Genomic DNA, 115343 nt, shown 5'->3' with positions numbered 1-115343 from the left:
TCGTCTGGGCCTGTCACAGGCCGACACGGAAACCGTTGCCTGGCTCGTCGAACAGCATTTGACGATGAGTAGAGTGGCGCAGTCGCGCGATCTCAATGACCGCAAGACGATCGAAGATTTTGCTGAGATTGTCCAAACCCTCGACCGGATGAAACTGCTGCTGGTTCTGACCATCTGCGATATCAAAGCTGTCGGGCCAGGAGTCTGGAATGGCTGGAAGGGCCAGTTGTTACGCAATCTCTTCTATGAAACGGAATTGATGCTGACTGGCGGATTTTCGGAAGTCTCCCGCAAGGAGCGCACCGATCACGCCCGGACGCAGCTCGACAATGCGCTGTCATCCTGGCCGCAGATTGAGCGTCAGTCATACCTCGCATTGCACTATCAAAACTACTTGTTGACCGTCAGCCTCGAAGATCAGATTCGCCATGCCAATTTTGTACGCGAGACCGATGCCAGCGGCAAAGCACTCGCCACCATGGTAAAAACCCATGATTTCGAGGGTGTAACAGAGATCACTGTGCTGTCACCCGATCACCCGCGCCTGCTTTCAATCATAGCAGGTGCCTGTGCCGGGGCCGGCGCCAACATTGTCGATGCGCAGATCTTTACGACTAGCGACGGGCGCGCACTTGATACGATCCTTATAAGCCGCGAATTCCCGACCGACGACGATGAACGGCGGCGCGCCATGCGCGTCGGCCGCCTGATCGAAGACGTGCTTTCCGGGAAGTCCTACCTGCCGGAGATGCTGGCAAGCCGCACCAAACCGAAGCGCGCGGTCAAAGCCTTCCGCATCACGCCGCGTGTCGAGATAAACAATACGCTGTCCAACAAATTCACTGTCATCGAAGTGGAAGGCCTGGACCGTCCCGGTGTTCTCTCTGAGATAACCGGTACTATCTCTGACCTCTCACTCGATATTGCCTCTGCACACGTGACGACCTTCGGTGAAAAGGTCATCGACGTGTTCTATGTCACCGATCTTGTCGGTCACCAGATCACCAATACGACACGCCAGAATCGTATCCGTAAGAAGCTGCTTGCGCTCTTTGGCGAAGGAGACATCACGACCGCCCAGCCGCAACGGCAAAACATCCTCATGACGGCTGAATAGAATGAGCTTGGTCAAGAAATTTGCAACAGTTGCATCCGGCACATTGATGAGCCGCGTCTTCGGTTTCACGCGCGAAATGCTGATGGCCTCTGCGTTGGGCACAGGACCTGTCGCCGATGCTTTCAATGCTGCCTTCCGTTTTCCAAACACGTTCCGGCGGCTCTTCGCGGAAGGCGCGTTCAACTCTGCTTTCGTGCCCTTGTTCGCCAAGGAAATCGAAGCCAATGGGCTCGATGGAGCGCGTCGTTTTTCCGAAGAGGTATTCGGGGTCCTTTTCACCGTGCTGCTCGGCCTGACGATCCTGATGGAACTGTCAATGCCGCTGATCGTCCGCTTCGTCATAGCTCCGGGCTTCGTGGCTGACCCGATGAAGTTCGACAACACCGTATCAATGGCGATCATCATGTTCCCCTACCTCGCCTGCATGTCGCTCGCCGCCATGATGAGCGGGATGCTGAATTCATTGCATCGCTATTTCGCTGCGGCGATCGCTCCCGTTTTCCTGAATGTCATTCTCATCGGCGTGCTCGGCTATGCCTGGTGGAAGGGCCAAGACGGCAGGGCGGTAGGCTATGCACTGTCCTGGGGAGTCATGGTCTCCGGCGTGGTTCAGCTGGCCATTGTCTGGTTCGCGGTGCGTAATGCTGGCATTTCCATCGGATTCCGGTTGCCCCATATAACCGCCAACGTCAAACGCCTCCTGATACTGGCCTTCCCCGCCGCCGTAACTGGCGGCATCACGCAAATCAATTTGTTGATCAACACGAACATCGCTTCAGCAAAATCGGGTGCCATCTCGTCTCTGGCCTATGCTGACCGTATCTATCAATTGCCGCTCGGTGTCGTCGGCATAGCGGTCGCGACAGTTCTCCTGCCCGAACTGGCGCGTGCGCTGCGCTCTGGAAATCTGAAGGAAGCAGGCAGCCTGCAGAACCGCTCAGTCGAGTTCACATTATTTCTTACGCTTCCTGCTGCTGCCGCCCTGTTGGTGATGTCCGAACCGATCGTTCGGATGCTGTACGAACGCGGCAATTTCTCCACCGCATCGACGCACACTGTCGGCAATATCCTGGCGATCTACGGGCTTGGCCTCCCGGCATTCGTCCTGATCAAAGCCTTCTTGCCGGGGTTTTTCGCCCGTGAAGATACCCGCACGCCGATGATCTTTGCGGCCATTGCCGTCATTGTGAACGTTAGTCTCGCACTGACGCTATTTCCGATCATGGCAGAGACCGGCATCGCAACGGCCGAGATAGTCGCCGGTTGGACGAACGCAATTCTACTTTTCATTACCCTCGTCTGGCGGGGACATTGGGGGCGCGACATCCCTCTGCTTACCCGCATACCACGACTGATTGTTTCCGCCGGTCTCATGGGCCTTGCACTCTATTGCGCAATTCGCTGGATGGGTCCGGCTCTTGAACCGCATGCGCCTTTGCACACGCAAGCCGTCGCAGTCGTATCGCTGGTCGGGTTGTCGATGATCCTCTACTTTGCGCTCGCTTTCGGGACAGGTGGTGCCAGCTTCGGGATGATCCGCCGGAATGTGAAACGAGGAACAAAAACGCCTGAGGATGGGTCGTGAGCCGGTTTATCGGTATGATCACACTTGTCGTGCGCGATTATGACGAGGCGATTGCCTGGTACACAGAGGTGCTCGGCTTTTCGCTTGTCAACGATACGGCGCTTTCCGAAACAAAACGTTGGGTTGTCGTCGCGCCAGGGAATGTTGACACCCGGCTATTGCTGGCGAAAGCGGATGACGACAGACAGAAAGCCCGCGTCGGCAACCAGACCGGCGGCCGCGTCGCACTGTTTCTGCATACGGATGATTTCCCGGTGGACCACGCGAAGATGGTGGAGGCGGGCGTACATTTTCTTGACGAACCTCGCCATGAGACCTATGGCAGCGTCGCTGTGTTCGAAGACCTCTACGGTAATAAATGGGATCTGCTGGAGCTCAAATGAAGGTTGGTATCGATTGGGCTTGAATAGAGCGTCTCCCTCTGCCAAAAGCTCGGTTTCATTGCTGTCGGAGCCTTAGAAGCCCGATCCCCGAACGATCAAGGACGATTTTATGAGCACGTTTGAACCGCTCGTCTTTTCCGGTGTCCAGCCTACCGGCAACCTGCATCTTGGCAACTATCTCGGCGCGATCCGTCGCTGGGTTGCTTTGCAGGAAAGCAGCAAATGCATCTACTGTGTTGTGGACCAGCACGCGATTACCCCTCCCATTTCCGTCTGGGGCGGGCCGGCCGAACTCATGCGCAATACGCGTGAGGTCACCGCGGCTTTCCTTGCTTCTGGCATCGATGCAAAAGAGAACATCGTTTTCAACCAGAGCCGCGTGCATCAGCATGCCGAGCTGGCATGGGTTTTCAACTGCATTGCCCGGATGGGTTGGCTCAACCGCATGACCCAGTTCAAGGACAAGGCCGGTAAGGATCGTGAAAATGCGTCCGTCGGTCTGTTCGCATACCCGAACCTGATGGCGGCGGACATCCTTGTCTACCGCGCCACGCACGTACCCGTCGGTGAAGACCAGAAGCAGCATCTGGAGCTGACGCGCGACATCGCCCAGAAGTTCAACACAGATTTTTCGGATCGGATCGCTGAACTCGGGCTTGGTGTTGAAACACAATCGGGTGATGAAACGATTTCCAGTTTCTTTCCGCTGACCGAACCGGTCATCGGCGGGCCAGCAGCACGCGTCATGAGCTTGCGCGATGGGACCAAGAAGATGTCAAAGTCCGATCCATCGGACCTCTCGCGCATCAACCTGACAGACGATGTGGATACGATCTCGAAAAAGATCCGGAAGGCCAAGACCGATTCGGAACCTCTGCCATCCGAGCTCGAAGGATTGAAGGATCGGCCAGAAGCTGACAATCTCGTCGGTATCTATGCTGCATTGGTCGACAGCGACAAGGCCACCGTGATCCGCGATTTCGGCGGACAGCAATTCTCAACCTTCAAGCCCGCCCTTGCTGACCTCGCGGTGGAAAAGCTTGCGCCGATCGCTGCGGAAATGCGGCGAATTTCTGCGGACCCCGGCTTTGTCGATGCCGTCCTCAAAGATGGTGGCGAGCGTGCGAGCGTTCTTGCAGAGAAGACGATGCACAATGTCCGTGATATTATCGGATTTCTGCAGAACTAGACTACGCCAGGGAAAGCCTTGCGGACGATCAATGCTTAGGGCAGGTTGCGCACATGGTATCAAGACGTCTTAGCCGCGAAGCCGGCCACCGCCGCAAATTTCTGGCCGTCATTGACGAGACGCCGGAATGCGAGCGTGCAGTTGCCTACGCCTCGCGCCGGGCCAAGACGACCGGCGGCGTACTCTTGCTGCTGTTCGTTATCGATTCAGCAGACTTTCAGCAGTTTCTCGGGGTTGAACAGATCATGCGTGCGGAAGCCCAGGAACGGGCCAATTCGACGCTCAGCAAGTTTGCCGCCAGCGTCCGGGAAACAATAGGGATCGAGTCGGAACTTGCTGTCCGCGAAGGCATTACATCCGACGAGATTCGGAAGCTGATCGAAGAAGATCAGGATATCGCCATCCTTGTCCTGGCGGCAGGTTCCGGCAAGGACGGACCTGGCCCGCTGGTTCAATCGTTGGCAGGACGGGAATCCTTTTCCATTCCAGTTACGGTCGTGCCCTATAATCTGTCTGATGAGGATATCGACGCGATTACCTGATTACGTCGACCAAACGTGATATAATCCTGACTTGAAGAGAGTGGTTTAAAGGCCTATATGCCTATTTGAATAGTTCTAAACTAGATATGCGAGATCTGCCATGTTCATCCAGACCGAAGCAACGCCCAATCCAGCGACCTTGAAGTTCCTGCCTGGAAAGGTGGTGCTTGAAGAAGGAACCGCCGATTTTCGCGACGCCGCAAGTGCTGGCGAATCTTCACAGCTTGCTGGCAAGATTTTTGGCGTCCCGGGCGTCACCGGCGTATTTTTTGGCTATGACTTTGTCACTGTCACCAAGAGCGAGGGCCCTGAGTGGCAGCACCTCAAACCTGCCATTCTAGGTGCGATCATGGAGCATTTCATGTCCGGCGCACCGGTCATGGCCAATGTCAGCCAGATCGCTGACACCGCCCAGCGGGAGACCGATGGTGAATTCTTCGACAGCGCCGATACCGAGATCGTCGATACAATCAAGGAACTTCTTGAAACCCGCGTCCGTCCCGCTGTTGCTCAGGACGGCGGCGACATCACATTCCGCGGTTATGAAAACGGTACGGTGTTTCTGCACATGAAAGGCGCTTGCTCGGGCTGCCCATCGTCCACCGCGACGCTGAAGCACGGCATCCAGAACCTGTTGAAGCATTTCGTTCCGGAAGTTCAGCAAGTCGAGTCGATCTGAATTTTCAGTTTTGTGATACAAAAAAGGCCGCTCAAAGCGGCCTTTTTTGTTGTCTAGTTTACCGCGCCAGGGCCTGGTATCGCACCGGGCGGGCACTTTCCGAGAATGATCATGCCGAGCACTTCGTCCTCATTGACATCGCCAACCTTGGCAGTGCCAACCACCTGACCGTTTTTCATCACCGCCACGCGATCAGCGAGGTGGAACACGTCATGAATATCGTGGCTGATCAGAAAGATACCGATGCCTTCACTCTTCAGTTGCTTGATCAGTTCGCCGACCTGCGCGGTTTCCTGCGGTCCCAGCGCCGCAGTCGGCTCGTCCATGATCAGTATCCGGGCGTTGAACAAGATCGCGCGTGCAATCGCCACAGATTGGCGCTGACCACCCGAAAGTGCCTTGACCGGGTCCTTGAAACGCTGGAATCGTGGATTGAGCCTACCCATGACTTCGCGGGCGCTGTGCTCCATCGCGACGTCATCGAGAGTGCCCCAGGGCGTCATCAACTCACGGCCGAGATAAAGATTGGCGGCCGTATCCACATTGTCCGCGAGTGCCAGGGTTTGATAGATCGTTTCGATGCCATAGGCCTTGGCATCACGCGGATTGTTGATTGCCGCTTCTTCTCCGTTGACCTTGATCGTACCATTGTCACGCTTGTAGGCGCCCGACAGTATCTTGATCAGGGTCGATTTTCCGGCACCGTTGTGACCGAGAAGCGCAACGACTTCACCCGGAAAAAGATCGATCGAAGCTCCGTCGACTGCACGGATGCCACCAAAGGCAATCGAGATATCTTCCATATCGATGAGAGGCGTTTGTGTGTTGGTCATGATTGTTCCTCCCTCAAGCTGTACGGCGGCGGTAAATTGTGTCCAGCCAGACGGCCACGACAAGAACCAGACCGACAACGATATTCTGCAGTGGCGTATCGAGACCGAGCAGAACCATGCCCGAGCTTAGTGATTGCATCAGCACCGCGCCGATCATGGCGCCGGCGATGGTGCCGACACCGCCAGCCAAGGACGTTCCGCCGATAACGGCGGCGGCGATGGTAAGGAGTTCGTCGAGAGTGCCTTGTGCATTGGTTGCGGCATTGAGACGAGCGGTGGAAATGGCACCCGCAATGGCGCAGAGAATCCCCATAATGATGAAAATCTTCATCGTCACCCAGCGCGTATTGATACCCGCAAGATCTGCGGCTTCCGGATTGCCACCCATGGCGAAGACGTAACGGCCAAAACGGGTGCGCGTCGACAGGAACGTCATGATGAGACCCGCAGCAACAGCAATCAGCACCGGAATTGCAATGCCGTGTGAGATGAACAGCCCCCCATCGGGAATTGTGATGTTGTTGGTTTCGGCATATTTACGGACGATGCCGATCGGCCAGTAGTATGCATTGGCAACGGCGACCGCGCCGAGCACAAGAACGCACCCCACGGCAGCCATGAAGGCTTCAGCCCATACAGGACGACGGGGAAAGTTGAACCGTTTACGCTGGCGCCTACCATTAATTATCATCCCGACTATGGCGATACAGACGACGACGCCAACAACCCAACTCCAGAATGCACCAATTGAACCCTCGGGGCCTCCGCCCATAAGACGGAACGTCGAGTCCATTGGCGCAACCGTGCGGCCCGAGGTAACCCACCAGGCAGCGCCACGCCATACGAGAAGACCACCAAGCGTGACGATAAAAGCCGGCACGCCCAGAAATGCAATGATAAAGCCCTGAAATCCGCCGATGAGCGCGCCGGTGATGACGCCAACACCAAGCGCAATGATCCATGTGGCCGGATGCTCGAAACCAATAAGCCTTGGCAGAAACTCGGCTTGTGTCACACCCATGATCATGCCGACAAAACCGAGAATCGAGCCCACAGACAGATCGATGTTACGGGTAACGATGATCAGCACCATCCCGGTCGCCATGACTGCAACTGAGGATGTCTGAACAGACAGGTTCCAAAGGTTGCGTGGCGTCAGAAACTGACCGCCCGAGAGAAACTGGAAGGCAAGCCAGATAATGACCAGCGCTGCGATCATGCCGAGAAGACGGGTGTCAAGTTCAGTCGCCTTGAAGAATCTGGCAACAATGCCGAGCTCCGACGAACGGGCCCGATCGAGGCTGATGGCCGGATCACTCATTAAACTCTCCCAGTTTTATTGTCTTCTTAAAACGCCGCCGATCCAGTGGACCAGCGGCGTTCAATTTAGCAGATTTAACGATGTTACTTGCAGGCTGGTACTGAACCTGCCTTCACGCCCTGACAGACCACGTCCTTCTTCACCCAGCCAGCGTCGATGACGACGTCGAGATTATCCTTGGTGACCGGAACCGGAGTGAGGAAGACAGCGTTGACCTCAACCTTGTTGACGCCGCCAGCAAACTTCTGAACGTTCGGGATTTCTTCCATCTTCTTGCCATCTGCGAGGGCCGAGGCGATGCCTGCGGCTTGCTTCCCAAGTTCACGGGAATCCTTCCAGATCGTCACGGTCTGCGTGCCGAGTGCTACGCGGTTAAGTGCGGCGAAATCGGCATCCTGACCGGAAACAGGAACTGTGCCGGCAAGGCCCTGAGCCTGCAGCGCTGCGATAGCGCCGCCGGCTGTTCCATCGTTTGCGGCAACGACGGCATCGACCTTGTTGTCATTGGCAGTCAGGAACTGTTCCATGTTCTTCTGGGCGTTGGCAGGAAGCCAGCCATCCGTATAGGCTTCACCGACGTTCTTGATCTTGCCGGAGTCTATGGCCTCTTTCAGTACTTCCTGGGCGCCGGAGAAAAGGAAATCCGCGTTCGGATCAGCGGAGCTGCCCTTGATGAAGACGTAATTGCCTTCAGGCTTCACGGCAAATACGCCACGTGCCTGCATGCGGCCAACTTCCTTGTTGTCGAACGTGATGTAGAACGCATCCTTGTTTTCGATCAGGCGATCATAGCCTACGACCGGAATTCCTTCGGCAACGGCCTTCTCGACTGCAGGTCCGATGGCGCTCGAATCCTGCGCCAAAATGATCAGGGCATTGGCACCTTGCGAAATCAGGCTTTCAACGTCGGTCAGTTGTTTGGACGCAGAGGACTGCGCATCTGCCGAGATGTACTTGTCGCCATTGGCTTCCAGTGCTTTTTTGATCGCGGCTTCATCAGTCTTCCAGCGCTCTTCCTGAAAATTCGACCACGAGACGCCGACGATCTTGTCCTTTGCCACAACGGGGCCGGCAAATGATACAGCAAGGACAGCTGCCCCCGCCAATGCGGTTGCATATTTCTTCATGGTAACCCTCCCGGTGCATTTAGCACGTTGACTGAATGAATGCAGGCACTTTACCTCCGGCCAGCATCGCAAACCCCTTTAATTCGAGGCTCGAAAAAAATAGTGACTTAAAAGCATTTACGTGTCAACTTAGATTTTCGTAGCATGGCTCACCGCGCCGCATGGGGTATTGTGGTGCACTGGAATCAGGTTTTTGGGAGGAAATCGTTTGTTCCTAGATGAGATTGCGCGTCCTGACGACGTCAGGCGGCAGAACCGACGGCTTGTGCTCGCTACGTTGCGGCGTCACGGACTGCTTTCTCGCACAGACATCGTGGCGCAGACCGGCCTCAGTCCGTCCACTGTCTCCGCCATCACGACCGCGCTCATTTCGGAGGGAATTATAGCCGAGAGCCGCGACGGCGATATCATCGCCAATCGGCGTGGACGCCCTCAGGTGGCACTAACGCTGAACCCGGCGGTAGCGACGGTTGCGACCGTCGAACTCGCGCTCAATCTCGTTCATGCCGTTCTGTTCGACTACAAGGGCCAGATGATCGCCGAGGAATTCCACCGCGTTTCAACACTCGATGCAAAGTCGGATGATCTGATCCATTCCATATGCCTGATGCTTGACAATCTGCTCGAAAGCCGTCCGTCCAATGCGGGCCCTCTCATGCATATTTCGATGGGCGTGCAGGGCGTGACCGACGCGGCAAGAGCAACCATGCTATGGTCGCCGATCACTCCGGACATCAACATTGCTTTCGGCGAGGTACTTTCGAAGCGATACGACGTCACCGTCGCTGTTGCCAATGACTGCAACATGATTGCCGAGGCGCTGCGCTGGACTGATCCTGAGCACTACGCAGAGGACTTTGCGGCAATCCTCCTATCCCACGGGATCGGCATGGGACTTTACCTGAAGGGCAAGCCCTTTCTCGGCGCTCACTCCTCCGCCGCGGAGTTCGGTCACATGTTGCATGTACCAAATGGCGCACTTTGCCGTTGCGGACGTCATGGCTGTATCGAAGCCTATGCCAGTGACTATGCCATTTTGAGGAGGACATCCGGTCAGGACGAGAAAGACCAGCCGGCACAGGATGTGGATCCGGCAATCTATGACGAGGTTGCAAACAGGGCCCGCACCCGCGATGGCGAAGAACGTGCTGCTTTCCGCAAGGCAGGTCAGGCAATAGGTTCAGGTTTGCGGAGCCTGTTTTCCCTGATCGACCCGATTCCTGTGGCCTTGGTTGGATCAGGCGCAGCTGTTTTCGACCTTATCGAAGACGACTTGCGCGATATTGTTTCCGGTACCTCCGGCTGGGGAGCAGCGCAGGAGTTGAGTATACGTTGCTATCCGGATGAACATCCGCTGATCCTGCAAGGCTGCATGATGACTTCTCTGCTTCACCTCGATACACAGGTTTTTGCACCAGGCGACGCAGGTGATACGCCAATCAAGCGGGCAATTTGAACAGAATTCAGGAGGAGAATCCATGTATCTTGGCCTTGATTTGGGCACGTCCGGCGTCAAGGCGCTCTTGATCGGCGAAGACCAATTGGTCATCGGATCCGGAACCGGGACGCTCGATATTTCACGACCGCATTCCGGCTGGTCGGAGCAGGATCCATTGCATTGGATCAAGGCCACCGAAGACGCAATTCAGACCCTCAAAACCACGCACGCCAAAGAGCTTGCTGCGGTCAAAGGTATCGGCCTATCCGGCCAGATGCATGGCGCGACGCTGCTCGACAGCAATGACCAGGTACTTCGTCCCTGCATTCTGTGGAACGATACGCGCAGCCACAAGGAGGCTGCCGAACTCGACAGCGATCCGAAGTTTCGGGCGCTGAGCGGCAACATTGTTTTTCCAGGGTTCACCGCACCAAAGGTCGTCTGGGTCAGGAACAACGAGCCGGAGACGTTTACCAAGCTGCGCCGCGTGCTGTTGCCAAAAGATTATTTGCGGTTGTGGCTCACCGGGGAACACGTGTCGGAAATGTCGGATGCGGCGGGCACGTCATGGCTCGATGTCGGCAAGCGCGCATGGTCGTCGGAGCTTCTCGCAGCAACCGGTCTCGATATCAGCCACATGCCTTCGCTGGTTGAGGGGACCGAAGTCTCCGGCACCCTCAAGACTGATCTCGCTTCCCGGTGGGGCATGGGCAGCAGCGTTGTGGTTGCCGGCGGAGCAGGCGACAATGCCGCTTCGGCCTGCGGCATGGGGACGGTCGGCGAAGGCCACGCCTTCGTCTCGCTCGGAACATCCGGCGTGCTCTTCGCTGCCAATGGCTCTTATCTGCCAAATCCGCAGAGCGCGGTTCACACATTCTGCCATGCCCTGCCCGATACCTGGCACCAGATGGGTGTTATCCTGTCGGCAACCGATGCCCTGAATTGGTACGCCGGCATTACATCACGCAAACCTGCCGAACTTACCGGAGAACTGGGCGACGATCTGCGTGCGCCGTCTGGCGTGACCTTCCTGCCGTATCTTTCCGGTGAACGTACGCCGCTCAACGATTCCGCAATTCGGGGTTCGTTTCAAGGGCTTGAGCATGCTAGCGACCGCGCGGTCCTCACACAGGCAGTCTTGGAAGGCGTGGCTTTCGCATTTCGCGATTGCCTCAACGCACTTGCGGCGGCGGGCACCAAGCTCGATCGTGTTACCGCGGTCGGTGGCGGGTCACGCTCGACCTATTGGCTTAAAGCCATCGCAACTGCGCTGAATATCCCCATCGATGTGCCAGCGGACGGCGATTTCGGTGCGGCTTTCGGTGCCGCACGCCTCGGATTGATCGCCGCAGAAAAAGCTGACCCACGGGCGATTTGCGCCGCGCCTGCGACCGACTACACGATCGAACCGGAAGCCCATCTCATCGGCGATTTCGACGCGGCGTACAATCGCTACCACAATCTTTACCCAGCATTAAAAGGAGTTCAATCATGAGCAGCGGATTTTTCGGCGACGTAAAACCAGTCAAGTATGAAGGGCCGGACAGCACCAATCCGCTCGCCTATCGCTTTTACAATCCCGACGAAATCGTTCTTGGCAAACGGCTCGAGGACCACTTGCGATTTGCCGTAGCCTATTGGCACTCATTCGTCTGGCCGGGCGGCGATCCGTTCGGGGGACAGACCTTCGAGCGTCCCTGGTTCAACGATACGATGGATGGGGCCAAGCTCAAGGCAGACGTGGCATTCGAAATGTTCTCGATCCTCGGCGCGCCCTACTTCTGCTTTCACGATGCCGACGTGCGCCCGGAAGGCGACAGCATTGCCGAAAGCGACAAGCGCCTGCATGAAATCGCTGATTATTTTGCAGCAAAGATGGAAAAGACCGGCACCAGGCTTCTGTGGGGCACCGCCAACCTCTTTTCCAACCGCCGCTACATGTCGGGCGCCGCGACCAACCCTGACCCGGATGTCTTTGTCTATGCCGCCGCGACGGTGAAAACGTGTATCGATGTGACGCAAAAGCTGAAGGGCGAGAACTACGTTCTTTGGGGCGGACGCGAAGGCTACGAAACGCTGCTCAACACCGACATGAAGCGCGAACTCGACCAGATGGGGCGGTTTTTGAGCCTCGTTGTCGACTACAAGCACAAGATCGGCTTCAAGGGCGCGATCCTGATCGAACCGAAGCCACAGGAGCCAACCAAGCATCAGTATGATTACGATGCCGCGACGGTCTATGGTTTCCTCAAGCGTTTCGGCCTCGAGAAAGAGGTCAAGGTCAATCTGGAACAGGGCCACGCCATCCTCGCCGGGCATTCCTTCGAGCATGAAATCGCCACGGCAGCCGCGCTTGGCATTTTCGGTTCGATCGACATGAACCGCAATGACTACCAGTCTGGCTGGGATACGGATCAGTTCCCGAACAACGTCCCTGAAGTGGCCGTCGCCTATTACGAAATTCTGAAAGCTGGCGGCTTTACGTCCGGCGGCACGAATTTCGACGCGAAGCTGCGTCGCCAGTCGCTCGATCCGCAGGATCTGCTGATCGCCCATATCGGCGGCATGGATACTTGCGCGCGGGGCCTCAAGGCAGCGGCGAAGATGGTCGAGGACAAGGTTTTGACCGGGTTCGTCGATGATCGCTATGCCGGCTGGTCGACACCGCAAGCGCAGGACATGCTCTCGGGCAAGGTTTCACTTGAAGAGATCGCAAAGCAGGTCAATGACAGCAACCTGCAGCCGCAGCCACGCTCCGGCCGCCAGGAATATCTGGAAAACGTCGTCAACCGCTACGTTTGAAGTTGCGGGTAAAGGAATAAGTTCTCAGCTGAGAACTTATTCCTTTAGCATTTTGGGAATAGAACTAGCGAATCTTTGTGCGGGTTTACTCCGTTTTTGCGTGAAAACGAGCTATTCTTGCGTCAAATCTGCCAAAACTTATCCCGAATTTCGTGGCGAAATCGTGGCTTTTTTGTGGGGTCAGGACACAGTTGGGGCAGTGGTTTTCGCGACGGCCGATGCCGATTATCTCTCCCCTTGCGGGAGAGGATGAGATTTTCAAGTTTGGGGTAGTGCAGATGCATGACCCGTGTGCGTGGTTCGACAGGCTCACCGTGAGGGTGCTCGCGGGCTGCAACGCTAATCACCACGCTTCATATCCCGGCCCTGCAATCTCCACCTTCCTAATGGTGAGCCTGTCGAACCACGCACATGGGTCACGCCCGCCGCGGCCCTCCCCAAGGGAAGGATAAGCTTCGGCGCTCTAAACGTGCTGGCCGCCGTTGATATGGATCTCGGATCCCGTCACGTATGATGACGATTCGGTGCACAGGAAGTAGATCGTTTCAGCCACCTCGGCCGTTTTTCCCAGCCGCCGCAATGGCAGATGCTCGATCATTTTGTCGGTGCCGGGAGACAAAATCGCCGTATCGATTTCACCCGGTGCAATTGCATTGACGCGAATGCCATGCGGCCCGAAGTCTGACGCCATTTCACGTGTGAGAGATGCCAATGCCGCCTTGGAGGTGGCATAGGCGGTGCCCGCGAAAGGATGGACGCGGCTGCCGGCAATCGAGGTCACATTCACCACCGACCCCTGTGCCGCCTCAAGTTCGGCAAAGAGGCCCCGCGCCAGCATGATGGGCGCGAAGAAGTTCACCTGGAATACGCTCATCCATGTCTGCATGGGGGTCTCGATGGAATCGAGACGGGCGCCCGAACTATTCTTCGGTGAAATACCGGCATTGTTGACCAGCGCATTGAGCTTACCGCCCTCCATGGCGAGCCTCTGCCTGATTTCGGACACCGCATGATCGACATCGGCGGGGTCTGCGAGATCGACTTTTATGTGATCGTCGGGACCAGCCGGCCAAGGGCAATTATCGTCGAAGCTCTGACGGGAACAGGTGATGACGCGCCAACCGGCGCGCGAGAAGCGTTTGACAGTGGCGTGGCCGATACCGCGGCTCGCGCCCGTCAGGACAAGTACCTTGCGTGGTTCTTCGTTGGTCATGGAAATACTCCGTTGCACCAGCAATAGCTTATCGCATTGCAAAATTCGAGGCATATCATGTCGCAACGATTGATCCGCCCGGGCGAAGCCAATATCGTGGCGCTCAGATCAAGGGGGGAAGCATGAACGGATATATTCTGGCCATCGACCAGGGAACGACGTCGAGCCGCGCTATTGTTTTCGACAAGAACCGCAAGGTTGTGGGCAAGAGCCAGCAGGAATTCACACAGATCTATCCGCAATCAGGCTGGGTGGAGCATGACCCGGAAGAAATCTGGCGATCCGTACTCAAGACCTGCGAAGTGGCGATCGAGAACGCCAAGATAGAGGCAGGCGACGTTGCGGCTATAGGCATCACCAACCAGCGCGAGACGGTCATTGTCTGGGACAGGGAGACCGGCAAACCCATTCACAATGCCATCGTCTGGCAAGACAGGCGAACGGCGCCGCTGTGCCAGAAGCTGAAAAAGCAGGGCCTCGAAAAGACGTTCACGAAGAAGACAGGCCTGCTGCTAGATCCGTATTTTTCCGGCACCAAGCTCTCTTGGATCCTCGACAAGGTGCCCGGTGCTCGCAAACGCGCCGCAAACGGCGAACTGCTCTTCGGCACGGTCGATAGTTTTCTCATTTGGAGGCTGACCGGCGGCAAGGTGCATGCAACTGACGCTACAAATGCATCGCGCACGCTGATCTTCAACATAGCGACTAATGAATGGGACGATGAGCTCCTCGAGATTCTCCGCATTCCTCGCGCCATGCTGCCGGAGGTAAAAGACTGCGCGGCAAATTACGGCGCTGCCGAAGCTGACATTTTTGGCGCTACGATTCCCATTCTCGGTGTTGCGGGCGACCAGCACGCGGCGACCATCGGGCAAGCCTGTTTCGAGCCGGGCATGTTCAAATCCACCTATGGAACCGGATGCTTTGCCGTTCTCAACACGGGCACTGATATGGTGCTGTCGAAGAACCGGCTGCTGACGACAATTGCCTACCGTCTCAACGGCAAGACGACATACGCACTGGAAGGCTCGATTTTTATTGCCGGGGCGGCCGTACAGTGGTTGCGGGACGGGTTGAAGATCATCGGCTCGGCGCCCGAAACCGGCAAACTCGCCGATCAGGCCGATCCGAGCCAGAACGTCTATCTCGTTCCGGCCTTCGTCGGCCTTGGAGCGCCGCATTGGGATGCCGAGGCGCGCGGCGCCATCTACGGCCTTACCCGCAACACCGGACCGGCGGAATTTGCCCGCGCCGCTCTGGAATCGGTTGCCTATCAGACGCGGGATCTGCTCGATGCGATGCGCAAGGACTGGAAGTCATCCGGTACGAAGACCGTTCTGCGCGTCGATGGCGGTATGGTCGCTTCCGACTGGACGATGCAACGTCTCGCAGACATTCTCGATGCGCCGGTGGATCGTCCGACGATTCTCGAAACCACAGCACTCGGAGCCGCATGGCTGGCGGGCTCGAAGGCGGGCATCTGGCCGGGCAAGCGCGATTTCGCCAAGACCTGGGAACGCGACATACGGTTTGTGCCGAAGATGGACGACAAGACGCGCAAAGCCAAGATTGCAGGATGGAGAGTCGCGGTGAAACGGACGTTGACGAGTTAGCGGGATTGATGGAATGGCTCTGCCCTTACCCCCCCTGTGGGGAGGGAGGCTGCGCAGCAGCAGGGAGGGGCATTTTAAACAACCTCGCACTGCCCATTCCATATAATTAGAAAAAGCCCCTCCCCGTCGCTCCGTCCCTCCCCACAAGGAGTAGGGTAAGGCGGCAATGTTGGCGCTACGTATACAAATCCAAATCAATTGCCCATGATCAGATCGAACAGCGTCGTCTTGCGGCCCTTGTGGCCAACCTCGCCGGGAGGCACGGGCCGGGTTGAACCGGTTTGATCACCGAGATCCGCAGGAGGAACCGGGCCGACCGGATCGAGTTGCGCGGAAGGCACGCCCTCGCCAGCTGGCACCGCGGGATCGACCCCGGAAGAGGGCAAGATATCGTTGCCGTCATTGACCTGCTGATGCAGCTGATAGTCACCCGGCAACTGCGCCACCGGCACGCCCTTGTGCGCAGCGACCATGAAGTCTTTCCATGCGATCGCCGGCAGGGAACCGCCAGTGATCTTCTTCGTCGGCTTGCCGTCATCATTGCCGAACCAGACGCCGGTCGTCAGGTTCGATGTATAGCCGATGAACCAGGCATCGCGGAAGTTCTGGCTGGTGCCGGTCTTGCCCGCTGCCGGCCAGCCGAATTTGGCTTTCGTCGCCGTACCCGTATCGACTGTCTGGCGCAGCATGGCATTCATCATGCCGACATTGCGCGGATCGATGACACGGTCTGTAGCGGTGTTCTTGTGCTGGTAGAGGACCTTGCCTTCATTGGTCGTCACGCGGCGGATGATATAGGGCGGCGCCCTGTAGCCACCATTGGCAAAGGGAACGAAAGAATCGGTCAGTTCCAGAAGCGTGACTTCCGATGTTCCAAGTGCCAGTGAAGCATTTGCCGTGAGGTTCGATTCGATGCCGAGGCGGTGGGCTGTCGACACGACTGTCGTCGGGCCGACTTCCATCACAAGCTGCGCCGAAACGGAATTCAGCGAGCGCGCCAGCGCTTCGGCCAATGTTACCTTGCCGAAATACTTGCCGTTGAAGTTGCCCGGCGTCCAGTTGCCGATACGGATTGGCGCGTCGTTGCGTACGGATTCGGGCGTGAACCCTTGCTCGAGCGCGGACAGATAGACAAACGGCTTGAACGCCGAGCCCGGCTGACGCTTGGCCTCGCTGGCACGATCGAACTGGCTGTTGGCATAGTCATAGCCGCCGACCAGCGCCCGCACCGCACCGGTACCGTCCACCGAAACCAGCGCGCCCTGCGAGACATTGAGTTTCTCGCCATTCTTGCTGATCAGATCGCGGATCGACGCTTCTCCGAGCTTTTGCAGCCCGAGATCGACAGTGGTGTCGACGATCACATCGCTGCGCACATCGCCGATCAGATCCGGCAAGTCTTCCATGACCCGGTCGGCGACATATTGCTCCGAACCGCTCCAATAGGAGGCGGCGCGGGTTGCCGGCTGTTTCATGGCGAAGTTGAGTTCCTTGTCGCCGATCATGCCCTGTTCGCGCATGGCCGCGAGCACAAGCTGCGACCGTTCACGCGCGGCTTTCGGATCACGCGCAGGCGACAGGCGCGATGGTGCCTTCAACAGCCCGGCAATCAATGCGGCTTCCGGCAGGGTCACTTCCTTGGCAGATTTATTGAAATAGCGCCGGGAGGCCGCGGCAACGCCATAGGAACCCGAACCGAGATAGACCCGGTTCAAATACATTTCGAGAATTTGATCCTTGGTGTATTTCTGCTCGAGCCAGAGGGCGAGCATGACTTCCTGCACCTTGCGTTCAATGGTGCGGTCCGGCGTGAGGAAAAGGTTCTTGGCCAGCTGCTGGGTGATGGTCGATCCGCCCTGAACAAGCCGCCCGGACATGACGTTGGCAACCATCGCACGGGTAAAGCCGATGGGATCTACGCCGAAATGCGAATAGAACCGGCGATCCTCGATGGCGACGACAGCTTCCGGCAGATAGGGCGACATGTCATGCAGACTGATCGCCTCGCCGCCGGATGCGCCGCGATTGGCGATCAGATCACCCTCGACCGAAACGATCTTGACGTTGGGCGGACGATCGGGAATGGCCCATGTGGTCGTCTGCGGCATCTTCGCGGCGAAGTAAATGACAGTACCCGCCAAAGCGATACCGCCCCAGATGCACAGAACGAATGACCAATAGACCAGGCGGCGCAGTGCACCGAAAAACCCGCCGCTGCTGCGGGCGCGGCGCGATCTGCCTCGTTGCGATCTAGCCGGTTTGCGTGCCGTCTTGCGTTTTGCCACAGGCCTGTCCTCCGGATCTGCGCGCAAATCATCGCCCGAACGGCGGCCCGTACCGAACCCCGGCTCAATGCGCTGTCTGCCCTTGTCGCGTGATGCCATTGATGAGAAGTCCCGCCCGATGAGCCCGAATAGTTTGAAAGCGCCCCGTTGCAGGGTAAATGCGGCGATTTAAGGTGCGGTTAAAGCCGCCTCAGTTAATTAATGTTAAGGATCAAGGCATTGGAACGGACGCGTTACCGCCCGTTACCGCTGCCGTTACCGCTCTGTTCTCGGCCCTTCAACCGAGCGTCTGCGAAGCGGTCTGCTGCTTCTTCTGTTGCACGATCGTAAACCGCTGATGTCGTGCGCGTTCCACTGTGGCCGGCAACCTTTGCGGCGTCGTCGGTTGTTGCACCAGATGCCCTGCCCTCAGTGATTCCGGAGGCCCTAAGATCGCGAGCCCACGCCTTTGGATCGATGCCAGCGGCTTCCCTATCCTCTGCCCATCGGTCTGTGATGGCCCGGGAGTTGTAGGGCAGGCCTGTGGTCTCTGAGACGATCATGGGACCTGTGCGCTTGTCGAGGGGCCAATGGGCCATTTCTTCCAACACCATCGGTGCCTTCGACAACGGATATGCGATCGACTTGCCTGACGTGTTCGCGGTCTTCGATGGGGTGAACTTCAACAAAAGATTCTCGTCGACATTCTCCCATCGCAGACCAAACCATTTCAATCCAGCCTGAACGTCAAGCACGTCTGAGACACCATCCATGTCGATAGCCCACCACTGGCCGGCAACATCCCAAAGCCGCAGCGTTGTCTCGTAGACCAAAGCGTATAAGAGTGCCGAGGATGGCCTGCCAGCAGCGTGCGCTGCTTTTCTGGCCGCAATGGCTTCCGCGGCTGTAAGAACCGTCTCACGACGCTTTGGCTGCGGCAATCCCGATCGGGCGGTCTTTAGGATTTCACGCAGTTGAATGCATCCGTCAAAACGGCGCAGGATGCCATGGCGCACTGCCGCCTCAAGGATGGCTCGGCAAGTCGCTGCTGCCGCAAGGTGCCTGTCTCCATCACTCCAGATTTTGTGCCAGCGAATCACATCAATGCCCATTATGGAATCGACGCGCCGCGGACCTATGTGCTCCTCGAGCTTGGTAAGGTAATGTTTGTACGGGACAAGCGAACCAGGTTTTAGCTTGTGAAAAGCGCTTTCCTCATCTCGTTGGTAGGTCGAGAACAGTGAGCGAAGCGTGCCATCGAAGGCGAGCGGGTCGTGGCGATATCCTGTCCGCCATAGCAGCATATCCGCCTGAAGTGCATTGCACTTGGCTACTAGCATTTCTGGACTGTCTTGTATGAATGAGAGATTGACGGTCTTTGGACTATAGCCGCGCTTAACATCCGCCTCGTCGGCAACCCAAACGGGTACGTGACCAGACGCACGCTTCATCCATTTAAGACCTACTGCTTTCGGCCTTTCCATTCGCCCTCCCCTCGATCAGGCATTCCGCCAGATCCAACCGTGATCCCAAGATAGCTCTGATAAAAAACACGCACGAGCGGAACGGCGCGCCCGCCGTGAAAAGCGTCGATCTGCGGGAAGCCAGGCTTCTCTGATATCGTCGGCAATCGTTCCTTTAGCCAGCGTGGTGCGGCTTCCTTGCCTACGATAGCCTCTGCAATTGCCGCGTCGCTGGCGAATAGCGGAAGGCGGGCAAACGGGTCGTTGTCATTTTCAGCGCGCATAGCCGCCTCCTCTTCTGGTGTTTAGTTTCTGCCAATCCAGCACGCACACAACCAACGCCGCTGCCAACGGGGAAACCGAATCTATGACCTCTATAGTGTTAGCAGATCAAAAAATAAGGACCGCTGGTGGTTCAGCGGCCCCTATTGGCGACTCGTGAAGTATTCGAAACTTCGACCTATCGGGTAGAAACCGATCGCTCTATCCGGCTGAGCTAACGAGCCATGTAATGTGGGTGGCCACCCGTTTTAGCGTCTTCTTCTAGTCTGGGCTCTTCTCATGTGGTTCTCCTTGGTTGACCATCTTGGGAGGATGGGCTGTGGTGGCTATTCGGCTGCGATCAAATACGGTGGCTTGGCGCCGATCGCGGCAAACTCTTCGTTGTTAAGGCGCGTCCACTCAATTGAGATGGCCCGCAGGAAGTCAGGAGCTTGAGTTTCCCACACTTCCCTGTCCTCGGCGTAGTAGAGCGCCAGCCGCAACTTAGCTGCGATGTCGCTGTAGTCCTTTGCGGGTGTGGAAAGGATTGTCTCGTCCAAAAGGGAGACCGTATTCATCAGCGAGTCCATGACGGCGTCTGGATATCCAGCGGGGTCGCAGGCAGCAGTCATCAGGACCGCGCGCTGGTGGAAGATTTGTGCGAGTGGAATGCCGTGCTGTCTGTCAGTGTCGTTGGTCATTTCAATCTCCTTGGTTGCTGTTAAGGTCTATAACACTAACCGTAAGGGTTATTTTTGTAACCGTCAAGGGCAAATATAACCGTGTCGGTTATTTTTATTGCCGTGAGGTTCATCCTGCTTTATGTAAAGGATATGATTACGAGCGCTCAGATAAGGGCAGCCAGGGCACTTATTGGCTGGAAACAAACGGATTTGGCGAAGGCTGCATCCGTATCTGAGATGAGCATCAAAAATATTGAGCGAGGTGACACGGATCCTCGCGTGAGCACCATGCAAGCCATCCAAGCTGCACTCGAGACTGCCGGCGTAATCTTCGTTCCTGAGAATGGTGAGGGTGTTGGCGTGCGTCTCAAGAAAGAACGGCAGCCTTGAACATCCATCCCGGCTACGACTGAACGGGCGCAGAGCCCGTCAACAGAAGAGAATCCGCGCGGTTGCTGTGGTTATCTCTGCCCTCATCGCGATCGTTCTGGTCGTGGCATTAGCCACGGCTTTGATTTCGGTTATCGCATAGGTTGGAAACGAGAGAACTGAATCCAACTATTTTGCAATATAGTTGTGAATATAAGTCGACCTATTGGACTATAGCGCCCTCCCCCGCTTAGCCTCGGTCATATGAAAAACCTAAGCTACGATTCAAAGCCCCAGTCGCTCAACACGCTGTTCTTCTTGATGGCGCAGTATGGGCCGATGGCAGTCATTCCGCTGGACCTGATTTGCCGTGATTACTTCAGCCACCTACCGCCAGATAAGTTCTTGCGGAAGGCTAGCCTCGGCGAACTACCCATTCCAATTATCCGAATGGAGGGCAGTCAGAAGTGCCACAAAGGCGTGCATATTCTGGACTTGGCTGGATACATAGACAGTCGCAGGGATGCGGCTACAAAAGAATATCACCAGATGCATGGGGTGGTGGGATGACTGCCAACAAACGCCTGCTTACTCGCCAAGAGGCCGCCGCCTATTGCGGTTTGAAGCCGTCTGCGTTCTCCGATTGGGTACGCCAGGGCACGATGCCGAAGCCGGTTCCTGGCACACGTCGTTGGGACAAGAGCGCGATCGATGCCAAGCTGGATACAATGGCGGGTATAGCCAAAAACGACAATGCGGAAACGCCGCTCCAAAAATGGCGACGTGAACACGATGCACGTCGAGCCAAATCATGACCCTACCCCCGATCTATACCCTCCACGAAGCAGCCGAAAAACTGCGGATGAAGCCCAATGCGCTGGGCCGCTTGGCACGCAGACAAGGTCTATGCTCAGCACATGGTCGAGACCTTTTCTTCAGCGAACAGGATCTGACTGATATTTGGGAAGTAATGAGGGTGGCCGCACGAGACAACATAAGACCCGCACACGTATTCCCGTCTGAAGCGAGACTGATGGAGAAACTGCGCAAACTCACAGCAAAGAAACCACGTCGACGCGCCGAGCGGTAATATACACTTGCGTTCCTCCGGGGGCGCACGCATAGATTGCATTCATCAAAGTGGGGAAATCAGAAGTGAAAACGTATCTCTATAAAGTAGCTACGCTTGCGGCTGCTTTGACTTGCTGTGCAACTGTTGCCGCATACGCTGATGATGACAGCGTAAATAGTGCTTACTACCTTTGCGCAGTGATGGACAAAACAGGCTTGGCTAGCGCGCCTTGTGAAGTGTCCGGATGGAATTCATCCGTAACCGCAACAATTGATATGAACAGCGACGAAGCACGTGACCTCTGCGGCAAAATTGCTGGCATGATGCGCGACAAAGGCAAGGCATTTCGCAGCGGGTGGACGTTCCAAATAAAGTCACCGTTCAGCGGACAAAACAGCATAGCGTATTGCAATCTGTGACTAGAGGAGTTGTCATATCGTGAATGAAGAAGACAAAACAGCGAATGCGCAAGTGCTCTGCGGCAAGTGTAAGGTTCCAATCCAAGGGCCGACCGAGCCGACCGAGGACAGTATTTTCAAATGTCCGGACTGCGGTGCAAGCGATACCCACGCCGACGTGATGAAGGAGGTTGGCGAGTACTTCCATGATACGACCGCACGGACGCTTCAATCTCACATGAAGAAGGCTGCCAGAAGCAGCAAAATGATCACTTACAAGGGTAAGGACGTGGCCGATCGAGAATACAAGTTCATATTAAGTACCATTTGAGATAATGGGGCTCAAAACCCTCCAGTATTCTTAGGACTCAAGCTGATCGCGGAGAACCGCGATTTACAGACCGTACAATGCATCTTGGGCAGCAAGTCCTTTGCCATGGCGCCGTGGTCGCGTCCAAGCTTCTCCGCAAGCTTCGCTAGATCGATAGAGACGTGACGGCCACATTTCTTGTTTCCGCAGTGCGCGGTCAGCGTGTAGCCATTGTCATCTATGAGCTCGCCGATCGTGTCTGTGATGCTGTGATTTGCCATGAGAACAAAATGAGAACAGATTCCCATCAGGTCAAGACCTCAAAGCAGTGGCTTAATAAATATTGACTATCGCAGATTGCGGAACGGAGTTGGGCTATCTACCGTTTCCACGCGATGGAAGAACGGCATTTTAAAGAAGTTCGCATCATGACAAGCCACCCAGGCCGGATGCGTGTCATCACATCGGCACTTCAAGCCGCAGAAATGGTTCTCACAGATTGGCCGATCGAAGAAAGCGAAATCCTATCTGCCACCAAGCACGCTCTACTGGCCTGCCTTGAGGGCAACTTGTCGCCAGGCTCGGCGCGCTTTGCTTTCATTCAGGCGGCCAAGGAAGCTGGAAACTATGTCGATGAGCCGGAACGTGGACCGCCGACGGGCAAGTCGTTCCGGTGGAACAAGAGCAAGCCGCGGCGCAGGGCTTAGTCGGGGCGTGCCTCACCTTTTGTTAACCATGCAGGCGCACCCTTTAACGGCTGACCATAGTGCCCACTGTGTCGGCACCCGGCCTCCTATCGTTGTTGTGCGTATGTGAAAGGCAGGCCGGGTACCTGAAGAAGGAGTGTGTTATATGCGTAAAAATTTGACGCAATTTTCAATTCTGGACGTGTTCACCATCATTTCTGGGATTGCATCGATGTCGGCTCTGTGCTGGTTTTTCGTGTCATAGCGCAGACGCTTCCATAAAGAACGCATCGACCTGCTCGACCGTGAAGCCCAGACCCGCGAATCCTTCCTGAAGCATTTCATCGGATCTCAGGAAGGTGCCGCTGTCAGCGTAGGCCGCTTGTGTGCGGATGTCCTGAGTGGCTATCCAAGCCTCAACCTGGCTCAGTAATCCAGCATCGATAAGCTGCAAGCGAAACTGCCTGCGTGACACGCGATCGGGAATGACAGGCTCGGGCGTATATTCGATCACGGCACCATCTTCGAACTTCCGCGCGCCCTGATACGTATAAAGCTCGATCCACTGTTCGTCTGTGATTTCGACAGCCTCAGGTGGAACACGATTGCCGTGAACTTCTTCAGAATAGAAACCTATCGGAAAGTTTTCATCGTTGAACGTTGCGACCATCATGATCAGTTTCCTAATGCGATGTAGCTGACAGCAATGCCGCCACCCAGGATCGGCGATTGCGCATTGAACCCCGACGGAGATGCGGCACCGAGGAGTGACAGATAGCGACCCGTTGATACACTTGCATCTACCGCTGTACACGCCCAACAGGCGCCCGGAAACGCGGTAGCAAATAACACCGTTGCGGTCCCCGTTGCGTTGGTCGTGACTACCACCGTCCCCCACTTGATGACTACTCCCGAAGGCAAGGTTTGCGAGCCTGCGCCGCCACCTGACGCTACTCCGCCCATGGTTGCGAACATCGCCGCCCCTGTTGTGTCATCTAATATTGATTTGGCGAACGTCGATATCCCAAGCGTTGTTTGCGCCGCTCCAGCGTTGGCATCGTCGAGGAGGGTTTTTGCGTAAGTAGAGACGCCAAGCGTCGTTAGCTGCGCGCTTGCATCGGCATCGTCGAGCAGAGCCCTACCAGCAGTCGTAAGATCAGCAAGAGCGGCTCCGGATGAGCCTGTAAGATAAGGCAGCTTATCGGCCGCTGGCGTGCCTGTGATATTGAGCGAGGCGCGCCCTGCGGCGGTTAGGTCGGTCAGCGCGGCAGTGGTGGATCCGTTGAAATAGGCAAGCTTATTAGCCGCTGGTGTCAAACTGAAGAACGATACGGCCCAATCCTTAAAATCGGCGAGTGCCATTGCGCCCGCACCGATGAAATAGGGGAATTTGTTAATGGCGCCGGTCAGCCCAGCGAAGGCCTGAAGATTTCCATTACCAAGCATCTCAATCAGCGCGCGTGCTGCCGCACTATACCTGCTGCCATCCGGTTGGTAGCGAATGGCATATGCCGACGCAGCAAGAGCTCCGCCAGTCCAGGCCTCTTGGAGGGTTATTTGCGTATTGCTGTCGACGGATAGGATAATCGCATCAAGGTTTTTGACCTTGAATGTGTCACCTGGCTGGATGTCAGCCGCGACCCACATGCTACTAACCCCAGTAACAACGGTGCCGCCCGCAGAGACCGATACAGTTCCTGCGCTATAGTCATTCTTAATCGCCATTACGCAGGCCTTTCAAAAGCTTTGCTGCTCGTTCGTCCTGGCGCGCCATTTCTTCGGCAGCGACCTTTTCGGATTTTCGCCAGGCAGCCGTGTCGGCCTCCCACTTCAGGTGCTCAGCGCATGGCTTGTCGGCCGCCGCGTTAACGTCGTTGATCATGTTGGATTCCTTGATTTTCAGCCGATCAATTCAAATTCGAAAGACTTTGAGCGGCAAGTTTTTACAGTTCGGTGGTGAGATTTGAGTGGGAGAACCAGCAAATGTCGCCTTGGAAAAAAAGTCCTGCAGAAGTCATAGAGTTCAACTCGGTGCGGTATCGGCCCAAGGTCAGGTCGTACTACGACAGGGTACGATCAGTACTTAGCCTCGCGTTCAAGCTCTGCGTATTAGCAATGGCTGGCATAGGGCTATATATTGCGAGTTCGTTCGAACCTCCCGAATATTCTAGCGCAAGCAGCCTGATTAGCCGGCCATCATACGTTCCGCGGACCTGCAGAACGGCCCAGTCATCCGCACATCGTGGTCAGCCAGGTTATTTTGCGCACCTCGATCGCGATAAGGATGGCATTTCCTGCGAGCCTTGGCCGAGGTAGCTATCTCAACTTCACATTCGATTGATTGGCCTTGCGAACGGTGGCAACGATGGTCGCAGGCAGTTCACGCCTCATCTGTGCCAGAGCTTGCTCTGTACGCGCCACTGCTTCAACGGAGGCGCCGCGGTTGTCGATTGTGGGGTTGAAGTGAACTACAACGCTCTGCCCACCGCTTCCTGCTGCTCGCAGTGGCGGCATGCTCGGCGCAGTCAGCCGATGGTTCGGGATGATTTGCGCACCCTTCGGCACGTTCATCAGTTCCGGACCTTTTTCACCAACCCAAGCCAGACCACCTGGTGCATTGTTGGTGCCACCTGCAAAACCCATAATTTTGCCGAGGCCCGAGAAGATGTTGCCGAACGAGCCGCCAGCGTCATTGCTGGATGCTGGTTTGAACAATGAATCAAAAGCCTGGTTAAGAAGCATGTCACCAAGCTTCTTGGCCAGGTCTGACAACGCGTCGCCAAGACTTTTCGCACCCGTAATCGCGTCGATCGCGCCGCTTTTGAATGTGTCATAAAACTCGCCGGCAGCTTGCTCGGATTTATCTTGCGCATCCTGAACCTTGCGAAGTTCATTGGCCTGGTTGGCATACGCTGCCGACACCTCGTCGATTTTAGCCTTCTGATCGTCGGACAGCTTAATGCTCTCGAGGTCCGTCTGGCCTTTTCTACGGGCCTCCTCGCGAAGGTCAGCCAGAGCCGACTGTTCTAGGTCCAGAGCCATGCGTCGGCGTTCTTGGGCTTCGTAGCCCTTGCCCACCATGGCGGTTTCTTCAGCGAGGGCGGCAGTGCGGTCCTTCGTAGCCTGTATGTCGTCGTTGAATCGACTGTCTGCAGTCTTCTTTACCGCTGGTGTGCCTTTCGCCTTTGTGGCCTTCGCGGGCACTTTGTAGTCGTCCAACGAAACGGGTCGGATAGGCTTGCCGCCTGTTACGTCGAGCGTGGTGCCTGGTTTGTCCTCAGTCGCAGTAGCGCCAAACGCATCGTTAATGCGCTGCTGAATCTGACGGTCAGAACGATACGGCGTGGCGCCAAGCGATCGTCCCACCTCATCCAGTCCAGTTGCCGCACCGAATGCCGCAGACATCTCAAGGGCGGCAGTGGTGACTGCGCTCACCCATCCGTGAAGCGTTTGCAATGGCCCGACGAGCGAATTGATGATGTTTCCCGACTCTTTCATGGCTCTGGCCATTCTGTCTATGGTTTGCGCCAGAAGCTGTGCAGCATCAGAGTTATTATCGAACTGGCGGGCCGTATCGATCAAGATATTCTGAAGGCGAGTAAAACCCTGCGAAACGGTAAGCTGCGAACCGCCAACCTTGTCCTGCAGAGTGCTGGCGCCTGCCTCGAATGCGCGGAAGAACGCCTCGGACGACACCTTTCCATCCTTCACCAGACGGGTTAGCGCCGAGACCGAGCCGCCAGCTTCCTTTAGGCCAGCCGCGGTTGCTTGCAGGAGCGGCTGTGCCCCATCCAGCAAGGAATTGTACTCCTCAGCCTGAACAACGCCGTTACCGAGCGCCTGGGATAGCTGAAGCAATGCTCCGCTCGCCTCGGCGGCCGATGTGCCACCAACGCGCAACGACAACGCAACGTTGTCTGTGAATTTCAGCAATTCCTGCTGGCTAACGCCCAAATCCTTGGCCGATTGCGATGCGCGCCCGTACAGGGTGACTAGATCCTCGATCGGTGCGGCGTTTTTCTGCGCGCTGGCAAACAGACTGTCGTAGACGACATTCAATTGCTCGCCCGACAGGCCAGCAACCTTCAGGGCGTTGGAGATGCGGGTCGAAGTATCAATTAGCGCTTGGGCACCTTTCAGCGCACCTATACCCGCGAAGGCGCCAGCAATGACACCAGACGTGCCCTTGAACGCGTTACCGACGCGATCCGCGGAAACCTTGGCCTGTCGTTCCATGGACTTGAATTCTCGGCCGGTGATCTTGCTGGCGTTCTTCATTTGTCGCTCAAGCTGCGCCGTGCGCGCCTCGAGCGTGAGGATTAACCCCTCTTTGTCAGTTGCCATCCCATACCTTTCGTGCGGCCTTTTTTACCGCTCGTTTTGTGCGTGCCGCAGCGCGTTTTTTGTTTGACCTGTAAGAGACATAGAAAAATGGCTGTGCAGGCGCTCCCGGGTTCTTCGTACCTGCGAACATGCCCCCATTGAGATGCGCCGCACTTCCAAACTCCACGAGGTGCGCGTAAACCTTCGAGTTGCCCGCATAGATGGTGATGATCAAATCACCGTCTGATGCCTCTATCTTGCCGATACGCTGCGAATATTTAGGGGCATTGCCAAACGTCCACCCGATGCTGTCACGAAGATCGCCATCATCGACGGCGACCAGATTTCGCATCAGCGTGACAATCTCTTCTGCACTCTTCTCCATGGCCAAGCGGGCAGCGTCATGCACAGCTTCGGCCATCCGTGCCATTTTTCGTTGGACGCGAGCCAGCCCGCCGTCATCCATCGGTGGGCGCTGGTGCTGGTGCGTTATTGCCGAAGAAGGCTGCCTCGAGTATCTGCAAGGACAGCGTCATGTTCTCAGATAGCGGCCGCCCTTCCACATAACGCTCAACAAGCTTCAGCGCCGCAACAGGTGCAGTGCCGGCGCCAATGAGTGCGAGCCGAATTATCTCCTTAATGTCCGCGATGAGGTAGATTCCCTCGCGATGCATCCTGTTGAACGTGCCGAACAGGCTGCGATTGAATTTCTCTTCCCACTCGATGGCTGCTTTCCAGCCGAATTGAAAGTCGTAGTTACCGTCGCCGAAAGGCTGGGTGATGCGGGCGTAGTGGTGATTGTCAGGCATGAATTCTCCATATGAAAAGGCCCGCGCGATGGCGGGCTGTGTGAATTGTGCGGGGGGTCTGACCGGGACCAGAAGTTGCGATCCACCCTTGGTCGTGGCATCGTGGGTCACCTTGGAGGTGCTCAAATGCGCGGTATCTGGATCCTTGCGATTACCTCTATTTTTTCCTGCGACGCAAACGCTCAGACGTCGGCCGAGTATGCCCTTATGGCAAAGCGATCTGTCGCAGCTTTTATGTGCGTTTCTCTCGCCGCTGGGCTGGAGGATAAGCATCAAGAATATAACCGACTATTCGGCATTGCGTATAATGAAGGGAAGCGATTTCTTGAAGCCGCGATGCAGGGGAAAGTAAGCCAGCACGATATGGGTACTGAGGTTCCTATGATCTTTAGTTTAAGCGGGGATTCTCCGAACATAGATTTCATGCTGGGGAGGATTGCAGCTAAAGCTGATGACGAAGTCTTTAAGAAAGTGTATCTGGATGATCAACGTAGGACGTTCCCCGCGGACATAGTGAGGAACAACTTTGAAGATCAATATAGGCAACACAATTGTGATCTACTTTAGCCCTAACGCACCCTCAACAGGGGTCATATTTTCAATTGCAGGTGCGCGCGAAAAGGAGCCCAAACGGTCCGGCGCCCGTCGATCTCTGAACATTGATGCCCCCCTTGGTGGGCAGGTTTCACGAAACTTTTTTTATACAGGTTTAGAGTCGCGATTGGGGCAGCACGGTCCCTGGCCGTGACACCCCATACATTGAGGGGGGCTAGTCCTTAAGCCTCTGCAAGGCACGCATAAGTGCAACGTGAGCACCATCGGCTAAGACTCGGCCTGCCTTCACGTCATCACGAAGCGAACTACCCTTGGTGTCAACGACATCGATAAAAGCCTGCTTCACGGCGCCCGCCTTGACCATGCTGATTTCGACAAGATCAGCCTCCAATATGAACCGAACTCGCTCACCTCCCACTTCTTTATATTCCTGGCGAAGGGTACGGCTGCCTGCCGACATCGCTGTTATCCTGCGACTGCGCACTTCCGCAATCAGTGGCGTTGGCGGATTCTTCAGGCGAAAGGCCAAACCCGTCTCATCGGACATCAGCTCCAAATCGTCATCAGTACTGGCCATCTCCGTTCCAGACTTGTGGTCAATCCAGAATTCTATCCGCTTCCGGCTTGCTAGCGATGCATCAAAGCTCCCCTTCACAAAGACATCGACGGCACCCTTAAACACGTGGGGTTTGTTGTATCTAACGACGTAGCCTTGCAGCGCTTCCTTTCCGCTTGCCTTGCGATCGACCGTTGGCATGGATTTTACGTCAGCGATGCGTCCACCAACTGACGTAATCGGCCCGCCAAAAAATGATGTTTCATATTCGCCACCGCCCGATCTGGCGCTAAAGGGGCCATTCGCTCTAACTTCATATTCGCGCATCTAGCGGTACTCCACTGGAATTTCTGACACGGTGATGTAGCCCCGCTTCAATGCATCGCGCAGTGCGTAACCAGCGTCGCCGTTGCGATCTAGTGGAAAGCCAAACAGGTCCTGCCCGAAGTCATCGAGACCAGACACGTTAATACCAGCCCGCTCAAGTCGACGACGGATTTCGCCGTACTGATTATGGGCCTTTGCGGCAGCGGCAATGTGACTGAAGAACTCTGCAGCGCACTCTCGTTGATCTGGCAGAAATTCAGAGATCACAACGCGGCTGGCCTTCCTGTGCTCCTCATTGATGCGATTTGCGAGTAGGTGGAGCGCATCTTGTATGTCCTGCTTCTCGCGCGCGATCTTGCCCATTTTTTCGCGAACGGACAGCGGTGGTTCGTAGTTAATTCCCTCGACGATCGCGTCAACACGTTCCTTCTGGAAATCGCGGCCCTGCTCGTCAGCAATTGCTTTTCGAATGTTGCGGGACTCCTCGTCGAGTTCAAGGTTGCGATTTGATAGTTCCGCCTGGCGAGTTCGAAGTCGCGCGTATTCGGGTGATACGTCGGTCAATTCGGGAATGGAGCGTTCTTTTTTAGTCATGTTCTGGATTCTCCGTTGGAAGAAGGTCACGTGCGATTTTTCGCAATGCGCTGAGTGGAAGCAGGAAGAATGATTGCGCGAGCTCCGGGCGGTCTTCGGTGCTGCGATATGTGCAAATGACGGGAGCACCCGCAAAGTCCTGGCCGCGGATGTCGAGCATCGGGACGGTCTGCCCGATCAGTAACGAACCATGACGGAAGTCGATCTTAGGTTCATGCCAGCCCGCGGCCGTCTCAATAAGGTCTAGGAGCTCGGTTTCAGCTGTTTCCTTGCCTGCGCCTGCGAACAGGTGAAGCCGGCCAACCCGCCATTCTGCGTCTCCCGCGAGACCGAGCGACGAAGCCGATAGAGCCAAGACAATGCGCGCAACATCGCGCGGGGTAGTGGTGGGACTGATAGGCCTGCCAACGCCAATTCGACGCCCCTTTTTGAGGGCTATGATAACCTGGCGGATGAATGGCAACGGGAGGCCAGTGGCGGTTTGAATAACCCCCGGCATGTCTCGAGCCAGCACCCTATGATGTGCTGTTTTCATTTTATGAATTCCATTTATTGATGAAGGGCAAAAAAGGGGTGACCAAGGCGAGCGTAGGCCCTAACGGCTTGATTTTGCCACGCTCGCCTTGGTCCAGGCGCTTCTGGACACCTGTTGTGTTCGGCTGCCGGTCCATCCGCGGTCAGCCGAATCTTTGGAAACTGCAGCACCGTGTCCGGAGGAGTTTACAGAACACGGTGCGAGATCGACCTGCGTGTGCGAAGTGCAGGTGATGGGGTGGTCTGGTGAACCCGCCAAGATGCAACCAGACCTTGCGACGTAACCAATCGAGGTGCCGCAAAGAAAAAGGCCGCATCGCTGCGACCTCCTAATCTGTCATTAGAATACGTGGTCAGTTGAACGCGAGGGCACACCCCTTATGCAGCCATCACCAAATAAGTATCGATTGCTTCATCAACAGCAGCAACTCCACGGCGCTGGGCATACTTTCCATGATAGCCAAGAGCCTCGCCAATCTCTTCAGCCTTGGCGTCGGTTGTGGCAAGCTCCAATATAATCCTGGTGTCGTCGTCCATGCGAGCCTTCAGCCTCCTGTGGTCGATGCGCTCAACAAACCTGTCCTCCCATGTCAAAGTCCCTCCGCCCTGGCTTTTGGACTGCTTGTTCTTTCGAATACCATGGAGGCCGGGGAAGTTGTTCTGCCTATCGCCATTCTTCCTGCGTGGCATCACTGGGCCTGGGCACTTTCTTATTGTGCCTGTGAAGGCAGCAAGCGCGGCCTCGTAGTCCTCGTAGGTCCATGGCTCCTGCTTCTTCCTGCCGGTTTCTTTGTCTTCAATCGTGGTGGTGTGTAGGGCTCTCTTGGGTGCAACTGGAGTGACAGCGGCCATGCGGTTGTGCGTCTCGTCGTCGGCAAGGCGGTTGGCTTCTGGAAACACCTTGGCTGGCGGCATGTCACTGGATTGAGTGCTCATAAGCTCTTCAAGCCAAATGTTGGACTCGCGTACGTTGTCGGCAATGCGCTTGTTATACGCAGTCTCTTCCCGCTTCCTTATGCTCATGGCTGCAATCTCGTCCTCAGTCAGGTCAGCGATTTCCTCGACCTGATCCTTGCCTCCTTTTGGTTGACGATAAGACTCCCATGGCTTGCGCCATACTCCGTCGCTACCCCGCCATTTTATCAATCCCCATTTGCCGCCGAAGTCGCTGCGAGGTCCGAACTTCAAGCCGTCGCATTCCATAACTTTGCCAGCAATCGGGTACATACTTAAGAATTCGCCAGAATACGGCCGAATGTTTTTGGTGGCCGTTTCTCCCGGTGCAGGCTGTTCGAAAACGATGTCTTTGCGGGCTGGCTCGCCATTCTGCCCGAAGGTAACATTGGCAAGAGTTGCCATCAGTTCCTCTGGAGAAGGCCGGTACTCGTCAAGGCAGTCTGTATTTAGGTCATCTGACAACCTAGATATGTGCTTCTCATTCTCCCGCCAGTTATCGTTTGCTGCCACGGGCGCCGCTGCTAGGTCGTCATTAGCAGACGCATACGCGGCAAGCCCTTTTGCGCGTTCTCCATCCATTGAGCGGATATAACGAGTTGCTGTCGGCCACGCGCGTACTGGAATAATCTTGCTGTCGTTGGCCGGCAGGGTGGCCATTATGGCGTCTTTTGTATCTGTCCACGCCTTCACGGGGCCGTCGCCAGACATTCGGATGGTCACACCTTTACGTGGCTTCAGGGTCTCAGGTGCTCGCCTGATGTCTTTTAGGATTGGTACTTGTTCGGATTTCGGTATTGGTACCGAATCCCACTGCCCTTCAATCTTGATGAGTTTATATTGAGCAGTCCGACGTAGTTGAGGCTCGTCGTCGTTATAGTTATCGTTCCCGGCTGTCTGGTTCATGCGAATGTATTCATGTGGCAGGTTCCTTTTGTTTAAGCCGGCGTCATTGCCGGCGTATCTACAGTTGCTGGTAAACATCCATTCGCGCAATCAAATGCGTGAATGTATCCCCTCTATACTGTGAGCAGATGATATCAGATCGATTCCTGATCAGTGCTAACGTGGCATTTACTCAAAAAATAAACGTGGCGGGGGAGGCCGGCGTTCTGGCAAACGGTTTATAAACGAGCACATCAGTCATAAAAAAAGACTCGCGGGAAGATGGCAAGTTCAAAACTTTGTGCGGTTTTTCCCTGTTATCCACATAAGTGACACACAAGTTATTGCGGTCACAATTATGTAAAAAACTATGACTTGACGCTTGCATACGAGTCATTTTTTAATAGTCGTGGCGTTGCGTTAGTGGCGCGACCGGAGTGTCTGTAACCGGCCTTTTTCCAGTTTATCCAGTGTTTGCCAGAGCTTGCACCCTATGGTGCGCGCTAGCGACAGGCTATGTCTAAACAGGCCGATCGCTTATGCAAAGATAGATTATTTTGTAGGGTAAATGGCCAATTAACACTATAATTAGTGTTTACAGGCATCAATTGCACCAGATACTGTGGCGCTTGTTAAGGACCTAGCAAAACTGCCCCGGTCACCAAATACACGGCAAAGGGTCCGCAACTTCGGCGACATCGAACATGATAACCAAAGATAGAAAGGTAGGTGAAAGCAGAAATGAAGATTGGAAGGAACGCAAGCACTGGGCGCTTCACGACGGTTGCAACCGCCCGAAACAAGCCCAGCACCCACGTAGTCGAAACGGTCAAACCACAGCCACCTAAAAAGTAGTTGGGTTGGATCCCGAGTCGGGCGGCTTCCCGCAAAAGCTGCCGCCCGGTTCCTTTTCTAAGAGTGTTTGCAGACGATGTCACGTTTTTGATTACCACCGCGGCAAGTTTTCCCGCCTCTAGTGATCAGTAATCGATTGAATCTGCGGACACTCATCTCTCGCCGGAATGATCTGGCGAGAAAATTGGAACCTATAAGGAAATTCCGAAATGTCTGACGTTCAAGTTACTGGTATTAATAAAAAGGACCGCTTTAGCTCACACGAGGGTATCACTCACCTGGGGGCAGCGAACTGGAAATGGACGCGAGCGGCCGTAATCAAGTCGATCGAAGAAAAGTCCAATACGTTCTACACTTTGGTCAATGGCAACCGCGGAAATATCGGCGTGGTAAGCGGACAGAACGGCAAATATGTCCGCACTTACGCAGACGGTAAGTGGAACGATAATCTTCTTTCACTTCCTGAACTGGCCTAACGACTTTGACGCCCCTCCTCACAGTGGGGCGTCATTCATTTTGTACAGGCAAGATGGTCTCTTTCTCACTACCGATGCCCTTGATAAGGCGAACTATTTGCTCGTCCGATATCTTGATCTTACCTCGCTCAAGTCCCGCGATGACTGCCTCGATGAGCAGGTTATGGTCAATTTCTATAGTCACGTCACGTATCGTCGCCGCTTTCGGGGATGAGGTCTGCTCCTGGACAGAATCCCTCAGGGTGATGCCATAAGCACTTATCTGGCACTTCGACCGCCCGTCAATCGTATCCGACATTTGAGTAATAGCGCCTGAGCCCCGATACGCCTTGCTATTATGTTTTTCGTACGAATAGGAGCGCACGCTCGCCTCAAATCGACCGATCACTTTAGCCATTCAATGCCCTCAAATCTAACGCCCATACGTCCGACAGGCCGGAGCGTTTACCGAATGAAGAAACGTGCGAAGCTTGCCACATTTTTACGCTTTCGTGAACGGGCATCTCAGCATCCAAAAAGGCCGCCCAGCGATGACAACTGGACGGCCAGGACGGAAAGTAGCGTGGGAGGGGAAGAGGCTTTCGCTACAGTGTTAAAATAGATTCAAAACACTGGTCGCGAAATCATACTTAGGGTTGGTTCGATTATGCGGTAGTTTAGGAGGTTACGCTTTTTCATGCGGCCTGCTTTTCGTTCTCGGGATGAGGCCAGAACACATACGCTTCCTCATATGCATCCAAGAGCACCCTTGCGCCAACGAGCTCCCGCGCAGTACGGGATGTTGCCGTCTGCAGGCTGTTAGTGGAGCTTAGCTTAATCGTAGCTGTAGGTGCGTCACCCTCCTCACAGTCATGGAATTGAAGCTCGACCCTATATTCTCCTGCCTCAGTGGCTTTTACGGAGAGGATTGTTGCGTCGCGACGGGTGGGTGGCATTTCTTCCAGATAATCGAGAATGCGCCCTCCCAGCTTTTTCGCCACTACCCACTCTCCGATGAGATGTCTCGGATCCTTGACTTCAATCTCCACCTGTATCGCGTCGGAGAGCAGTTTTAGCCTGCGCCGGCCGTCTGCCCATTCGTCGTCATTCGCAGAGAAGACTATGAAGGAATCACCGATCTCTTCCCCAGTGCCGTCTGCTGTGAGCTCGATATAGATATAAGGACGGTCCTCTTCCTCCGTGTCGAGTTCGGCATGAGTGATTTCCGCGTAAATATATTCTTCTCTTAAGGGTGCGGAAACCGCACTGGCCACAAGGCCAGAGTGCGAGTTTTTCGCAACCAACTTAGGAGTACTCGTAGTACTCCCGTAGGTTTGGGTACCTGAATTCCGGTACGCTGGATTACCTAGTGTATCGGTTGGCACCCCGACTAACTCCCGTAGTGGGGTGGAATTCCGGCACACTAGCTTATTTTCTGTAGTGGTATGGTCTGCCGGTACACTAGCCTTTTTCTTGCCTTTGGATTTTTTGGCTCTGGTGCGATCTGCCTTGGCACATTTTACTCGCTCGGCAACCTCACGGACCCAATCGAAATTGAGATCATATTCCGTACCGCGCGTCCCCTTGCCTTCAACTTTTACCGATATGTAGGCGAAGGAGAGTAAGCGACGAACCGAATCCTGTACCGAGGAATGCGATCGGCCCGTCTCGCGAACGAGATGGGTGAGTCCAGTCGGATAAGTGACGCCTTTGAGTTTTAGATACCGGTCAGTAATCTCCGCCAGGACCGCCAGATCGCAGGCTGAAAGACTGGTGTTCTTGGAGGCATATAGCACTAGCTGTGTTTGATCGACGGGACCTATCTTCAGCGCTTCGGTGCTCATCGCGTAACCTGCAACGCTTCAACAGCAAGAGCAGTTAATCGCTTTGCTAGGCCCGCCGAGAACGTCGCCGAGCGCCGTTGGCCGGCTTGAGGCGCATAGAGCATATGGTTGCCATCGGGCTGCTTAACTAAGCGCAAACCATAGAGCCGAATGTGCTCGTTCAATTCAACGTCTACGAAGGCTACGCAGTCGCGGTTGCCAGTCTCCCGAGTGGGGTGGCAGTAAAGTACTCTCATTGGATATCCTTTTGTTATGGCGCATGAATGCGCGCCCGCTCAAGGAAGCGGGGGTGGTTGAGTCTTGCTTCGGTAACTGCCCTCAATCAAATCAAAGGCTTGATGCTAAGGTGCGGTTAAAGTCGCCTCAGTTAATTTAATGTCAGGGATCAAGGCATTGGAACTATGGACCCACCCGCGCCGGAATTGATGCGCTTCGAGCAGTACTAACTCTTCCCACATCCGGCTCCAGCATATAATGTTCGGTACGACTGCGGGTGCTCCTGCAGCCCCCTGCAGGTATCGAGCTGGGAGAGTACAACGCCATGACCGGAACGCGCCGCAAGCTGACGACGATCTTCTCCGCGGATGTTCAGGATTATACGCGCTTGATGCGTACCGACGAGGAAGGAACCCTCGCCACCCTGAAAGAATACCGCGACGCAATGTCCCGGTTGATCGAAATCCATGGTGGCAGGGTCGTCAACACCTGGGGTGATGGACTGATCGCCGAATTCGCCAGCGTGGTCGAAGCCGTGCGCGCAGCGCTCGATATACAGAACGAGGTTTCGGGCTACAACGCCGACCGCCCCGACGACACGCAAATGTTGTTTCGTATCGGCATCAATCTTGGCGATGTTATCGCCGAAGACGACGACATCTACGGCGATGGTGTAAACGTGGCTGCGCGCCTGCAAGCATCTGCATCGGCTGGCGGCATCGTCATATCCAACACGGTGTACGACCACGTGCGCAACAAGGTTGCGGTCGGTTTCGAATGCTTGGGGCAGCTACCCGTCAAGAACATCGAAGGTGGTGTGCTCAGCTACGCCGTCAGGATCGGAGAAGATCCTGTCCGTTCTGCGCAACAGAACCCCATTTCAGCCATGGGCACATCCGATGAAAAAAACATGGGACCCGGTACCACCTACGACCCTGGCTCCATGACACCAAAGTGGCGCAACTACGGCGTATTGGGTGCAATCTCAGCTGGTATCGTCGTCGTCAATTTGTTGTCGTGGGACGGCGAGTTCTGGGCGCCGTGGCCAATCCTCGCTATAGCAACCGTGGCCGCACTGTCGTGGATGCGCACCAACCGACAGGTTGACCAGGTTCTGACGGTTTTCACGATAGTCGGTCTTGCCCTCATCTGCATCAATTTGCTTTCCTGGCACGGCACTTTCTGGGCCGCATGGCCACTGCTTGCAATGGCTGTCCTCGGCAGCATCCGCTGGTTTACGCGCCGCCGCGCGGAGCCCTAAACCCAGGGTGTCAGATTGAACCTCACGGAGTAAACTATGCGTTTCGTTGTTTTTGCGGGTTTGGTGGTGATGTTGAGCGGTTGTGGCGGTGGCGCGTTCCAGCGGCTCAATCCAAACCCTGACGCGGAAGCGCAATATCGCCTCGGCGGCTGTCAGCTGCGTGGACATGGCGTTTGCAAGGACCTGCAGGAATTCTCTGTTCCCAGCCAATAGACACAATGACATCCGGGATTCCGTATAAAAATCATCGCGCGCGTAAAATATTATTTTGCGGCCCTTGAAAACTTGCCCGGGTAGTTCTACTTTAATCCTTGCGTAACGAGTGGTTCTCCTCCCATTTTTCATTCGTTGCGTGTTCCCCTCTGGACGCTTTAGCGTTCACAATTCGCCGGGCTTCTGCCCGGCTTTTTTGTTTCTTGGATTTCGACGCGTTATCACCCGAATTTTACTTCCCCTTCGCAATTTTCGCGTATCAAAGGGAAATGGGTTCTGGGGTACACAATGTTATGAGCACGGGTGAAAAAGCACGCGTCGACTGGGTCGATATCGCCAAGGGTATCTGCATCATCTTTGTCGTGATGATGCATTCGGTGCTCGGCGTCGAGAACGAAGCCGGCGCCCGCGGCTGGATGCATCCTGTCGTCGCTTTCGCACAGCCTTTCCGCATGCCGGATTTCTTCATGATCTCGGGTTTGTTTCTTGGTCTTGTAATCGGCCGCTCATGGTTGCGTTATGCCGATCGCAAGATCGTACACTTCTTCTATTTCTACGTGCTTTGGCTGACCATCCAGTTCCTGTTCAAGGCGCCGGGCATCGTGGCGGAAAGTGGTCCAAGCGGCGCGATATCCGCCTATTTGCTGGCTTTCATCCAGCCATTCGGTACGCTGTGGTTCATCTATCTCCTGCCGGTTTTCTTTGTCGTCACGCGCCTCGTCAAAGGCATCAATGTCTGGCTGGTCCTGATGATCGCTGCCGTGCTCGAAACATTGCCGATCCATACGGGCTGGCTGGTGATTGACGAATTCTGCAGCCGTTTCGTCTATTTCTTCGCTGGCTATGCATTTGCACCGGCGATATTCCGCTTGGCCGAATGGCTGAGGCAGCGGCCCATTACGGCCCTCCTCATCCTTGGCGTATGGGCACTGATCAATGGCTGGCTGGTGTTTACGCCCGCATCCGAGGCGTTTGCTGCCTGGATACCCCCGGAAGCCTATACGTCGGGCGGGCTTGGCGGATGGGCTAACGTGCCGCTGATCTCACTCGCAGCCGGAGGTGCCGGAGCGCTGGCGATCGTTTCCGTTTCCGCGCTGATCGCTCACATGGCACAGTCCTGGGACGTTATCGTGAAACCGCTGCGCTGGCTTGGAGCGCATTCGATCGTTGTGTATCTCGCCTTCTTTCTGCCGATGGCGCTGGCCCGTACGGTTCTTTTGAAGAGCGGCATTGTCACCGATATAGGAACGATATCACTTCTGACCGTCATAAGCGGCGTGATCGGTCCAGTGGTTCTGTATTGGCTCATCGAGTGGAGCGGCTACGGCCAGTTTCTGTTCAGACGGCCACAATGGGCCCATATCGATCGCGCCCCGGCTCCAAGGCGCGCGCTGGCTTCGGCCGAGTGATATTCACGCCATGACGGCCTGCAAAATGGTGTAAATCATAGACTAGCTATGCGCAAAGATATCCTGCTCGTCCCATCCCATCAGATCAAGCCTGGAGCGGGTTGGCAGGAACTCGAAGCAAGCGGCCGCTTCCTCCGAACGCCCGTCACGAATAAGCCGTTGCTGCAGGATCGTGCGCAAACGGTGCAGATAGAGTACGTCTGAAGCAGCATATTCAAGCTGCGCCTGCGACAGATCGGGCGCGCCCCAATCCGATGATTGCTGCTGCTTGGAGAGATTGACTTCCAAAAGCTCGCTGCAGATATCCTTCAGACCATGGCGGTCGGTGTATGTACGCACCAGACGCGAGGCGATCTTCGTGCAGAACACCGGCGTCGGCATGACCCCAAAAGCGTGGAAAAGTACCGCGAGGTCAAACCGTCCGAAATGAAAGATCTTGGTGATGGCGTCATCGCCAAGCAATTTGACGAGATTTGGCGCCGCAGTCTGACCCTTGTCGATCTGGATCACATCCGCCGAACCATCGCCCGGAGATATCTGCACCACGCAGAGCCGGTCGCGATGCGGATTGAGCCCGAGCGTTTCGGTGTCGATGGCAACGGCATCGACCTGATAGTTCGTGAGGTCGGGCAGATCATTGCGGTGAAAGCGGATGGTCATTGTCGTTTCCTGTCACTTCTATTTTTGTCCGCGAACTTCCGAACGGAAAACCGTTTCACACTTTTCCTGGAGTTGCCAAAGCGTCGAGAATGCGCGCCCAGGAGCGCTGACCCTTGTGGAACGAGGTCAGTTCGTATTTTTCATTGGGCGAGTGGATGCGGTCATCCTCCAGCCCGAAGCCGACGAGCAGCGATTCCATGCCGAGCATACGCTGGAAATCCCCGACGATCGGGATCGATCCGCCCATGGCGATCAAAACGGCAGGCTTCGGCCACTCGTCGCTCAAGGCGTTCTTCGCCTTGCTGAGCAGCGGCGATTCATAGGAAAGCTGGATTGCAGGCGATGCGCCGTGCTCATGGAACTCGACCGAGCAATCAGCAGGGACGCGTTCGCGTACGAAAGCACGGAACGCTTCGCGGATTTTCGCCGGATTCTGCTTGTGCACAAGCCGGAACGACACTTTGGCAGAGGCTTCGGCCGCGATCACAGTCTTGAACCCCTGCCCCGTATAACCGCCGGTGATGCCATTGAATTCGGCTGTCGGGCGCGCCCAGATCAGTTCGAGGAGCGATCGGCCCTTCTCTCCGGACGGTATCGAAAGGCCGACTGGCCCCAGGAAATTCTCCGGCGTGGCATCGAGTCCCTTCCACATCTGCAGAATCTGCGTCGGCGTTTCCTCAACGCCGTCATAGAAGCCTGGAATGGTCACCGCGCCATTCTCGTCGTGAATATCCGCGAGAATCTTGGTGAGGATGCGGATGGGGTTGGCGGCAGCGCCACCAAACATGCCGGAATGAAGATCGCGATCGGCAGCCTTGATGACGATTTCTTCGCCGACAAGACCACGCAGACCAACCGAGATCGCCGGTGTCTCTCCGTCCCACATGCCTGTATCGCAGACGAGAGCAAAATCCGCCTTCAATTCGTCCCGGTGAGCGTCGAGAAATGGCTTCAGCGATGGCGAGCCTGATTCCTCTTCGCCCTCAAAGAGAATGGAAATCTTGACCGGCAACTTGCCATGCACTTCCTTATAGGCGCGGCAAGCTTCAACGAACGTCATCAGCTGGCCCTTGTCATCGGATGTGCCGCGGCCCGTCAGGATCTTGCGGCCATTACCGACATCCTTGATCGCCGGTTCGAAAGGATCGTGATCCCACAGATTGAGCGGATCGACCGGCTGCACGTCGTAATGACCATAGAACAATACATGGGGAGCGTCGGCGCCTGGACCTTCATGATGGCCAACGACCATGGGATGGCCCGGCGTGTCGCGGACACTCGCTTCAAACCCGATCGATTTCAGATCAGCAGCCAGCCATTCGGCCGCGCGGCGGCACTCGGATTTGAAGGCGGGATCTGTCGAGATGGACTTGATTTTCAGGAGATCGAATAGTCGCTCCAGACTTTTATCCAAATTATTATCGAGCGTATTCAACACAGGTTCGAGAGCTGACATGCTATTTCCTGAAAGGCTGGAATTGGTGAAGGGAGTTCTTCTTAGCGCATTTTGCCGGGAGGAGCACAAAAAAGTACCAATATGCCGAGCAAGTTTTGTTCAGCCACAATAAAATTGCTGCATGAAACACCATGCGTGGTTCGACAAGCTCACCATGAGGGGGATTGGCGGGCTGCACGATAATCACCGCCATTGCAGAACCTGGCTCCTTGCAACCCACTACTTCCCTCATGGTGAGCTCGTCGAACCACGTACAATGGACAGGCAGCTCTTTTTGCCATTGGCTTACGACAACGCCACAAAAGAAATGGCCGCCGTGGCGGGGGGACCACAGGCGACCAGATCACTACACTCACTTTGCGGTCAACCCTGGAGAGGGGGATGAGGCTGGCCGCAAGTCCGGTGTTAGGCGGGGGACGAGCCTTATAAACCGGACATCGATCTAACGTCGACAGTTAAGGATTTGGGGGGTAAACCGTGGCAATTCAAGGGCACAAGAGATTACATATTGGTAACAAAGGTGTGATGCGCAAATGTCAGGATGATTACGTTTCCAAGGTTAGTTTCGGCGAAACCGAAAGACACCGCATTCCCTTTTTCCCGATCATCATTTAATCGTAGGCGCCATGAAAAAAGGTGATCATCTCTTCCTCGTCGACGGTTCCGGTTATATCTTCAGAGCCTATCACGCACTACCTCCCCTGACCCGCAAATCCGACGGTTTGCCGGTTGGCGCTGTGTCAGGTTTCTGCAACATGCTGTGGAAGCTGCTGCGCGAAGCGCGCGACACATCCGTCCGCGATACGCCCACACACTTTGCCGTGATCTTCGATTATTCTGCGCATACGTTCCGCAAGGAAATCTATCCGGACTACAAGGCAAACCGCTCGGCGCCGCCGGAAGACCTCATTCCGCAGTTCGGCCTGATCCGCCAGGCAACCAAGGCTTTCAACCTGCCCTGCATCGAAAAGGACGGCTATGAGGCGGACGATCTGATCGCCACCTATGCCCGCCAGGCCGAAGCGGCAGGCGCTGAGGTCACCATCATTTCTTCCGACAAGGATCTGATGCAGCTCGTCACGCCGATGGTGACGATGTACGACAGCATGAAGGACAAGCAGATCCGCATCCCCGACGTCATAGAGAAATGGGGCGTGCCGCCCGAGAAAATGATCGACCTGCAGGCGATGACCGGCGACTCAACCGATAATGTGCCGGGAATTCCGGGCATCGGACCAAAGACGGCAGCGCAGTTGCTGGAGGAATTCGGCGATCTCGATACTCTGCTTGCACGGGCCGGCGAGATCAAGCAGCAAAAGCGTCGTGAGAATATTATCCAATATGCGGAACAGGCTCGCATCTCGCGCCAGTTGGTGACTTTGAAGACAGATACGCCAGTCGACGTCGGAATAGAGGATTTTAGCCTGGAACCTCAAAACGGCCCCAAGCTCGTCGCTTTTCTCAAGGCTATGGAGTTCAATGCGCTGACGCGGCGCGCGGCAGAGGCAACGGGCGTCGAAGCCAGCGAGATCGAACCGGCAAACGTGCTCATCCAGGCTGTTGCAGAGGCGCATGGACCGGACCTTGATATCGCATCCGAAGCTGATCTGCCCAACCCGCCGAAACCGGTTGGATCGGTAACGACCAGCGCCAAACCGGCTTTTGGCAATGTAGAGGGAACGCCGGCGGGTCTGGTGAAAGCCCGCACCGACCAGGCACTTGCGGCCAAGATCGATCGCAGTTCCTATGCGACGATTCGGGATGTTGCTGCATTGCAGGTCTGGATTGATGAAGCAATGGCATCCGGTGTCATCGCCTTCGACACGGAAACCACCTCCGCGGACCCTATGCAGACCGAAGTCGTCGGTCTGTCGCTCGCGACGAGGCCGGGACGTGCCGCCTATATCCCGATCAATCACATTTCCGGCGACGGCGATCTCCTCGGCGGCGGGCTGGTCGAGCACCAGATACCCGAGCGTGAAGTGTTTCGCATGCTGAAGCCGCTTCTCGAGGATGCATCGGTTCTCAAGATAGCGCATAGCATGAAATATGAGTGGCTGGTCATGCACCGCTACGGTATCGATCTTCATCCACTCGACGATACGATGCTTATTTCCTATGTGCTCGATGCCGGCGAAGGCAGTCACAGCATGGACAGCCTTTGCGATCGCTGGCTGGGTCACAAGCCGCTCGCCCACAAGGAGTTGATCGGCTCGGGCAAGTCCTCGGTTACGTTCGACAAGGTTTCCATCGAGCGGGCAACGGAATATGCGGCGGAAGATGCCGATGTCACCTTGCAGCTCTGGCGTTTGCTCAAGCCTCGTCTTGTCGCTGACGGCCTGATGTCGGTGTATGAGAGGCTGGAGCGGCCGCTTATTCCTGTGCTCGCGCGCATGGAAGAGCGCGGCATTTCCGTCGACCGGCAGATACTTTCGCGCCTGTCGGGTGATCTCGCCCAATCCGCCGCAGCGATCGAAGAAGAGATTTACCGGCTTGCCGGTGAGAAGATCAATATCGGCTCGCCAAAACAGATGGGCGATATCCTGTTTGGCAAGATGGGCCTGCCGGGCGGTTCCAAGACGAAGACCGGCCAGTGGTCCACTTCGGCCCAACTCCTTGAAGATCTTGCTGCGGAGGGACACGAGTTGCCGCGCAAGATTGTCGATTGGCGCCAGCTGACGAAGCTCAAATCGACCTATACGGATGCGCTGCCCGGCTATATCAACCCCCGGACCAAGCGCGTGCATACCTCCTACGCCATGGCGGCGACCTCTACAGGCCGCCTGTCATCATCCGAGCCGAATTTGCAAAACATTCCGGTGCGCACGAGCGAGGGCCGCAAGATCCGCACCGCCTTTATTGCCGAGCCGGGCAACAAGTTGATTTCCGCCGATTACAGCCAGATCGAATTGCGGGTGCTGGCGCATGTCGCCGAAATTCCGCAACTGACGCAAGCTTTTGCCGATGGCATCGACATTCACGCCATGACTGCTTCCGAAATGTTCGGCGTTCCGGTGAAGGATATGCCTTCGGAGGTTCGGCGCCGCGCCAAGGCGATCAACTTCGGCATTATCTACGGCATTTCGGCATTCGGTCTCGCCAATCAGCTGTCCATTCCGCGCGAGGAGGCCGGCCAATATATCCGCACCTATTTCGATCGTTTTCCGGGGATCAAGGACTACATGGAAGCGACGAAAGCGTTTGCCCGCCAGCATGGCTATGTCGAGACGATCTTCGGCCGGCGCGCACACTATCCGGAGATACGTTCGTCCAACCCGACACACAGGGCGTTCAACGAGCGTGCCGCGATAAATGCGCCGATCCAGGGCTCAGCGGCCGATATCATTCGTCGGGCGATGGTGCGCATGGAACCTGCCTTGAACGAAGCCAAGCTCTCGGCGCGCATGCTCTTGCAGGTGCATGACGAATTGATCTTCGAGACTGCCGACGAGGAGGTCGAGGCGACTATTCCGGTCATTCGTCATGTCATGGAAAATGCCGCCATGCCCGCGGTATCTCTGTCAGTGCCGCTGCACGTCGATGCGCGAGCGGCGCATAATTGGGATGAGGCGCACTAATCCATGCGCTGCATGATTATTGTGCGTGGTTCGACGGGGCTCACCATGAGGGAGGTGGGTTGTCTGCACTGAGGATACCAAGAATTGCAACAAATGCGATTATCCTTGCGAAACTACTACCTCCCTCATGGTGAGCCCCATCCTGAGCTTGTCGAAGGGCGAACCACGCACAATCGCAATGAACCTTCCTCAATAATTACTGCAGCGAATCCAGCACTTTGCGCTGGGCATGCATCTCAAGGAAAATGCGGTAATCCCTGTCGAGGCGAGCCCGAGCCGCCGGGTCAGGTTGGCGCGGCCGGCCGCCCTGTTTCATGGCAATGCAGGCGGAAGGCAAGTCGGGATAGAGGCCGGCCGCCGTCGCAGCGACCATGGCCGTGCCGAGCAGTACGGCATCTTCGGCTGCCGACGTAATGACAGTGCAGCCGGTAGCATCCGCATAAAGCTCCATCAGGAGCGGACTTTTGGTGTGACCGCCTGTTACATGCATCGTATCGATGGCATAGCCCTTGTCATTGAGTGCATCGAGAATGTGCCGGACACCCAGCGCAATCCCGACGCAGGTGCGCCAGTAAAGGCGGCAGAGGCTGTCGAATGATGCATCCAGTGTGAGACCGCTGATCACACCCACCGCGTGCGGATCAGCGAGCGGCGAGCGGTTGCCATGGAAATCCGGAAGAACGTGCAGGCGGCTGGCAAGGTCTGGCCCGTCCCTCTCGCGTAGTTCCATGATCCGTTCGGTGATTTTCCTGTGCACGGCAGCGTTCGGATCACCGACTGCTCCATGCCAGCGGGTGATATGGTCCAGCAATGCCCCGGTCACGGACTGCCCGCCTTCGCTGAGCCAGCAATCCGGCAGAGCAACGCCATAATACGGCCCCCAGCCGCCGCTGAATGAGATCGGCTCCTGCGACAGCGCCATAAGGCAGCTCGATGTACCAGCGATCAGCGCAAGGTGGCGATCGATTTGCGACAGATCGCCGGCAAAGCCGCCAAGTACGCCGAGCGCGCCGGCGTAGGCATCGATCAACCCTGCTCCGACGTGGCAGGAAGTGGTCAATCCGAGAGCCTTAGCAGCTTCAGGCGTCAGCCGCCCGACATCCGTCCCCACGGGACTGGCACGCTCGGGCAGATTGCCGCGCAGGGCCAGATCGTCGAGGCCGATGGTTTCAAGATAATCCGGCTGCCAGCCTTCCAGCTCATGTGCAAGGTAAGTCCATTTGCAGGTCAGCGTGCATTGCGAACGAGCCAGCGAACCCGATGCTTTCCAGCTCAGATAGTCGGCAAGGTCGAAGAAATAGCCGGCTTTGTTCCATGTCTCCGGCAGATGGCGCTTCAGCCACATCAGCTTCGGCGTCTGCATTTCCGGCGACATGACGCCGCCGAGATAACTCAGCACTTTGTGGCCGGTCGCCGTGCATTCATCCGCTTCATCCAGCGCGCGGTGATCGAGCCAGACGATTGTATCCCAGCGTTTGTCGCCGGATGTCGAGACAGTCAGCGGACTGCCTTCTCCATCTCGAACGACGAGGGAACAGGTGGCGTCAAAACTAATGCCAACGACATGAGAGGGATCGACCTTGGAGGCGGCGACGGCGCCTTGTACGGCGATACAGACGGATCGCCATATGTCTTCCGAATCATGCTCTGCATGACCGGCAAGCGGCTGGTTCATCAGGATTGGATGTTCGACGCGACCCAGGAGTTTTCCACTGGCATCGAGAATGCCCGCACGCGCGCTACCTGTCCCGACATCTACAGCACAGAGATATTCCGGCATCAACGAACTTTCGGTGTGGCCTGCGTGAGCAAGCCCGGCAACTCCAACATGTCGCTGAATATACGGTCTGGCTTGCGGGACGCAAGTGCAGCCTCGAGCCGTCCGCCGCGCGAATGCGTACCGCCTGTGAAAGCAAAGACCCGCATGCCGGCACTCTTGGCCGCTTCGATTCCGGCCGGGCTATCCTCAATCACGAGGCAGTCCTTCGGTTCGACCCTCATCGTTTTCGCAGCCAACAGAAAAAGATCCGGTGCGGGTTTGCCATGTTTGACCATCGTGGCGCTAAAAATATGCGGATCCAGAAGATCGAGCAATCCCGTCAATTTCAAGGACAGGCGAATGCGATCGGGCTGGCTTGATGATGCCACGCAGCGCGGCACATCAAGTTTGCGCAGAGTCTCGGCGATACCAGGTATTGGCTTCAGATCGAGTTCGAAGCGAGCGAAGAGATTGGCCCGCATCTCGTCGAGATCCGCCTCGCTTGCAGCAAAACCGTACTCTTCATGCAGGACCTTGCTGATCGTCGTCATACTGCGCCCGAGGAAGCGATCATAGGCGTCATCCTCCGACATATGGGTGCCGTTCTTGGCGATCATGTCGAGCAGGACAGCAATGGAAATCGGTTCGCTGTCAACGAGAACACCGTCGCAGTCGAATATGACAAGATCGGGTTTCGCTGTCGTCAAAGCTTGTCATCCAGATAGAGCCTGAGGGTCTCTCGAGCCCCCTTGTCCCAGAGTGTCCGCAGGATCCGCGAGAACGATTCGGCGAAAATCGGCGATGTGCCGACCTCTCCGAAAATATCGGTCATTGCGAGGAATGCTTTCGGATCGTACTTGGCTTTCAAGGCTTCAACTTTCAAGCGTTCAGCGCTGGCATCAAGATAGTTCGTTGGCTTGCCTGTATCGGTCGTCCCTGCGCAGAAGCGGCACCAAAGCGCCGAAACCAGCGACAGGCCGGTGACGCTCTTGCCAGCTTTCAGCCGGTCGGCAGTCGTCGGCAGAATAAACTTCGGCTGGCGATTGGAGCCGTCCTGACAGAGGCGCTGGATCGTATCGCCGATCTTCGGATTGGAGAAACGCCGTATGATGAGGTCGAAATAGTCCTCGAACGGCATATCGGGTACGGGCGGCAGGACCGGAATGATCTCCTCCCGCTCAAGTTTGGTCAAAAATTCGCGAATCAATGGTTCTTCCATGGCCTCGTGGACAAAATGAATATCCATCAAAGCTGCGGGATAGGCAATCGCCGCGTGACCACCATTGAGGATGCGGATTTTCATCAGCTCATAAGGTGCGACGTCCTTGACGAAGGTAACGCCAACTTTTTCAAGCGCCGGCCGCCCCGTAGGGAAATGATCTTCCAGCACCCATTGCTTGAATGGCTCGCAGAAAACCGGCCAATTATCATCTATGCCGAAATCCGTCGCCAGGAGATTGCGCTCGCGATCGGTGGTCGCAGGCGTGATACGATCGACCATGCTGTTGGGGAACGCAACGTTATGCCTGATCCATTCGGCCAGATTCGCATCGACTAGTGCGGCCAATCCACTGACGGCATCGCTGGTTACATGGCCATTGCCTGGAATATTATCGCAGGACATGACCGTGAACGGCGCGGTGCCTTCGTTGCGGCGGCGAATGAGGCCCGCGAGGATCAGGCCAAACACTGTTTTCGGATTTGCGATGTCGGCTGCATCGGCCACGATTGCAGGATGCTGCGGATTGAAAACACCCGAAGCCGGATCGATGAAATAGCCGCCCTCGGTGATGGTCATCGAAACGATGCGGATTTCGGGATCCGCAAGTCGGGCGATGGTGTTGGCGCTGTCGCCGGGCTGCAGATAATCAATCATCGACGACGTGACATGGGCAACCCGGTGTCCGCTGTCCTGTTCGACGACCGTGGTCAGCCAATCCTGCTCCTTGAGCTTCTGCCGCATGACCTCATCGGAGGCAAGCACACCTGCACCGACAAGCCCCCATTCATGATCTGTCCCCGCGTTGAACAGCGCATCGAGATAGACCGCCTGATGTGCACGGTGGAAATTGCCGATGCCGAAGTGAATGATCCCGGCCTTCAAGTCGGACTGGCTATAGCCGGGAACCCCAACATTCTCCGGCAGGTTCTGCAGCGCCGCTTTCGAGAGTTTTACAGTCATCGGGCCTAACCCTTCTATTCTTATAGTTGCATGCGCCGTTCAGCGCTGCGGAAACGTCAGCTCATCCAGTTGCCGCCGTCGACATTGTAGGTCTGCGCGACGATGTAATCGCTCTCGCTGCTTGCGAGGAAAATCGCCATGCCAGTCAGATCTTCGGCGGTGCCCATCCGGCCGTAGGGCACGGCCTCACCGACGAGGCGCTTCTTCTCGCCGCGCGGCCTGTTCTCATACTTGGCAAAGAGGGCATCGACGCCTTCCCAGTGCTCGCCATCGACCACGCCGGGAGCAATCGCGTTCACATTGATGCCGTGTTCTATGAGGTTCAGGCCGGCGGACTGGGTCAGGCTGATCACCGCAGCCTTGGTAGCGCAGTAAATCGCCACAAGTGGCTCACCGCGACGCCCTGCCTGACTTGCCATATTGATGATCTTGCCGCCCTTGCCGCGTGCGATCATGGCTTTGGCGACAGCTTGCAAGGTGAACAGCGTGCCGGAGAAATTGACCGCGAACAGCTTCTCGTAGCTTTCGCGGGTGATTTCGACGATCGGTGCCAGATCGAACAAAGCGGCATTGTTGATCAGCACGTCAATGCCGCCAAACTTGTCGACGGTTTCCTTCACGGCGGCATCAATCGAGGCTTGATCTGTAACATCAAGGCGGACGGCATGCGCCTGTCTGCCAAGTTCCCTGGCGGTCTCCTGCGCACGTTCCAGATTGATGTCGGCGATCACCACATGCGCGGCACCTTCACGTATATAGGCCTCGGCGAACGAACGCCCGATGCCCCGTGCCGAGCCTGTGATAAATGCCGTCTTGCCTGCCAGTCTGTTCATTTCAGTTTCTCATCAATTTGGAATTGCCTGGCCGTTCGCATCAAAGCGATGCAGGCGCGCGGGCTCTGGTGTCAGGTAGACCTGCTGGCCGAAATCGGTACTGAAATCGCCATCGGTCCGCACGGTGATCTTGCCTACCCCATCGACCTGTACGTGGATGAAAGTGTCGGAGCCGAGGTGTTCCGTCACTCCCACAGTGCCCTTCCAGGCGCCCTCGGTCTTCGAGATACGGACATGTTCCGGTCGCACGCCGAGTGTGACCGCGTTTTGCTTGGCGGCTTCCTGTCCTTCGATCAGATTCATGCGCGGCGAGCCGATGAACCCGGCAACGAAAACGTTCCTCGGGCTACGGTAAAGGTCGAGTGGCGATCCGACCTGCTCGATACGTCCGGCATTCAAGACGACGATCTTGTCGGCCATCGTCATCGCCTCCACCTGATCGTGGGTGACATAAATCATCGTCGTTTTCAGCTGGTGATGCAGATCGCTTATCTCCAGCCGCATGTTGCCGCGAAGTGCAGCATCAAGGTTGGATAGTGGCTCGTCGAAGAGAAACGCCTTGGGTTGGCGCACGATTGCACGGCCGATTGCGACGCGCTGGCGCTGGCCGCCGGATAGTTGTCCGGGCCGACGATCGAGATAATTGGTGAGATTTAGGATATTCGCCGCGTCCTTGACCTTCTTGTCGATTGCAGCCTTGTCCTGACCATCCATCTTCAGGGGAAACGCGATGTTGCCGTAGACGCTCATATGCGGATAAAGCGCGTAGGACTGGAATACCATCGAGAGGCCGCGCTTTGCGGGCGCCTCGCTCGACATGTCCTTGCCATCGATGACGATGCGGCCACCGCTCAAATCTTCGAGTCCCGCGATCATCCGCAACAGAGTGGACTTGCCGCAGCCGGAAGGACCGACGAAGACAACGAATTCACCATCAACGACTTCAAGGTCGATTTCCGGAATCACCGCTGTGGTTCCAAATGACTTCGATACTTTTTCGAGTGTAATGCTTCCCATAATATTTCCCCCTTATTTCACGGCGCCGAAGGTCAGACCGCGTACCAGCTGCTTTTGCGAGAACCATCCCATGACCAGGATCGGTGCAATTGCCATGGTGGATGCGGCCGACAATTTGGCCCAGAAAAGGCCCTCGGGACTGGAATAGGACGCAATGAAGGCGGTGAGCGGGGCAGCGTTTGCGGCTGTCAGGTTCAGCGTCCAGAACGCCTCGTTCCATGCAAGAATGATATTGAGCAGCATGGTCGACGCGATCCCAGGCACCGCCATCGGCGTCAACACATAGACGATCTCCTTCATCAGCGATGCGCCGTCCATGCGCGCCGCTTCGAGGATTTCACCCGGAATCTCCTTGAAGTAGGTGTAGAGCATCCACACGATGATCGGCAGATTGATCAGGGTCAGGACTGCTACGAGGCCAAGACGCGTGTCCAGAAGCCCCCAATCGCGGAAGATCAAGTATAGCGGAACGAGAACGCCGACCGGCGGCATCATCTTGGTGGACAGCATCCACATCAAGACGTCCTTGGTGCGCTTTGTTGGTGAGAACGCCATGGCCCATGCCGCGGGAATGGCGAGAGCCAGACCTATCAGTGTCGAGCCGACCGAGATGACCACGGAATTGGTGACGTGTTTCATATAGTCGGACCGGCTTTGCACCTCATGGTAGTTTTCCAGGGTCCAATCGAAGAACAGGAACTGCGGAGGCGTTGCAACCGCCGTTCCTTCCGTCTTGAAGCTGGTCAGGAACGTCCACAGGATCGGAAAGAAGATCAGCAGACCGATAGCCCAACCGAGGATGGTGAATGTCAGCTTCCGCTGTGTTGTGACTGAGCGGGCCATGATTCTACCTCTCGAGGTTCTTGCCGATGAGGCGAATGAGGAAGAAGGCGACGATATTGGCTAGGATCACCGCGACAATACCGCCAGCCGAAGCGCCGCCGACGTCGAACTGCAGGAGCGCCTGCGCGTAAATCAGATAGGTGATATTCGTCGTTTGAAGGCCCGGTCCGCCATTGGTCGTCACCAGAATCTCTGCAAAGACGCTGAGCAGGAAGATGGTCTGGATGAGGATAACCACGGTGATGGCGCGCGACATATGCGGCAGCACCAGGTAGAAAAACCGCGAGAGCGCCCCTGCACCGTCCATCTCGGCGGCTTCGATCTGCTCGCCATCAAGCGACTGCAAAGCGGTCAGCAGGATCAGCGTGGCGAAAGGCAGCCATTGCCAGGCGACGATGAGAATGATCGAAAACAGCGGGAGCTGGGCGAACCAGTCGATGGGCTGGAACCCGAACGAGCGGGCGATCCACGCGAACAGGCCGTTGACCGGATGCATCAGCATATTCTTCCAGACGAGCGCCGAAACAGTCGGCATGACGAAGAATGGCGCGATGACCAGAAGCCGGACGATACCCTGACCCCAGAATGGCTGGTCCAGCACGATCGCCAACAAGATACCGCCAATAACCGTGATCAGCAGGGTGCCGCCGACCAGCATGAGCGTGTTGCCGAGCGCAGTGAAGAAAGCCGGGTCAGTGAGAAAGTACTGATAATTGAGAAAGCCGATAAATTCCTCGGTTCCCGGCATTAGCAAATTGTAGCGCAGGAACGAAAAATACAGCGTCATGACAAGCGGCACGATCATCCACAAAAACAGGAGGATGACGGCGGGCGACATCATGAGACGGGCGGTTGCACGTGTCTGAAGCGTAGCCATGGTCAGGTTCCAATACAGCGATCATCAAAAGCGAGAATGCAAACAAGAGGGCCCGGGCGGCCCCTGACATTCGCGTCATGAAGCCGTCCGGATGTCTAAGGGGATTCTACTTGATGTAGCCGCCCTTGGTCATCTCGCGAGTCGTGAGCGCTTGCGCACTCTGCAAGGCTTGATCAACCTTCATGGAGCCGGCAAGCGCCGCCGAAAACTGCTGACCCACAGCTGTGCCGATACCCTGGAACTCGGGAATGGCGACAAACTGGCCACCCGTATAAGGCACCGGCTTGACAGTCGGCTTGGTGGTATTCGCGGCATTCATTGCATCGAGTGTGATCTTGGCGAAGGGAGCGGCCTTCTCATATTCAGGATTGGCGTAAAGCGACTTGCGCGTGCCCGGAGGAACGTTGGCCCAGCCTTCCTTGCTTGCGACAAGCTCCGTATAGGCCTTGTCGGTCGCCCAGGAGACGAACTTCTGTGCGGCTTCCGCCTTCTTTGTGCCTGCAGGAATGCCGAGGTTCCAAGCCCACAGCCAGTTACCATGGTTTTCGACGCCGCCCGTCGGGAACAGCGCATAGCCCACCTTGTCGGCAACCTTGGAGTCCTTCGGGTTGGTCACGAAGGACGCAGCCACGGTCGCATCGATCCAGATGCCGCATTTGCCGGTCTGGAACAGCGCGAGATTTTCATTGAAGCCGTTGGACGAGGCTCCGGGAGGGCCGGCTTCCTTCATCAGGTCGACGTAGAAGGTCAGCGCCTTCTTCCATTCAGGCTGGTCGAACTGCGGGGTCCACTTTTCATCGAACCAGCGTCCGCCAAACGAATTCGACATAGCGGTCAGGAGCGCCATGTTCTCGCCCCAGCCGGCTTTGCCACGCAGGCAGATGCCGTAAGTCTCTGTCGACTTGTCCGTCATCTTCTTCGCCGCGTCGGCGATCTCGTCCCAGGTCGGCTTTTCCGAAATCTTGACACCGGCCTTTTCGGCCAGGTCCGTGCGGTACATGACCATTGCGCTTTCGCCGTAGAACGGCGAGGCATAAAGCTTGCCGTCAAGGGAGACGGCCGCGTCGATAGCCGGCAAAAGGTCGGACTTGTCATAATCAGCGCCAAGACCGTCGAGCGGCAGGAGCCAGCCCTGCTTGGCCCAGATCGGCACTTCGTAAGTGCCGATGGTCATGACGTCGTACTGGCCGCCTTTGGTGGCGATGTCGGTGGTGACGCGCTGACGCAATACGTTTTCTTCGAGCGTCACCCACTCGAGCTTGATGTCCGGATTCTTCTTGGTGAAATCTTCGGTCAATTTCTGCATGCGGACCATGTCGCCATTGTTGACCGTGGCGATGGTCAGCGTTTCCGCATGCGCGAAACTCGACATGGCGAGTACCGACGCCGCGCCGAGCAGAAGCGTTCTTGATAACATCTCATTCCTCCCGAATGTTATGAGCAATTGCTTGTGGTATGGGCAAATACTCACACAACGGCAAAACAAGTCAAGAGCAATTCGTCGCTGCACTGCAATAATGAGAAGGATTTTTGCCTATTAACGCAATTCCGGACGGAAAAACGGTTCCCACTTTTCCTGGAAGTGCTTTAGCCCGCGAGCAAGGTTTCCGCCGTCGCCTCGTCGGTGATCAAGCCGTTGATAAGGCTGCCTTTCAGCGCCGCTTCGATGCCCGGCAGCTTTTTCGGCCCCTTGGCGATTGCGATGACCATGGCGGTGTCGCGCGAAGGAATTTGCGCGCTGGCGACGCGATCATTGGTCAGGCCCTTGAGCGGCACGCCGTTGCGGTCGAAGGCGCGACCGACGATTTCGCAGACCCCGCCAGCCTGCCTGAGCGCCAGAAGTTCCTCGCGCGAGATGAAGCCATCGATGAAGAGCGGCGCATCCTCCGACAAGTCCCCGATGCCGACAAAGGCCACAGTAGCCTGCGCCGACAATTCCAGCACCGGGCGGATCATTGCCTGGCTGTGCAGGAGCTCGCGCTCCTCGGGCGAAGAGGCGATGACCGGCAGCGGCATCGGGAAACTGCGCGCCTTGATCTTGTCGGCGATATTGAAAATAACGTTGTAGAAAGCCGCCGAACCATCCGGCGCGATATTGCCGGTCAGCGACACCACCTTGTGCTGCGGACATTCGATCGGCGACAGCAGCTCGATTGCCGCTTTCAGCGTGCGGCCCGTGCCGATGCCGAGAACGATCGGCGTTTCCGATTTCAGCCAGCGCGTCATCTCGGCCGCCGCCGCATCGGCAACGCCGAGCGTCGTCGAGGTCGAACCCGGATCGGTCGGCACCACTTCCGCCATCTTCAGGCCGAAGCGCCGCTTCAACTGCTCGGCAAGATCGAGGCAACGGGCAATCGGGTGGTCGAGCCGCACCTTGACCAGCCCTTCCGACACGGCGAGCGACACCATGCGCTGCGCCGACTGGCGCGAAATGCCAAGCTTGGCGGCAATCTCATCCTGCGTGTTGCCGGCCACATAGTAGAGCCAGCCAGCGCGTGCCGCATCATCGAGCCTGGTCGTGGTAACCTCCGGCTTACTCATGGAGTCTTTGCCCCGTCCTTAAGCGCCTCGCTTTGCTCGTTGCTGGCGGGGACCCCGGTGGCCTTATGCCCGTCCGAGTGGCCGAGATCGCGTTCGGGCCAGACGATATCGCGCACCTTTTGCTTCAGGACCTTCGCCTCGGGAAAGCCGCCATCGCGCTTGCGCTCCCAGATCAGATCGCCGTTCACATGGATCTCAAAGATGCCGCCGGTGCCGGGGATAAGCGCCACCTCGCCAAGATCGGCGCCAAAGGTGGACAGCAGTTCCTGCCCCATCCAGGCGGCGCGCAGCATCCAGCTGCATTGGGTGCAATAAGTGATGGTGATGCGCGGTTTTGTTGTCATGTCCTTTTAGATATCACGTTCCCATCGCATTGGAAGCTGCCGTCGTCGGTATAGGTGACAGATGACAGACTTGCCCCGGTTTACCCGCCGCATGATCTGGATGTCCCCATGAAGAAGATGCGGGAGTCTTTCTCGGGAACGCAAGGGGGAAACGCGCTGCCGGGATAGTTTCGCAATTCGGACTCGCGTTCCTTGCAGCAGCGGTGCCTCTGGCAGGTGTTGCGATGACATGTCCTGTGGTGCCGACAATCGTTGTCCCACTTTGTCCGAGGGCAAGCAGCAGGCTGCTTCGTGGCTGCCGATTTGTCGGATGGCATTGCTGCTGTGCGTGGTTCGACAAGCTCACCATGAGGGAAGTAGAGTGTTGCCACGACAATCGCCGACATTGCAGAATTTCGCTCCCAGCAGCCCACCCCACATCCCTCATGGTGAGCTCGTCGAACCACGCACAGCAGCAATGCCATCCGGCAAATGAACCCACCCAAAAATCCTATACTTCCTGACATGCTCCTGACAGTAGGTTGTCAGGAGCCATGCGCTATCACTATCCACGAAACGGGATGAAATAACGGGAGGACGGCATCATGGACGGAGCGATCGACACCCTTGGCAGCGCGGCCGATTTTGACTTTTTCATCGGCGACTGGAACATCCGCAATCTCCGTCTAAAGGAACGTTTTGCCGGCTGCGATGATTGGGAGATCTTCCCCGCCACGTCGAGCGTGCGCAAGATTCTCGAAGGCACGGGGAATTTCGAAGAGATGCACATGCCCTCGCAGGGCTTTACCGGGATGACGCTGCGCCTGTTCAACCCGCGCGATGGATCATGGGCGCTGCATTGGGCCGATAGCCGCGCGAATGTGCTGTTTCCGCCGGTGATCGGCCATTTCGACAATGGCAAGGGGGTTTTTTACGGCGAGGATACGGATAACGGCGTGCCGGTGCGCGTGCGCTTCCTTTGGACCCCCGCGCCCGAAGCACCGCTCTGGGCGCAGGCATTTTCCAGGGATGGCGGCGAAACCTGGGAAACCAACTGGGTGATGGAGTTTACGCGAGCGTAGCGTAAACATCGCCCGGGCGCGGGTCGACGCTTCGGATCAATACGGCACAGGTATAGCGTATTGCATGATCTGGCGCTGCTTACGCACGTCGCCCAAGAGTGAGCAGCGTGGCGCGATACTTCAATGATTGAGAATCAGTTGCTTGTCCTCAGGCTTGCCAGAGGCGGACTTGGGCGGCCCTCCATTTCCGTTAAGCGCAATACCGGCGCCCGACCCGCTGACTATGCCAGCCTGCTCCAGTGCAATCTCCGCCAGCCGCTCCGCACGTCCGAAGTTCTGCAACTCGATATCGGTGATCGCCACCTTGCCGCTTTCCTTTGGGAAAGCGAGCTTCAGTTTGTCGAGGTGGGCAAGATCTATCCCCTCAAAGGCTTGCAGCGGAATAGCAACCATGTTCAAGAGCATTTTCACTTCGCCGTTGGCGTAGGGCGCGTCGGCCGTATGATCCAGCAACGGAATATCCCTGGCAGGATCAGGTTCAGGTGGGGCGACCAAAGTAACCGCAGGCGGGCTTTCGAAAGGAGCTTGTTGGCCAATCAGATCAACCATAGTCGAGTTTGCTTTGGCGGGATCAGGCAGGCCAATTGAAGCATTGGCGACCGGTACTGTTTTGACTGGATAGGTCTTACGTCTCGGCGCATTATAGAGTGCATTGGTGAAATTGCTCGCCGTCACGGTGGCCGATTTGCCGGCGGTGTCGGTGAGTGTCACCAATACTTCCTGACCCATCGGGCGCACCACCGCTATGCGGAAGGTGAGTGAATCGTAGTCTTTGGCGGAAAGGTCTTTCAAATCGCTAATGATTGCCCGCTCTGCTTGGACAGGCTGCTTTCCAGCTTCTTCCTTTGGCTTTGACCAGGCCAGTTCAACATGATCGGCAATAGACAGGAGCCCTTTGCCTCCCCAGCCAGAATACTCAAAGCCGGAGAGCCGCTTCAGTGTGCAATTGCCGCCAACATCTGCAACTGAGGGCAAAATACATTTTGCCTTCTCATCGAACCCGGAAAAACTTACTGCGCCGCCAATAAGATTGAGCCGCAAGCTGTCAGCCCACTCGAAGTTTTGGATGCGAAGTCGATCATTGGCCGCTCTCTGTACCGTCAGTACTATTCTTTCGTCGCAGGGTCCCTTGCCGGATGGGCAGGTCTCATTGGGCAATTGCGCCGCTCCGCTCCACCAGGATTGGAATTTTTTCTCATCGCCGACGTGATAGCGCATGAAGGAGTTTATGACGAAGAGGCCGGTGCGTCGTTGATCCTCCCGACTTAGACGAATGTTATCCTTCTGTTTGACGTCACGGTTGCAGTGTTGGGGTCCACGCCAGGTTTTCGCTTCAGTGTTGAACGTAAAGTCCTCGTTCGTCCAAATCGTGTTATAGTCATTGTGGTTTGCGCCATTCACCATGACCTGGTATCGCGGTGCTACGTCGCCCGTGCGACCGAAACGGTTGCGATCGTAGGTGGAAGCGCCCTGAAGATTGGCCATATCACCATCGCAGGATGGAAGTAATACGGCGAGGGGAACATTACTCAGACCACTATTGCCACCAAAATCCGTGGGTCCCACGAGGAAGGCTCCTTTGAACGTATAGTAGGCAGCGTCATTGCCGTTGGTATTCTCACTGCCAGCAGCATAGAATATATTGTACTTGCTGATGGCTGCCTGAAATGTTGCATTGTCAATACCGATTGGTTTGGTTCCCGAAGCAGGTATGATCGCATTGATGAGATCGGGATAGGGGATTTTCAGGCCGGAGGGATCCATCACCGTCTCGACGATTATTTTCGCAGTGGCGTCGTCGACTCCGGCGCCGCCGAAATGAGTGATCGAAGTGTTGCGTCTGAGCTGCTGGAAAAGATCTTGCGCAATGCTTCGAGCGGGGTGGGTAAATGCTTCAGGCGTTCTTTCAGCTCGCCTTCCGTAACGCCACGCCGGGTTTCGTTGAAAAGGATTGCGTTCACAATTCCCTGCCCGCCGCGCGAATGGCCCATGAGTCCTATTCGAGCGAAATCAAGACTACCTCTTAACGGATCGAGCTTTCCCCGATTGCCCCCGAGGTCCACCTGACCAAATCCATCAATCTGGCGCAAACGGTCCAGCATTCCCAATACCAGCTGCGCACGGGATAGGCCGGAGGCATTATCAAAGCGAGTGGAATTGATGACGTTCGCGTCGATTGAGGCCACGACGTAGCCGTGCTCAGCAAGGTCGCGGGCAAGATAGTCGTAGCCTTTGTAGCTGGGATCGCTCCAACTATGCATCCCATGCAAGAAAATGATGATCGGAAAACGCTCGGTGGCCGTTGAAGCGTTGAGTGGACTTTCAGGATAAAATAGCCTGCCTTTGACGGGCGTAACAAGGGCTCTGCCATCAGTAAAGGCGATCGAATCAGCAGTGTTCATCGTAACGAGATTGCCGAGGTCATATTCGAGGGGCGGCGATGAGTGGTAGATAGCGCCACCAGTAGTATCCGGCGCTACCTCGATGAAACGTTTAGCGGGTTCCACATATGTCTTCACCTCGCCTTGTGTGATTATGGTTTGCTCCCACGGGGACGGGTTAGAAATCACCGGTTTTGGCTCGGTGTCCGGAACGGCCGTGACAACGCCAACCACCGGCTCGTTCGGCACCTTGGTGTCGTCGACGACATCGCCTTCATCCAAATCCGTCTCACCAACAAATGTTCCTTCGGGCGTGTTCTGATTGGCAACGGGCGGTGTCGCTGGGGCCACGCCACTGTCATTGTTACAGCCCATCAAAAGCGCAAGCAGCGCACTGAACAGGCACGCGCGGGTCGATTCCCGCGTCTTCCATTTGTTCATTGGAAACTCCTGATCTGGCAGATGCCCGCCGCAGCGAATGATCCGCGTTGAAACACACAAAATATCGATGGCAGGGCCGCTTGAAATGGACGCGGCCCCGTCGGCTAACAAAACTTGGAATGCAACAAGCGTGCCAGATTCTGACGTTCTAGACGAAGGTATGAGGCTTGCCGAGCGCTCGGGTCAGTCCTCCCAGCCAAATGCCGGCTCGCTCAAACCGCGCACATGGTCGCGCACGTCTTCGGGCCAGCCTTCAGTCAAATCCGTGAAGCGCTGAACGTTGCCCGCATAGAGCGCCCGCGCCGCTTCTTCGTAGTGCGGCTGGTTGCCGGCCATCGCCATCATGAAGCTGTCGGCAGCAGCTTGCGCCTGCCGCTTCCTTTCGCGCCCGCCATTTTCGTTACGTGCCGCATCGACCAGCTTGCGCAACGTAACGGAAGCGCCGCCCGGCTGGCTGCTCAGCCAGTCCCACTGCCGCGGCAGCAGCGTTACCTCACGTGCCGTAACGCCGAGCCTCGGCCGCCCCGGCTTGCGCGGTTCGCTCGTATCCAGCCGCGCGGCGACCTCCGCATCGCTGCCGCGCAGGTCGAATTCCACCTGTTTCCCAGTGGCATCGTCGAAAACGAGGATCGCCTCGCCAGTATCGCCCGCGCGCTTCAGCGCCAGCGCCACCTCTACCCGCGTTCCGCTCGCGATCTTCCGCATGCCCTGAAAGGCCGTGCATGTCTGTTCTGTCGTTTCCATGATCCTGCTCACCTGTTGGATGGCAGGCTTTTACCCGGGTAAAACACCCTCGTCAATATACCCGGGTAAAATTATTCTCCGCTATTCTGTCACCGCCCGCACGCTACCCTTCCAAATCCGCCCGAAATGCTCTATGTGGCGCGCATGAGCACTCCACTAGATCACATTCGTAATTTCTCCATCGTCGCCCATATCGACCATGGCAAATCCACCCTTGCCGACCGGCTGATCCAATCGACGGGCGGGCTGGAGCTGCGCGACATGAAGGAGCAGGTGCTCGACTCGATGGATATCGAGCGCGAGCGCGGCATTACCATCAAGGCGCAGACCGTCCGGCTGAACTACAAGGCCAACAATGGCGAGACCTATGTCCTCAACCTGATCGACACGCCCGGCCACGTCGATTTCGCCTATGAGGTATCGCGGTCGCTGTCCGCCTGCGAAGGTTCCTTGCTCGTCGTCGATGCCTCGCAGGGCGTCGAGGCGCAGACGCTTGCCAATGTCTATCAGGCCATCGACAACAACCACGAGATCGTCGTGGTCTTGAACAAGGTCGATCTTCCCGCTGCCGAGCCCGAGCGTATCCGCGAGCAGGTCGAGGAGGTCATCGGCATCGATGCGAGCCAGGCCGTGCTCATCTCCGCCAAGACCGGCCTCGGTATTCCGGATGTGCTGGAAGCCATCGTCAACCAGCTGCCGCCGCCGCGCGAGGGTGACAGCACCAAGCCGCTGAAGGCCATGCTGGTCGATAGCTGGTACGATGCCTATCTCGGCGTCATCGTGCTTGTGCGCATCATCGATGGCGTCCTGAAAAAGGGCCAGACCATTCGCATGATGGGCACCGGCGCCAAATATCCGGTCGAGCGCACCGGCGTGTTCACGCCGAAGATGCTCGCCGTCGATGAGCTTGGCCCCGGCGAGTTCGGCTTCATCACCGCCTCGATCAAGGAAGTCGCCGACACCCGCGTCGGCGATACCATCACCGAGGACAAGCGCCCGACCGCGTCGATCCTGCCCGGTTTCAAGCCGGCGCAACCTGTGGTCTTCTGCGGCCTCTTCCCCGTCGATGCGGCTGATTTCGAGGATTTGCGCGCCGCCATGGGCCGCCTGCGCCTCAACGATGCGTCGTTCTCGTTCGAGATGGAAAGCTCCGCCGCGCTCGGTTTCGGCTTCCGTTGCGGCTTCCTCGGGCTGCTGCACCTCGAGATCATCCAGGAGCGGCTGGAGCGCGAGTTCAACCTCGATCTCATCGCCACCGCGCCGAGCGTCGTCTACAAGCTCAACATGACCGACGGCACGCAGCGCGAATTGCACAATCCCGCCGACATGCCGGAGGTGATGAAGATCGCCTCCATCGAGGAACCGTGGATCCGCGCGACGATCCTCACTCCCGATGATTATCTCGGCTCGATCCTCAAGCTGTGCCAGGACCGCCGCGGCATCCAGATCGATCTCAACTATGTCGGCAAGCGCGCCATGGTCACCTACGACCTGCCGCTCAACGAGGTGGTGTTCGATTTCTACGACCGGCTGAAGTCGATCAGCCAGGGCTATGCCTCTTTCGATTATCATCTGTCGGATTATCGCGAAGGCAATCTCGTCAAGATGTCGGTGCTGGTGAATGGCGAACCCGTCGACGCATTGTCGATGATGGTGCACCGCGCCGCCGCCGAAAAGCGCGGCCGCGACCTTTGCGAAAAGCTGAAGGACCTGATCCCCAAGCACATGTTCAAGATCCCGATCCAGGCGGCAATCGGCGGCACGGTGATCGCGCGCGAAACCATCTCCGCCCTGCGCAAGGACGTGACGGCCAAGTGCTATGGCGGCGACGTCTCGCGCAAGCGCAAGCTTCTGGAAAAGCAGAAGGAAGGCAAGAAGCGCATGCGGCAGTTCGGCAAGGTCGAAATCCCTCAGGAAGCGTTCATCCAGGCGCTGAAGATGGGCGATAGTTGAGGGCTCCGGCCCTCAATTCCCCGTCTTGATGAGCCCTATGCGCCCAGCCACTCTCTCGCTTCTCGCTCTGATCCTGTGCAGCGCGGCGTTTGCCGGCTGCAGCACGACCGCGCCGCGCACCCCGCCTGTACCCGCGCCCATCGCGCAAGGCGACGACCAGCCCGAAACGCTTGACCCCGGCATCAAACCGCTGACTGTGGAGCAGGAAGAGCAGTTCGGGGATAGCATCCATCAATGAGCGTCGAGCAAGATCTCAATCGCAGATTGCTGTCGACCGAACGAAGTTCGCCCCAATTGGTACATCCGCTGCAGTTTTTCTCGGTCATGTTCCAACAGATTTGTCGCAAATCCATTGTCAATATAAGAATCATTTATCCGAACATATTTGAGATTCTCAAAAATAAACCGCACTAAAATCTCTGTTGACATTGCACTCGCGTCTAGAGTCTTCTCCAAAATATCTACTGGAAAATTCTTCTTTAGAAAATTGAGTTTTTTCCGTTCGAACCAGCTCATTTTCGGGTCGGCTTGAACGTACTGGCCAACCCCAATACTTAATATGTGCAAATGTTCAACGGGAACTTTCAATGCACCAACTGCATCCGTAATTGCATATAGGGTCGGATTATTGGCAACGAAACCCCCGTCGATCAAAGCGGTGGGTCCTTGATTTTCAAGAAGAACGTCACGTTTGAGAAAAAAGGGAAGCGCCGCCGTTGATGCTAGTACCGCCTCAGAAATTGTGCATCCGAAACCCGGCTTAAACGACTTCTGCATACTAAAGGCTTGAGCGGCATGGCTCTTAAATATCGTTGGCCGGCTAAAATGATAATTTGTTGAGACGATGCCAACTTTTGTTCGGAAGCTGTCAAATTTGCGCTCTCCAAATATACGTTCCGAATGTTTTTGTAGGGAAAGCGTTCGCTCTGACGCCGTATTACTCCTCATAACGCATGGGATGATTTCGAAATACAAGCGAGTTATCTCGTCCGCAGTCTCTCCTAAGGCGACTAGTGCAGCGATTATGGCTCCCGTGCTGGTCCCGTAAATTAAGTCGAAAGAGTTTGCCAAGGGCCCGTTGGAGAGGTGGGCTTCCAGTTCATTTAATACTCCCACAGTATAAATGCCTTTAGACCCGCCACCATCAAGAGTCAGGATTCTAAAGGGCTTGCCGTGCGGCTTCACTTTGGGCTGCCCTGTCATTGGTGCGCGTACGCCCACGCGCTTTCCAGATATTGCCGTAGCTGCAAACGGGTCCATGAATTTTGTGCCGCAAAAAGTCGCTTTCTCGCGTTAACCTCTAGCAGTGCAAAGGTCTCGTCGTCTGTTCCTGTTTTTGAATAGGACCAATTCATGACGTTCTCGAAATCGGAGACGTAGGTGGTGTTTCCATAATTGTCATCTGGAGCATTCCAGCAAAGACTTTCGATAAGAAACGATTTTATCGGCTCTGCGACTGTTAGGCCTTCAGCCTCCATCTTATTACGAAGAGATTTTTGTATCCTAACTTGACGTTTAAACCGGCGGTTTGTTCGATCATGTTTTGCCACACCATTGCTATACTGCTGTGATGGAAAATTTGTAACTAAATTTCCATCGTCAGAGAAAAGGACCGTTCCTTCTGAGTAGTCTCGCGCGAAAGGAGGAGCAGAATAGTCCCTGTACTCGAATGTCGCCACGACATCAGCGTCAATCAATCTCGTCTTATCATGCACGTCGATTGCTTTGTTACCTCTCTGAACGGCCGACCGACCAAATCTATCGATAAGCGCTTCTTCAACTTCGCTCTTATATTGCGTGTAGGTGTAAGTGGCTGGTTCGAACGAATAATCGGTAGCGGTTCGGGCTGTCGGTAAGTTGTAGTGAAATGTGTCACGACAGAGGCAACAAATGTCGACGTCGCTGTCTCGCTTAACATTTACACGGTTGGCGTAGCTTCCTTGGGGAAATACCTCGATCTTCCGGTGTGCAAGTTTTGGGGATGCATTAATCGCATCGGATATTTCACGTACAATTCTTTGGGACCGGTCCTGTTCAGCTTGGCTCGGCGCCTGCGACCACGTGTTAAATTGATCTTCCCAATTATTCATAATGAATCACCCCTTACCGAAGTGAATTCTCAACCAAGGTCAAAAAATAACAACCAAGAGTTTCATTTCATGCACAGTATATGAATTGTATTTTGGCGCTTTTGTAACCAGTACTCCGATTGCTTGTCCGATTTTTATAATTACGAATCGATCACATACCTCCCATGCGGATATTGCACTGCACAATAACCACCTCTCCGCCTATTCTGTGCCTGTTAAACAACGCCACCAGGAAACAGGCCATGAGCTTTCTGATTGATTTCGCCATCCGCCGCCGCGCCAATGACAGTGCCTACCGCGAGGCGCTTGCCATGCTGCAGGGCATGAGCGCGCGGGATCGCGCCGATATCGGCATCAAGCAGGCGGATTTCGCCCGCATCGCGCGCGAGATGTCGCGCCGCTGATTCCGGACTTGTGCGACGGCTGCCTGCTCAGACTATCTGAGAGCGCGTCTCTCTCCGATGATCAAGCCATCCCTCCGTTATCCTCGGGCTAGACCCGAGGATCGTGGAGCGGATGAGGGTCCGGCTGGATGATAGATCATCCCCGGGAGCAACCAACAGTACTCAAACGCCGATCTTGCCACCGCCCTTTTTGGTGATGGCGAGGACAGAGGGGCGAACCGGCATATTGTCCTTGAAGTCCGGCCAGCGGGTGGACAGGTCCTCATAATAGGATGGGCGGCCGAAGGGCTTCCAATCCTCGCCGCCATCGCCCGGATGCTGGACGGCAACCATGAAGGTCGCCATATCCGGCAGCATGAGCGGGCCGCACATTTCCGCACCGACCGGCACGCGGAAGAACAGTTTCGACGTGCCGCGCGCGGGGCCGTCCGTATCCACGGCCCAGATGCCATCGGTGCGGCCGGTTTCTTTCGGTGAATTGCCATCGGTTGACACCCAAAGGCGGCCTTCCGCATCGACAGCGCAATTGTCCGGCATGCCGAACCAGCCATTCTTGGTCGTATCGGTAGAGAAGGATGCGCCTACATCGGCAACCGATGGATCACCGCATTTCAAGAGGATTTCCCACTTGCCCTTGGCGGCGGCGAAATTGCCGTCTTCCTCGGCAATCTCGACTATATGGCCGAAGGCGTTTTTGGCGCGCGGATTGACGGCATCAACCTGATCGTCCTTGCGCTTGGTGTTGTTGGTCAGCATCACATAGACCTTGCCATTGACCCCGTTCGGGCCAATGTCTTCGGGGCGATCCATCTTCGTCGCTCCAAGCAGATCGCCGGCACGGCGGGTTTCGATCAACACGTCTGCCTGGCTGGCAAAGCCATTGGCTTCTGTCAGCGGCCCTTGGCCGAAGACGACCGGCAGCCAGTTGATGGTGCCGTCGACATCGAATTTGGCAACGTAAAGCGTGCCATCATCCAGAAGATCCATATTGGCGGCGCGGTCGTCCGGATTGAATTTTCCGGTGGTGACGAATTTATAGACATAATCGAAGCGTTCATCATCGCCGAGATAGAATACGACACGGCCGTCCTTGGCGACGATGGAATCGGCGCCCTCATGCTTGAACCGGCCCATGGCAGTGCGCTTCTTGGGAATGGAATTGGGATCGTTCACATCGATCTCGACCACCCAGCCAAAGCGGTTAGCCTCGTTCGGATCCTTCGACAGATCGAAGCGATCATGGAAGTTGCCCCAGTCGTAGACGCCTTCAGGAATGCCCATGCGCTTGTAATTGGCGGCTTCCTTGCTGCCCTCCGGCAGTTTTCCGGTGAAATAGCCATGGATATTTTCTTCACCCGAGACATAGGTGCCCCAGGGCGTAACACCACCCGAGCAATTATTGATCATGCCGAACACCTTTTTGCCGGACGAATCGGCATTGGTCTTGACACGATCGTGCCCGGCAACCGGGCCGGACAATTGCATTTCCGTGTTGGCAGTGATGCGGCGGTTGAGCTTGCCGTCCTTGACGACCTGCCACTTGCCATCGGTCTTTTTGATTTCGACAATAGTGCCGCCATGGGCGGCCATTTCGATGTCGACACGCTTCTGGTCAGCCGGCGCGATCTCGATCTTGGCGTCGCCTTTGTCATCCTTGACGACTTTGACGATACCCGGGAACATCAGATGTTCATTGGTATATTCGTGATTGACGACGAGCAGGCCGTGCTCGGAAGAACCGTCGATCGGAATATAACCGACATAGTCATTATTGTAGCCGAACTGCTTGGCCTGGCTTTCCGGTGTCTGGTTCAGCGGATCGAACTCGGGCGAATCTGCAAAAATGCCATCACCCCAGCGCAACAGGACATCCGCGTCATACCCGGCGGCGACATGGTGCGTCTCATCGATGCCGACCTCGACCTCCTCAAAAGTGAAAGCCGACTTGCTCTCGCCGGCGCGTGCATCGTCGGCCATCATCAGCGCCATGGGGCTGACAGTAGCGGCGATGGCGGATACGGCGAGAGAGCCCTTGAGAAAACCCCGCCGCGAGAAGCGCGCGGCAATGAGTTCGCCCATAGTGGCATTGTCGGTCGGGTTGTGGCCCGGACCGTCATTCTCCTCGAGCTGGCTGGTGCGGAATGGCTGAGACTGGTCGTTCATGGCGCTTACCTCTGGCTATCTGGCTGGGTCCTCAACGTCTCTTAAACGTATCTCCCCGCTATGATGCCAGAGTAACAATATGATGACAGACGCGCGTATATCACGCCTCTAAGCTGCCGCGATGAATTCGCCATAGAGGTCGAGATCGACATTGCCGCCGGATAGGACGACAGCAACTGTCTTGCCCTCGATATCGACTTCGCCGCTTGCCAAAGCCGCAAGCCCGACGCAGCCGCCGGGTTCGACAATCAATTTCAGGTAATTCGCTGCATCGCGCATCGCCGCCTTCACGGCGTCATCGGTGACCGCAATGGCGCCGGCGAGATTGCGCTTGTTGACCGGGAAGGTGAGATTGCCCGGTTGCGGCGTCAGGATCGCATCGCAGATCGAACGATGACCGGGTTCATTGGCAACCGGCTGCCCCGCGATGAGCGAACGGCGCAGATCATCGAAGTTCTCCGGCTCGACGCCCCAGATGCGCGTTCCAGGAGAACCAGCCTTCACCGCCACGGAAATGCCGCTGATAAGGCCGCCGCCGCCGGTCGGTACGAACAATTCGTCGAGTGTGAGCCCCCGCTCATTGGCCTCGGCCACAAGTTCAAGACCGATCGTTCCCTGCCCCGCCATGATGGATGGATCGTCATAGGGCGGTACAAGGATCATGCCACGCTCCTCGATATAGGGTGCGGCGACTTCATCGCGCGTTTGGTTGTAGCGATCGTAAAACACGACTTCCGCGCCATAGGAACGCGTGTTTGCAACCTTTGTCTGCGGGGCGTCAAGCGGCATGATGATGGTGGCATGAATGCCGAATAGCTTGGCTGAGCTGGCAACGCCCTGAGCGTGATTGCCCGAGGAATAGGCGATGATACCGCGCCCGTGTTCGTCGTCGGTGAACTGGCTGATGCGGTTATAAGCGCCGCGGAATTTGAACGAGCCCGTGCGTTGCAGACATTCGGGCTTGAACAGGATACGCGCCTTGTACTTCGCATTCAGGGCTTCGGATTCTACAAGCCGCGTCGACACGATCTGGCCCTTGAGCCTCGCTGCGGCGGCCTCGACGTCACCTATATCAATCGCCAAACCCTGACTGTCCATGCTGTCCTCGCTTTAGGTCTTACAATGCGAAGGATTGATAGCACCGCGATCCGTAACAGGCACTCAAATCATTGTCATCATAGCAATCGGAGGTGGCGGTGCTCTAGATTAAGATTGAGCACGCTTTTCCAGAAACCGCGGCAATTCGGCGATGGAACCCAGGATGGCATCGCTGAGATGCGCGAGGTCATCCAGCGTGCTGTTGCCAGACAGTACGCCGATGGCAAGGCCGGCGCCGGCTGCATGGGCCATCTCCAGATCGTGGGCGTTGTCGCCGACCATGGCGATAGAATTTGGCTCGAGGCCCGTCTTGGCCGCAAACAAATGCAGCTGGTCCGCATGCGGCTTGGCGCGCGCCACGGAATCATAACCGATAATCACGCTGAACAATGCAGTCAGGCCGAGCGCTTCCGCCGTTGCTCGGGCGCCGGCTTCCGAGTCGTTGGTCGCGATGCCAAGGACAAACCCTTGTGCCACCAGCGCTTCCAGCGTCACGTGCAACCCTTCGATGCCGATGGCACGGCGCGAACCTTCTTGCACGGCATAGGCGTTGTAAGCCGTGATGCGCTCACGCTTTTCTTCTATTGTCAATTCGGGATGCCACAGATCGACAATGTCGTTGACCGTTCCCGCGGCGATGACCGAGCCGCCCCGAAACTTTTCCATCTCCCAATCATAGCCGCCAGCTTCGACAAGGGCCCGCGCCCGTGCCGCATCACCATCGGCTGCCTTGTGCGCCAGTTCCATGGTGATTCCGAACCAGGTGCGGTTGAAATCGACGAGCGTACCATCCTTGTCGAAGAGGATGCCCCGTATGGCAGTGGAACGGGCCGTTGGCATCAGGCCTCCAGCGAGCCTGGCCGGGCGCTTTCCGAACGCTTGCCGCCGAGGAGTTTCAATAGGTTATCGCCGCGACGGGTATAGCGGTGGCTGCGGCGCGTGAGTATCCGTCCTGCCTGCGGTGCGGTCAGCGTGATATTGCCGCTTGGATCACCCGGGACAGTCACGATCGTCACGAGCTTGGCGCCGGCTTCGACCTCATCACCGATATCGACGTGGAACAGGATCATCCCGCCCTGCGGCGCACGGATCATCTCGACATTTTCGAGTGGCGTCACCGGGCCATTGAAATCGACCTTCAGCTTGACGCTGTCGTCGATGATCACCCCGCGATGGACCAGGAACCTGTACAGGCCATCGGCGTCGTGTTTGCCGGTTTCGATATCGACATCGTTCAGGCCGCGAAACTCGACAGTGGTGACCGCGCGGGCCTTTCGCTCTTGCTCGGACAGATGCAAGGCCGGATGCGCACACGCCTCCTCGAAGGCGGCATCGGCGGTGCTATCCCATGAAAGAATGGCCGTTGAGCCGAGCGCGGCAGCGAGATCGTACATTTCCGGCAGGAAAGCCTGATGGATATAGAGATAGCTTTCGCTCTCGTCGTCACAGTGCAGGTCGAGCACGATTTCATGCGGTAACGCCAAGCGCAGGAGCTGCGCCTTCAACCGTTCTGCCAGGGACTTCGGTGCATCGACGGCCGGAAGCTCGGCGGTGTCGAACGATGCGAGCAGAGGGAAAGAACGGTTGAAATTGACGCCGGAAAAATAGTCGAAACGGCCAAGATGCTCATGCGCCTGCCATTGCGCCGAGCCGATCGGATTGGCCTGCGGAACGACGGTGATATTGCCAGCGACGCGGCCTTCGCTCTCGGCCTTTTCAAGCATAGGAATGAGGAAATGCAATGCGGCCTGGCCCGGCAATTCCGAACCATGTAGCGACGACTGCAGATAGGCGCTGACGGCTCCGTTGTTCCCGCCCTCAAAGCGCAGGACGCGCAGTTCAATGCTGTTGCCCGGCACATCGCCGGGCATTTTGATCATTTCCGTCTTCATCATTCTTTTCCGATTATTTCGTGTGACTTTAGCTCTATTTGTCCCGGCGCTTGCGCAGGTGCGCGACAAGCCCTTGCGTGGAAGCGTCCTTGTCCTTGGGCTTTACCTTACCCGAGACCACCGGCAGGAGTTCCGTCGCGAGTTCCTTCCCAAGCTCGACGCCCCACTGATCGAAGGCGTTTATGCCGTAAAGCTGTGCCTCGACGAACACGCGGTGCTCGTAAAGGGCAATCAGACGGCCGAGCGTATAGGGGTCAAGAAGGTCATGGATGATGGTGATCGACGGTCGGTTGCCAGTGAAAACCCTGTGCGGCGCAATGCGGTTCACCTCGGATTTGGGCAGGTTCTTTGCCGCGAGTTGCGCCTTGGCTTCGTCCAGTGTGCGGCCGCGCATGAGCGCCTCGGATTGGGCGAGGCAATTTGCGAGCAGCATTTCGTGCTGGTTGTCGAGATGCGGCTCATGACCTTTGGCCGCAACGATGAACTCCACAGGAATTGTGTCTGTGCCCTGATGCAGAAGCTGGAAGAACGCGTGCTGGCCGTTTGTTCCGGGCTCACCCCAGACGACGGGTCCAGTCGGCCCGGTAACCGGCTTGCCATCGATCGTAACGCCCTTGCCGTTCGATTCCATGTCGAGTTGCTGCAAATATGCAGGCAAACGAGCCAACCGCTGATCGTAAGGGATTACGGCGCGGCTGGTATAGCCCGAAATGGCGCGGTGCCAGTAGCCGATCAGGCCCAGCATCATCGGCAGGTTTTTCTTCAGCGGGGTTTTGCGGAAGTGCTCGTCCATGGCATGGGCGCCATCGAGGAAGCGGCCGAAATTTTCCGGACCGATGGCGATCATCAGCGGGAGACCGATCGCCGACCAGATGGAATAGCGGCCGCCAACCCAATCCCAGAAACCGAAAATACGGTCTGCAGGGATACCAAAGGCGTCGACCTTGTCGAGCGCAGTGGAAACAGCGGCGAAGTGCTTGCCGACGGCCTTCTCGCCCAGCGCGTCGGCGATCCATTTGCGAGCTGCCTTGGCGTTGGTCATGGTCTCGATGGTGGTGAAGGTTTTCGAGGCGATGATGATCAGGGTCGTCGCCGGATCGAGACCGGCAAGCGTATCGGCAATATGCGCGCCATCGATATTGGAGACGAAATGCGCTTTAGGGCCATCATGGTACGGCGACATGGCCAGTGTGGCCATAGCCGGGCCGAGATCGGAACCGCCGATGCCTATATTGACAATGTCAGTGATCGGCTTGTTCTTCGCGCCCTTGATTTCGCCGGAGCGCAGACCGTTGGCGAAGGCCGCCATGCGATCGAGCACCTCCTTTACGCCGGGCATGACATCTTCGCCATCGACCTTGATGGGTTTGCCGGAGCGGTTGCGCAGGGCTATGTGCAAGACTGCCCGGCCCTCCGTATTGTTGATTGGTTTGCCGGCAAACATTGCATCGCGGCGTTCTTCGACCTTGGCAACCTTGGCCAGATCGCCAAGCAGCGACAGTGCTTCGTCGTCTACAAGGCATTTCGACCAGTCGAGGAGCAAATCGTCCAACTGAAGCGAATAGCGGGAGAAGCGCTTCGGGTCACTGGCAAAGGTTGCGCGCATATCTTTCGGCGCGCCCTTTTTCCAATGTGCTTTCAATGCCAACACCTGCCGCTTGAGGCCGTTCGCTTGTTCTGACGCCATATCTGTCTCCTGAAATCACGCTTGATGGTGGGCAAACTGCCACCGGAATGGTTTTAGTTCAATCAACCGGAAGAAGAATCTCGGCCTTTCCATAATACGGCAAGTCTGTGCTGCAAATGCTGGCGGAACTGCGGCGCTTCTAACGCTTCTATTTGCCAGAATATTGTTCTAGCTTCGTGACAGCAGGGAGGGCTGAGCATGGACTTGACCGGAGAAGAACGAATTGCCGCATCGCGCGATACCGTCTGGAAAGCACTGAACGATCCGGAAATATTAAGGGCGTGCATACCCGGATGCGAAAGCCTTGAAAAAATCTCGGATACGGAGCTCGAAGCCACCGTCGGCGTCAAGATGGGACCAGTGAAGGCGCGCTTCAGCGGCAAGGTTGAGCTGACCAATCTAAACCCGCCGTCTTCCTATACGATCTCCGGCGAAGGCAAGGGCGGGGTAGCCGGATTTGCCAAGGGCGGAGCCGATGTGACCTTGACTGACGAGGGCGCCGAAACCGTGCTGGCCTATGTGGTCAACGCAGATGTCGGTGGCAAGATTGCCCAACTCGGCAGCCGGTTGATTGCCTCGACTTCCAAAAAACTTGCCACGCAGTTTTTCGAGAACTTCAACGCAGCGGTGAGCGGGACATAGGAAAGGATCATCTGTCGCAATTTCCATAAGCCATGGCGGAAAGCCGTTTGGGTTTACGGAGTCGAAGCCGGATATCCTGACGCGTGCAATAACGCATTTGGAAATGGCATGCATGTGCTCCTTTGATTTCATCATCGTCGGATCAGGATCGGCCGGATCGGTTGTCGCGGAGCGACTTTCAACAAACGGACGACATTCCGTGCTGGTGCTGGAAGCTGGCGGCTCGGATCGGCGCTTCTTCGTGACCATGCCGCTCGGTTATGGCAAGACGTTTTACGACAAATCCGTCAACTGGATGTACCGCGCGGAACCTGATCCTGGCCTTGATGGCAATACCGACTACTGGCCGCGCGGCAAAGTGCTCGGCGGATCGAGTTCGATCAATGCCATGGTCTATGTTCGCGGCGCACCCGAAGACTTTGACCAATGGCGCGACAGCGGCAATCCGGGCTGGGGCTACGCCGATGTTCTTCCGGTATTTCGCTCGCTTGAGGATCATGACGGGACAGTACAGAGCCTTGGCAGAGGCGGGCCGCTCCATGTCACCGATTGCTCAAGACTGTTTCACCCGCTTGCCAACCAGCTGATCAAGGCGGCGCAGGAAGCCGGACTTGCCTATAACCCCGATTTCAATGGCGCGCGCCAGGAAGGCGTCGGGCCGTTTCAATTGACGACGAAAGGCGGAAGACGGATGTCCGCGGCACGGGCTTTCTTGCGACCTGCGATGAAGCGGCCCAATGTAACCGTCATCACACAAGCCATGGTGACGCGCATACTTTTCGATGGAAAACGCGCCTCTGGCGTCGAATTCATCCGGAATGGCAAGAGCGAGACTGTAATGGCTGCCCGCGAAGTCATACTTTGCGGCGGCACGATCAATACACCGCAGCTCCTGGAGCTGTCAGGTATCGGCGATGCCACGCGTCTGCGAGATCTTGGCATCCCGGTGGTGCACGACAACCCCCAGGTCGGCGAGAACCTGTCGGACCATCTCGGCATCAACTATACGTACCGGGCCAATGTTCCCTCGCTCAACCAGGTGTTGCGGCCATGGTGGGGAAAAGCGCTCGCGGGCCTGGAATATTTGCTGCTGCGGAGCGGGCCCCTTTCAATCAGCATGAACCAGGGCGGCGGCTTTTTTCGCAGCGATCCGTCACGCAAGCGCGCCAACATGCAGCTCTACTTTCAGGCTTTTTCAACGCTGGTCCCCAAGAATGGCGAACGACCAATCCTTACACCCGACCCATGGCCGGGCTTTTCCATCGGGCTTTCCAACTGTCGTCCGACAAGCACCGGTTCGATCCACATTCGCTCAAGCAACCCGATGGAGCAGCCGCGCATCGTACCGAACGCGTTTTCCACTGACCATGACGTGGCAGAGATGCTCGACGCGGTGAAATTCCTGCGCAAGATCGCCGCAACGCCGACAATGTCCAAGCTGATCGTGGAGGAATTGCTGCCGGGTCCAGCCTGCCAGCGTGATGAAGAATTGATCACGGATTTCCGGCGGCGCAGCGGCACGGTCTACCATCCCGTTTCCACCTGCCGCATGGGCCCGGATCCAGCACAATCGGTGGTCGATCCGCGTTTGCGGGTTCACGGCGTGGAGAGACTACGCATCATCGACTGCTCGGTATTTCCCAATATCATTTCCGGCAATACCAACGCCGCCGCCATGATGGTCGGTGCCAAGGGAGCGGAACTTGTGCTGGAGGATCAGAAGTAGTGCCGCCCTTACCCTCCCCCTTGTGGGGAGGGAGGCTGCGCAGCAGCAGGGAGGGGTTCTTTGCAACACACCGATTGCACGCAGGAGTGATCAAAAAATAAAAGAAAGACCCCTCCCCGCAAGGGGGAGGGCAAAAAGCGCTCAGCTGTATCTTGCTTCCAGCAGATCGATATCGCGCACCATTTTACTGGCGATGGTGCTTTCCAGCCGCCGCGCCCGCACCAGACGATAGATTTCCTGCCGCTCTGCCTTCAGCGCGGTAATGTGCAGCTGTTTTCCGATTTCCTCGCTTCGTGCTGCCTGTTCGCGTTCCTCACCAAGGTGCATGCGCCCGTCGATGCGCTTGCGATAAAGCTCCATGATCTGCGTGGCCACATCGGTGAAAGCATCGGCGTCGGCACGGCCGGATGCGAGTTCGTGTTGGGCCTTTTCGATGGCCATGATCGCGGCTTCCGCGGCGGCAATACGGGCGTAGTCCTCCTCCCGCTGGTGGGAATCTTCTATCGGCAGGTCGATATTCTTAAGCACGCGCGGAAGACAAATGCTTGCCATGATGAGGGACAGTATGATGACGCCTGCCGCCAGGAATATCACGAGATCACGGGCGGGAAACAAGCTCCCATCATTGAGGAAAAACGGTAGCGTCAGGATACCGGCCAAGGTGATGGCACCACGAACCCCGGCAAAGGACATGGCAGCGACGAGCTGCAAACTTGGCCTCACGCCGGGCTGTCCACTTTTGGAAGACTGCCGGAAGGCGACGCGCCACGAGACCCAGACCCATGCAAAGCGAAGCGCAACCAGCGACGCATAAATAATCACCACGTAGACCGGCAACCACCAGTAACTCGCCCTCCCCACGTGATGGACGTTGTCGATCGCACCTGAAAATATGCCCGGAAGCTGCTCGCCCAGAAGCACGAAAATGGCGCCGTTGGCAGCAAATTGTGCCGTGTCCCAGACGGCGGTGCGTCTTACCCTTGTCAGAGCCAGAGACTGGCCGGTGTTCTCGGCGTAGCTCATTGTGATGCCAGCGGCGACGGCTGCAAGAATGCCGGAGGCATGTACATGCTCTGCCAGAAGATAGGCACCGAAGGGGATGAGCAGGCTGATAAGGATTTGCGAGCCGCTTTCTTCACCAAGATGCCGGGTCAGGAACGCCTTGCCCCTAGTGACGCCAAGGGTGACACCGACACCGATTACAATTCCGGCAAAAGCGAGCCAGAGGAATGTCAGGAACGCTGCCTGCAACGAAAAAGCACCGGTAAGCATGGCGGCAACTGCAAAGCGCATGCAAACGAGGCCCGACGCATCGTTCAGCAGCGATTCGCCTTCGAGAATATGCATCATGCGTGAGGGAATTGGCACGCGTGCCGCAATGGCGGAAACGGCGATCGGGTCGGTCGGCGAAAGGATTGCGGCAAGCGCAAAGGCGACTGGCAACGGCACGGACGGGATCATCCAATGGACGAAGAAGCCCACACCGATGACAGTAAAAATAACCAGCCCAAGCGCCATTTCGAGAATGATGCCCTTGTCGCGGAAGAGACCTTCCTTGGGGATGCGCCAGCCATCAAGGAACAGCAGAGGCGGCAGGAACAGCAGAAAGAAGATGTCGGGATCAAGCTGGACGCGAATATTCGTGACCGAAGCGATCGCCGCTCCGAGACCGATCTGCACCAGCGGCAGCGGTACTGGAAGGGGGAGGACCCGGATGATGGAATCGCTGACCACCACGGCCAGGAGCATCAGCAGGACAATGGTTATTGTTTCCACGGAGAATCCAGTTTTTATCGGGAACAGGATGGAGGAAGTGCGGGTGCTTTGTCGAGCCGAACCTTGGCGACTTTGTGCCCAGATAGTGCCGAAGAGGTGAATCGCAGGATTTCGTCGTAGGATCGGGCAATGATTTTACGTTTACGTCAATGTAAATACTTGCAAGCAAGCTGCCTCTCGCAATAGATAGCGTTGTTAAGTAGCATGCGTGCGGGTTTGGAGAACTGCGCGCAGGCTTCAAAGAAAATCAACTGGGAGGTTAATGTGGCGAAAGAGACAACACCGGCAAGAACAACCAAGAACGCGGCAAAAGCGCCAGTTGATAAAGTGGTGAATACCGTCGCGCCAGCTTTGAAAAAGCAAACCGGTAACGTCAGGAAGGCCGCAACGGACAAATCGGTAAAAGCGCCTGCGAGACCAACCGCAAGCGCTTCAAAGGCGCTTGCCCAAGCAAAAGCCGGTGCGCTTGCTGAAGTCCCCGCGAAAGCGACGCCTGCCAAGGCCAAACCAACGGCAAAGGCAAAGGCGGTGACTGTCAAGGCAGCTACCGACACTCCGGTAAAAGTCCCAGCGAAAACGAGAACTGCCGGCGCGTCCAAGGCAGCAGCTGTCCCAACAAAATCTGTTGTTGCGGAAGCCGCTGCAAAACCGGAAGCAACGCCTGCCAAGGCAAAATCGGTGGCAAAGCCAAAAGCCGGGACTGCCAAGGTGGCAAGCGCCAAGCCTACGCCGCGCGAGTGGGTGAAATCCTATCCGGAAGGTGTTCCGGCGGAGATCTCTGCATCGCAATATGAGTCGGTCGGCGATTTGCTTGCGAGGGCTTACAAGCAATATGCCGACCAACCCGCATTCAGCTGCATGGGCAAGAGCATGACCTATGCCGATCTCAATCGCCACTCGCGCGCCATGGCGGCATGGCTGCAATCGCGCGGGCTGGTCAAGGGCGATCGCGTCGCTGTCATGATGCCCAATATTTTGCAATATCCAGTCATGATCGCCGCGATCCTTCGGGCGGGCCTGACAGTCGTCAATATCAATCCGCTTTATACGCCGCGCGAGCTCGAACACCAGTTGAAGGACAGCGGTGCCAAGGCAATTATTATCCTGGAAAACTTTGCCTCAACACTGGCAAAAGTTGTCACCAAAACGCCTGTTCAGCACGTGATCGTAGCGGCGATGGGCGATATGCTGGGCCTGAAGGGTCATCTCGTGAATCTCGTCGTGCGGCGCGTCAAGAAGATGGTGCCCGCGTGGTCTTTGCCGGGCCATACGCCATTCAAAACAGCACTCGCTCAAGGTGCGGCTCAGAAGTTGAAACCCGTCGAAGTAACGGGGGCTGACATCGCCTTCCTGCAGTATACCGGTGGCACCACAGGCATTTCCAAAGGCGCGATCCTTACACACAGCAATATTGTTTCCAATGTCGCACAAATGCGCCTGTGGTGCGATGTCGGGTTTCGCGTGAAAGGACGCCCGAAGGACATCGTCTACATTTGCGCGCTGCCGCTTTATCACATTTTCGCTCTGACGGTAAATGCGATGATGGGCATTGATCAAGGTGCGCTGAATGTGCTCATTCCAAATCCCCGCGATATTCCCGGCTTTGTCAAAGAGCTGCAGAAGTACAAGTTCCACATTTTCCCCGGGCTAAACACGCTGTTCAACGGGCTTCTCAACAATGAAGAATTCCGCAAGCTCGACTTCAAGGAATTGATCCTCTCGCTTGGCGGCGGCATGGCGGTGCAAAAGCCGGTAGCAGAGCGCTGGAAGGAGGTAACGGGCTGCCTGATCACGGAGGGCTATGGCCTGTCGGAGACATCTCCGGTTGCTTCGGCAAACCGGCTCGATGCAACCGAATTCTCCGGCACGATCGGATTGCCGCTTCCCTCGACGGATTTCTCCATCCGCGACGATGAAGGCAAGGAGCTTCCATTGATGGAAGTCGGCGAGATCTGCATCCGCGGTCCGCAGGTCATGGCAGGCTACTGGAACCGCCCGGACGAAACCGAGAAGGCGATGACATCGGACGGCTTTTTCCGTTCCGGCGATATGGGCTACATGGATGAGCGTGGCTATACCAAGATCGTTGACCGCAAGAAGGACATGATCCTGGTCTCGGGCTTCAATGTCTATCCGAACGAGGTCGAGGAAGTGGCGATGGAGCACGTTGGCATACGCGAAGCGGCGGCGATCGGCGTACCGAACGAGCATTCGGGCGAAATCGTCAAACTCTTTATCGTCCGCAAGGATCCGGCGCTGACCGAGGAGGCCGTGAAAGCCTTCTGTGCCGAACGGCTGACCAACTACAAGCGCCCGCGCATCGTGGAGTTTCGCGATGAGTTGCCGAAGAGCAATGTCGGCAAGATATTGCGGCGCGAATTGCGGGATTGATCGGGGGCTACGCCGCCTTGTCGCGGACCTGATAATCCTTGATCGCGGCGAAGCGGATCGCCTTCCAGCGCTCCGCTTCATAAGACAGCGAAAACGTATTCTGCGCGAGAAACACCGGATCATTGTCGAGATCATGTGCGATATCGGCGCGATGTGAATTGATGAAACGCTGCAACTCTGCCGGATCGTCCGCGGAAATCCAGCGCGCGACAGTAAAGCGGGCAGGTTCGAAGCCAACGGGAAGCGTATACTCGACCTTCAACCGCTCGGTCAGAACATCAATCTGCAGGGCGCCAACAACGCCGACGATGGCGGGCGAGCCGTCATCCGGCAGGAAGAGCTGGACCACGCCCTCCTCTGCCATCTGCTGCAGGGCTTCACGCAGCTTCTTCGCCTTCATCGCATCATCGAGACGCACGCGACGCAGGATTTCCGGCGCAAAGTTGGGCACGCCGCGGAACAGAAGGTCCTCGCCCTCCGTCAGCGTGTCACCGATACGCAGCGTCCCATGATTGGGAATACCCACCACATCGCCGGCCCACGCCTCATCGGCGATCTGGCGGCTGCGCGCGAAGAAGAACTGCGGCGCAGACAGGCTCATCGGTTTGCCTGTACGCACCAGCTTGGCTTTCATGCCGCGCGCCAGTTTTCCCGAACAGACGCGCAGAAAAGCGATGCGGTCGCGATGGTTGGGATCCATGTTCGCCTGAATCTTGAAGACGAAGCCGGTCATCTTGTCTTCGGTTGCCTCGACCTTGCGCGTATCCGCATCCTGCGCACGCGGGCTCGGGCCATAATCACAGAGGGCTTCGATCAGATCACGCACGCCGTAGTTGCGCAGCGCCGAACCGAAATACACAGGCGTAAGATGACCCTCACGGAAAGCCTGCAGATCGAACGGATTGCAGGCATCGCGCGCCAGCGTTACCTCGTCAATCCACGCTTGACGTTCATTTTCCGGCAAAAGACCGGATGCGGCGGAAGATTCAGGCCCGTTGACCGGTGTCGGCACCTCTTCCTCGTCGCGCCGGCGCACCGTGTTGTTCTGTAGATTGTAGGTTCCGGCAAAGCTCTTGGCGCGGCCAATGGGCCAGGTGATAGGCGCGGTGTCCAGCGCAAGTTTCTGCTCGATCTCGTCGAGAATTTCGTAAGGGTCGCGGCTTTCACGATCCATCTTGTTGATGAAGGTAACGATTGGAATATCGCGCATGCGGCAGACTTCGAAGAGCTTGAGCGTACGCGCTTCGATGCCCTTGGCGGCATCGATAACCATGACCGCGCTATCGACGGCTGTCAGCGTGCGATAGGTATCATCGGCGAAGTCTTCGTGCCCGGGCGTATCGAGCAGATTGAAGATGCAATCCCTATACTCGAACGTCATGACCGAAGTGACCACCGAAATACCGCGATCACGCTCGATATTCATCCAGTCGGAGCGTGTCTGGATACGGTCCTTCTTGGCCTTGACCTCCCCCGCGAGCTGGATCGCTCCGCCGAACAGCAGCAGCTTTTCGGTCAGTGTGGTTTTACCGGCGTCAGGGTGTGCGATGATCGCAAAGGTGCGGCGCTTGGAAACGGGATGGTCGGCAGAAGACATAGAAGCTCAAACTCGGTGAAGGAACGGTTGTGCGCCTTCTATCAGCCGCAGGCTTCGCAGTCGATGGTTGATTGCGAGGCGCTATGCACGCTATGGCGTTCGGCGTGTATCATGTGCAAACAACGCACCCTTCGTATCTTGTGAGTTGACCGTGGCCGCTGTCTGGTGAAAAAGGTCTTTCCATGTCCAAAATATCCGATTCCGCTCGTCACAAGAATCCCGCTCTCGGTATCATCCGGTTGCCGCATGGGCTGGATCTTGAATTGCCCTCCTACGAAACGTCGGGCTCCGCCGGCATGGACCTTCGGGCCGCCTTGCCGGAAGACCGGCCATTGCTGCTTTTGCCCGGGCGGAGAGCGCTTGTGCCGAGCGGCTTGATCTTTGAAATACCACTGGGTTTCGAAGCGCAGATCCGGCCACGTTCGGGACTGGCACTCAAAAATGGCATTACCTGCCTCAACACCCCCGGAACGATTGATTCCGACTATCGTGGTGAGGTAAAAGTATTGTTGATCAATCTCGGCGATGACGATTTCTATGTGACGCGCGGCATGCGTATTGCACAGGTCATCCTCGCTCCGGTCGTCCAGCTTGATGTCGAAGAACGGCAGCATGCCAGCGAGACGGTTCGAGGCGCCGGAGGGTTCGGTTCAACAGGTACGTCCTAGCATAAAGGACGTCCGCACTGGAGGTCGTCATGGACAAGGGCAGGGTTTTTCGTCAGCTGCATGAAGCCCCCGGGATTTTTCTCATGCCCAACCCATGGGATCCCGGCACAACGATGCTCTTGGCATCGCTCGGGTTCAAGGCACTTGCGACAAGCAGCGCGGGTTTTGCGTTTTCGCGTGGCCTTCCTGACGGCGGTGTGCCGTTTGACATGATGATCCAGCATTGCAAGGATCTCATCTCTGCCACGGGCCTTCCCATGAATGCCGACCTCGAAAAGGGCAAGGGTGACAGTCCAGACAGCGCGGGCGAAACGATTTTCGCGGCCGAAGCTGCAGGGCTCGCCGGCTGTTCGATCGAAGACTATTCCGGGGATGACCACAATTCCATTTATGAGTTCTCGCTCGCCGTCGAGCGTGTCGCAGCAGCGAGCGAGGCAGCCAAGGCGCTGAAGGGAGATTTTGTCTTTACCGCCCGCGCTGAAAACTTCCTGCATGGCAGACCCGATATCGAGGACACAATCAAGCGACTGCAGGCGTTCGAGGCTGCTGGTGCCGACGTTCTTTATGCGCCAGGTATCGGCGATATCAATCTTGTCCGGCAAGTCTGTTCGTCGGTTTCCAAGCCGGTTAACGTGATGGCGGGGCGCACGTTCACGGTTGCGCAGCTTTTGGAGGCAGGCGTCAAGCGTATATCGCTAGGTCCATACCTGACGACCTTCGCCTTTGCGGCGGTCCGGAATGCAGCGCGTGAGATGTTGGACAAAGGCACTTTTGAATTCAGTCAACAGGCGATGCCCTTCGGCGAATTGCAGCAACTTTTTTCACAGGGCGCAGACAAGGACATCTGAAATAATGACAAAACCCGAGCTGGTGATCTTCGACTGTGACGGAGTTCTGGTCGATACGGAGACACTCGGCAACCACCATCTCGTCAAAATGCTCGACGCTTCCGGCTACGCAACCACTTTCGAGGCCGTACGCAAAGATTTCTGCGGCATGCCCATGCGTGCGGTGAAAGAAAAGATCGAGGCCGAAGGCTATTCGCTTGGCGAGGATTTCGTCGATCGCTGGTATCAGGCGATACCGGTCATCTTCGAAAACGGCGTCGAAGCCATCCCGCATATCGAAGAGGTTATCGCCGCGGTTAAAAAGGCGGAACTTCCCTACTGCGTTGCTTCATCGGCCAATGTCGAGAAGATGCACATCACACTGGGCAAGACCGGTCTGATAAAGCATTTTCAGGATGTGCTTTACAGCGCCTCGATGGTGGCCCGCGGCAAGCCGTTCCCCGACCTGTTCCTGCATGCAGCGAAGGAAATGGGTTGCGAGCCATCCCGGTCTGTCGTCATCGAGGACAGCGTTGCCGGAACGAAGGCGGGCACGGCCGCTGGCATGCGTGTGTTTTCCTACTGCGGCGACAAGCATGCGGACCATGAGGGTCTGGCGGCTGCCGGTGGCATTCTCTTCGATGATATGCGCCGACTCCCCGCGCTGCTGGGAGTCGCCTGATGGCCGAGCCCTTGACCGTTATCGACATGCACACGGGCGGTGAACCCCTGCGCGTCGTCACCGGCGGCTATCCCAAACTGCCAAAGGGCACGATCCTCGAAAAGCGCGCCTATGTGCGCGACAGGCTGGATCACCTCCGCAAGATACTGATATTCGAGCCACGCGGCCATTTCGACATGTATGGCGCCGTTTTGGTTGAGCCAAACCTGCCGGGCGCCGACCTGGCAGTGCTGTTCATGCATAATGAAGGCTATTCCACCATGTGCGGCCACGCGATCATGGCGCTTGGCCGCTACGCCGTCGACTATGGTGTTGTGCCCAAGGTCGAGCCCGTGACGACAGTCCATATCGAATGCCCCTGCGGCATGGTCGTGGCATCGGTCGAAATACGCGATGGCAAATCCGGCGGTGTCTCATTCGAGAGCGTGCCTGCCTTTCTTTATGCTGGCGACCAGATGATCGAGCTGCCGGGATTCGGCAAGATCAATTTCGATGTGGCCTATGGCGGAGCCTTCTATGCCTTGGCGGACTGTCATCAGTTTGGTCTCGAATTCGGCCGCGATCCGGCACGGAATTTCGTTGACGCTGCAACTATCCTGACCGAGGCCGTAAAGGACGCGGTGTCGCTCGACCATCCAGACCATAAGGATCTGGCGTTTCTCTACGGATCGATCCTTACAGATGGCGCAGACGACTGGAATGAAGGCCCGACGAAGAATGTCTGCATCTTCGCCGACGCGCAGCTTGACCGCTCACCGACGGGTTCGGGCGTGACCGCACGTCTCGCTGCGATGTTCGCCAAAGGTCAAATACGCGAAGGAAATGCGCGGATATTCGAAAGTATTGTAGGCTCACGCTTTGCGGGCTTCGTTGCCTCAACGACCAAGGCGGGCGATTTCGACGCCATTACCGCACGCGTTTCCGGCCACGCTTATTATAGCGGCAAGGCTGAGTTTATCGTCGAGGACGACGATCCTTTGGGCCAAGGGTTTCTGGTTCTCTAGAGCAAATTCGCTCCGTTTTCACAGGCCCCAAACTCGCTCGAAAATATATTAAACCAAATGGTTGACCATCGAATATTTCGATGTTATTAAACCATATGGTTGAATTTCAGACACCTCACCTCGACGCCGTTTTCCATGCTCTCTCCGACCCAACACGGAGAGCCATCCTGTACCGGCTGACCGAGGGCGAACGTACCGTCAGCGAGCTTGCGACACCCTTCAACATGTCGCTCGCTGGCGCATCGAAACATATCAAGGTGCTGGAAGGAGCCGGATTGGTGCGCCGCCATGTCCAAGGCCGCACGCATTATTGCCAGCTTGAGGCGGCCCGCCTTGCGGAAGCGCAAGAATGGCTACGTACCTATGAGCGGTTCTGGACAACGCGTCTCGACAATCTCGAGGAAATCCTGCGCGAGGAAGATCGCGCGTCGGCTCGATCAAGCCAACAGTCGCCGTCGAGCACTGCCAAATCTGATAAAACGTCAAGGAGCACGAAATGAACGAGCATGTCGGAAATGATCGTCTCGGTGTTGTGACAGCACCTCGTACGATTCGCATCGAACGCATCCTGCCCGGCCCGATCGAACGGGTCTGGACCTATCTCACTGAATCGGACAAGCGCAAGAAATGGCTGGCCGAAGGGCCCATGGCCAATTATATCGGCGGCGATGTTGAACTGACCTTTTACCACTCGCAGTTGTCAAACGAGCCCACGCCCGCCGACTACCAGAAATATGAGGGTCACACGAACAAGGGCAAGGTCACTCGTTATGAACCGCCGTCATTCCTCAGCTTTACCTGGCCGGAATCCACAGGCGAACCTTCCGAAGTAACATTCGAACTTACGGCCTCGGGATCGGATACGTTGCTCCGGGTCACGCACACACGACTTGGCAGCAACGACTCCATGGTGAGCGTTGCCAGCGGCTGGCACACACATCTGGGTGTTCTCATCGATCACCTCAGTGGCGAACCGACCAGCGGATTCTGGAACAAGTTCACCAGGCTCGAGAAGGAATACAAGCAGATCATCGCAGGCTGATTGCGGAAGATATCGCCTATACAATATTGTTGGCCGGCATCGTCTGCCGGCCTTCAACTACAGTCGAAATCGCCTCTCGAACATCCAGACCGGCTCCTCCGTATAGGTCGTTTCGGCAATCTTGCGGAAACCATTTTTTTCAGCGATCCGCTGCGATGCAGCGTTTTCCGGAGATATGATACAGAGCGACCGATCGTGCTTGAAGAAGGCATCGCCCCAAGCGACCACCTTGGCGAGAGCTTCACTTCCGAAGCCTTTGCCGTGGATTTCCGGCGCGAGAACCCAGCCCATCTCCGGCGTATCGCCAATGCGCGGTTCCAGATCGCGCTCGAAATTGCCAAAGCCGAGCTCTCCGACGAAACGTCCGCTTGCCTTCTCTTGCATCGCCCAGAAACCGTAGCCAATAAGCTGCCACATGCCGGCATAACGCAGGAGTCTCGCCCAGGATTGCTCCCGCGTGGAGGGCTTGCCCGAGATGTATTTATACACCGAAGGATGCGCCCACATTGCATGGAGCGCCTCAAAATCCTCTCGTTTGTGAGGACGCAGGACGAGGCGTTCGGTTTCAATCACGATCTCAATCTCCTGATCCACAATTAAACTTCCACCGTCTGCAACGCAGCTGCTATTTTTGCTGCCAGGCGTTCCGCGACTTCTTCCTTGCTCATATCCGGCCATTCCTCGACCCCTGACCGGGTGACGATCCGCACGGCATTGCGGTCACCGCCCATGACGCCGGTCGCGTGGCTGACATCATTGGCGACGATCCAGTCCGCCCCCTTCTTGTCGAGCTTTCGCTGGGCATTGGCAAGGAGGTCCTGTGTCTCGGCAGCAAAGCCGATGACCAGACGCGGCCGCGATTTGCTGTGTCCTACCCCGGCAAGAATGTCCGGATTCTCGATCATCTGTAGCGCCGGAGCTTTTTCACCCGGCTTCTTCTTGATCTTCTCGTCCGCTTCGTTCGCGGTGCGCCAATCCGCAACGGCAGCGACCATGATGGCGGCATCGGCGGGCAAAAGCTGCTCCACGGCATCGCGCATTTCGCGTGCCGTTGAGACGTGGATCACCGCCACATCTTCCGGATCCGGGATCGTGACGGGACCAGAGACCAGACGGACCGTTGCGCCGAGCCTGGCAAGCGCCGCGGCAATAGCGTGGCCCTGCTTTCCGGACGAGCGATTGGCTATATAGCGAACCGGATCGATGGGCTCGTGCGTCGGCCCCGAGGTCATGACAATGGTTTTACCCGCCAGCGGTTTCGGACTGCGGTCGAGCAGCTTTTCAATAGCACCGACAATCTCAAGCGGTTCCGCCATGCGGCCATCGCCGCTTTCACCACTCTCCGCCATTTCGCCCTTGTTGGGGCCGACAAAACGAATGCCGTCCTTTTGAAGCACGGCGCGATTTCGCTTCGTTGCTGGATGGCCCCACATTCTCGGGTTCATCGCCGGCGCTATCAGCACAGGTTTATCGGTCGCCAGGAGAACCGCCGAGGCCAAATCATTGGCAAGACCAGTCGCCATCTTTGCCATCAGGTCAGCTGTTGCAGGCGCAACGACGATCAGATCAGCCTCACGGGACAGGCGGATATGGCCGACATCATGCTCGTCTTCGCGCGAGAAGAGTTCCGTGAAAACCTTGTCCGCTGCGAGCGCACCCACTGCCAATGGCGTCACGAATTCTTCTGCCGCTTTGGTCAGTACCGGACGCACCTGTAGGCCACGCTCGCGCAGACGCCGGATAAGATCGAGGCATTTATAGGCTGCGATTCCCGCACCGATGATCAGCAGGATGCGGCGCCCGGACAAAGAGCCCGAGGCGTGTATCGTCGTCGATACTCCGGTGGTCGCTATCGGGATCGCGTTCTCCAGTTCCCCGAGGATAAGCCGCACTTCTTCTTCCATCGAGCGCCCATGGGCAGCGGCCCGCAAACGCAGCTTTTCCTTGATGGAACCGTCAAGATTGCGGATGGTGATACTGGCCATATGATTGCGTCCACTTGGATAACGATCGCCAAAATGCAATCATTGCAATCATAATAGCTGATATATACCTAGCTGAGAAGCTCGTACGTGATGATGACAAGACAAATTGCAATCACCCAGAGCGCGATACGCCCCGAGCGTGTATGGCGGGCCTCTGCCTTGCCGATAGCGTGTGCCGTCTGTTCGTCGAACCGCAAACCATGTTCCGCCATCCTGTCGAGTTCCTTCGACAGCCGATCAGCGCGCCCGACCAATTCCGGCACCTGACGGGCCAGGTGCAAAACTGCCTGAGCTCCTTCACGCGCATCGACGAGAATGCCCTGCGGCCCGAGATTGCGGCGAATCCAGCTCCCGACCACCGGTTCCGAAGCCTTCCACATATTGAAATGCGGATCCAGCGTCCGCGATACCCCCTCGACCACAACCATGGTCTTCTGCAGCATGACAAGTTCGGGCCGCGTTTCCATGTCGAAGAGTTCTGTAACCTCGAAGAGCAGCGTGAGCAACTTTGCCATGGAAATGGTTTCGGCAGGTTGGCCATGGATTGGCTCGCCGATGGCGCGAATGGCCTGTGCAAAGCTCGCCACATCATGCCGGTGCGGCACATATCCAGCCTCGAAATGCACTTCGGCAACACGGACATAATCGCGCGTTATGAAGCCGTAGAGGATTTCCGCGAGAAAACGGCGCTCCTTCTTGCCAAGCCGGCCGGTGATGCCGAAATCCACCGCAACGATATGGCCCTCGTCGTCGACGAACAGATTGCCGGGATGCATGTCCGCGTGGAAGAAGCCGTCACGCAATGTATGACGCAGGAATGACTGGATCAGCGTTTCCGCGAGCTTGATGAGGTTGTGCCCGGCTGCGCGCAAGCCCTCGATGTCCGACATTTTGACGCCATCGATCCACTCGAGGGTCAGGACATCGCGTCCTGTACGCTCCCAATCGACAGTCGGAACACGAAAGCCCGGATCATCCTTGGTGTTCTCGCCGATCTCCGAGAGCGCGGCGGCTTCAAGGCGCAAATCCATCTCGATACGGGTCGTCTGTGCCAGCGTTCGCGTAACTTCGATCGGGCGCAGGCGGCGAGTGGCAGGTACATAGCGCTCCTGCCATCTTGCCACCAAAAAGAAGCTCTCAAGATCATTGTTGAAACGCTGGCGCACACCCGGGCGCACTACCTTGACCGCAACCTTCTTGATGTCGCCATTGCTTGCAACGAATGCCGGGTGCACCTGCGCTATCGATGCGGCGGCAATAGGTTCGTCGAGACTTACAAAAAGGTCGGAGACAGAGCGTCCGAGCGAACCCTCGATAGCCTTGATCGAAGCGTCCATAGGGAAAAAATCAAGCTGATCCTGCAAGAGCGCCAGATCGTCGGCCACTTCGGTCCCGACCACATCGGGCCGCGTTGCGAGGAACTGCCCGAGCTTGACGTAGGATGGTCCAAGCTTGTTGATGGCGCGCGACATGCGCTCGGAGCGCTGCGCCGTCATGGCGCGGCGGCGTGCCAAAAGGCCGGCCATTCGGTGACCGAAGGCGGGGAGGCCACTCAGACCTTCGGCTGGCAAAGCGGATATGACGCCTTCACGCGTCATGATCCATCCGGCCCGCATCAGGCGAAATATTGCTGCAGGACTACTCATGCAGCAGTCACAGCTTCCAGCCGGAATGCAGCGCGGCAATACCACCGGTGAAATTGCGCCAGCTGACCCGTTCGAAGCCGGCCTTGCGGATCATCTCGGCAAAATCGGGCTGGCGCGGAAACTTGCGGATGGACTCCACCAGATATTGATAGCTGTCCGCATCGCCGGTCACGGCCTTGCCGATCTTTGGAATGGCATTGAACGACCACGCATCATAAATCTTGTCGAGAACCGGCAATTCGACCTCGGAGAATTCAAGGCAAAGGAAGCGTCCGCCGGGCTTCAGCACACGAAACGCCTCAGCCAATGCCCGGTCGATGTGCGGCACGTTGCGGATACCGAAGGCGATCGTATAAGCGTCGAAACGTGCCTCCTCGAAAGGAAGTTCTTCGGCGTTGGCCTCTACAAACTCGGTATTGCCCGCAAGCCCCAGCTTTTCCGCGCGATCGCGACCGACGCCAAGCATCGAACCATTGATATCAAGGACTGTCGCATGGGCATTGCGGTTTGACGCCTCAACAATGCGGAAAGCAACGTCGCCGGTGCCACCAGCCACGTCGAGCACTTTCCAGTTGGCCGTTCTTGAAGGCGCCAGCCAGGCAATCATCGAATCCTTCCAGACACGATGCAGGCCTCCAGACATCAAATCGTTCATCACGTCATAGCGTTTGGCGACACGGTGGAAGACGTCATTGACGCGTGTCTGCTTTTCCCCATCGCTGACATCCTGAAACCCGAAGGACGTTTCCATGCCGCCGTGGGCACCGGTGCGTTGCTGGCTCATTGTGCTACCTGTTTTTCAAATCGCCAGAACCATAGAAGATTGAAACGCATAAGGCTATTGTCTCTTGCGCGATGAAGCGCCGCGTTGATCTGTTTTGTCGAGGGTGACCGGGATGGTTCTGAAAGCCGAATTGCATTGCCATATCGAAGGCGCCGCCTCACCCCGTCTGGTCGAACGGAAAGCCACTAAATATGGTGCCGACGTCTCTGCATTCATCCAGAATGGCAGATTCGTCTGGCATGATTTCACCTCGTTCCTGCGCGCATTCGATCAAGCTTCGATGCTTTTCCGCACGGCAGAGGATTACGCGGATCTCGCTGAAGACTATCTTCTGTCGTTGAGCCGGCAAGACGCCATCTATTCGGAGTTTTTCATATCGACGGATCACGCCATTAGCGCCGGGCTCGACCCGCGGGACTATATCGACGGGCTGGCGGAAGGTATTCAGCGTGCCAAAGCCGCGACTAGTATCGAAACCCGGATGATTGCGACAGGCCTGCGCCATAAGGGACCGGAAGCCGTCACGGCAGCCGCACAATACATTGCCGCTAATCCGCATCCTCTGATCACCGGTTTCGGCATGGCGGGCGACGAGCGTATGCATCACCCCGGGGATTTTGCAGCTTCTTTCGATATTGCGCGCGGTGCGGGGCTCGGCATAACTGTGCATGCGGGCGAGCTGGTGGGGTGGGAAAGCGTGGCTAACGCGCTAGACACTTTGAAACCCGCGCGTATTGGTCATGGTGTTCGCGCCATTGAAAATGCCGACCTCGTTAAGCGGCTCGCCGAGGAGCAGATCGTTCTGGAGTGCTGTCCCGGCTCGAATATCTCGCTGGGCGTCTACCCGGATTTTCCATCGCATCCGTTTGCAGCGCTTGCAGAGGCCGGTGTCCCGGTGACGCTCAATGCCGACGATCCACCTTATTTCCATACGGACCTTGCACGCGAATATGAGATCGCAGCCACATACTTCGGCTATGACGACGTGACGTTGACGGAAGTTACAGCGACGGCGCTCAAGGCCGCTTTTGTCGATGAAGACACCCGAACTGCATTGCTGGAGCGGCTCTACCCGGACAAAACTGTGCGCGTTGCCGATGAGGTCTTTGCAGGATCAGTCTCAAGCAGCTAAGAACCCGTCTTGAAACTCTACTGCCGCGGTCATCTGACGTGGTTTTCTGCGCTTCCGGTGCTCACGTACTTAATGTACGCTGCGCTCCGGTTGTCGAAGACCACTCCATCTGGCTCGCCGCAGCGACTTTCAAAACAGGCTCTAGAGTCTGCGGAATTTCTAGTAAAAGGGGTTTCCTATGGGCGTGACGATTGTTTCCCACCCGCTTGTCCAGCACAAGCTTACCATCATGCGCGACAAGGATACCTCCACCGCGGGCTTCCGGCGACTGCTCAAGGAAATATCGCTGCTCCTTTGCTATGAGGTGACGCGTGACCTGCAATTGACCAATATCCGCATCCAGACTCCTCTGACGGAAATGGATTCTCCGGTAATCGAGGGCAAGAAACTGGTCTTCGCCTCGATCCTGCGCGCGGGCAATGGCCTGCTCGAAGGTATGCTCGACCTCGTTCCGGCTGCACGGGTCGCACATATCGGGCTTTACCGCGATCATGAAACGCTGCTGCCGGTCGAATATTATTTCAAGGCACCCGAAGATATCGTCAACCGGCTAATCATCGTGGTCGACCCGATGCTTGCAACAGCCAACTCAGCTATCGCCGCTATCCAGAAGCTGAAAGACCGCGGGGCAAGCAATATACGTTTCCTGTGCCTACTTGCCGCGCCGGAAGGCATCGAGCGCTTTACCAATGCGCATCCGGATGTGCAGGTTTTCACAGCGGCGATCGACAGCCATCTGAATGAGAAGGGCTATATCGTTCCCGGCCTCGGTGATGCCGGCGATCGCATGTACGGGACGAAATAATCAGGCACCTACCCGGCGAAGCACAGGGTTGACGGTGCGGGGCTTGCGCTCGGAAAATCCATAGGCGGCCTGGATTACCCTTACCGCTGCTGCAGCGTCCGCGTCGGTTCGCGCATGGACCAAGGCAATCGGTTCTCCCTCTTCCATTCTTGCCCCGATTGGCTGTAGCGCCGTGATGCCGACCGCATGATCGATGGGATCTTGCGGACGAATGCGCCCACCGCCGAGTGTAACGACAGCTACCCCGACAGCGCGCGTATCAACGGCCGCGACATAACCTGCTTGCGCGGCTTTGACTTCGTGCGTGATGGGCGCAACGGCCAGGTGGTGGCGCGTCCGGGAGATGAAATCCGTTGGCCCGCCGAGGCCTGCGACCATCCGGCCGAAAATCTCCGCTGCCTTGCCACTGCTTAAAGCTTCGCTTGCCTTGTCGGTTGCGGCTTTATGATTTGGGGCAAGCTTGGCCGAAACCAGCATCTCTGCGGCAAGCGCCAAAGTCACCGCTTCGAGCCGCGTATCACGCCGGTCTCCGGTAAGGAAATCGACGGCATTTCTGACCTCAACCGCATTGCCGGCGGCAAGTGCCAGAGGTTCGTTCATATCCGTGAGAACGGCCGTCGTTGTCAGCCCAGCTCCAGCCGCGACCGCCACAATACTTTCAGCCAACGACATGGCGTCACGGTTTCTGGTCATGAAGGCGCCATTGCCCGATTTCACATCCAGAACCAGCGCATTGAGGCCAGCGGAAAGTTTCTTGGACAGGATTGAAGCGGTGATAAGCGGGATCGATTCGACGGTCGCCGTCACATCGCGGATCGAATAGAACCGCTTGTCGGCGGGTGCGAGATTGGCGGTCTGGCCGATAATTGCGCAGCCCACCTCGTGAACGACCTTGCGAAACAAAGCATTGTCGGGCTGGCTGCGATAGCCAGGGATCGAGTCCATCTTGTCGAGCGTACCGCCGGTATGACCCAGCCCACGTCCCGAGATCATCGGCACGTAAGCACCGCAGGCGGCTACGATGGGTGCGAGTATCAGCGAAACATTGTCCCCCACGCCGCCAGTCGAATGCTTGTCGACGGCGGGTCCGGGCAAGTCCGACCAGTCAAGAATATCGCCGGAATCGCGCATGGCCAAGGTGAGTGCCACGGCTTCATCGCGCTTCATGCCATTGAAAAATATGGCCATGGCGAAGGCTGCAACCTGTCCCTCGGTGATCGACCCTGAACTCATCGCATTGATGAAAGCCGTGATATCGGCAGCGTCGAGGGTATGACCGTCGCGCTTTCGCCGGATAATTTCTTGCGGCAACAACATTGCTCAGCCTATCTCCCGGATCAGTACGCGGATGATCTTTTGAAGACGGGCGCCGCCCTTCGGCGCAACATCCTTGGTTTCCTCATGCGAAAGTTCCGCGCCGGTCATGCCTGCCCCATAATTCGTGACTACTGAGCAAGCGGCAACACGCAGTCCGAAGAATCGCGCCAGGATGACTTCGGGAACAGTGGACATGCCGACCGCGTCCGCGCCCATAGTGCGTGCCATGCGAATTTCTGCCGGCGTTTCGAAGGACGGACCTGAAAACCACATGTAAACGCCCTGCTCCAGCTTTTCGTTGACCTCGCCGGCAGCAAGGAGAAACGCGTCTTTCAGTTGTCTGTCGTAGGCTGTCGTCATTCCGACGAAGCGCTGGTCGGACGGTTCTCCGATGAGAGGGTTGAGGCCCGAGAAATTGATATGATCGTCGATCAGCATCAGGCTACCCGGTGCAAGATCGTGGCGCACCGAGCCGGCCGCATTGGTGAGGATCAGCATCTCGACGCCGAGATCGGCCAGCGCCGCGATAACCGGCCGCATGACCGAGGCATTTCCCTGCTCGTAATAATGAGCACGACCAGCCAGCATCAGAATGGGCTTACCCGAGAGGTAACCGGCGACGATCTCCCCCGCATGGCCGGAAACGCCACTATGCGGGAAGCCTTGCAGGTCGGCATAGGGAATGCGAACCGCATCTTCCACTGCATCGACAAGCGAACCGAGACCGGAGCCGAGGACAAGCGCAACACGCGGTGCCAGACCGTTAAGCTTCTGAATAAGCGCACTGGTCGCGGGCGCGATCATGCGGCACCCTTGCCCAAAACGTCCGCCTCGAAGCCGTAAGGGAAAATATCCTTCATGGTCAGCGTTTCAACGATGCCATTGTTATCGCAAAGGTGCAGTCGGGCATCTGGCCCGGCGAACTCCGCCAAACGCTGACGGCAACCTCCGCAAGGCGTGCATTTCGCCTTCTTTTCTGCGACGACCGCGATATCCGTGATCGTACCGCCGCCACCCATGACGAAATGCCCTAGCGCCGTCGTTTCGGCACACCAGCCTTCAGGATAGGAGATGACCTCGATATTGCAGCCGGAATAAATGCGTCCGTCACTGGTACGAATGGCCGCTCCAACCGGAAATTGCGAATAGGGCGAATGCGTCTTCTGCATGGCGGCGAACGCCGCATCGAACAGGTCTTTCATTATCTCTCTTTCACATAAGCGACACCGCCGGCCTTTGGCGGGATCGCCTTGCCGATGAAACCGGCCAGAAGCACAACGGTCAATATATAGGGCAGAGCCTGCATGAATTGCACCGGCACCTCGCCGATAAGTGGCAGCGGATGCCCCTGCATGCGGATTCCCACGGCGTCGAGAAAACCAAACAGCAGGCATGCGAACATGGCCTGAACCGGACGCCATTTGGCAAAGATCAATGCCGCAAGCGCGATATAACCCTTACCGGCAGTCATGTCCTTGACGAAACCGGCCCCTTGCGCCGTCGCCAGATAGGCGCCCGCGATACCGCAAAGCACGCCGCAGCAGATCACCGCGCGGTAGCGCAGCCATGGCACCGAAATGCCGGCCGTATCCACAGCCGCCGGATTTTCGCCAACCGCGCGGAGGCGCAGGCCAAAGCGCGTGCGATAGAGCACCCACCACGTAAAAGGCACAAGCAAGAACGCGAGATAGACCAAGACCGAATGACCAGAGATCAGTTCGTAGTAGAGCGGACCGACGATGGGTAAACCGCGCATGGCCTCTGTACCCGGAAGATTGATCGGATTGAAACGCGCAGCATTGGGCAAGGAAGGCGTACGCCCGCCTTGGCTGAACCAGGCCTGACCGAGGATGACGGTCGTGCCGGCGGCGATGAAATTGATCGCAACGCCAGAGACAATCTGATTGCCGCGGTGGGTGATGGACGCGAAACCATGCACGAGGCCGAGCGCGACCGATACCAGAACTGCCGCGAGCAAAGCGAGATAAGCAGAACCAAACCAGGTCGCGACTGCGCCTGCGGCAAAGGCACCGGCCAACATCTTGCCCTCAAGGCCAATATCGAAAATGCCGGCGCGTTCGGAATAGAGCCCGGCAAGACAGGCAAGCAGGAGAGGTGCCGAAAGCCTGATGGTCGAATCGAAAAGCTGCAGGACTGTTGTGAAAGAATCCATCACTGGTTTCCTCCGGCAATGACGGCTGCGGCAGTTCGATTTTTTGCACGTCCAAGACGATAGAATATTCGTTGCAGCGAGGGCCGGAACATGTGTTCGAGGGCGCCTGCAAAGAGGATGACCAAGCCCTGGATAATGACGATCATATCGCGCGATATATTGGGCATATCGAAAGCGATTTCCGCGCCGCCCTGATAGAGCATGCCGAAGAGGATCGCCGCGAGGACGATTCCGGCCGGATGCGACCTGCCCATCAATGCGACGGCAATACCGACGAAGCCTGCACCAGCGACGAAATCCAGCTGCATACGATGTTGCGCCCCCATGATCGGATTCAGCGCCATCATCCCCGCCAGCGCCCCCGAAATCATCATCGTGATGATGATTATCCGCAGCTCACTGATACCAGCATAGCGCGCCGCTTTCGGGCTAAAACCCATAGTACGAATTTCATAGCCGAGCTTGGTGCGCCAGATCAGCACCCAGACCAGAAAAGCCGCCACCAGCGCCAGCAGGAAACTGACGTTCAAGGGAGCCGAGCGCATGGAGAGCCCGACGAGCTCGAGCAGCCAGCCAAGACCCGGCAATTGTCCGCCCTCGGCAAAGACGCGTGTTTCCGGCGCCTGGCTGCCCGCCGGCTTCAGCACCCCTACCAGCACGTAAACCATGATGCTTGCAGCGATGAAATTGAACATGATCGTCGTAATGACGACATGTGAGCCGCGCTTGGCCTGAAGCCATGCGGGGATGAGCGCCCACAGTGCTCCGACCAGCGCCGAGGCGAGGATCGCCAGAGGGAAAGTCAGCCACCACGGCAGAAAATTGCCGAGCCAGAGCCCGACCAGCGAAACGCCAAGACCACCAATATAGGCTTGGCCCTCCCCGCCGATATTGAACAGTCCGCAATGGAAAGCAACGGCAACGCAGAGCCCGGTGAAAATGAAGTTCGTCGCGTAATAGAGCGTGTAGCCGACACCGTCACCTGAACCGAACGCTCCCTTGACCATCAACACAGCCGCATCGATCGGGCTCTCACCGACCAGAAGCACCACGAGGCCAGCGACCAAAAACGCAACAATCAGATTGATCAGCGGAAGAAGCCCATAATCCGCCCAGGCAGGCAGTTTGGCAAAAGGTTGGCTCATGGCAAGGTCTCGATAATTTCGTCGGAGGTGGCGATGCGGGCATACTCGCCGTCCAGCACGGACAGTGCCAGTGCGTGTACATCCTCAGCCGCCCACAGCTTGCCGCGGCGATCTTTCCTATCGATGCTTGCAACGGCATCTTCAGGGATAGTCACTTCAAATCCAAGATTGGCTGCCATGCGCACAGTCGCATCGACCGAATTTTCCAGAAGAACGCCCGTGACGACAAGGCTGTGAACCTGCAGTTCATCCAGAACATCCATCAGATCCGTGCCGATAAAGGCATTGTTGGTCCGCTTGTCGACGACGGGTTCGCCGACGTGTGGAGCGACCTCCGGCTTGAATTCATTGCCCTCTGTGCCGGGCCTGTAGGGCGATGCCGGATCGGTGGAATCGTGGCGGATGTGAATGACCGGCAGTCGCCGCTCGCGCCAGGCGGCAAGCAGTTTGGCAATCGTGACCTCGGTGTCCGGCTGGCCGCGCCTCCCCCATTTTGGATCATCAATGGCATTTTGTACATCGACGACAATAAGAGCCTGCGTCGTCATTCCGCTGCCTCCTTATGTTCGACACCGGCCATCAGCAAGCCAAGTTCGCCCTCGTCAGCGTCGGAGTCCCGTTCGCCGACGATGCGACCGGCAAACATCACCAGGATACGGTCAGAAAGCGAGCGAATCTCATCAAGCTCAACCGAAACGAGCAGCACGGCCTTGCCGGCGTCGCGCATCTCGATGATGCGCTTGTGGATGAATTCGATCGCGCCGACATCCACGCCGCGGGTCGGCTGGCCTATGATCAGAACCCCCGGGTCGCGTTCCATTTCGCGCGCAAGCACGATCTTCTGCTGATTGCCGCCGGAAAAATTGGCCGTCTTCAACCGCGGATCACCCGGCCGAATATCGTATTTCTCGATCTTCTTGCGCGCATCCGCCTTTATCGCCTCTAGATCAAGAAACGGCCCATTCAGATAGAGCGGGTCGTCATGATAGCCGAGGATCGAGTTTTCATATTCCTCGAAGGCGAGAACCAGCCCCATATGGTGGCGATCTTCCGGCACATGCGCGAGGCCCCGGTCGCGCAATTCTCCTGGATCGGCAGCGCCGGTTATGTCGATGATCTGGCCGTCGAGCAGCACGCGGCCAGAAACGGCAGCGCGGATACCGGCGATGGTTTCTATAAGTTGTGACTGGCCATTGCCGGCAACACCTGCAATACCGACAATTTCGCCTGCACGCACCGTGAATGAGGCATCATCGACCATCACCACGCCGCGGCTGTCGCGCACTGTCAGGTTTTCGACGGAGAGCTTGATATCGCCTGGCTTTGCCTCGCCCTTTTGCACCCTCAGGAGTACGCGGCGACCGACCATCAATTCTGCAAGCTCTTCGACTGTGGTTTCCTCGGTTTTGCGTGTCGCAACGACCGCGCCCTGCCGCATGACCGAAACATTGTCCGTCACGGCCATGATTTCGCGCAGCTTGTGCGTGATGAGCACGATCGTCTTGCCCTGACTTTTCAACTGCTCGAGAATACGGAAAAGGTGATCGGCCTCCGGCGGTGTCAAAACGCCGGTCGGCTCGTCGAGCACCAGGATTTCAGCGCCGCGATAGAGCGCTTTCAGGATTTCCACGCGCTGCTGCAGCCCTACTGGCAACTCCTCGATCAGCGCATCGGGGTCGACATCGAGTTGGTATTCCCGTTCGAGCCGCTTCAGTTCGGCACGAGCCTTGGAGATGCCGTTCTTGAGCAATGGCGCGCCCTCGACACCGAGCATGACATTTTCAAGCACGGTGAACTTTTCAACCAGCATGAAATGCTGATGCACCATGCCGATGCCGAGCGCGATGGCAGCATTGGGATCTGCGATCCTCGTCGCTTGTCCATTGATGCGTATCTCGCCGCTATCAGCTTGATAAAACCCGTAAAGGATCGACATCAAGGTGGATTTTCCCGCGCCGTTCTCACCGATAATGCCATGGATCGTGCCCTTTTCGACACGCATATAAATATCGCGATTGGCATGGACGGCGCCAAAGCGCTTGTCGATTCCAACTAGTTCGATCGCCGGTTCGGCCATATCCCCATCCGCTGTTGTTCAGCTTTTCGTCTTTTCAAGGTTTCGACCCTAACACGGGATTTTTTTCTTTCCAGTCAAGAAACACAAGAATAGACAGGCTAATTAAAGATGGAGACGAGCAATGACAGCCGACGACCCGGAGCGCTTGACCCGCCTCGAAATTCTTGTGACGGAGCATGAGAAAACCGTCGAGGAGCTTTCCGGCCAGATCGCGGAGCAATGGAAAGTTATCGAAGCCATGCGCCGCAAGCTCGACGCACTGACGGATCGATTTCTGGTTCTGGAGGAGCAGACGGCGCCCGATGTTCCCGTGACCAAACCGCCGCATTATTGACTACGGCTTGGCCTTCAGCGCCTCGACCATAAGTTTGATGCCCAGCGCTCCCATCACCATACCAGCGCCGCGATCGATCCACTGTTTCAGCCGGATATAGGCAGACCGCGCGCGAGAACCTGAAAACGCGAAGGCAACGACGGCGTACCAGCCGGCTTCGACGCAAAACAGCGTCGGCGGCAACGCTAAAAGCAGCCATAGCGGCGGCGAAGGCGGCATGAGAGCGGCAAAGATGCTGGCATAGACGATCGACGTCTTGGGGTTGCTAAGCTGCGTGATCAGCCCGAGGAAAAACGCGCGGGAAACGGATATGGCCTTCGCGGTTTCGCCAGCGCCTGACGTCGTCAGTGGTTCGGACGCTCCGCGCCAGATGCGGATCCCGATGTAGATCAGATAGGCTCCGCCAAGCAGCTTGAGAATAAGGTAGAGCCACTCGAACTGCATCAACAATGCCGTGAGGCCGAGGACGGCGAGCGCCGCAAATATGGCGCCGCCTAGCCCCATGCCCAAAGCCGAAGCGAGACCATGCGTTCGCGACGATGCGATGGCAACGCGTGAGACAAGCACGAAGCTTGGGCCCGGGCTCATCGCGCCAATAAAAATCGTGGCGAGGATGCTGAAAAGAACGGCGACTGCTGTCATGGGGCATTCTCCTTTCATGCAATCTTCGAACGAAAACCGCCGATCCTATGACCGGCGGTTTCAATGGCTGGTATCACTTATTTGTACGGGCAGGCATTGTCCGAGAAATAGCTGTGAACCTTGATCTTGCCGGAAATGATATCCGCCTTGGCAGCTTCGACAGCCTTCTTGACATCGTCAGTCATCAGCTTGGCGTTGTTTTCGTCGACTGCATAATCGACGCCGCCTTCCTTGACGCCAAGAACATTGACCCCTGGTGTGAACTTGCCATCCGCAGCATCCTTGAAGGCATTATAGGTTGCAACGTCGACACGCTTGAGCATCGAGGTCAAAACCTTGCCCGGATGCAAGCCGTTCTGATTGGAATCGACGCCGATTGCCAATTTGTCAGCGTCGGCAGCCGTTTGCAGAACGCCAATGCCCGTGCCACCGGCTGCTGCGAAGATGACGTCGGAACCCTGGTCGATCTGTGACTTGGCAATTTCGCCGCCCTTGGCCGGATCGTTCCATGCCGCCGGCGTGTCGCCGGTCATGTTCTGGATAATTTTGGCGTCGGGGTTCGTGGCCTTGACGCCGCCAACATAGCCGCAACCGAAATTGCGGATGAGCGGGACGTCCATACCGCCGATGAAGCTGACGGTCCCGGTTTTCGACGATTTTGCCGCGATCACGCCAACAAGATAGGAACCCTCATTGTCATTGAAGACAACGGAACGCACGTTCGGCTTGTCGACTTCCGCATCGATAATGACAAATTTGGTATCAGGAAATTCCGCAGCGACCTTTTCGATCGCAGCAGCGGCGGAGAAACCCGCGATAACGATAGGGGAATTGCCATCCGATGCGAATTTGCGCAAAGCCTGTTCGCGCTGCGCCTCGTTCTGGATTTCGAACTCGCGATATTTGACGCCGGAGTCGGCCGTATATTTTTCGGCGCCATTGAATGCGGCTTCGTTGAAGGATTTGTCGAATTTTCCGCCAAGATCGTAAATGACGGCCGGCTTGTCATCCGCAGCAAAGGCCGAGACGGACATTGCTGTGGCAGCCAGGAGACCAAGAACAATACGCTTCATTTGATACCAACCCTCTGGATTTTGTTGAGCAGGTTCAACTTCGGTTGAGCCTTAAATATCGTTGCGGATGGTCACTCCCCAGCCGCCCCGGAAGCAATCTTGCATGCCAGGAAGCAAAATTCACGCGGAATTTTGCCTCTTGGTCAAAGATCCTCCAAAAATACAGTCGTGTCAGTCTGTTAGAACGTTCTCGCATCTAGCGGAGGCGCGGAATACCGGCTACAGGCATCGGATACTCAACGGGCGCCGAAACGACCGGCCCTGTTCTCGCGTTTATAACCCATCGCATAGAACAGAAATGCGAGCAGTGCGAAAACGATGAATGTTGGCGCCTCAAGTATCCACAGCATCAAAGGGTCCCACAGTATTGGGGATATGTGGGTTTTGATGCTTGTTTGAGCAAGGGCGAGCGAGGAAGCGGAGAGCGACTGCCAGCTGTCCTGCAGCGATGTCATCATCAATTGCGATGCCCCGACAGAACGCGCCGCATCGAGAACGGCGGCAATGATCGCCAAGCTTAAAGCGACATAGGCGAGGAGCCTGAACAAAAATCGGATCACAATGATCTCCAGGATAAGGCAATACAACAGGTCTTTCACCGGTCGAATAACATCGTAGCGCCGGATCGAGGCCAGATGAATTCACTTTTACCGGTATTTTGATGGGACAGGATGAATTATTCGAAAAAATTCCCAGCAATTTCAGCAGGAAATCCGGCAAATCCATACAAAGCACGATTATGTTGAAATAGGTGTTGATCAAGTGCCTGTTCTGACTATAGTGCGCGCCGCACGGGGTCGCTGTCGGCTAACCATCGACGGGTGTCGCGTGTCTATCCAGATTTGAGTGACCGATGGTTGACGGTGCTCTTGAAGCCGGTTTTTCCGGCTGCAGTAAAACAACCCGACTGGCCAGATGCCGGCCGTATACGGAGAGGTGGCCGAGTGGTTGAAGGCGCACGCCTGGAAAGTGTGTTTACGTCAAAAGCGTAACGCGGGTTCGAATCCCGCTCTCTCCGCCATTCTGAACGTTCACGCATCAGTAGCTTGGTCTGCATCATCTTTCACAAGCTACCTTTATCCCCCCCATCCCAATTTGCATAAGTCTTGTATCACTTTCGTCGCTTTACAAATTAATAGATTTCGAATTGCTTCCAATTGTACTAATTTACTTAAATAGCGAGAAATCTGCTTGTTGTAGCGTCATTGCATCGAGACTAGGAGACCCCTTACGATGGCAAACGCACCTGAAGCTTCCAAATTTTCTTCAATACAACCGCGCAAAAATGTTCAGTTTTCTTTATTCCCGTCAAGGCTGACGGGGATTGTACTTACCATTGGTTTGTTGGGGATATTCGGCTTGACAGAGACCGCCCAAGCACAATCATCTTCGCTTGAAATTGCATACCCCGGAAGCCTGAAGACGGCCACAAAAAATGGTAAATCTGCGAAAGTCAAAAAGGCTGGTTCTGCGGTCATCATAAAGGCCTCTTACCTTGGCAGCGCCCCCTGGATCTGCACGCCAAGTGGGTTTGGCAGAACGTCGCGGTGCTTCGCACGATAAACAGCCCTTATGGGGTTCGAAGCCCATTTGTTCATACCGCCTGACGCGGGCAGTAAAACCGGACAGTGCATTCTGTCCGGTTTTCGACGAACCGGAACGATTTACCTCGTTGGCGATAATTTCGTTCGCATCCGATCGAATCGCGCCGTGGCGTAATCTCCAGCCTGGACCTTACGATATTCGTCACTTGCGCTTCCTGGACTGGTCTTGAAAGCATACCATTCTCCGTTCGGTTCGCGCTTCTGGAAGATCGTGTTTCCCTTCTTGCGGTGGCTGAAACATGTCAAGGCATCTGCTTTGCCAGTTTTCGCGTACCACATAGCCTTGAAGCAGAGTTTACCCGGATCGGTAACAAACCAGTGCCCGGTGCCGTATGAACCTGCCCCCTCCCCTGTCCAGGCCTTGAACTCGCGTTGCTTCACGGCGAAGTAGCCGGCACCATCCTTCCAGATCCAGGAATGATTGCCATAGAGTTTGACCAAATCCTTGCTGGTCAGAGGCTCAGACATTGCCGGGGGCTTTGCCATTTTGCTTTGCGCTGCGTCAGCGTTAAAAATGCTGGCGCCCATGGCTGCAATAATCGTGCACAGAAGCGGTAGTTTTCTAAATTTTCTCATTTTTCTTTCTCCTGTATGGGATTTAGTTCACGACTTCATCGCTGACGACCCGCCAGTTGGGAAGTCCGTAGGGCCGGGGCCAAGGATATACTTCCTTGTCGTTGAAATAGACCACGGCGGTGAGTTGCGGAAATTCTGGATATTGCTTGGCGGCATTTTCGGCCCAGTTGTGTACGTAACCAGAATCTCCTTCGTATCCCAATTCAGCCACAACGACGGGTTTCCCAAAACCTGCGACCAAGCGATAGCCGGGCGCGAGTGCTTCAGCGAAAGTTCTTTCTTTTCCGAACTTGTCCTTGTCGTACTGCTGCAGGCCAAACACCGACAGGCCAATGATATCGACGACATCGTTTCCGGGATAGAAAGCAGCGAGTCCTGGCTCTCCCTTGGGCGACCACATATACTTTGCCGACTTGTTGTGCTGGCGGCATACTGTCACCATGCGCCGATAGGCAGAGGCATAATCGGCTGCTTTCCAATGCGACCAGGTGAACTGGTTGTCGGTAGCGTCCATTTCCTGCGCCCAGCGGATAGTCACTTCGCTCTTGAGCCCGGCCGCTGTCGAGCAGACTGCAGCCATATTAGCATCGTACCTGCCGGCCAGAATACCGCTGAGCAGTTGTTCGGGTGACGATCTCCAGTCAAGTGCCCAAGACCACGGCTCGACCGTAATGAAAAGCTTTCGACCGCGTTTCTGCGCATATTCATCGGCGATTGACAGCGATGACAAATCGACGTCTTCCCATGGAAGGAAGAGGTGCTCGATCTTCGAGTTCGGATCCGCGCTAAAGTCGCTATGCGGGTCATACGCGCCAAAGGTAACCGAGTTGGGGCCGATGATCGGCCGTTTATCGAAAGCATGAGCCGTATTGGGCTTCACATTGGCTGGTATGCCTCGGGGCACGCTTGCCGCAAGGACCGTTCCAGTTAACAGCAAAGTTGCAAATGAAACTGCAATGGCTGTGCGTGTTTTGTTATTGTTCATTGTGTTTTCCTCTTGCTAGCATTCGTCAACGTATTGCCTGCTAGTCTTTTTTGATTTTGAAGATCGGATTTTATTGTCCCTATGTCCGCAGACACGAGATTTTCTGCGACGAGCTTTTTGAACTCGTCGGTCTCAGTTGGCACGGCATGCCGGAAGATGTACCAGGACCCGGACGGTTCTTTCTTTTGGTAAATAGTTTCACCGGCACGCTTGTGGCTGAAACAGCTCGTATTGGCATGAACCCCTGACATCGTGTGCCATTCGGCGTTAAGGCATAAACGGCCATCGTCAGTCACAATCCAACGGCCTTGTGCCCATGCAATTTTATCCCCGACACCAGTACTTGCCGTGAAACGACGCTCCGCATCGTCAAAGCGACCGGCACCATCAGTCCAAGCCCAGGACTTGTCACGGTAAAGCATATAGAGTTCAACACCGGTCATAGGCTGCGCATCTGCAGAGGGGGAGACGCTCTCGCCCGCATGGGCAATATTCGTGAATGCAACAGCTGACACACAGACTGACACGAGTAAGGACCAGCGAAAGTATCCTGCGGCGCCGAGCTTTCGCTGCATTTGCGTCTTTGTCGGCGCTTCCCAATTGCCGAGCTCAAATTGGCCCGTTCGAGTTTTTCTCAGATTCATTTTGTTCCGCTCTCCTTGAGCCCTTCTTCTTTTGAGAAGTTGTTAATCGGCGGTGCTGCGGGCAGCCAACGCGGCTTAAACGTCAAGGTGCGGAGCTCTCCACTTCCCACCCCGGCACCTGACACTGCGTACCTCGTTTCATAGAGTCTTAGTCTGCCGGCACCCCACGCAAGAGCCTCCAGTCCTTCCTTCCCATGCTCAAAAGTTGCAAATCCTGGCAGGACGATGAGTGCAAGAAGGCTCGCGGCCATAGCGGGGCGATATGCTCTTGTTCGCACCCTGACGATATTCTCCCGGGCGTGTTGAACGACAATGGTCAGAAACAGAAGCGTATAGAGCACGGCATTGATGATCGCGAAGATATAGAACCCGCGCGTTTCCCCCGCGTTCTGCATCAGAAGAACCGGCAAGGTCGAAATGATCGACAGAATTCCGTAAGGCATAAGCACCCGCGAAGGCAATGGATCCACCTCAGACGCTCCCTTAGGGGTGATCCGGAAATCGACATGAGACCCCATGATCCGGTCGCGAACGGCAGCAACTGTTCCAGCGAGCGCCCAAGGCCAGCGCGCGAAGAGAAAAAACATAGTCTCCCAGCTCAGGATTTTAGCATCGAAGGGCCGGAATGAACCGCTCGAACGCCAACGATATGCCAGCACCATCAGCGCGACAGAAAGCGGCATGAAATGAGCGAGAAAGTCCGGATAGGTCACAGCGACAAAGTTCTGCTGACGCACCAACGCCAGGATCGGCATGAAGAACATCAGAGCCATGAAGAACGCGAACAGCGGATACCACAGTTGAGCGAACAGAAATTGGAATTTCAGCTTCAGCGGCAATCGTGGAACGTAGATTGGCGAATATTGCAAGAGCACCATGACGAGGCTGCGTGACCACTGGAATTCCTGCGTGACGAGGTCCGCGAATGTACGGGGGCCATCGCCATGTGCAATCGCGTCGAGCGCATGCACTCCGCGCCAGCCATGGGCATTCATAATCAACGTCGTGGAGTGATCTTCGGCTAGCTCCGGTCCAAGACCTCCAATTTCCTTAAGCGCGGACGTCCGCACCGCGTAGTGCGATCCTATGCAGAGTGGCGCAAGGCCGTGATTGTAACCGGCCTGAAGCGCACCATGCATACTGGCTTCGGCATAAAGCCTTCCGCGAGCAGACCAGCTCTCCGACGCATTTTGATCGCAAATGCTCGGCGCCGATACGTAGCCAACATCTGGATCGACAAACGGGCGCAACATCTCGACGAGGTAACCCGCCTCGGGCACATGATCGGCGTCAAGCTGGACCACAAAATCGTAGCGCTCGTAGCCGTAGTGATCGTAGAAGAAGGCAAGATTGCCCTCCTTGCACCTAGTACGGCGCGGCCAGGTCGACAGGTGATAATCCGGCCGGTTCTTCCGCGTCGAAACGAAAACGCCGTGCTGCTTGCACCACCTTAATGTTTCCAATGATGGATCTTCATCCGCGAGCCACACATCATGGGGGAACTCTTGAGCAAGCATGGCATTCAAAGTCGTCGCCACTATGGAAAAGGGCTCGGAGGGCGCTTTCGTCACGACCATGGCAACCCGACTGCCGGCCGGCAGTCGAAGCTTACCGTTTGGCTTCCTGGCATGATAGAATATGGCCATGAAGTAAGCAGGCAACAGTGTTACCCACGCCAGAATGGCAGTAACAGAGACGAAGCCCCAAAAGTCGATATAATGCTCCGGCTGTAGCCACCAGGACCAAAAATAGACAAGCAATGCCAGCCAGATGGCCGCGCCGACAAGGTATTCCATTTTGCTGGATCCCGTCAGGACAGGTACCAGAAATGGCTCCCGCGCCCCGCTAATCTTGTTCGCCTCGCTCATGCCCGCGACTCCAGTCCAAAGAAAGGAGCCGCGGTACGGACTATCGTTTCCAGATCGGAATATTCAGGTGTGAAGCCAAGTGTGCTCCGCGCAAACGTCGGGTCCGCATAAAGTGCTGGTGGATCTCCGGCGCGTCTTGGATGCATTTCGACCGGCACTTTCCGTTTGGTAACGCGGTCGATGGTCTCGATAATTTCTCCAATGGACGCGCCGCGCCCTGTTCCAAGATTGACGGAAAGATTTTCGCCACCAGCAACCAGATGATCCAGCGCCTGCACATGTGCACGCGCCAGGTCGGTCACATGGATATAATCGCGAACACAGGTGCCATCATCAGTTGCGTAGTCGTCACCATAGACGCTCAGGTGTGGAATAGCTCCTCCCGCAGCAAGCAGTGCTCGCGGGATCAAATGTGTCTCGGGCTCATGCCACTCGCCGAGTTCGCCTTCAGGATCGGCACCGCAGGCGTTGAAATATCGCAGCGCCACGTATCTCAGCGCATAGGCCGCCGCGTAATCTTGCAGAATTTGCTCCGCCATCAGCTTGGTCCTGCCGTACGGATTGATCGGCCGCTGCGGCGTTTGCTCGGTGATTGGAAGCGAGTCGGGAACGCCATAGGTTGCGCAACTCGATGAAAAGATAATCTTGTCGATTTCCGCATGCCGGCAAGCATCTAGAAGTGACAATGTCCCTGCGACGTTATTGTGATAGTATTTCGCAGGATCTTCGACGGACTCGCCGACATAGGCAGATGCCGCAAAATGCACAACTGCATCCGGTTTATACTGCGCGAGAGTCCGCGCCAGATTGCTCGTATCCAGGATATCGCCGTGCACGAAAGGCCCCCAGCGTACCGACGAGCGATTTCCGGTAACGAGATTGTCGAAAACAATCGGCTCGACTCCGTTCGAGTGCAATAGCTTGGCGGTATGACTGCCGATATAACCGGCGCCACCCGCAACAAGAACTCTCCGCGGAGACATTATGCGATCTCCGCAAGTTCATGTGCTTCCTCCGCAAGGAGACGATCGAAGTAATGGATCGTCTTCTCGAGACCGGTGGCAAGTGGCACCATGGGCTGCCATCCCAACTCGCGCCGAGCGAGCGAAATATCGGGACGGCGCTGGCGCGGATCATCTGTCGGCAAGGGATTGCGAATGGTCTTAGAACGCGAACCGGTCATCTGAATTACCATTTCTGCCAGCTCGAGAATGGTAAATTCGACGGGATTTCCAAGATTGACGGGTCCGGTGAATGATGGCTCGGTTGCCATCAATTGCTGAAACCCATCGATGAGATCGTTGACGAAACAGAAGGACCGCGTCTGCGAGCCATCACCATAAATGGTTATGTCCTGACCCTTCAGCGCCTGCACGATAAAGTTTGAGACGACACGACCGTCGTCGGGACGCATGTGCGGTCCGTACGTGTTGAATATCCGAGCGACCTTGATCTCGACGTGGTGCTTCTTGTTAAAATCGAAGAACAGGGTTTCGGCGCTGCGCTTGCCTTCGTCGTAACAGGATCGGGGGCCGAATGAGTTGACGTTACCCCAGTAACCTTCAACCTGCGGGTGAACCAGTGGATCGCCGTAAATCTCAGAGGTTGATGCCTGGAAAATACGGGCACCGGTGCGTGCGGCCAACTCCAGAAGATTGAGAGCGCCAAGAACGCAGGTCTTCATGGTGTGGACGGGATCCGCTTGGTAATGTGGAGGGGATGCCGGGCAGGCAAGATTGTAGATTTCATCCACCTCGATATCGATCGGATGGATGACGTCATGCTTCAAAACACTGAAGCGATCGAAATTGCGCAGATGGCGGATGTTGCGTTCGAGGCCCGTCGAGAAATTATCGACGCAGATGACGGTATGTCCCGCCTTGAGGAGCCGTTCGCAAAGATGCGACCCGAGAAAACCCGCGCCGCCGGTGACGAGAATGTGGCGGGGCCGTTGCTTTGACCGGACCACACGCACTTCGCCGAAGAGTGCATTGACATTTGGACGGGAAGGTAGCGGGCGTGTTGTTTTCATTGATCTGACCCCAAAAACTCGTTTTTCTTATCGATCAGCGGCGCCTGTTGTTTCTTAAATCCAACCTGGAATTAGTTTTGACGCCGTCGTCGTTCTTGTTTTTGGTATACTTTCTCGCCTCTAGCCTGTCGTTAGACGCGCATCCGGGAACTTGCCGCTCCGTCCATATTTGCGATGGAAAGCCTAAATCGTAAGAGAAAAAGGCGAGCCGCTGCTTACGGCGCGGCAAGGTGTGGCGACGGTACACGTTGCCGGTGGGACGGAACTGGCAGCGTTGGAATCGCTCAGGTTCGATTAAGGCATCAGTGGCCGAGGGATCTAAGCCACTCGTCGAATGAATGCGCACTGTCCACAAATTCTGCTGGCGCCACCACATGCGCAAAATACGGCGGCACCGCAACGCTGCGGGCCTCGCGCGGGCTGTAGCCGAATTCCTTGCTGAAGGCCCGGCTGAAATGGGCAGCGGACGTGAACCCTACTGCGGCCGCAATTTCTACGATTTGCTGTCGGTTGGCCGAGTTGCTCAATGCGGCGTGGGCCGACAGCAGGCGCCGCTTCTGTATGTAATGGAGAACGCCACCGCTAGGTTCAAACAATTGATACAGCCGCGTCCGCGATATCCCCAGTGCTCGGCACAAAGTGTCTGGCGTGAGATCGGACGAACTCAAATTGCCTTGCACGAAGCGGCGCACGCGCTCCATCAAAGCCAGGTTGCTCTGTGTGGCAGAGCCAGACGATTCTGCGGAAGATGAAATGCATGTCACGATCATGTCCCGGGTCGTCTGCACCACCTGCGGGAGATCCTTTGCCGCCAGGTTGGCAAGTTTTGCCTCGATGCCGTCCAGGTATTCGATCAACAGTTTGGGATAATTGCCGGACAATGTCGTGTTGTTTTTGATGTCGTTGCCAACCGGCGTATCAGCGAATAATTCGCGAGGCAAATAAACCGAAAGGCTTTGTGAGGCCGTCGTACGGCCGCGAAATGGATACCCCAAGGATCTGAATTCAACTCTCCCCGGCCCACCTTCACAAACTTGCCCATCAACTTCCGTCCATGATCGCCCGGTTCGCAGTACCACGACATGCCAATGATCAATTGTGTTTGATCGCAGCTTAGTGGAGGATCGCAGATAACTGTGAGGCGGAGCGTCCTGCTCCACAATAAGCATGCTGCCGAGATTCCAAGCAATATGGTCGGCGGGGAAGCCGCTTTCTGGCGTTACGCCATCTGGCAACTTGACGTCGACAAGTGGTGCCAAATAAGTCTGCCAGGCGACGAATTGATCACTTGGTGCTAAATCTCGCGTGGAAAATTGCAACGGACGCAATACTGGTGATGAAGGCGCGGACGCGTCCTCCAGGACAGCAGGTCCTCTCGGCCAACGGCGTCGTTCGCCCTGCTCATGCAAGGCATTGCCGTCAGGATTGTCAGATTTTGCAACCAGACGTGGCCGCAGTTTTCCTTTGTTGGAGTCCGGCAATACTTCCTCCTGACAACCGAAGTTTGTCTCTCCTGTCGTTCGACGAGTGAACCCCGACGCGTTAGCATTGCACTTCAAGGTTAATGTCCCTTGAAGATTGGGGGCTGTCGCAATCCGTTAGAGGCGTTCGACGGATCAGTCCAGCCAAGGCTAAGAATATCAAAGTGCTTAGCGAGCTTTTGGATTGAACTCAATCCAGTTCACCTGTCACCGGAAGCATAAAGTCCGCAGATTGCCTCGACCAGCCGGATAAAGACGTCGTTATTCGCGCTGATGATGAGACTTTTGCGGACGCTGGCTCGTTGGATGCGGCCTTGTGCTATCCTTCAAACAAGCGGCCAGAACACCAGCAATGCGGGCACCGCTGTGAGCACGATGATCAGCGAAAGTGGCAAGCCTAGCCGAGGATAGTCGCTGAACCTGTAGCCGCCCGGACCCATAACCAGCGTGTTGCACTGGTGGCCGATGGGTGTCAGGAAATCGCAACCGGCGCCAATGGCAACCGCCATCAAGAAGGCCTCCGGTTTAAAGCCGAGGGTGCCGGCAAAGCTGGTTGCAATTGGCGCCATCACAAGCACCGTTGCGGCATTGTTCAGGAATGGGGTGACGGCCATCGCGGCCACCAGGATAAGCGTCAGTGCCCCGAACGGAGGCAGTTGGTGTGCCATTTGGGTTAGCCAATGTGCGATCAGTTCGGTGCCACCCGACGTCCTCAGGGCGTCACTGACAGGTATAAGCGTTGCAAGCATTATCAGTATCGGACCATCGATTGCTGTATAAACTTCGCCGAGCGGAATAGCACGGAAAAGGACCATCGCGACCGCACCGGCAAAGAAGGCTATCGACACCGGCAACAGCCCGAACGCGGTCGATCCCATCGCGGCAAACAGAATGACGAGAGGAATAAGCCCGCGCCTGACACTGCCCAGCATGATGGTCCTTTTTGCCAGCGGCAGGCAGCCGAACTCGCGCAGCAATGTCGGCAGTACACTGCTCTGCCCCTGCAGCACGATGACGTCGCCGAACCGGAAGGTGATCTCACCCAGACGCTCCTTGATCCTTTCGCCATGGCGACTGACGGCAAGCAGATTGACGTTGTAACGATCGAACATTGCAAGGCGCTGCGCTGATTTATCGATCAACGGTGAGTGTTGGCCGATCACCGCTTCAACGGCCTCGACCTCCGCCGACCGCTCCTTATCCAACGGTGACCGGTCACGCGACAGTTTCAACTTTCCGGCCGTCACGATGGCGTCGAGCGCATGCGGGTTACCCTCCAGCACAAGCACATCACCTTCCACCAGTACGGAATCGGGAAGCGGTGTGACCCGGTGATCGGCACGCACGATTGACGTTACCATCGCCGCGCCCTCGGCCGGCTTTACCAAATCCGTCACGGTCTTGCCGACCGCCGACGATCCCTTCGCTACAGCAGCTTCGGAAACGTAGTTGCGAATTTCGATCGCCTCGTCCACAGAAACCGTTTCGCGTGTCCGCTCCGGAACCAGCCGGTAAAACAACACCAGATAGATAATCCCGGCGGCGGCAAGTGTTCCTCCGACAGGAGTGAAATCGAACATCGAGAAGCTCTGACCAACCACTTCCGCGCGCACGCGCGAGACCACGATGTTCGGCGAGGTTCCGATCTGCGTCATCAGGCCACCAATAAGGGCGCCAAATGCCATAGGCATTAGGAACACGGAAGCCGACACGTTCGATCGCCGCGCGAACTGGTAGGCAATGGGGATCATGATCGCCAGCGCTCCTATATTTTTCACAAAAGCCGACAACACGGTCACGATGATCACCAATATGGCTAGCTGCGCCCTTACCGACGACACCTGCGGCACGTACCGCTGCACCGCCGCCTCCATCAGCCCGGAACGCGCTACCCCGGCGCTGACAACGAGTGCACTGCCGACGATGATGACAATCTCGTCGCTGAAGCCGCTGAACGCCGCGTTAACGGGGACGACTCCAAGGGCGACCGCTGCGAGGAGCGAACACATCGCCACGATATCGTAGCGAACCCGGCCCCAAACGAATGCGGCCATCATCAGGCCTATTACCGTGAAGGCCAGGAATTGTTGTGTTGTCATGGGGCCTCCCATTTCTCACCAAATTCCGATAAGGCAGGATCGTTCCCAGCTCAATGAGTTTCATGGCTCATATAGATGTCTAAGCGGTAGCAAATGAAAAATCGGGATAAGGCAAAGTTAATGCCGATTCTATCACCCATCGAGTTGATACCGCGGTGCTTTCCAAAATATCCGCCACAATAGTGACGCCTTCAAAGTATCGATGACGCATTTTCCCACTAGAAGTTTTCTTGACTCTCTTCAATCTCCGGAACGAAACTAGAACTCGAAGCCATTGCTGGCGACTTCAGGCAGATAAACACGATGGAGGGCCTGCTGGGAGGCAGATATGGACGAAGCTCAGGAACAACTGCCGGTCAACGACACCGCGGCCAGATGGTCAGTCCCTCCGTTTCCAGCCACAACGGCGGAGTACATTACGGTATTGGCGCATTATCACCGCGCCGAGATGGGCCGCATGGCGGGTTGGCGCGACCGGATCGACCGGACAACCAACTGGGCCATCACAGGCGTTGCAGCGATGCTGTCACTATCGTTATCGTCGCCGACGTCGCATCACGGCGTGCTCTTGTTCGCCATGGTGCTGGTGCAACTTCTGCTGGTCATCGAGGCGCGGCGTTATCGATTCTTCGACGTCTATCGTGGTCGAGTGCGCCGGCTGGAGAAACATTATTTCGCTCAGGTCTTTGCGCCCCTGCCGGAGTTGGATGGCGGCTGGGCGCGCTTACTCGGCCAAGATTTGCGCAGGCCGCAATTCCTGATTTCCATCCGGGCGGCGATGTCGCGGCGGCTGCGCCGTAATTATTTATGGATGTTCCTTGTGCTGCTTCTGGCTTGGGTATTGAAAATCTCGACGCCTAAATTGCAGGATGACGGGGTCACGCTCGATGTTGCGCGATCACTCCATGAGATCGTCGCAAACGCCGCGTTCGGGCCGTTACCGGGTTGGCTCATATTGCTCGGGGTCATTATCTTCTACAGCTGGCTCGCCTACGCAGCCCTGCTCGCCGGCGACTCTGACAAGAAGGAGCACGGCGAGGTCCATGTCTGATAGGGGCGAAAACAGAGCGCGCTTGATCTTTGCGAAGACTGAGGCTCACCCAGACAATATGAAGCCGGAAGTCGTCTGGAAATCGCGAAGGTTCCCTCTATTCCACGACTTCGGCGGAGCGGAAAACATTCGCGCCGCGATGTTCGCAGGATGACGACGGCCATCTGCGATCGAATTTTATGAAGCGAGGATTTCGTACTGCTTTGCGATCGACGCGTGGACGACAGAGTAGTCCTATAAAATTGTTTCGTGGGACATGCCTGTGGTACCGAGGCTCCGCGTCAGTTTTCCGGTCATGGGCTTGATCTGGCTGTCTTTCGGTCCAATATGGCCAAATGTCCAAGCAACATCCTCCCATAGCTACAACTGCCGTCTTTTTTTCCCTCGGTCTTGTCGCCTGTGCCGCCGACGATAGTACCAATAGCGGTCGCTCTCTAGATCAATGCAATCCGATTGCTGCGCAGACACTCGTTGGAAGGTCGGGCGTAATGGACAGTGAGGCAAAGTCAATCACGGGAGCAGTTACCATACGCCGAATATCGCCCGGAGATATGGTTACGCAGGATTTCCGAAAGGACCGGCTGACAATGGAAGTTGACAGTCATGGTATCGTTATACGAGCCGTCTGCGGCTAGTATGCCTAAAGCGGCTACGGCAGCAAGGACGGCTGGCGGGCATGGGAACGGTCAGGAAATCGGAGTTCTTGCTATTTTGACCTGCTGTTATCGTTCGACTTTATTGTACCGAACCGTTGCACCGTGTTGTAGCGTAAATTCCTGATTTCTACGGTGCCATCTTCTAGAACGGTATAAACGACTTCCCCGTTCTTGGCTGTAGCGGTTTCACCCGGCTTTCCCTCACCCCTTATGATCTTGTTGATGGTTGCGAGTTGCGATGTACTGTCCTCCACGGCAAATGCAAATTGGGAATGCAAACCGATAGTCAGGACCAAAGCAAGAAGACCCGTTGTTGGTCTGTTCATGATCATTCCTTAAGAAGGTAGCAGAAAACAAAGCGGAATAATCTAACTCAATTGATGTTTTCTTCCGGAGCTTGAAGCTCGCAGTCAATCATAAATAGATACGAATACCGGTTGCCGCAACTCGAGCTGCGGCTTGGAGATGCAGAGCATGAACTTTCATTCGTGTGAGGAAACTCCTGAGGAAATTCCTTGACCGGGCGCAAGAAGGTGAACCAAGGAGCGCTTTCGCATTGGTGGTTTTAGACCACTTCCTCGTCACTGGATCGAAAGTGACTGGTATTGGGCTGGTTACCACGAGCTATCTCATTTGCTCGCACCAGCGCATTGCCAACCAGCCGTTGGCTACGCCGCCAATTTCAAGCCTGTTCGTACTCGCAAAATCGCGGTGGAGCACGGGTTAATGCTATCGTTTCGAATGGTTCTATTGCAACCCTTTGGCCAATGAACCGTTCGCTACTGAAAAAGCGGCGCCAAGGGAGGAAATCATGGAGACAAGCGTAAGAAAGCTCTTCGACCGATACGAACGCTTTTTCAGACAATCTCTTAGCGGCGACATGGACATGGACGAGATCGCATCGCTGTATGCCTCCGACTTCATAGCGGCCTCGCCTGGAGGGGTCGTGACCGGAAAGAATGACGACCAACTCAAGCAAGTCATGGCGCAAGGTTATAGGCACTATCGGGCGATAGGGACGAAGGAGATGCGGATACGCAACGTCCGTTTCTCGCCTATAGATGACTATCATTGCGTCGCCCATGTTGCCTGGACGGCAACCTATCTCCGCAAGAATCACTCGGATGTAGCGATAGATTTCGATGTTCACTACTTTGTCCAGGAGCTGGGCGGGGAGCCGAAAGTTTTCGGCTGGGTGTCAGGCGATGAAGAAGCGCTGCTAAGGAAACACGGCATCATCTGAAGTCGCTGGTGTGGCGTTCTGACTGCTAGAAATAGCTCGAGCGCGACGTGTCGGTATCTCGTTTAGCAAATCGTCTTCAAGACGGACAAGCTATGGAGAACAGCGATGACCATTACTATTACCGCGTTTGAACAATCGCCCGATGGCGGGAAGGGCCTGGCGCGTGACATGCGGGTTCGCTGGGCGCTTGAAGAAGTGGGCCAGCCTTACGACGTTCGTCTTCTATCGTTTAGCGCGATGAAGGAGCCCGCGCATCTCGCGCTTCATCCTTTCGGACAAATTCCGACCTATGAAGAAGGTGGTCTGGCCCTGTTCGAGTCGGGGGCGATCGTGTTCCACATCGCGGAGCACCATGCGGGCCTGCTGCCAGATGATGCGATGGCCCGGGCGCGCGCGATTACATGGATGTTTGCCGCACTCTCCACGATGGAGCCGCCGATCGTTGATCGCGAAATTGCCGAATACCTGGAGGGCAATGAGAGCTGGTATGAGCAGCGTCTCGCTGGCGTCGACGAACGCATACGTACGCGGCTGAGTGAACTTTCCAGTTGGCTTGGCGATGCCGACTGGCTTGACGGCGCATTCAGCGCCGGAGATCTGCTAATGGTACTGGTACTCCGCAGGCTGGACGGATCGGGCATACTGAACGACTATCCGAACCTTTCCGCCTACGTCGCCCGTGGCGAAGCGCGGCCCGCATACAAGCGCGCTTATAAGGCTCAGTCGGCAGTTTTCACCGCCGCATCGTCTGGCTGAAAAAGAGTCCACTGAGCGTGGCAATCAATGAATTACGGATGAGGGCTTCGGCGGGAGCTGGTAGGCAAACATGATGATCAGCATTGGTATCAAAGTTATCAGCGCTATCATGGCCCATGCGTCATTGATGGATTCCACCATCGCCGCCCTTGCAACCATAGGGCTGAAAATGCTCTGAGCGAGCGCATCGAATTTCCCCGGCACATGCGCAACAATCTCGTTAGCGGGCATTCCGATAAATCTTTCGGTCCGCTGATCCCCCGCCAGCAAGCCGTTGGCAATTGCGATGCCGTGCGTCGTTGATCGCGTGTAAATGACTGTGTCAATCAGAGCCAGGCCTATCGCGCCGCCAAGGTTGCGCATCAGATTGAACAGGCCACTGGCATCCGGTACCTGATCATCTTGAAGATTACCAAGAGCAAGACGCGTGGGCGGGAGCAGGCAAAACATTATTGCCAGACCCCGGATGACTTGGGGCCAGAACATCCCGGCAGCATCGGTTTGCGGTGTTTGAAAAGCACTGCAACCGAGGCCGATTGCGAACAACAGAAAACCAATCGTTGACAGCAGTCGCGCTTCGACCCGCTGTTCCAGTAGGACGGCAAACGGCGCAATCATCAGTTGTGCAATTCCGGTCACGAGCATTATTTCGCCTATTTGCAGCGCGTTATGGCCTCTGGCAAAAGCGAGAAAAACGGGCATGAGATAAACCGAGCCAAATAGACCGAACCCCAGAACAAAACTCAAAATGCAGCCAATGGTGAAATTTCGGTCTTTGAAGTTACGCAAATCGACTATAGGCGTGGGCGACGTCCAGGTTCGCCGGGTAAAGGCGACCAGCATAACCACGCTGAAAGCAGAAAGTGACAGAACGACGGGGCCCAGCCAGCCACGTTGCGGCGCTTCTTTCAACGCGATCTCCAGGGCGGCAAGACCCATCGCCATCATTGCCAGCGATTGAAAATCAATCGATCGGAAGTACTTGAGTTCCATTGGGGCGCGCGGAAGCAGCCAAGCTGCCAATGACGCCGCAACCAGGCCAGGACCGATATTGATTAAAAAGAGCCAGTGCCATGAGTACGTCTCCGTTATCCATCCCCCGATGATTGGTCCGACGGTCGGAGCCATGACTGCAACGACACCAGCGACGGTTGTGGCGATACTTTGGTGCCGCTGCGGAAACAAGAGGAAAACCGCAGAGAAAACCAACGGGATCAAGGTTCCACCTGAGAACCCCTGCAAGACCCGCCAGCACAGAAGGGCATTGAAACTATCGCTTTGTGCGCACCCGACGGAAGCAGCGGTAAACAGCAAAGTGCCACATACAAAAAGCCCGCGCATACTGAGCAAGCGGGTCAAGAAGCCCGTCAGCGGGATCGCAACGATTTCGGCGATCAAATAGGCGGTCTGAATCCAGCTCATTTGATCTGGGTTGATGCCCAAAGCACCCTGGATTGTTGGTAGCGATGTGGCGACGATCTGGACGTCGAGAATGGCCATGAACATCCCGATGCACATTGCGAAAAAGCCCAGCCAAGTTGAAAGACTTGGCAACCGCGCTTGGCCTGGGTCAGTGCCTTGCATCATGGCGCAACTCCGAAAGCGCGGCATTCTCTTCCCGGATCCTTACCGCCAGAACCAATGCATTCAGCGCGGAGAATGCGAGAGCATACCATACCAGTCCAAAGCACAAGGGCAGCACGGCGATCTCTCCGATCACGACGACATAATTCGGATG

Annotated in this window: 114 protein-coding genes and 2 tRNA genes (1 of these 116 running past the window's edge); 44 read left to right on the top strand and 72 right to left on the bottom strand. The window is 56.4% G+C overall.

The features are described 5' to 3' along the window. The 6 genes from C7476_RS19350 to C7476_RS19325 form a co-directional block, all read left to right on the top strand. A protein-coding gene (locus C7476_RS19350; RefSeq protein ID WP_114431509.1) for a [protein-PII] uridylyltransferase crosses the window boundary here: on the top strand, nt 1-1117 show its end. 1697 nt of this gene lie to the left of the window's left edge; only the last 1117 of its 2814 coding nucleotides appear in the window; its start codon lies off the left edge, out of view; the stop codon is at nt 1115-1117. Between the two features lies 1 nt (nt 1118). Further along, nucleotides 1119-2702 carry a murein biosynthesis integral membrane protein MurJ gene (murJ, locus tag C7476_RS19345; RefSeq protein WP_114431508.1) on the top strand — a complete coding sequence of 528 codons (1584 nt, stop codon included), beginning with the start codon at nt 1119-1121 and terminating at the stop codon, nt 2700-2702. A 14-nt stretch (nt 2703-2716) separates the two neighbouring features. After that, nucleotides 2717-3085 carry a VOC family protein gene (locus C7476_RS19340; RefSeq protein ID WP_114431549.1) on the top strand — a complete coding sequence of 123 codons (369 nt, stop codon included), beginning with the start codon at nt 2717-2719 and terminating at the stop codon, nt 3083-3085. A 109-nt stretch (nt 3086-3194) separates the two neighbouring features. Beyond that, nucleotides 3195-4274 carry a tryptophan--tRNA ligase gene (trpS, locus tag C7476_RS19335; protein WP_114431507.1) on the top strand — a complete coding sequence of 360 codons (1080 nt, stop codon included), beginning with the start codon at nt 3195-3197 and terminating at the stop codon, nt 4272-4274. A gap of 53 nt (nt 4275-4327) precedes the next feature. Further along, a complete protein-coding gene (locus C7476_RS19330) occupies nt 4328-4816 on the top strand; it encodes a universal stress protein (RefSeq protein WP_114431506.1) in 489 nt (162 codons plus the stop codon). A gap of 100 nt (nt 4817-4916) precedes the next feature. After that, nucleotides 4917-5495 carry a NifU family protein gene (locus C7476_RS19325; RefSeq protein WP_114431505.1) on the top strand — a complete coding sequence of 193 codons (579 nt, stop codon included), beginning with the start codon at nt 4917-4919 and terminating at the stop codon, nt 5493-5495. 53 nt (nt 5496-5548) lie between these two features. Here the strand turns inward: C7476_RS19325 and C7476_RS19320 are convergent, their stop codons facing one another. The 3 genes from C7476_RS19320 to xylF form a co-directional block, all read right to left on the bottom strand. Further along, a complete protein-coding gene (locus C7476_RS19320) occupies nt 5549-6328 on the bottom strand; it encodes an ATP-binding cassette domain-containing protein (protein ID WP_114431504.1) in 780 nt (259 codons plus the stop codon). 13 nt (nt 6329-6341) lie between these two features. Continuing rightward, on the bottom strand, nt 6342-7649 hold the full coding sequence (locus tag C7476_RS19315) for a sugar ABC transporter permease (protein WP_114431503.1): 1308 nt from the start codon (nt 7647-7649) through the stop codon (nt 6342-6344). An 83-nt stretch (nt 7650-7732) separates the two neighbouring features. After that, on the bottom strand, nt 7733-8776 hold the full coding sequence (xylF, locus tag C7476_RS19310; protein ID WP_114431502.1) for a D-xylose ABC transporter substrate-binding protein: 1044 nt from the start codon (nt 8774-8776) through the stop codon (nt 7733-7735). A 208-nt stretch (nt 8777-8984) separates the two neighbouring features. Between xylF and C7476_RS19305 the strand changes: the two genes are divergently transcribed. From C7476_RS19305 to xylA, 3 genes are read left to right on the top strand one after another with little or no spacing between them, the layout of a single operon-like run. Beyond that, nucleotides 8985-10232 (top strand): ROK family transcriptional regulator, encoded by a 1248-nt coding sequence (locus C7476_RS19305; protein ID WP_114431501.1) that lies wholly within the window; start codon nt 8985-8987, stop codon nt 10230-10232. Between the two features lie 22 nt (nt 10233-10254). Beyond that, entirely contained in the window at nt 10255-11709 is a 1455-nt protein-coding gene (gene xylB, locus C7476_RS19300; protein ID WP_114431500.1) for a xylulokinase, read from the top strand. Further along, nucleotides 11706-13016 (top strand): xylose isomerase, encoded by a 1311-nt coding sequence (xylA, locus tag C7476_RS19295; protein ID WP_114431499.1) that lies wholly within the window; start codon nt 11706-11708, stop codon nt 13014-13016. Before xylB ends, xylA begins: the two co-directional genes overlap by 4 nt. Nucleotides 13017-13479: 463 nt before the next feature. On the opposite strand, the gene C7476_RS19290 is transcribed toward xylA, so the two are convergent. Then, nucleotides 13480-14229: an SDR family NAD(P)-dependent oxidoreductase gene (locus tag C7476_RS19290; RefSeq protein ID WP_114431498.1), complete on the bottom strand. Its 750-nt coding sequence runs from the start codon at nt 14227-14229 to the stop codon at nt 13480-13482. A gap of 122 nt (nt 14230-14351) precedes the next feature. Between C7476_RS19290 and glpK the strand changes: the two genes are divergently transcribed. Then, nucleotides 14352-15842 carry a glycerol kinase GlpK gene (glpK, locus tag C7476_RS19285; RefSeq protein ID WP_114431497.1) on the top strand — a complete coding sequence of 497 codons (1491 nt, stop codon included), beginning with the start codon at nt 14352-14354 and terminating at the stop codon, nt 15840-15842. A 194-nt stretch (nt 15843-16036) separates the two neighbouring features. Here the strand turns inward: glpK and C7476_RS19280 are convergent, their stop codons facing one another. The 5 genes from C7476_RS19280 to C7476_RS19260 form a co-directional block, all read right to left on the bottom strand. After that, on the bottom strand, nt 16037-18226 hold the full coding sequence (locus C7476_RS19280) for a transglycosylase domain-containing protein (RefSeq protein WP_114431496.1): 2190 nt from the start codon (nt 18224-18226) through the stop codon (nt 16037-16039). A 134-nt stretch (nt 18227-18360) separates the two neighbouring features. Next, nucleotides 18361-19590: a site-specific integrase gene (locus tag C7476_RS19275; RefSeq protein WP_147274687.1), complete on the bottom strand. Its 1230-nt coding sequence runs from the start codon at nt 19588-19590 to the stop codon at nt 18361-18363. Continuing rightward, nucleotides 19569-19853: a hypothetical protein gene (locus C7476_RS19270; RefSeq protein WP_114431494.1), complete on the bottom strand. Its 285-nt coding sequence runs from the start codon at nt 19851-19853 to the stop codon at nt 19569-19571. The genes C7476_RS19275 and C7476_RS19270 overlap by 22 nt, the downstream gene beginning before the upstream one ends. 145 nt (nt 19854-19998) lie before the next feature. Continuing rightward, nucleotides 19999-20075, bottom strand: a tRNA-Arg gene (locus C7476_RS19265). A 102-nt stretch (nt 20076-20177) separates the two neighbouring features. After that, a complete protein-coding gene (locus C7476_RS19260) occupies nt 20178-20531 on the bottom strand; it encodes a hypothetical protein (RefSeq protein WP_114431493.1) in 354 nt (117 codons plus the stop codon). An 81-nt stretch (nt 20532-20612) separates the two neighbouring features. On the opposite strand from C7476_RS19260, the gene C7476_RS19255 reads away from it, so the two are divergent. The 6 genes from C7476_RS19255 to C7476_RS19220 all read left to right on the top strand — a co-directional run bounded on the left by C7476_RS19255 (nt 20613) and on the right by C7476_RS19220 (nt 23369). Further along, a complete protein-coding gene (locus C7476_RS19255; RefSeq protein WP_245426422.1) occupies nt 20613-20903 on the top strand; it encodes a helix-turn-helix domain-containing protein in 291 nt (96 codons plus the stop codon). A 243-nt stretch (nt 20904-21146) separates the two neighbouring features. Continuing rightward, nucleotides 21147-21452, top strand: a complete 306-nt coding sequence (locus C7476_RS19250) for a pyocin activator PrtN family protein (protein WP_114431492.1) — start codon at nt 21147-21149, stop codon at nt 21450-21452. Beyond that, nucleotides 21449-21697, top strand: coding sequence for a helix-turn-helix transcriptional regulator (locus tag C7476_RS19245; RefSeq protein WP_114431491.1), 249 nt, complete (start codon nt 21449-21451; stop codon nt 21695-21697). The genes C7476_RS19250 and C7476_RS19245 overlap by 4 nt, the downstream gene beginning before the upstream one ends. 340 nt (nt 21698-22037) lie before the next feature. After that, nucleotides 22038-22373, top strand: a complete 336-nt coding sequence (locus C7476_RS19235; RefSeq protein WP_245426421.1) for a hypothetical protein — start codon at nt 22038-22040, stop codon at nt 22371-22373. Between the two features lie 19 nt (nt 22374-22392). Next, nucleotides 22393-22683: a hypothetical protein gene (locus C7476_RS19230; protein WP_114431489.1), complete on the top strand. Its 291-nt coding sequence runs from the start codon at nt 22393-22395 to the stop codon at nt 22681-22683. A 407-nt stretch (nt 22684-23090) separates the two neighbouring features. Beyond that, nucleotides 23091-23369 carry a DUF982 domain-containing protein gene (locus C7476_RS19220; RefSeq protein ID WP_181872521.1) on the top strand — a complete coding sequence of 93 codons (279 nt, stop codon included), beginning with the start codon at nt 23091-23093 and terminating at the stop codon, nt 23367-23369. A 238-nt stretch (nt 23370-23607) separates the two neighbouring features. On the opposite strand, the gene C7476_RS28795 is transcribed toward C7476_RS19220, so the two are convergent. Genes C7476_RS28795 through C7476_RS28275 form a run of 3 tightly spaced genes read right to left on the bottom strand, consistent with a single transcriptional unit; the run spans nt 23608 to nt 25230 of the window. Next, nucleotides 23608-24021: a hypothetical protein gene (locus tag C7476_RS28795; RefSeq protein WP_245426420.1), complete on the bottom strand. Its 414-nt coding sequence runs from the start codon at nt 24019-24021 to the stop codon at nt 23608-23610. A gap of 2 nt (nt 24022-24023) precedes the next feature. Further along, a complete protein-coding gene (locus tag C7476_RS19210; RefSeq protein WP_147274686.1) occupies nt 24024-25073 on the bottom strand; it encodes a gp53-like domain-containing protein in 1050 nt (349 codons plus the stop codon). After that, on the bottom strand, nt 25063-25230 hold the full coding sequence (locus C7476_RS28275) for a hypothetical protein (protein ID WP_181872520.1): 168 nt from the start codon (nt 25228-25230) through the stop codon (nt 25063-25065). Before C7476_RS28275 ends, C7476_RS19210 begins: the two co-directional genes overlap by 11 nt. Before the next feature lie 101 nt (nt 25231-25331). Between C7476_RS28275 and C7476_RS29510 the strand changes: the two genes are divergently transcribed. Further along, the gene (locus tag C7476_RS29510) at nt 25332-25664 is read left to right on the top strand and encodes an excalibur calcium-binding domain-containing protein (RefSeq protein WP_114431485.1); all 333 of its coding nucleotides are present in this window, start codon (nt 25332-25334) and stop codon (nt 25662-25664) included. On the opposite strand, the gene C7476_RS19200 is transcribed toward C7476_RS29510, so the two are convergent. Genes C7476_RS19200 through C7476_RS19190 form a run of 3 tightly spaced genes read right to left on the bottom strand, consistent with a single transcriptional unit; the run spans nt 25665 to nt 28480 of the window. Next, complete coding sequence (locus C7476_RS19200) at nt 25665-27692, bottom strand: tape measure protein (protein ID WP_114431484.1); 2028 nt, start codon at nt 27690-27692, stop codon at nt 25665-25667. After that, nucleotides 27682-28137 carry an HK97 gp10 family phage protein gene (locus tag C7476_RS19195; protein ID WP_114431483.1) on the bottom strand — a complete coding sequence of 152 codons (456 nt, stop codon included), beginning with the start codon at nt 28135-28137 and terminating at the stop codon, nt 27682-27684. The genes C7476_RS19200 and C7476_RS19195 overlap by 11 nt, the downstream gene beginning before the upstream one ends. Beyond that, the gene (locus C7476_RS19190) at nt 28130-28480 is read right to left on the bottom strand and encodes a gene transfer agent family protein (RefSeq protein ID WP_114431545.1); all 351 of its coding nucleotides are present in this window, start codon (nt 28478-28480) and stop codon (nt 28130-28132) included. The genes C7476_RS19195 and C7476_RS19190 overlap by 8 nt, the downstream gene beginning before the upstream one ends. Nucleotides 28481-28606: 126 nt before the next feature. Between C7476_RS19190 and C7476_RS19185 the strand changes: the two genes are divergently transcribed. Then, nucleotides 28607-29047, top strand: coding sequence for a hypothetical protein (locus tag C7476_RS19185; RefSeq protein ID WP_114431482.1), 441 nt, complete (start codon nt 28607-28609; stop codon nt 29045-29047). Between the two features lie 202 nt (nt 29048-29249). On the opposite strand, the gene C7476_RS19180 is transcribed toward C7476_RS19185, so the two are convergent. From C7476_RS19180 to C7476_RS19165, 4 genes are all read right to left on the bottom strand, one after another. After that, nucleotides 29250-29918 carry an HK97 family phage prohead protease gene (locus C7476_RS19180; RefSeq protein ID WP_114431481.1) on the bottom strand — a complete coding sequence of 223 codons (669 nt, stop codon included), beginning with the start codon at nt 29916-29918 and terminating at the stop codon, nt 29250-29252. Continuing rightward, the gene (locus tag C7476_RS19175; RefSeq protein WP_114431480.1) at nt 29919-30512 is read right to left on the bottom strand and encodes a hypothetical protein; all 594 of its coding nucleotides are present in this window, start codon (nt 30510-30512) and stop codon (nt 29919-29921) included. Further along, nucleotides 30505-31047: a hypothetical protein gene (locus C7476_RS19170; protein ID WP_147274685.1), complete on the bottom strand. Its 543-nt coding sequence runs from the start codon at nt 31045-31047 to the stop codon at nt 30505-30507. The genes C7476_RS19175 and C7476_RS19170 overlap by 8 nt, the downstream gene beginning before the upstream one ends. Nucleotides 31048-31424: 377 nt before the next feature. Beyond that, entirely contained in the window at nt 31425-32906 is a 1482-nt protein-coding gene (locus C7476_RS19165) for a hypothetical protein (RefSeq protein ID WP_114431478.1), read from the bottom strand. Nucleotides 32907-33949: 1043 nt separating this feature from the next. Here C7476_RS19165 and C7476_RS19160 point away from each other — a divergent pair. Then, complete coding sequence (locus C7476_RS19160; RefSeq protein ID WP_114431477.1) at nt 33950-34216, top strand: DUF3892 domain-containing protein; 267 nt, start codon at nt 33950-33952, stop codon at nt 34214-34216. A gap of 31 nt (nt 34217-34247) precedes the next feature. Here C7476_RS19160 and C7476_RS19155 read toward each other — a convergent pair whose 3' ends face one another. After that, nucleotides 34248-34613, bottom strand: coding sequence for a hypothetical protein (locus C7476_RS19155; protein WP_114431476.1), 366 nt, complete (start codon nt 34611-34613; stop codon nt 34248-34250). 277 nt (nt 34614-34890) lie between these two features. Further along, nucleotides 34891-36039, bottom strand: coding sequence for a hypothetical protein (locus tag C7476_RS19150; protein ID WP_114431475.1), 1149 nt, complete (start codon nt 36037-36039; stop codon nt 34891-34893). 541 nt (nt 36040-36580) lie between these two features. Here C7476_RS19150 and C7476_RS19145 point away from each other — a divergent pair. The 3 genes from C7476_RS19145 to C7476_RS19140 all read left to right on the top strand — a co-directional run bounded on the left by C7476_RS19145 (nt 36581) and on the right by C7476_RS19140 (nt 39138). Next, entirely contained in the window at nt 36581-37516 is a 936-nt protein-coding gene (locus C7476_RS19145; RefSeq protein ID WP_114431474.1) for an adenylate/guanylate cyclase domain-containing protein, read from the top strand. A gap of 36 nt (nt 37517-37552) precedes the next feature. Continuing rightward, nucleotides 37553-37729, top strand: coding sequence for a hypothetical protein (locus tag C7476_RS28270; RefSeq protein ID WP_181872519.1), 177 nt, complete (start codon nt 37553-37555; stop codon nt 37727-37729). A 293-nt stretch (nt 37730-38022) separates the two neighbouring features. Beyond that, complete coding sequence (locus C7476_RS19140) at nt 38023-39138, top strand: acyltransferase family protein (protein ID WP_114431473.1); 1116 nt, start codon at nt 38023-38025, stop codon at nt 39136-39138. Between the two features lie 42 nt (nt 39139-39180). Here C7476_RS19140 and C7476_RS19135 read toward each other — a convergent pair whose 3' ends face one another. Together C7476_RS19135 and C7476_RS19130 are read right to left on the bottom strand one after the other, a co-directional pair. After that, nucleotides 39181-39798, bottom strand: a complete 618-nt coding sequence (locus C7476_RS19135; RefSeq protein ID WP_114431472.1) for a ribonuclease D — start codon at nt 39796-39798, stop codon at nt 39181-39183. Nucleotides 39799-39853: 55 nt separating this feature from the next. Further along, nucleotides 39854-41254, bottom strand: coding sequence for a M20/M25/M40 family metallo-hydrolase (locus C7476_RS19130; protein ID WP_114431471.1), 1401 nt, complete (start codon nt 41252-41254; stop codon nt 39854-39856). A 626-nt stretch (nt 41255-41880) separates the two neighbouring features. Here C7476_RS19130 and polA point away from each other — a divergent pair. Further along, a complete protein-coding gene (polA, locus tag C7476_RS19120; protein ID WP_114431469.1) occupies nt 41881-44832 on the top strand; it encodes a DNA polymerase I in 2952 nt (983 codons plus the stop codon). Between the two features lie 196 nt (nt 44833-45028). On the opposite strand, the gene C7476_RS19115 is transcribed toward polA, so the two are convergent. The 10 genes from C7476_RS19115 to C7476_RS19070 all read right to left on the bottom strand — a co-directional run bounded on the left by C7476_RS19115 (nt 45029) and on the right by C7476_RS19070 (nt 55228). Then, the gene (locus C7476_RS19115) at nt 45029-46612 is read right to left on the bottom strand and encodes an FGGY-family carbohydrate kinase (protein WP_114431468.1); all 1584 of its coding nucleotides are present in this window, start codon (nt 46610-46612) and stop codon (nt 45029-45031) included. Next, nucleotides 46612-47298: an HAD family hydrolase gene (locus tag C7476_RS19110; protein WP_114431467.1), complete on the bottom strand. Its 687-nt coding sequence runs from the start codon at nt 47296-47298 to the stop codon at nt 46612-46614. Before C7476_RS19110 ends, C7476_RS19115 begins: the two co-directional genes overlap by 1 nt. Next, nucleotides 47295-48773: a mannitol dehydrogenase family protein gene (locus tag C7476_RS19105; protein WP_114431466.1), complete on the bottom strand. Its 1479-nt coding sequence runs from the start codon at nt 48771-48773 to the stop codon at nt 47295-47297. The genes C7476_RS19110 and C7476_RS19105 overlap by 4 nt, the downstream gene beginning before the upstream one ends. A 56-nt stretch (nt 48774-48829) precedes the next feature. Further along, nucleotides 48830-49606: an L-iditol 2-dehydrogenase gene (locus C7476_RS19100; RefSeq protein WP_114431465.1), complete on the bottom strand. Its 777-nt coding sequence runs from the start codon at nt 49604-49606 to the stop codon at nt 48830-48832. 12 nt (nt 49607-49618) lie between these two features. Continuing rightward, nucleotides 49619-50623, bottom strand: a complete 1005-nt coding sequence (locus C7476_RS19095) for an ABC transporter ATP-binding protein (RefSeq protein ID WP_114431464.1) — start codon at nt 50621-50623, stop codon at nt 49619-49621. A 12-nt stretch (nt 50624-50635) separates the two neighbouring features. Continuing rightward, nucleotides 50636-51466, bottom strand: coding sequence for a carbohydrate ABC transporter permease (locus tag C7476_RS19090; protein WP_114431463.1), 831 nt, complete (start codon nt 51464-51466; stop codon nt 50636-50638). A 4-nt stretch (nt 51467-51470) separates the two neighbouring features. Next, on the bottom strand, nt 51471-52343 hold the full coding sequence (locus C7476_RS19085) for a carbohydrate ABC transporter permease (protein ID WP_114431462.1): 873 nt from the start codon (nt 52341-52343) through the stop codon (nt 51471-51473). Between the two features lie 106 nt (nt 52344-52449). Beyond that, on the bottom strand, nt 52450-53760 hold the full coding sequence (locus C7476_RS19080) for an ABC transporter substrate-binding protein (protein ID WP_114431461.1): 1311 nt from the start codon (nt 53758-53760) through the stop codon (nt 52450-52452). A 170-nt stretch (nt 53761-53930) separates the two neighbouring features. Next, nucleotides 53931-54884 carry a sugar-binding transcriptional regulator gene (locus C7476_RS19075; protein WP_114431460.1) on the bottom strand — a complete coding sequence of 318 codons (954 nt, stop codon included), beginning with the start codon at nt 54882-54884 and terminating at the stop codon, nt 53931-53933. Then, nucleotides 54881-55228 carry an Rdx family protein gene (locus C7476_RS19070; RefSeq protein ID WP_114431459.1) on the bottom strand — a complete coding sequence of 116 codons (348 nt, stop codon included), beginning with the start codon at nt 55226-55228 and terminating at the stop codon, nt 54881-54883. Before C7476_RS19070 ends, C7476_RS19075 begins: the two co-directional genes overlap by 4 nt. 584 nt (nt 55229-55812) lie before the next feature. On the opposite strand from C7476_RS19070, the gene C7476_RS19065 reads away from it, so the two are divergent. Then, nucleotides 55813-56289: a hypothetical protein gene (locus C7476_RS19065; RefSeq protein ID WP_114431458.1), complete on the top strand. Its 477-nt coding sequence runs from the start codon at nt 55813-55815 to the stop codon at nt 56287-56289. Between the two features lie 120 nt (nt 56290-56409). On the opposite strand, the gene C7476_RS19060 is transcribed toward C7476_RS19065, so the two are convergent. From C7476_RS19060 to C7476_RS19050, 3 genes are all read right to left on the bottom strand, one after another. Further along, a complete protein-coding gene (locus C7476_RS19060) occupies nt 56410-58053 on the bottom strand; it encodes a hypothetical protein (RefSeq protein ID WP_114431457.1) in 1644 nt (547 codons plus the stop codon). Nucleotides 58054-58067: 14 nt separating this feature from the next. Further along, nucleotides 58068-59111 carry an alpha/beta hydrolase family protein gene (locus tag C7476_RS19055; protein WP_114431456.1) on the bottom strand — a complete coding sequence of 348 codons (1044 nt, stop codon included), beginning with the start codon at nt 59109-59111 and terminating at the stop codon, nt 58068-58070. Nucleotides 59112-59294: 183 nt separating this feature from the next. After that, nucleotides 59295-59855, bottom strand: coding sequence for a DUF2239 family protein (locus tag C7476_RS19050; RefSeq protein ID WP_114431455.1), 561 nt, complete (start codon nt 59853-59855; stop codon nt 59295-59297). 144 nt (nt 59856-59999) lie between these two features. On the opposite strand from C7476_RS19050, the gene lepA reads away from it, so the two are divergent. Both lepA and C7476_RS19040 read left to right on the top strand, forming a co-directional pair. Beyond that, entirely contained in the window at nt 60000-61808 is a 1809-nt protein-coding gene (lepA, locus tag C7476_RS19045) for a translation elongation factor 4 (protein ID WP_114431544.1), read from the top strand. 37 nt (nt 61809-61845) lie between these two features. Beyond that, nucleotides 61846-62046, top strand: a complete 201-nt coding sequence (locus C7476_RS19040) for a hypothetical protein (protein ID WP_114431454.1) — start codon at nt 61846-61848, stop codon at nt 62044-62046. Here C7476_RS19040 and C7476_RS19035 read toward each other — a convergent pair. Together C7476_RS19035 and C7476_RS19030 are read right to left on the bottom strand one after the other, a co-directional pair. Continuing rightward, nucleotides 62040-63029, bottom strand: a complete 990-nt coding sequence (locus C7476_RS19035; protein ID WP_181872517.1) for an anti-phage phospholipase — start codon at nt 63027-63029, stop codon at nt 62040-62042. The genes C7476_RS19040 and C7476_RS19035 overlap by 7 nt on opposite strands. Continuing rightward, entirely contained in the window at nt 63008-63898 is an 891-nt protein-coding gene (locus tag C7476_RS19030) for a nucleotidyltransferase domain-containing protein (protein WP_114431452.1), read from the bottom strand. The genes C7476_RS19035 and C7476_RS19030 overlap by 22 nt, the downstream gene beginning before the upstream one ends. Before the next feature lie 242 nt (nt 63899-64140). On the opposite strand from C7476_RS19030, the gene C7476_RS28265 reads away from it, so the two are divergent. Beyond that, a complete protein-coding gene (locus tag C7476_RS28265) occupies nt 64141-64302 on the top strand; it encodes a hypothetical protein (protein ID WP_181872516.1) in 162 nt (53 codons plus the stop codon). 162 nt (nt 64303-64464) lie between these two features. Here C7476_RS28265 and C7476_RS19025 read toward each other — a convergent pair whose 3' ends face one another. From C7476_RS19025 to pgi, 5 genes are all read right to left on the bottom strand, one after another. Then, nucleotides 64465-66465: a PhoX family protein gene (locus C7476_RS19025; RefSeq protein WP_114431451.1), complete on the bottom strand. Its 2001-nt coding sequence runs from the start codon at nt 66463-66465 to the stop codon at nt 64465-64467. 108 nt (nt 66466-66573) lie between these two features. After that, entirely contained in the window at nt 66574-67563 is a 990-nt protein-coding gene (locus C7476_RS19020; RefSeq protein ID WP_114431450.1) for a threonine/serine dehydratase family protein, read from the bottom strand. Nucleotides 67564-67671: 108 nt separating this feature from the next. After that, complete coding sequence (locus C7476_RS19015) at nt 67672-68403, bottom strand: HAD family hydrolase (protein ID WP_114431449.1); 732 nt, start codon at nt 68401-68403, stop codon at nt 67672-67674. Continuing rightward, nucleotides 68403-69455 (bottom strand): M14 family metallopeptidase, encoded by a 1053-nt coding sequence (locus tag C7476_RS19010; RefSeq protein WP_114431448.1) that lies wholly within the window; start codon nt 69453-69455, stop codon nt 68403-68405. The genes C7476_RS19015 and C7476_RS19010 overlap by 1 nt, the downstream gene beginning before the upstream one ends. 34 nt (nt 69456-69489) lie before the next feature. Beyond that, complete coding sequence (gene pgi, locus C7476_RS19005) at nt 69490-71142, bottom strand: glucose-6-phosphate isomerase (RefSeq protein ID WP_114431447.1); 1653 nt, start codon at nt 71140-71142, stop codon at nt 69490-69492. A 198-nt stretch (nt 71143-71340) separates the two neighbouring features. Between pgi and C7476_RS19000 the strand changes: the two genes are divergently transcribed. Beyond that, nucleotides 71341-71784 (top strand): SRPBCC family protein, encoded by a 444-nt coding sequence (locus C7476_RS19000; RefSeq protein ID WP_114431446.1) that lies wholly within the window; start codon nt 71341-71343, stop codon nt 71782-71784. 112 nt (nt 71785-71896) lie between these two features. Next, nucleotides 71897-73510 carry a GMC family oxidoreductase gene (locus tag C7476_RS18995; protein WP_114431445.1) on the top strand — a complete coding sequence of 538 codons (1614 nt, stop codon included), beginning with the start codon at nt 71897-71899 and terminating at the stop codon, nt 73508-73510. 141 nt (nt 73511-73651) lie between these two features. Here the strand turns inward: C7476_RS18995 and C7476_RS18990 are convergent, their stop codons facing one another. Both C7476_RS18990 and C7476_RS28790 read right to left on the bottom strand, forming a co-directional pair. Then, entirely contained in the window at nt 73652-75286 is a 1635-nt protein-coding gene (locus C7476_RS18990) for a Na+/H+ antiporter (protein ID WP_114431444.1), read from the bottom strand. 146 nt (nt 75287-75432) lie between these two features. After that, nucleotides 75433-75825 carry a hypothetical protein gene (locus C7476_RS28790; RefSeq protein WP_245426418.1) on the bottom strand — a complete coding sequence of 131 codons (393 nt, stop codon included), beginning with the start codon at nt 75823-75825 and terminating at the stop codon, nt 75433-75435. 139 nt (nt 75826-75964) lie between these two features. Between C7476_RS28790 and C7476_RS18985 the strand changes: the two genes are divergently transcribed. Further along, a complete protein-coding gene (locus tag C7476_RS18985) occupies nt 75965-77677 on the top strand; it encodes a long-chain fatty acid--CoA ligase (protein ID WP_281032731.1) in 1713 nt (570 codons plus the stop codon). 7 nt (nt 77678-77684) lie between these two features. Here the strand turns inward: C7476_RS18985 and C7476_RS18980 are convergent, their stop codons facing one another. Further along, the gene (locus C7476_RS18980; protein WP_114431442.1) at nt 77685-79274 is read right to left on the bottom strand and encodes a peptide chain release factor 3; all 1590 of its coding nucleotides are present in this window, start codon (nt 79272-79274) and stop codon (nt 77685-77687) included. 182 nt (nt 79275-79456) lie between these two features. On the opposite strand from C7476_RS18980, the gene dut reads away from it, so the two are divergent. From dut to C7476_RS18950, 6 genes are all read left to right on the top strand, one after another. Continuing rightward, nucleotides 79457-79942, top strand: a complete 486-nt coding sequence (gene dut, locus C7476_RS18975) for a dUTP diphosphatase (RefSeq protein ID WP_114431441.1) — start codon at nt 79457-79459, stop codon at nt 79940-79942. Nucleotides 79943-79971: 29 nt separating this feature from the next. Further along, a complete protein-coding gene (locus tag C7476_RS18970) occupies nt 79972-80790 on the top strand; it encodes an isocitrate lyase/PEP mutase family protein (RefSeq protein WP_114431440.1) in 819 nt (272 codons plus the stop codon). A 4-nt stretch (nt 80791-80794) separates the two neighbouring features. Continuing rightward, nucleotides 80795-81451 (top strand): HAD family hydrolase, encoded by a 657-nt coding sequence (locus C7476_RS18965; protein WP_114431439.1) that lies wholly within the window; start codon nt 80795-80797, stop codon nt 81449-81451. Continuing rightward, nucleotides 81451-82455 carry a proline racemase family protein gene (locus C7476_RS18960; protein WP_114431438.1) on the top strand — a complete coding sequence of 335 codons (1005 nt, stop codon included), beginning with the start codon at nt 81451-81453 and terminating at the stop codon, nt 82453-82455. Before C7476_RS18965 ends, C7476_RS18960 begins: the two co-directional genes overlap by 1 nt. Before the next feature lie 95 nt (nt 82456-82550). Beyond that, nucleotides 82551-82955 (top strand): ArsR/SmtB family transcription factor, encoded by a 405-nt coding sequence (locus C7476_RS18955; RefSeq protein WP_114431437.1) that lies wholly within the window; start codon nt 82551-82553, stop codon nt 82953-82955. Next, nucleotides 82952-83497 carry an SRPBCC family protein gene (locus C7476_RS18950; RefSeq protein ID WP_114431436.1) on the top strand — a complete coding sequence of 182 codons (546 nt, stop codon included), beginning with the start codon at nt 82952-82954 and terminating at the stop codon, nt 83495-83497. The genes C7476_RS18955 and C7476_RS18950 overlap by 4 nt, the downstream gene beginning before the upstream one ends. Nucleotides 83498-83554: 57 nt before the next feature. On the opposite strand, the gene C7476_RS18945 is transcribed toward C7476_RS18950, so the two are convergent. The 4 genes from C7476_RS18945 to ubiE all read right to left on the bottom strand — a co-directional run bounded on the left by C7476_RS18945 (nt 83555) and on the right by ubiE (nt 87912). After that, the gene (locus C7476_RS18945) at nt 83555-84070 is read right to left on the bottom strand and encodes a GNAT family N-acetyltransferase (protein ID WP_342633354.1); all 516 of its coding nucleotides are present in this window, start codon (nt 84068-84070) and stop codon (nt 83555-83557) included. Nucleotides 84071-84093: 23 nt separating this feature from the next. Further along, on the bottom strand, nt 84094-85482 hold the full coding sequence (gene coaBC, locus C7476_RS18940; protein WP_114431435.1) for a bifunctional phosphopantothenoylcysteine decarboxylase/phosphopantothenate--cysteine ligase CoaBC: 1389 nt from the start codon (nt 85480-85482) through the stop codon (nt 84094-84096). Between the two features lie 68 nt (nt 85483-85550). Next, the gene (gene ubiB / locus C7476_RS18935) at nt 85551-87128 is read right to left on the bottom strand and encodes a 2-polyprenylphenol 6-hydroxylase (RefSeq protein WP_114431434.1); all 1578 of its coding nucleotides are present in this window, start codon (nt 87126-87128) and stop codon (nt 85551-85553) included. A 7-nt stretch (nt 87129-87135) separates the two neighbouring features. Continuing rightward, a complete protein-coding gene (gene ubiE, locus C7476_RS18930; protein WP_114431433.1) occupies nt 87136-87912 on the bottom strand; it encodes a bifunctional demethylmenaquinone methyltransferase/2-methoxy-6-polyprenyl-1,4-benzoquinol methylase UbiE in 777 nt (258 codons plus the stop codon). Between the two features lie 112 nt (nt 87913-88024). On the opposite strand from ubiE, the gene C7476_RS18925 reads away from it, so the two are divergent. Next, nucleotides 88025-89044, top strand: a complete 1020-nt coding sequence (locus tag C7476_RS18925) for an adenosine deaminase (protein ID WP_114431432.1) — start codon at nt 88025-88027, stop codon at nt 89042-89044. Nucleotides 89045-89222: 178 nt separating this feature from the next. Beyond that, nucleotides 89223-89849, top strand: a complete 627-nt coding sequence (gene upp / locus C7476_RS18920) for a uracil phosphoribosyltransferase (RefSeq protein ID WP_114431431.1) — start codon at nt 89223-89225, stop codon at nt 89847-89849. Here the strand turns inward: upp and deoA are convergent, their stop codons facing one another. Genes deoA through C7476_RS18885 form a run of 7 tightly spaced genes read right to left on the bottom strand, consistent with a single transcriptional unit; the run spans nt 89850 to nt 96561 of the window. Then, on the bottom strand, nt 89850-91163 hold the full coding sequence (deoA, locus tag C7476_RS18915) for a thymidine phosphorylase (protein WP_114431542.1): 1314 nt from the start codon (nt 91161-91163) through the stop codon (nt 89850-89852). Nucleotides 91164-91169: 6 nt separating this feature from the next. Beyond that, nucleotides 91170-91970: a purine-nucleoside phosphorylase gene (locus C7476_RS18910; RefSeq protein ID WP_114431430.1), complete on the bottom strand. Its 801-nt coding sequence runs from the start codon at nt 91968-91970 to the stop codon at nt 91170-91172. Next, a complete protein-coding gene (locus C7476_RS18905; protein ID WP_114431541.1) occupies nt 91967-92371 on the bottom strand; it encodes a cytidine deaminase in 405 nt (134 codons plus the stop codon). The genes C7476_RS18910 and C7476_RS18905 overlap by 4 nt, the downstream gene beginning before the upstream one ends. Next, a complete protein-coding gene (locus C7476_RS18900; RefSeq protein WP_114431429.1) occupies nt 92368-93339 on the bottom strand; it encodes an ABC transporter permease in 972 nt (323 codons plus the stop codon). Before C7476_RS18900 ends, C7476_RS18905 begins: the two co-directional genes overlap by 4 nt. After that, nucleotides 93339-94484, bottom strand: a complete 1146-nt coding sequence (locus C7476_RS18895) for an ABC transporter permease (RefSeq protein ID WP_114431428.1) — start codon at nt 94482-94484, stop codon at nt 93339-93341. The genes C7476_RS18900 and C7476_RS18895 overlap by 1 nt, the downstream gene beginning before the upstream one ends. Further along, nucleotides 94481-95032 (bottom strand): cysteine hydrolase family protein, encoded by a 552-nt coding sequence (locus C7476_RS18890; RefSeq protein WP_114431427.1) that lies wholly within the window; start codon nt 95030-95032, stop codon nt 94481-94483. Before C7476_RS18890 ends, C7476_RS18895 begins: the two co-directional genes overlap by 4 nt. Further along, the gene (locus C7476_RS18885) at nt 95029-96561 is read right to left on the bottom strand and encodes an ABC transporter ATP-binding protein (protein ID WP_114431426.1); all 1533 of its coding nucleotides are present in this window, start codon (nt 96559-96561) and stop codon (nt 95029-95031) included. The genes C7476_RS18890 and C7476_RS18885 overlap by 4 nt, the downstream gene beginning before the upstream one ends. A gap of 121 nt (nt 96562-96682) precedes the next feature. Between C7476_RS18885 and C7476_RS18880 the strand changes: the two genes are divergently transcribed. Then, nucleotides 96683-96895, top strand: a complete 213-nt coding sequence (locus C7476_RS18880; protein ID WP_114431425.1) for a SlyX family protein — start codon at nt 96683-96685, stop codon at nt 96893-96895. Here C7476_RS18880 and C7476_RS18875 read toward each other — a convergent pair whose 3' ends face one another. The 3 genes from C7476_RS18875 to C7476_RS18865 all read right to left on the bottom strand — a co-directional run bounded on the left by C7476_RS18875 (nt 96896) and on the right by C7476_RS18865 (nt 99170). Then, nucleotides 96896-97537 carry a LysE family translocator gene (locus tag C7476_RS18875; protein ID WP_114431424.1) on the bottom strand — a complete coding sequence of 214 codons (642 nt, stop codon included), beginning with the start codon at nt 97535-97537 and terminating at the stop codon, nt 96896-96898. Between the two features lie 77 nt (nt 97538-97614). Continuing rightward, nucleotides 97615-98610 (bottom strand): BMP family lipoprotein, encoded by a 996-nt coding sequence (locus C7476_RS18870; protein WP_114431423.1) that lies wholly within the window; start codon nt 98608-98610, stop codon nt 97615-97617. A gap of 236 nt (nt 98611-98846) precedes the next feature. Continuing rightward, the gene (locus C7476_RS18865; RefSeq protein WP_114431540.1) at nt 98847-99170 is read right to left on the bottom strand and encodes a hypothetical protein; all 324 of its coding nucleotides are present in this window, start codon (nt 99168-99170) and stop codon (nt 98847-98849) included. A gap of 370 nt (nt 99171-99540) precedes the next feature. Between C7476_RS18865 and C7476_RS18860 the strand changes: the two genes are divergently transcribed. Next, nucleotides 99541-99631, top strand: a tRNA-Ser gene (locus C7476_RS18860). Between the two features lie 268 nt (nt 99632-99899). Here the strand turns inward: C7476_RS18860 and C7476_RS28260 are convergent. The 9 genes from C7476_RS28260 to C7476_RS18815 all read right to left on the bottom strand — a co-directional run bounded on the left by C7476_RS28260 (nt 99900) and on the right by C7476_RS18815 (nt 109899). Then, a complete protein-coding gene (locus tag C7476_RS28260) occupies nt 99900-100091 on the bottom strand; it encodes a hypothetical protein (RefSeq protein WP_181872515.1) in 192 nt (63 codons plus the stop codon). Between the two features lie 183 nt (nt 100092-100274). Further along, nucleotides 100275-100790, bottom strand: coding sequence for a DUF995 domain-containing protein (locus C7476_RS18850; protein WP_114431421.1), 516 nt, complete (start codon nt 100788-100790; stop codon nt 100275-100277). A 22-nt stretch (nt 100791-100812) separates the two neighbouring features. Then, nucleotides 100813-101775 (bottom strand): glycoside hydrolase family 26 protein, encoded by a 963-nt coding sequence (locus C7476_RS18845; protein WP_114431420.1) that lies wholly within the window; start codon nt 101773-101775, stop codon nt 100813-100815. Continuing rightward, the gene (locus C7476_RS18840) at nt 101772-102419 is read right to left on the bottom strand and encodes a DUF995 domain-containing protein (RefSeq protein WP_114431419.1); all 648 of its coding nucleotides are present in this window, start codon (nt 102417-102419) and stop codon (nt 101772-101774) included. The genes C7476_RS18845 and C7476_RS18840 overlap by 4 nt, the downstream gene beginning before the upstream one ends. Further along, nucleotides 102416-104287: a glycosyltransferase family 2 protein gene (locus C7476_RS18835; protein WP_114431418.1), complete on the bottom strand. Its 1872-nt coding sequence runs from the start codon at nt 104285-104287 to the stop codon at nt 102416-102418. Before C7476_RS18835 ends, C7476_RS18840 begins: the two co-directional genes overlap by 4 nt. After that, nucleotides 104284-105270, bottom strand: coding sequence for a UDP-glucose 4-epimerase GalE (gene galE, locus C7476_RS18830; RefSeq protein ID WP_114431417.1), 987 nt, complete (start codon nt 105268-105270; stop codon nt 104284-104286). The genes C7476_RS18835 and galE overlap by 4 nt, the downstream gene beginning before the upstream one ends. Then, nucleotides 105270-106319 carry a UDP-glucuronic acid decarboxylase family protein gene (locus tag C7476_RS18825; RefSeq protein WP_114431416.1) on the bottom strand — a complete coding sequence of 350 codons (1050 nt, stop codon included), beginning with the start codon at nt 106317-106319 and terminating at the stop codon, nt 105270-105272. The genes galE and C7476_RS18825 overlap by 1 nt, the downstream gene beginning before the upstream one ends. A 302-nt stretch (nt 106320-106621) precedes the next feature. After that, on the bottom strand, nt 106622-107800 hold the full coding sequence (locus tag C7476_RS18820) for a helix-turn-helix domain-containing protein (protein WP_425374007.1): 1179 nt from the start codon (nt 107798-107800) through the stop codon (nt 106622-106624). 326 nt (nt 107801-108126) lie between these two features. Continuing rightward, entirely contained in the window at nt 108127-109899 is a 1773-nt protein-coding gene (locus C7476_RS18815) for an SLC13 family permease (RefSeq protein ID WP_114431415.1), read from the bottom strand. A 328-nt stretch (nt 109900-110227) separates the two neighbouring features. Here C7476_RS18815 and C7476_RS18810 point away from each other — a divergent pair, with 328 nt between their 5' ends. Together C7476_RS18810 and C7476_RS29505 are read left to right on the top strand one after the other, a co-directional pair. Continuing rightward, nucleotides 110228-110950 (top strand): DUF2270 domain-containing protein, encoded by a 723-nt coding sequence (locus tag C7476_RS18810; RefSeq protein WP_114431414.1) that lies wholly within the window; start codon nt 110228-110230, stop codon nt 110948-110950. A 335-nt stretch (nt 110951-111285) separates the two neighbouring features. Next, nucleotides 111286-111585 carry an I78 family peptidase inhibitor gene (locus tag C7476_RS29505; RefSeq protein WP_114431413.1) on the top strand — a complete coding sequence of 100 codons (300 nt, stop codon included), beginning with the start codon at nt 111286-111288 and terminating at the stop codon, nt 111583-111585. Nucleotides 111586-111656: 71 nt separating this feature from the next. On the opposite strand, the gene C7476_RS18800 is transcribed toward C7476_RS29505, so the two are convergent. Then, a complete protein-coding gene (locus C7476_RS18800; protein ID WP_114431412.1) occupies nt 111657-111932 on the bottom strand; it encodes a hypothetical protein in 276 nt (91 codons plus the stop codon). 485 nt (nt 111933-112417) lie between these two features. Here C7476_RS18800 and C7476_RS18795 point away from each other — a divergent pair, with 485 nt between their 5' ends. Then, a complete protein-coding gene (locus C7476_RS18795; protein WP_114431411.1) occupies nt 112418-112849 on the top strand; it encodes a Cif family virulence factor in 432 nt (143 codons plus the stop codon). A 105-nt stretch (nt 112850-112954) separates the two neighbouring features. Next, nucleotides 112955-113605 (top strand): glutathione S-transferase family protein, encoded by a 651-nt coding sequence (locus tag C7476_RS18790; RefSeq protein ID WP_114431410.1) that lies wholly within the window; start codon nt 112955-112957, stop codon nt 113603-113605. 24 nt (nt 113606-113629) lie between these two features. Here the strand turns inward: C7476_RS18790 and C7476_RS18785 are convergent, their stop codons facing one another. Continuing rightward, nucleotides 113630-115189, bottom strand: coding sequence for a DHA2 family efflux MFS transporter permease subunit (locus C7476_RS18785; protein ID WP_114431538.1), 1560 nt, complete (start codon nt 115187-115189; stop codon nt 113630-113632). After that, nucleotides 115176-115343, bottom strand: a 168-nt coding sequence (locus C7476_RS18780) for an isoprenylcysteine carboxylmethyltransferase family protein (RefSeq protein ID WP_281032730.1), incomplete at its 5' end; no start/stop codon positions are given. The genes C7476_RS18785 and C7476_RS18780, both read right to left, overlap by 14 nt.

Origin of the sequence: Phyllobacterium bourgognense (assembly GCF_003337575.1) — a bacterium.
GTDB lineage: Bacteria > Pseudomonadota > Alphaproteobacteria > Rhizobiales > Rhizobiaceae > Phyllobacterium > Phyllobacterium bourgognense.
The sequence above is the reverse complement of the archived record's forward strand: the minus strand, read 5'-3'. Positions and strand labels throughout refer to the sequence as shown.

Coding starts and splice junctions, on each gene's coding strand:
- C7476_RS19075 (WP_114431460.1), bottom strand. CDS start 54,884: ATGAGTAAGCCGGAGGTTACCACGACCAGGCTCGATGATGCGGCACGC.
- C7476_RS18800 (WP_114431412.1), bottom strand. CDS start 111,932: ATGAACAGACCAACAACGGGTCTTCTTGCTTTGGTCCTGACTATCGGT.
- upp (WP_114431431.1), top strand. CDS start 89,223: ATGGGCGTGACGATTGTTTCCCACCCGCTTGTCCAGCACAAGCTTACC.
- C7476_RS19070 (WP_114431459.1), bottom strand. CDS start 55,228: ATGACAACAAAACCGCGCATCACCATCACTTATTGCACCCAATGCAGC.
- C7476_RS19050 (WP_114431455.1), bottom strand. CDS start 59,855: ATGGAAACGACAGAACAGACATGCACGGCCTTTCAGGGCATGCGGAAG.
- C7476_RS19015 (WP_114431449.1), bottom strand. CDS start 68,403: ATGCCAACGGCCCGTTCCACTGCCATACGGGGCATCCTCTTCGACAAG.
- C7476_RS19040 (WP_114431454.1), top strand. CDS start 61,846: ATGCGCCCAGCCACTCTCTCGCTTCTCGCTCTGATCCTGTGCAGCGCG.
- C7476_RS19330 (WP_114431506.1), top strand. CDS start 4,328: ATGGTATCAAGACGTCTTAGCCGCGAAGCCGGCCACCGCCGCAAATTT.
- C7476_RS19135 (WP_114431472.1), bottom strand. CDS start 39,798: ATGACCATCCGCTTTCACCGCAATGATCTGCCCGACCTCACGAACTAT.
- C7476_RS18970 (WP_114431440.1), top strand. CDS start 79,972: ATGGACAAGGGCAGGGTTTTTCGTCAGCTGCATGAAGCCCCCGGGATT.
- C7476_RS19250 (WP_114431492.1), top strand. CDS start 21,147: ATGAAAAACCTAAGCTACGATTCAAAGCCCCAGTCGCTCAACACGCTG.
- C7476_RS18980 (WP_114431442.1), bottom strand. CDS start 79,274: ATGTCTTCTGCCGACCATCCCGTTTCCAAGCGCCGCACCTTTGCGATC.
- C7476_RS18960 (WP_114431438.1), top strand. CDS start 81,451: ATGGCCGAGCCCTTGACCGTTATCGACATGCACACGGGCGGTGAACCC.
- ubiB (WP_114431434.1), bottom strand. CDS start 87,128: ATGAGTAGTCCTGCAGCAATATTTCGCCTGATGCGGGCCGGATGGATC.
- C7476_RS19190 (WP_114431545.1), bottom strand. CDS start 28,480: ATGCCTGACAATCACCACTACGCCCGCATCACCCAGCCTTTCGGCGAC.
- C7476_RS19320 (WP_114431504.1), bottom strand. CDS start 6,328: ATGACCAACACACAAACGCCTCTCATCGATATGGAAGATATCTCGATT.
- C7476_RS19000 (WP_114431446.1), top strand. CDS start 71,341: ATGGACTTGACCGGAGAAGAACGAATTGCCGCATCGCGCGATACCGTC.
- C7476_RS18825 (WP_114431416.1), bottom strand. CDS start 106,319: ATGAAAACAACACGCCCGCTACCTTCCCGTCCAAATGTCAATGCACTC.
- C7476_RS19340 (WP_114431549.1), top strand. CDS start 2,717: ATGATCACACTTGTCGTGCGCGATTATGACGAGGCGATTGCCTGGTAC.
- C7476_RS19245 (WP_114431491.1), top strand. CDS start 21,449: ATGACTGCCAACAAACGCCTGCTTACTCGCCAAGAGGCCGCCGCCTAT.
- C7476_RS19325 (WP_114431505.1), top strand. CDS start 4,917: ATGTTCATCCAGACCGAAGCAACGCCCAATCCAGCGACCTTGAAGTTC.
- C7476_RS18900 (WP_114431429.1), bottom strand. CDS start 93,339: ATGGATTCTTTCACAACAGTCCTGCAGCTTTTCGATTCGACCATCAGG.
- C7476_RS18795 (WP_114431411.1), top strand. CDS start 112,418: ATGGAGACAAGCGTAAGAAAGCTCTTCGACCGATACGAACGCTTTTTC.
- C7476_RS28260 (WP_181872515.1), bottom strand. CDS start 100,091: ATGATGACCGCAGAACCAGCCTTTTTGACTTTCGCAGATTTACCATTT.
- C7476_RS19065 (WP_114431458.1), top strand. CDS start 55,813: ATGGACGGAGCGATCGACACCCTTGGCAGCGCGGCCGATTTTGACTTT.
- glpK (WP_114431497.1), top strand. CDS start 14,352: ATGAACGGATATATTCTGGCCATCGACCAGGGAACGACGTCGAGCCGC.
- C7476_RS19290 (WP_114431498.1), bottom strand. CDS start 14,229: ATGACCAACGAAGAACCACGCAAGGTACTTGTCCTGACGGGCGCGAGC.
- C7476_RS19200 (WP_114431484.1), bottom strand. CDS start 27,692: ATGGCAACTGACAAAGAGGGGTTAATCCTCACGCTCGAGGCGCGCACG.
- C7476_RS28270 (WP_181872519.1), top strand. CDS start 37,553: ATGCGTTTCGTTGTTTTTGCGGGTTTGGTGGTGATGTTGAGCGGTTGT.
- C7476_RS18955 (WP_114431437.1), top strand. CDS start 82,551: ATGGTTGAATTTCAGACACCTCACCTCGACGCCGTTTTCCATGCTCTC.
- C7476_RS19090 (WP_114431463.1), bottom strand. CDS start 51,466: ATGGCCCGCTCAGTCACAACACAGCGGAAGCTGACATTCACCATCCTC.
- coaBC (WP_114431435.1), bottom strand. CDS start 85,482: ATGGCCAGTATCACCATCCGCAATCTTGACGGTTCCATCAAGGAAAAG.
- C7476_RS19025 (WP_114431451.1), bottom strand. CDS start 66,465: ATGAACGACCAGTCTCAGCCATTCCGCACCAGCCAGCTCGAGGAGAAT.
- C7476_RS19270 (WP_114431494.1), bottom strand. CDS start 19,853: ATGCGCGCTGAAAATGACAACGACCCGTTTGCCCGCCTTCCGCTATTC.
- C7476_RS19170 (WP_147274685.1), bottom strand. CDS start 31,047: ATGAAAACAGCACATCATAGGGTGCTGGCTCGAGACATGCCGGGGGTT.
- xylA (WP_114431499.1), top strand. CDS start 11,706: ATGAGCAGCGGATTTTTCGGCGACGTAAAACCAGTCAAGTATGAAGGG.
- C7476_RS18785 (WP_114431538.1), bottom strand. CDS start 115,189: ATGCAAGGCACTGACCCAGGCCAAGCGCGGTTGCCAAGTCTTTCAACT.
- C7476_RS18995 (WP_114431445.1), top strand. CDS start 71,897: ATGTGCTCCTTTGATTTCATCATCGTCGGATCAGGATCGGCCGGATCG.
- C7476_RS19085 (WP_114431462.1), bottom strand. CDS start 52,343: ATGGCTACGCTTCAGACACGTGCAACCGCCCGTCTCATGATGTCGCCC.
- xylB (WP_114431500.1), top strand. CDS start 10,255: ATGTATCTTGGCCTTGATTTGGGCACGTCCGGCGTCAAGGCGCTCTTG.
- C7476_RS19020 (WP_114431450.1), bottom strand. CDS start 67,563: ATGGACAGTCAGGGTTTGGCGATTGATATAGGTGACGTCGAGGCCGCC.
- C7476_RS18875 (WP_114431424.1), bottom strand. CDS start 97,537: ATGACAGCAGTCGCCGTTCTTTTCAGCATCCTCGCCACGATTTTTATT.
- galE (WP_114431417.1), bottom strand. CDS start 105,270: ATGTCTCCGCGGAGAGTTCTTGTTGCGGGTGGCGCCGGTTATATCGGC.
- C7476_RS29505 (WP_114431413.1), top strand. CDS start 111,286: ATGTCCAAGCAACATCCTCCCATAGCTACAACTGCCGTCTTTTTTTCC.
- C7476_RS19185 (WP_114431482.1), top strand. CDS start 28,607: ATGCGCGGTATCTGGATCCTTGCGATTACCTCTATTTTTTCCTGCGAC.
- C7476_RS19210 (WP_147274686.1), bottom strand. CDS start 25,073: ATGGCGATTAAGAATGACTATAGCGCAGGAACTGTATCGGTCTCTGCG.
- C7476_RS29510 (WP_114431485.1), top strand. CDS start 25,332: ATGTCGCCTTGGAAAAAAAGTCCTGCAGAAGTCATAGAGTTCAACTCG.
- C7476_RS28795 (WP_245426420.1), bottom strand. CDS start 24,021: ATGATGGTCGCAACGTTCAACGATGAAAACTTTCCGATAGGTTTCTAT.
- murJ (WP_114431508.1), top strand. CDS start 1,119: ATGAGCTTGGTCAAGAAATTTGCAACAGTTGCATCCGGCACATTGATG.
- C7476_RS19030 (WP_114431452.1), bottom strand. CDS start 63,898: ATGAATAATTGGGAAGATCAATTTAACACGTGGTCGCAGGCGCCGAGC.
- C7476_RS19315 (WP_114431503.1), bottom strand. CDS start 7,649: ATGAGTGATCCGGCCATCAGCCTCGATCGGGCCCGTTCGTCGGAGCTC.
- C7476_RS19010 (WP_114431448.1), bottom strand. CDS start 69,455: ATGAAGACGGAAATGATCAAAATGCCCGGCGATGTGCCGGGCAACAGC.
- C7476_RS18890 (WP_114431427.1), bottom strand. CDS start 95,032: ATGACGACGCAGGCTCTTATTGTCGTCGATGTACAAAATGCCATTGAT.
- C7476_RS18810 (WP_114431414.1), top strand. CDS start 110,228: ATGGACGAAGCTCAGGAACAACTGCCGGTCAACGACACCGCGGCCAGA.
- C7476_RS19260 (WP_114431493.1), bottom strand. CDS start 20,531: ATGACCAACGACACTGACAGACAGCACGGCATTCCACTCGCACAAATC.
- C7476_RS19150 (WP_114431475.1), bottom strand. CDS start 36,039: ATGAGCACCGAAGCGCTGAAGATAGGTCCCGTCGATCAAACACAGCTA.
- C7476_RS18870 (WP_114431423.1), bottom strand. CDS start 98,610: ATGAAGCGTATTGTTCTTGGTCTCCTGGCTGCCACAGCAATGTCCGTC.
- C7476_RS19275 (WP_147274687.1), bottom strand. CDS start 19,590: ATGGAAAGGCCGAAAGCAGTAGGTCTTAAATGGATGAAGCGTGCGTCT.
- C7476_RS18885 (WP_114431426.1), bottom strand. CDS start 96,561: ATGGCCGAACCGGCGATCGAACTAGTTGGAATCGACAAGCGCTTTGGC.
- C7476_RS18845 (WP_114431420.1), bottom strand. CDS start 101,775: ATGAACAATAACAAAACACGCACAGCCATTGCAGTTTCATTTGCAACT.
- C7476_RS19060 (WP_114431457.1), bottom strand. CDS start 58,053: ATGGATCCCTCCGGCCTGAAAATCCCCTATCCCGATCTCATCAATGCG.
- ubiE (WP_114431433.1), bottom strand. CDS start 87,912: ATGAGCCAGCAACGCACCGGTGCCCACGGCGGCATGGAAACGTCCTTC.
- C7476_RS19080 (WP_114431461.1), bottom strand. CDS start 53,760: ATGTTATCAAGAACGCTTCTGCTCGGCGCGGCGTCGGTACTCGCCATG.
- C7476_RS19115 (WP_114431468.1), bottom strand. CDS start 46,612: ATGCCGGAATATCTCTGTGCTGTAGATGTCGGGACAGGTAGCGCGCGT.
- xylF (WP_114431502.1), bottom strand. CDS start 8,776: ATGAAGAAATATGCAACCGCATTGGCGGGGGCAGCTGTCCTTGCTGTA.
- C7476_RS18910 (WP_114431430.1), bottom strand. CDS start 91,970: ATGATCGCGCCCGCGACCAGTGCGCTTATTCAGAAGCTTAACGGTCTG.
- trpS (WP_114431507.1), top strand. CDS start 3,195: ATGAGCACGTTTGAACCGCTCGTCTTTTCCGGTGTCCAGCCTACCGGC.
- C7476_RS28275 (WP_181872520.1), bottom strand. CDS start 25,230: ATGATCAACGACGTTAACGCGGCGGCCGACAAGCCATGCGCTGAGCAC.
- polA (WP_114431469.1), top strand. CDS start 41,881: ATGAAAAAAGGTGATCATCTCTTCCTCGTCGACGGTTCCGGTTATATC.
- C7476_RS19160 (WP_114431477.1), top strand. CDS start 33,950: ATGTCTGACGTTCAAGTTACTGGTATTAATAAAAAGGACCGCTTTAGC.
- C7476_RS19155 (WP_114431476.1), bottom strand. CDS start 34,613: ATGGCTAAAGTGATCGGTCGATTTGAGGCGAGCGTGCGCTCCTATTCG.
- C7476_RS18850 (WP_114431421.1), bottom strand. CDS start 100,790: ATGAGAAAATTTAGAAAACTACCGCTTCTGTGCACGATTATTGCAGCC.
- C7476_RS18965 (WP_114431439.1), top strand. CDS start 80,795: ATGACAAAACCCGAGCTGGTGATCTTCGACTGTGACGGAGTTCTGGTC.
- dut (WP_114431441.1), top strand. CDS start 79,457: ATGTCCAAAATATCCGATTCCGCTCGTCACAAGAATCCCGCTCTCGGT.
- C7476_RS19195 (WP_114431483.1), bottom strand. CDS start 28,137: ATGGATGACGGCGGGCTGGCTCGCGTCCAACGAAAAATGGCACGGATG.
- C7476_RS19055 (WP_114431456.1), bottom strand. CDS start 59,111: ATGAACAAATGGAAGACGCGGGAATCGACCCGCGCGTGCCTGTTCAGT.
- C7476_RS18895 (WP_114431428.1), bottom strand. CDS start 94,484: ATGAGCCAACCTTTTGCCAAACTGCCTGCCTGGGCGGATTATGGGCTT.
- C7476_RS18880 (WP_114431425.1), top strand. CDS start 96,683: ATGACAGCCGACGACCCGGAGCGCTTGACCCGCCTCGAAATTCTTGTG.
- pgi (WP_114431447.1), bottom strand. CDS start 71,142: ATGGCGTCAGAACAAGCGAACGGCCTCAAGCGGCAGGTGTTGGCATTG.
- C7476_RS19145 (WP_114431474.1), top strand. CDS start 36,581: ATGACCGGAACGCGCCGCAAGCTGACGACGATCTTCTCCGCGGATGTT.
- C7476_RS19165 (WP_114431478.1), bottom strand. CDS start 32,906: ATGAACCAGACAGCCGGGAACGATAACTATAACGACGACGAGCCTCAA.
- C7476_RS18950 (WP_114431436.1), top strand. CDS start 82,952: ATGAACGAGCATGTCGGAAATGATCGTCTCGGTGTTGTGACAGCACCT.
- C7476_RS19140 (WP_114431473.1), top strand. CDS start 38,023: ATGAGCACGGGTGAAAAAGCACGCGTCGACTGGGTCGATATCGCCAAG.
- C7476_RS19180 (WP_114431481.1), bottom strand. CDS start 29,918: ATGCGCGAATATGAAGTTAGAGCGAATGGCCCCTTTAGCGCCAGATCG.
- C7476_RS19280 (WP_114431496.1), bottom strand. CDS start 18,226: ATGGCATCACGCGACAAGGGCAGACAGCGCATTGAGCCGGGGTTCGGT.
- C7476_RS18840 (WP_114431419.1), bottom strand. CDS start 102,419: ATGAATCTGAGAAAAACTCGAACGGGCCAATTTGAGCTCGGCAATTGG.
- C7476_RS18835 (WP_114431418.1), bottom strand. CDS start 104,287: ATGAGCGAGGCGAACAAGATTAGCGGGGCGCGGGAGCCATTTCTGGTA.
- C7476_RS19105 (WP_114431466.1), bottom strand. CDS start 48,773: ATGACTGTAAAACTCTCGAAAGCGGCGCTGCAGAACCTGCCGGAGAAT.
- C7476_RS28265 (WP_181872516.1), top strand. CDS start 64,141: ATGAGCTTTCTGATTGATTTCGCCATCCGCCGCCGCGCCAATGACAGT.
- C7476_RS19175 (WP_114431480.1), bottom strand. CDS start 30,512: ATGACTAAAAAAGAACGCTCCATTCCCGAATTGACCGACGTATCACCC.
- C7476_RS18925 (WP_114431432.1), top strand. CDS start 88,025: ATGGTTCTGAAAGCCGAATTGCATTGCCATATCGAAGGCGCCGCCTCA.
- C7476_RS18815 (WP_114431415.1), bottom strand. CDS start 109,899: ATGACAACACAACAATTCCTGGCCTTCACGGTAATAGGCCTGATGATG.
- C7476_RS19130 (WP_114431471.1), bottom strand. CDS start 41,254: ATGTCAGCTCTCGAACCTGTGTTGAATACGCTCGATAATAATTTGGAT.
- C7476_RS19220 (WP_181872521.1), top strand. CDS start 23,091: ATGACAAGCCACCCAGGCCGGATGCGTGTCATCACATCGGCACTTCAA.
- C7476_RS19100 (WP_114431465.1), bottom strand. CDS start 49,606: ATGAACAGACTGGCAGGCAAGACGGCATTTATCACAGGCTCGGCACGG.
- C7476_RS19095 (WP_114431464.1), bottom strand. CDS start 50,623: ATGGGAAGCATTACACTCGAAAAAGTATCGAAGTCATTTGGAACCACA.
- C7476_RS18790 (WP_114431410.1), top strand. CDS start 112,955: ATGACCATTACTATTACCGCGTTTGAACAATCGCCCGATGGCGGGAAG.
- lepA (WP_114431544.1), top strand. CDS start 60,000: ATGAGCACTCCACTAGATCACATTCGTAATTTCTCCATCGTCGCCCAT.